Raw genomic sequence first — 114561 nt, forward strand, 5'->3', positions numbered from 1 at the left:
GAGAAAAAAAGAGCTCAGAATGAGGAAAGAAGTGAGGCCCTGCGCCTGTTCAGGCCGCAGGGCAGGATGTTCCTCCGACACATGTCGTAAGATCCTCGCATGTCATCTCGCCTGCAAAGCTGCCGACGTATTCGAAGTCCCAAGCAGGGGGGCTCCACAGCCCGCAGGCTGTGGATTCGCACTCGTCCGGCTCGCCGACCTCGATCACCGAGCTTGCCCGGATCGGCTGGACGACGGGGCCGTCGACGGACCGCGGATCGACCTCAACGGAGTTGACGAACCGGCCGGGGTGCTGCGCCGATACACGATAGGGTATGGTCACCGTTTCAAGCGGCGCGATCTCGATCAGGTTCCAAGTGATGGTGCGGCCATCGTAGGACGCGAAGGGGACCATCGTGTCCAGGAAAATCATCCCTTCGGGTAGGTGATCGGTCACCGTCGCCACCCTGGCGACGTTGTCGTGGTTTGTGATATCGATCCTGTACCAGACGACGCTCGCATTAGCCCCGTCCAGCTCCGCCGTCTTGATCAACGAGACCGTCCCGCTCGCGCAGCAGCTGAGCCAGTTCAACTCCAGAGCGCTGAAGTTCGAGGCGCAGACATACTGGGCGCCACTATTTATGCCGCCGCAGACCTGAACTCTGTTGGTCAGCTCCTGGGGATAGCGCTTGGTCACGTCAAGCTGTAGGGTTATCTCCACCACGTCGCCGATGCCCAGGTGGGTCAGAGTCCAGTTGGCGCTCGTCCCAGTCAGCTCCGTCGGCCGGAGCGACGAGGGCTCTTTGAAGATCGCCCCCGGCGGGAAGAGGTCCTTAACATAAATCGGCCCGAGGGCGGCGTTCCCGTCGTTCTCGATTGCTATGGTGTAGGTCGCGACCTTTCGGATCTTCTCCTCGCCAGGAAGGTGGGTCTCGTTGTAGCCCCAGGGCTCCATCTCCTCGACGATCCCGTCCAGGGTCTTGGTGACGTTCAGGTGGGGCCGGTCGTACTTGGCGACGCCGGTGAAGATCACCCTCCGCTCCACCGAGTAGTCGCCCTCATACTCTTCGTCGAAGTCGACCTCGTCCTCCAGGACCACCCGATATCTTGCCCGGCCCGAGAAGTCGGCGTCCGTCGCCATATCGTTCAGGCCCCGGGCCACCGTCTCTTTGTCGAGCTCAGTGATGGAAGTGTACTCCTCGCCGATGTAGCTCGTGTTCTCGACCTTGGAGTACATACCCTCCTTCCACTTCATGGAGGCGCCGACGAAAGAGAAGTCGTCGGTGAAGCTCTGGTTCATTGGGGCGTGGACGAGAGAGATGTCCTTGGCGATGTAGCTGGTGTAGGTCTCGATCAGCTCCTCGGAGTCGTAGCTGCCCGTACCGGACTCGTAGGACCTCTGGCTGTCGCCGAGGCGCTTGTCCACGACGACGAGCCCAGCGCCGGAGGCCGCCTTCTCCGACGAGACGCCGGAGCCGTACTCGTCGATCCGCTCTACGACCTTGAAGCTTCCCGTATAGTCCTCGGTCGCCTCAAAGATTGGGGCCGTCTGGTTGGACGACGTGCTCGGCATCTTCAGAAAGCCCATAGAGCCCATGCCGTCGAAGGTCGAATCGATATCCATCAACGACTGGTTCTCGTCGAGGAGGAGCCTCGACTCCCGATCGATGAACGTGGCGTATCGATACGACTCGCTCATGCTGGTGCCGGTGACCCGGTTCTTCGCCCGAGCCTCCTCGGTCCACTTCGACGCGAAGGCTACCGTCCGGTTGTTGTAGAGCCCCAGGGTCGTCGGAGCGTAGGTCGCCGAGACGTCCTTCATCATCTCGATGGACTTGTTCTCCGTCAGAAGCAACACCGTCTCCTCGCTGTCGTAGAGGCCTGAGCCGTGCTCATGGATATCAAGCTCTGTTCCGGAATCCTCCACAGTCACTGAGGCTGAAGCGCTCATGGGGACGGTCTCTGCAGAAGTGATGGTGACGGAGTTTTTCAGGTCGAGGGGGTCTCTGCTTGTGGAAACGCTTCCTCTGGTATTTACGAACCCCTCTCCAGATATCTCTCCATATCCGGAGAATTCTAGATCCTGCAGCTGAGAAACCCTTACGGTCACGATGATCTTACCTGTGCCATCCACGGGCAGATCACCGATGGTCCACTGGTTCCTAGTGCCGGGGTCGGGCGCTGGAGACGAGGAGATGAACTCGACCCCTGCTGGATACTTCTCGGTTATCACCACCTCGGTCAGGCGATTGTATCCTGTGTTCGTGTAGATTATGGTGTAATTCAACAGGTCTCCCGGGGCGACGGTCCTCGAAGACGCTCTCTTTTCTATCTCAAGCCCGGGAATTCTCTTGTCAGGCGGCAGGTTCCGAAACTCGGTGGGAAAGCCGAGCTTCTCCAGATCTTCTTTGCTCAGATCCCTCCTGTTTCCAGCCAGATCAGTAAAGTTGAAGTGGGCTATCTCCCAGATCCCCTCTTCACTACCTTGAGGATATTCCATTTCAAGCTCATATGTATAATAATTTTGTTCGGACCTGAGGCCCCCTCCTCCATAACAGCAGGTCAACCATTTTGAGGGCCGAGTAATGCAAGTGGTTGCCGAATCCAATCCACTCAGGTCGTCGGTCAAATGTGCGTTTATGGTGACAGTCTGAGAGGAGTTGGACGTGTCTATCAACTTGGGATGGATCTCAAAGCTCAGAATGCTGGGCGGCTTCGTGTCGCCTTCAGATACCACCTCAAACTCGGTCGGAAATCCCATCGCCACTAAATCTTCCATCTCCAAGCGCACTTCATTTCCCGCACGATCGACCAGGATCAGGAAGGACAGCTCCCAAGTGCCTTTTTCGCTGTATCGAGGAACTTTTATTTTAGTATCGGAAGTCTCAAATCGTCCAGAATCAAAGAGCATAAAGGGAGGATCGATGGGTGTAAAGGGTAGCTTGTTATCAATATATTGATCCCCCGATGGACTGCAAAATCTGATCTCTGATGACGCAAAGCCGCTAAGGTCATCGCTTACCTTTAAAGTAACTGTGATCTCCTGGGACGATGTCCAGGCGTCTATCACCTTTGGGCTGAAATCAAAGCTTAAGATCTCTGGCGGCTTGGTATCCAGCTCAATATTGGGGTCTCCAAAGTTGTTCCCCACAGAATCCCCTTCTTTTAGCTTGATCGAAGGAGAACCTTCCGGCGGATAGTCGATACCGAGAATATTCGGCGGCCTTATATCTTGTGCATAAACCGTCTGAAACACAAAAAGGCAAGCTAAAAGCGCCAGCAACCGAGATGGACCTGACAGGTGACTTCCCTCCACATATACAGAAGAGGCATCATACGATAAACATTTCGCTCCATCTATGACGCCATATTTCCTCCAAATTTTATTAAAAATGGTCGTAACAGAGACAAAAAACGAAAATTTTCGTTAGATCTGAGCTTGGCTGTCCTCAGCCTCCCAGTGCCAACGGCGCGGATCGAGGGCTGGCCAGCCACTGAGCGGCCGCCTCCCGGCCGAGACTGCGAGAAGGGAGGTGAAGCCTTCCCTTCGGCGGATAGTGAGGTGAGGAGCGCAGAGAAGAGAGATCAAAATTAAGGCGGACGGTATGTGTTTAGCTCCATCCTCAATTCATGCGAATTGACCTAGAATCCACCTCGACCAGAAAAATTATATAATTCTTTCGCTATACCTGCTAGTTGGGAGTATGCACGAAGAAGAGATAATCAAGCAACTTAAAGCTGAGAATGAACGATTAAAGCGTGAGAATGAGTTTCAAAGAGAACAGATAGCGAAGCTTGAAGCTCGACTAGCTAAATATGAGAATGCCCATACTCCGCCGAGCTTGAGACGAGGTCGCAAACGGAAAAAAGGGTATGACGAAGGGTTTAATGGGAAACCAGGCCAAAAAGAGGGTCATAAAGGGGTATCAAGACCTCGTGCCAATCCTGATAGACAAGTCGAAGTCGCCATAGATCTTTGCCCAGATTGCGGAGCCAAGCTTGGCGATCCTATCAGAAAAGAGTCAAAGATCATCGAGGAAATCCCTGAACCCCAGCCGATAATCGTCACCGAATACAAGATTGCTCATTACAGATGTCCATCTTGTCAAAAGGAAGTTGTAGCCAGCGATCATGATCTTCCTGCAGAAGGCAGATTCGGAAACAATGTAATTGCGCAGACAACGTTACTGAAATACGAGGATAGGCTACCCCACAGGAAGATCCAAAATGCACTGAAGCGATTGCATGGACTGACCATATGCGCAGCTACGGTCCTCGATCTGACTCGCAGAGCTGCTGATGCGGTTCAGTCTCAATATGATGCAATTTTAAACAGCGTTCGGAATGCACCAATCCTGTATGTGGATGAAACGTCGATAAAGGTCCAAGGAGAGCGTCACTGGATCTGGGTATTTACCACACCATCTGAGACGTTTGTTGTGATACGAAAGAGTCGTGGGATGAAGGTCCTGATGGAAGTTCTGACAAGAAGATTCGATGGCATCATAGTGTGCGATGGTTGGAAGCCTTATGCCAAATTCACAAAACGGTTACAGCGATGTTGGGCACATCTACTCCGAGAATCAAAGGACCTTGCTGATAAGATTGAGGAGGCGGTTCCTTTACATGGGGATCTCAAGGATCTATATGAAGAACTTACTGATGCTCTAGAAAACGATCCACCACCCGAAGTCAGGATGGGATTGTTGGAAATGGCACGATCAAAGCTCCACCAATGGATTATGAAAGAATACATGAGTGAGAAAGTCAAAAAGCTAATCGGCAAAATTAGTAACGGCTTCGAGTACTGGTTCACGTTTATCATCCAGCCCGCCGTAGAGCCGACCAATAATAGAGCAGAGAGGGCTCTCCGGGAGCATGTCGTTCTGAGAAAGATCATTGGTACACTGCGAAATGAAAAAGGGACTTCGATTCATGAACGAATTATGACCGTGCTGGCGACATGGGAGCAAAATGGACTCGATGGCCTAAAGATGCTAAGATCGAGCCTGGTCAGCTAAACACGTACGGCGGACGAATATCGCGCCGTGTCAAGACTGGGTTTGCCGAGCCGCCTCCTCCAGCTGGCGGCCGCGTCGTCCGATCGTCACCGGACCTCGGCGGAGACCGGGGGAGTCTGACCCCGGTCGATCCGGGAAGATCTAGTAGACCTCTTCCAGGTCCTCGATGTAGGCGAAGGCGTCGTCGAGCTGCTTTTTGGCTCTGGTCTTCCGGCTCTTCTCGTCCTGGATCGCCTGGGCGGCCTGGGCGTAGAGCATCTCCAGGTCGGGGACCTGGCCGAGGGTGAAGACGGAGAGGATCTTCGGCCTCCCCTTCTTTATGACGATACCCTTGAAGACCTGGCCGATCTTCGTCGAGAGCTTCTCCACGGACTTGGTGATCTCGTCGACGTCGAGGGAGTCCCTCGACCCCTGGATGATGATCATCGCCCTCGCGGCGTCCTCGTAGACGTCGGCGGGGTAGAGGAGCCCCGACGGCTTGAGGGAGCTCTCGATCGCCGAGGTGAGGGAGGCGGTCTTCTTGTCCGACTCGTAGAAGCCGAGGGTCCCCATCCCCAGGCCTCCCTTCATCACCGTCTTGAAGTCCCCGAGGTCGGTGACCGAGAGCATCTCGCTATCTAAGGACTCAATGAGGAAGAGGAGCCTCTCCGCCACCATCTCGTTAATCTTGTCGTAGGCGGTCTTTATGTCGCCGCTCAGCCGCTTCAGGTACTGGTTGTCCACTAGGATGATCCCGTCGGACTCCACCTCCATGATGTCCCTCATGCTGAAGGCGGCGTTCTGGAGGTATATCGACCCCTCCTCCCGGAAGGGGAGGACCATCACCGGGATGACGGTGATCTTCTTGTAACGCTCCCTCAGCTCGTGGACGACGAGGGGGGTGAAGGAGGAGCCGGTCCCTCCGGAGGCGGAGGTCATCACGAAGGCGATGTCGAAGTCCCCCCTCCGCTCGATCTCCTCCATGATCATCTCGCGGTTCTCCCAGAAGCCCTGCTTTCCGATCCCCCGGTTGGCTCCGACTCCGTGGAGGTTCGGGACGTGGAGCCGGTCTTTGGCGGCGGTGAACCGGAGCTCCTTGAGGTCATTTACGGCGGTGTTGATGGCGAGGGTCTCAACCCGGCTGGGAAACTTCTGCCGCGAATAGTACTTGGATAGCCTGGAGGAGCCTCCGAAGGCCTCCCGGTTGACGGCATCCAGGATCCTGTTGCCACATTGGCCGATCCCCAGCATCAGTACGTTCAACATATATCTCAGTCCGGAATTGTTGGATGGAGAGGCGCCATACCGGCGCCCCGCGGCGTTTTTTAAGGTCACGCCCTCCGCGCCCCTCCCCGGGGTCCCGAGGGCTCATCGGTTGTATCAACTGACTCCGACTTAATATTTATATTCTTTGTACCGTCGGAAGAGCCAAGCCGCCAGGATGACGGCGGGGACGATGGGGAGGAGGTAGAGGAACGGGAGCTCCCTCTGCAGCACCGTCACATCGAAGGAGGTCCCTCGCTGCATCATCTCCCCGTCGGCCTGGAAGCTGGCAACAAGGTCGATGGTGTAGTTTCCGCCCCGGGACCCCCGGAGGGTCGCAGAGTAGCTCTCAGACCCTCCCGCCGGGATCTCAAAGAAGCTCTGATCGAGGGCCCCCTCCACCACCTCCAGGTCGGATCCGACGGACCTGAGGTTCGACCTCACCTCCACCCTGGAAGCGCTGGCATCCCCCTGGTTTCTTATGGTGACGGTGAACGTCCCCTCCCCGCCATAGCTGATAGGACCTGCGGAGGCGACGGATAGGAGCAGATCCGGCTTCCTCTTGGGCTTGATGGTGACGCTGGTGGCCTTTGAGCTGGCGGAGGAGACCGCGGACTTCGAGTCGGCGTACCTGACCACCGTCGCCGGGATCTTCGCCTCCCCCTCCGTCGCCGCCACCATCGAGTAGACGGCGAGGTCGGACTCGCCGACCTGGAGGCTGTTCTTGATCTTGGGGGGATATCCAGCGACGTACCTGAACGCCGGCAGCGGCGGAGAGTCCTGGACCGCCACATCCCGGGCGGTATCGTTGCCGACGTTCGTCACGGTGATCGTCACCTTCACCTCGTCTCCGACGCTGAGGTCCGTTCTGTCCAGGGAGGTCGAAACCTCCAGCTTCGGGAAGGTCCTGGGGGCGAGCCCCCTCTCGGTGACATACTTCTGGGGGTATCCGTAGCTCGACCGGTACTTCGCCCTCATCCTGACGGTATCGTCGTCGAAGATGTCGATGACCGTCAGGGTGAGGCCGCCCCGGTCGGCCCCCTCATCGAAGTTGGCGTCCCTGTGATCCTCCATCACCCTCCAGTCCTCAAAGGTGCCGACCCTCTTCCAGACCTTCACCTCGATCAGGCCGTCTACCATCGATACGACGTTTATCAGCTCCACCCGATAGTCTCCTATCCTCACCCCCTCCCCCACCCTGAGGGAGAAATCCCGGGATGTGGTATCCTCCGCCTTGTCGCCCCCATCGTCGGAGGCGGCTTGTGCCGCCGGAATGGCGGCCATAAGGAAGAGAGCCATCGCCACGAGATAGATCGGTCGCATTCCACCCCACCGAATTTGGACCTCGTTAATAGGACGGTCAATATAACGTTTACCATCTATCCGGCCGGGATCAGACCTCGATCTCCAGGCTGAAGTCGATCCATGGGGAGGACCTGGTGAGGGCTCCCAGGGAGATGACGTCCACTCCCGTGGCGGCGTATTCGGGGACCGTCTCGGGGGTTATCCCCCCCGACGCCTCCAGGATCACCCGGTCTCGGAGCCCCTCCCGGACGAGAAGCTCAACCCCCGCCCGGATCTCATCCGGCCTCATGTTGTCGAACATAATTATGTCCGCCCCCAGCCGGGCCGCCTTCACCGCGTCGGTGACCCCCTCCACCTCCACCTCGATCTTCTTGGTGAAGCTGGCCATCCGCCTGGCGGCGGCCAGGGCCTCTTCGAGGCTCATCAGCTTGAGGTGGTTGTCCTTGATCATGACGGAGCTGGAGAGGTCGAACCGGTGGGGGTCACCGCCCCCCACCGCCACCGCCCTCTTCTCGAAGGACCGAAAACCCGGCGTCGTCTTCCGGGTGGAGGCGACCCGCACCCTCCCGGCTAGGGCCGCGCAGTCCCGGGTGAGGGTGGAGATCCCGCTCATCCTCCCCATGAAGTTCAGGACCAGCCTTTCGGCCCTGAGGATCGCCGCCGCTGGACCCCGGATCTCCATCACCCTCCTCCCTGCGGCCACCTCCTCCCCCTCCGGGACGAGCCCCGACCCTTCGAGGCCGAAGTAATTGAGGATGGCGAAGGCCTCCGCGACCCCAGAAACGACGCACCTCTCTTTGGCCACGATCGCAGCCTTCGCATCAACTTCGGGGACTGGGGGGATGTCATCCTCCATCGCCCCCAGATCTTCCCTGACGAACCGCTCCAGCTCAGATGGAAGCATACCGCAAAAGTTTTGTTGTCCCATTGATTTATAGGCTCCGATGGTTCTGAAGATAGGGCTGGTGGGATGCGGCGCGATCGGTCTGGAGATCGCAAGAGCGATAGACAGAGGCGAGGTCGAGGCGGAACTGGTGGCGGTCTTCGATCGGAACGGAGATAGGGCGCGGGAGCTGTTGAAGGGGCTGAGGGGAAAGCCGAGGCTCCTGGAGCTGGAGGAACTGGTGGAGGGCTCCGATATCGTGGTGGAGGCTGCCTCTCAGAGGGCGGTCCCCGAGGTGGCCAGGGCAGCCCTCGGGAGGGGGCGGGACCTGATGATCATGTCCGTAGGGGCCCTTCTGGACCCCGGCCTCCGCCGGACGGTGGAGGAGCTCGCAAGGGATAGGGGCTGCCGGGTTTACCTCCCCTCGGGGGCGATATCAGGGCTCGACGGCCTCAAGTCCGCGGGGGCCGGAAGGATAGACATCGTCACCCTCACCACCACCAAGAACCCCAGGGGGTTTGCGGGGGCGCCCTACATCGAGGATAGGGGGATCGACCTCTCGGCGATCTCCAAGCCGACGGTGATCTTCGAGGGGCCCGCCGAGGAGGCGGTATCGGCCTTTCCCGCCAACGTCAACGTCGCAGCTACCTTAAGCCTCACCGCCCGGGGGGCGAGGGTGAGGGTGAGGATAGTGGCAGACCCAGATATCGAGGTGAACATCCACGAGATATGCGCGGAGGGGGACTTCGGTCGGATCACCACCCGGGTCGAGAACGTCCCATCGCCGAGGAACCCCAAGACCAGCCGCCTCGCCGCCCTATCGGCGATCGCCACCCTCCGGTCGATCGTCGAGCCGGTGAAGATCGGAACCTAAGCCCACCACTTGGCCGGCTCCGTCTTCCCCGGCTCCTTCTTCCGGATCACTATGGTATCGTTCTCCATCCTGTAGGGGAGGTCGTCTTCGGGGTTGTAGGTGGCGTATCGGGCCAGGTCGAGGCGGGCCTCCTCGATATCGACGATGCCATCGGCGGGGGTCATCAGGGGGCGCCAGTCGACGACGCAGCTGCTCCCCTTAGGTATCCAGTAGGGATCGTCCCCTACCCCGTCGCCGTCCCGGTCCCGGCCCCGGTAGTCGTCGTAGTAGTTTCCAACGGAGCCGTTCCAGAAGTTGTGGCTCGCGTTGTCGTAGCCGGTGATGAGGTTGCGCCTGAAGTTGTTTTTGTATACGAGGTTGTTCTCGTTCTTGTCCAGCCGGATGCCGTTGCTGTTCTCGTAGATCTCGTTTGAGAAGATCAGGTTGAACCTGCAGCCCCTGGTCAGGTCGAGGCCGTTGAGGTTCTCGGAGAGGACGTTGCCGGCCACCAGGTTGTAGGTGCTGTTCTCCTGGATGCTGATGCCGAACCCCTGGAAGCCGTAACCTCCGCCGCCGGTCTTCCTCGCCTCATTGTTCAGGATCGAGTTGTTCGATCCCGAGGCGATGACCATCCCGTAGTATACGTTCCGGTCGGCCTCGTTCTCCATCAGGTCGCAGAATGAGGAGTTCCAGAGAAAGAGCCCCTGCCAGTTCTCGATAAAAGAGTTCCACCGGAGGGTGCATCCGGTGGAGTCTTTGAGCATAATCCCGGCGCCGGGGTTTCCGATGACCTGGTTCCTCTCCAGGGAGAAGCCGCTGGAGGCTTCTATGCTCGCCCCGTACTTCTTGCAATCCTGAAAAGTCGACCCCGCCACCCGTCCCCCGCTCCCCTCTTGGATCAATAGGCCGATATCACATCTCTGGATGGACGAGTTTAGGATGGTGAAGTTTCTGGCATATTTGACGAGGATCCCCGCCTCAGATCCGTTCACGATCATATCTTCGAGGAGGACGTCGTTTCCATCCACCAGGATCCCCGAGTTGGGCTGGTTCAGGGAGTACTGGGGCTTGCGGCTCGCCAGGTCCATGTAAAATCTGAACTTGTCCTCCTGGTTCTTCGGGACGCCGTCGACCTGGAAGCCCAGAATCTGCACGCCGTGGCCCCTGATGGTGATCGCCGGATTCTGGGTCTTGGCCCGGACCGACGGACGCCCCTCCCCCAGGATGGTGAGGGGCCTGTCCACGGTGAAGGGCTGGTAGACCCCGGCGGGGACGATCAGAGTGTCTCCGGGGCTCGCCCCCGCGATCGCCGCCTGGAGGTCCCCGGCGACGAGGATCTCAGATGCCCCGGCCGTACCCGCGAGGGCGAATAGGAGAACCCATACCGATATGAAGGTCGATGCCATAGCCGGGGCTGGGGCCGGTGGGGGATGGCTCCCCCATGCGACGGGGCCGGGCCCCGGATCAATGTCTGAAGTGGCGCATGCCGGTGAAGACCATCGCCATGCCGTGTTCGTTTGCAGCTTCTATCACCTCAGCGTCCCTGATGGAGCCTCCGGGATGGACGACGGCGGTGGCCCCCGCCTCGAAGGTCCGATCGAGGCCGTCCCTGAAGGGGAAGAAGGAGTCGGTGGCCGCCACCGTGCCCCTGGTATCCAGGCCGTGCTCCTCGGCCTTCTCGGCCCCGAACCGGGCCGAGTCGACCCTGGAGACCTGCCCCGAGCCGATCCCTATCGTCTGGTTCGCGGTGGTGTAGACGAGGGCGTTGGACTTGACGAACTTCGTCACCTTCCAGGCGAACCGGAGGGCCAGTGTCTCGGCAGGGGTCGGCCCCCGCTCCGTCACCACCTTCCAATCCTTTATGTCCCCGGTGTCGTAGTCCTGAACGAGGAGGCCGCCGAAGACGCTCCTCGACTGCCTCCCCGCGTAGAGCCGGCTCCGGCCGGAGAGGAGCTCGGATATCTCCAGGATCCTCCGGTTGGGCTTCTCCCGGAGGATCTCGAGGGCCTCGGGGTCGTAGCCGGGGGCCAGCAGGACCTCGATGAAGTGGTCGCGCATCTCCTCGGCGAGGTCCGCATCCACCGGCTCTGAGAAGCCTATGACCCCTCCGAAGGCGCTCTTGGGGTCGGTGGCGAGGGCCCTCCGATAGGCCTCGATCTCGTTTGAGCCGTAGGCGACGCCGCAGGGGTTCGCATGCTTGACGATCACCGCCAGGGCCCGCTCTTCCCTCACCCCGTCGTACTCCAGGAGGTCCATCAGCATCTCCAGGGTCGTCTCGGCGTCGACGACGTTGTTGTAGGACATCTCCTTCCCGCAGAGCTTGGGGGCCCGGTGGAGGCCGAAGCCGTCGGGCTTCGAGTACAGAGAGGCGGTCTGGTGCCAGTTCTCTCCGTACCTGAGGTCCTGGACCTTCTCGTACGTCTCCACTAGGTAGCGGGGGCCCTCACCCTGGAGGGCCGAAAGCTTCTCCGCATCCCTGGTTATTAAAAAGTAAAGGGCTTCGGTGGCGAGGAGCCGTCTCGTCTCCTCGGAGAGGCGCCCCTCGGCCATCAGATCCTCCATGACGATCCCCCACCAGCCCGAACGGATGAGGACCGCAGAGCCGCAATTTGCGGCCTCCCGGACGATCACCGATGAGGACGGCGACGAATCGAAGTTCAGATCGAAGAGGATGAGGCTCTCCGGCCCCCATACCCCCCCACCCTCCGGGGAGGCGAGATCCCTCAGGACCTCGGAGGCGGCGGTCCTCTTGATCTCAATCCCTCTATCCTCCAGGTCCCGGAGGAGATCCTTCACCTCGGGGGGCTCATCTGCCAGGACGACAACTTGCCTAATCTGCATGAAAACCTTGATCCTAATGGTCTCCAGGTTATTTTAACATTGCCCCTCATTTGCGATTTTGAGGCTAGAGGCGGCGAATTTCATCCAACGCGTCGGGCCCGAGGCGGTCTATTTGGCAACCGGACTTGACGAATTGGCGGAGGCCGGATCGACGGGGCAAATATTTAAGTCGTCCCGGCGGCGCTCTTCTGACCATGATCTCCCCCGAAGACGCCCGGGAGGCGATAGACCCCCACCCCCAAGGGGTCCTCATCCGGTTTGAGGTGGCTCCGGGGTCGTCGAGGCTCCTCGTCCCCTCGGGCTATAACCCCTGGCGGAAGGCCTTGGAGGCGAAGCTCACCGAGAGGGCCGAGAGGGGGAGGGCGAACCAACAGCTCGAATCTGCAGTAGCCGAGATCTTCGGGATCCCCAGCCACCGGGTCCAGGTCGCCTCCGGCACCAAGAGCTACCGGAAGGCCGTCATCGTCCTGGGGGTCGGCCCGGAGGAGGCGGCGAGGCGGCTGGCGGCCGGGGGGCTCCCGGCCCCATGACCCGAAGAAGGCGAGCCCTCCGGAGGAGCGGCGACGAGGGGAGGGGCAGGCGGGCCGGGATCGACCCCGACGCCCTGGAGGAGCTTCTGGCGGGGATCCTCGAGGCCTCGGGGGAGGGCGCAGCGATCGTCGTCGAGGGGGAGCGAGACGAGCGTTCCCTCCGGGAGCTGGGGGTGGAGGGGCCGATCGTCAGGGCCGCCCGGCGGCCGGCGCTGGAGGTGGCGGAGGACGGGGTCATGGGCTACGAAGAGGTGGTCATCCTCACCGACTGGGACCGGGCCGGGGACGAGCTGGCGAGGAGGATCGAGCTCCACCTCCGGGGGATGGGGGCAAGGGTCGATACCGAGACGAGGGAGCGGCTGAAGCGGATGGTCCGCCGGGAGATAAAGGACGTCGAGAGCCTCAGCGGGTTCGTCGAAAGGGTGAGGTCTGAGATATGTCCCGAAGAGCTGCGGTGACCGGCGCCCCCGGCGTCGGGAAGTCGACCCTGGTGGAGAGGGCGGCGGCACTGATCGGCGGGAGAACGGGGGGCGTCTCTGCCCGGGAGGTCCGGATCGGTGGTAGAAGGATCGGCTTTCAGCTCTCCGACCTCCTCACCGGAGAGGTGGGGACCCTCGCCTCCCTCGATGGGCCGGGGCCGAAGGTCGGCAGGTACCGGGTCCACCTCGCCGACCTGGAGGAGGTGGGGGCGAGGGCGATCGAGAGGGCGGTCCGGGAGGCGGAGCTGGTGGTCATCGACGAGGTGGGGCCGATGGAGCTCCTCTCCGAGGAGTTCGTCGAAGCGGTGGAGGCGGCCCTCGACTCCGATAAGCCGATCCTAGCCGTCGTTCATATGAGGTCGGAGCACCATCTCGCAAAGAAGATCCGGGAGGGGTTCCGGCTCTTCGTCGTAACCCCGGAGAGCCGGGACCGCCTCGCCGGGGAGGTGGCCGCCGAGACGAGGCCCTGAGGCTTCCGCCTCAGGAGCCGCCGTGGATCTCCTCGAGCTTTGTGATATTCCGGATCTCCTCCCTGAGGGCCGGCGGGAGGCCCTTGATCTCCACGTCGAGGAAGCCCCGGACGATGACGCTCGTCGCCTCGTCGGGGGATAGCCCCCGGGCCATCAGGTACTCCAATTCCTGCTGGGAGATCTTCCCGACGGCGGCCTCGTGGGACATGTCGAGGCCCCCGCACCAGCCGTCCAGCTCCGGTATGGAGTAGATCCTTCCCTTCTCGGTGAGGATGAGGCCGGTGCACTCGACGTGGGCCCGGATATCGGGGACCTTCCCGACCATCCGGCCCCGGTTGATGATCTCGCCGCCGGTGGATACGACCCTGGATATCGACTCTGCGCTGGTCTTGGGCGCCTCCAAGATCGTCTGGTTTCCGATGTCGATATTTCCCCGGCGGGCGTACATGATGGTGCTGAAGCTGGCGACGGCCCCCTCCCCGGCGAGGGTCGCCGTTGGGAAGGCCTGGAGGCTCTTGACGGGGGTGAGGGTGATGTAGTTCTCGGTGATGGAACCGCCGGCCTCCACCAGGCTCGCCCCCCTCGGCCTCACCTCCACCTCCTCCCCCCAGTTGTGGACCATGGTGAAGGTGACGTGGGCCCCTCTCTTGACGTAGACCTCGGAGACCCCCAGGTGGAGGCCCCTCCCGGCGTGGGAGGGGGTGGTGCAGCCGGTGATGATGTGAAGCTCGGACCCCTCCTCGGCGATGACGACGTTGTGGACCCGCTGCCGCTTGTTATGCCCCCCCATAAATAGGCAGGTCTTGAGGGGGAATACGGTCTTCGTCCCGGGCTTGGCGCGGATGAAGTAGCCGGCGGGCGGGTGCATCCCCACGTCGGCGGTGTACTTGTCGGCGTCGATGGGGACGAGCTTCCAGAAGTAGTCGGCGAGGTAGCTGTGCTCTTTGAGGGCGGAGGCGATGTCCATCACCTCGACCCCCTCCACCGCGGAGCCCCTGTGGACGGGGGACTGGTCGACCTGGAAGTAGTGGCCCGAGGCCTCGCCGGCGAGGCTCACTCCGGCGCTGAGGGCAGCGGTCTGGACCGCCTCCGGGAGCATCTCCAGCTCTGTGATCTCTCCGACCTCCTCGGCCTCCGCCTCGTAGGTATCGAGATCTATATCCGTCCCCAGGGCGGCCTTCTTGTCGGCGGCCTTCTTCGCCTTCTCCTCTAGACGGGACATAGACATGCGGCGCACCCCTCGTATCCGTTGGCCTTGATCTGTTCCAAAATCTCCTTCGGGCTTCCCGAGCAGACGATCGTCCCCTCGATCATGACGTGGGCCTTGTCCGTCGCCATGTAGTCGAGGATGTGGCCGAAGTGGGTTATGATCACCCCGGACTTCGTCCTCATGGAGGGCTTCGCGTCCTTCTGGGTGAGGATGTTGATCGCCCGGCCGATGACCTTGATGTTCTCCAGGTCGACCCCGGAGTCGGGCTCGTCGAGCATCACGAAGTCCGGCTCCTGGGCGAGGAGCTGGACCATCTCCGACCGCTTCACCTCGCCGCCGGAGAAGCCCCTGTTCACCTCCCGGTCGGCGAACTCGGTGAAGTCCAGGTCCTCGAGGATCTTCCCGGCGTCTGCCTGGGGGTTACAGAGCTTGATCATGTCCAAGACCTTCAGCCCCCGGATGGTGGGCGGGTGCTGGAAGGCGATCCCGATCCCAAGCCGCGCCCGCTCGTGCATCGACATGTGGGTTATGTCGACGCCCTTGAAGGTGATCGTCCCCCTCTCCACCACGTACCGGGGGATCCCCGCTATGGTGCTGAGGAGGGTCGTCTTGCCGCAGCCGTTGGGGCCGAAGAGGGCGTGGGTCTCCCCCTTCCCCACGCTCATGTCCACCCCTTTCAGGACCTGCTTCTCCCCTATCCTCACCCAGAGATCATCAATTTCTAACGTCGAACCGCCTCCTGGAGCCGCTTCGGATGACCGATGCGGAGTTCTCATACACCCATATCACCGCCTTCACTAATAATGGCTTCCCCTTAGAACAGTTCTTCCCTGGCCCGAAGAGTTCCGGCCGGAATGTCATCAAAGATCAGACCCCGAACCGCCGGTAGGTCATCGCTGAAAAGGAGCTGACGCCCAGCGCCTTCGAGACCAGGGCGACCTCCTCCCCCCTCACCGGCCGGTCCCGGGCGGGGGGGATCGGCTTTCCCTTTTGGGCGTAGACGGCGCCCCCGGTCATCTTGGCGCAGATGAAGCCTCCGGCGTCCCCGGCGACGAAGATCTCGCCCCCCCTCATCTCGGCGGCGGTGAAGTCGTCGGCCTTCCCGGCGATGACGATCCGGCCGCCTTTCATCAAAACGCCCGCGTTCCTCCCGGCGTCCCCCTTTATCTCGATGGAGCCCGACCTCATCAGGATCCCGGCGCTCATCCCGGCGTCCCCCTCCACCCTAAGCCTCCTGCCGGATCCGGACCTCGCCGCCAACGTCTCCCGGAGGAGGCCGTCCTCCAGGACGAGCTCGCCCCCGTCGATGCGGTTGGGATCCAGGACGAGGCCTCCCCGCTCCAGGACCTCGGTTATCGAGAGGTACCTACGGTAGCCGGTCAGATCCGACTCGACCTCGAGGACGTTTCCTGCGGGCATCCCTACGGAGCCGCTGACGTAGATCGAGCCCCGGAGCATGCTGATCCCCATCCGGGGTCCGACGTCCCCGTCGACGACGATGGTGCCGGTCGCCTCGATGGGCGCCCCCGTCCCGCCGAAGCTCGCCAGGTCTACCCCGAGGCTCGAGCCGAGGCGGCCGCCGACGTCCCCCCGGATCATCACGCCCTCGCCCCGCCTCAGGGCCTCCACCAGCCCCCTCCAGGTGGTGGCGCCGGAGACGACCCCCTCGGGGTCGAGGCGGGAGCCCTGGTGCTGCCAGTAGAAGTCGAAGGTGAAGTCGCAGAGGCAGCTCTCGCCCCCGGCGTCGATCTCGATCATGGGAGGGGCCCCGGAACGAGAGGCCTCATCTGCCCGCCACCACCCTCTTGGAGATCTTCACCCCTACGAGGGCGATGATGATGGCGAGGATGGCGGAGGCCGCCAGGTACTGGGTGCTCTGCCCCGAGATGAGGGGGAAGGCGACCCCGGCGCTGTTGACGAGGATGAAGGCGCTGGCGGACCAGAATATGAGGCCGGTGGCGAAGATGAAGAAGGGATAAGAGTGGTAGGTGTAGGACCGCTCGTCCCTGCCGCCCTCGAGGTAGAGGTCCAGGATCTTGCCGAGGTTGACGCAGATGGCGGCGGCGACGTACCACCAGACGCTGTAGTTGACGAAGACCATGACGAGGACTATGTACCCGTACCATATATCCCCGGTGTAGTAGTCCCAGAACCTGGCAGACCCCTGGATCGTGGCGATCAGGACCAGGACCGCCGCCAGGACGTAGGTGACGAAGGCGACCTTCCCGCGGTATAGGTTCCCCTTGAAGGTCTCCTTGGTGCTCTCGATGAAGTCGTCGAGCCCCAGACCCCGGAAGAGGAGGTAGACCCCCACAGCGGCGAGGATGGCGACGACGGCGAAGTCCGACCTCCCCAGGAAGCTGAAGGTCGAGTAGATGAGGAGGGCAAGGCCTATCGGTATGAAGAAGGTGTGGCTGATCTTCGGGTCCCGGAAGACCTGCTTTAAGAGGTAGTAGGTGCTCTCCAGGTTGTGGCTCTGCTTGACGAGGACCCTCTTCACCCCCTCGACCTTAACCCGGGACTGGATGATCGGGAGGATCGCCTCGTCCTCCGCCCCGTCGGAGACGACCACCACCCCCTCCGGCCTGAACCTCTCCAGGAGGTAGTCGATCTGATGGGCTATCTTACCGTCGGAGACGAGGCCGACGTTGGGGTCCCCAGCCACCGAGGCGATCTCGACGGTCCGCCCCTGGGAGGCGAAGTCGTCGTAGACCTGGATCCCGCCGAGGATGGTGTTGACGTCCGAGTCCTCGGGGTCGGCGAGGCCGAGGGAGAGGGTCGCCTCGACGTTGGCCGCCCTCCCGACGACGGGGCTCTCGATCCCCGCCTTCCGGCCCAGGTCGTCGTCTCTGTCGATGCAGAGCACCAGGATTTCCATACCGTCCTCAAATAGGGATAAGAACGTACTTAAAGATTCTCCGAGCTCGTCCTATGGCGGAGAAAGTTTCGATGCAAAAAGGCTAATAATCGGCGGAAAGAAACCCTGAGGCCATGAAGATGGCCTTCTTGCTCCTGGCGGCGACCCTGGCCTGGGCCGGATCGGCACCGGCCTCCGGAGTCGCCTTTGAGGATATTCAGCACGCCGTCGAGATATACAACATGGGCGTAGAGAGCGCACCAGAGGTGGTAAAGACCCTTCTTGGAGACGAAAGGGTCCAGATCGAGATATCCGGCGAGGATGGGCCCTCCCTTCTGGCGGGCCTCGAGACGAGGAGGGCCGTGGTCGTCAACGTCACCGAGGGGGAGATCCCAGACCCCACGATCCTGGTGGAGGCGACGGAGGATGCGATCCAACGGGTCTTCCTCTCCCCCGACCCCGCCGGGGCCTTCCAGGAGGCGAGAGACCAAGGCGATATAAAAATCACCGGCACCACCTGGTCGGCGAAGGCGAAGGTGGCGGCGGCCCTGGCCAGCTCCTCAGCCCTCCGGTTCTTCGCGGGGCTCATCGGAGGATGAAGATCAGATCCTGAGTTATACGTCTTGAGGTCTACCTCCTGAGGTCTATATTATCCGCCACGATCTTGTGGGCGCAGAAGTCGCCGCACATGGTGCAGACCTTCCCGTCAGCGGGCGCCCTCTCGGCCCGGATCTTCTCCGCCATATCCGGGTCGAGGGCGAGGCGGAACTGCTCTCCCCAGAGCATGTCCCGGCGGGCCCGGCCCATGGCCAGGTCCTGGTCGCGGGAACCGTTCTTGATCATGTCCCCGACGTGGGCAGCTATCCTCGCGGCCATCACCCCCTCCCTCACGTCCTCGACGTTGGGGAGGGCGAGGTGCTCCGCGGGGGTGACGTAGCAGATGAAGTCCGCCCCGGCGGCGCTGGAGAGGCTTGCGCCGATCGCCGCCACGATGTGGTCGCGGCCGGGGGCGACGTCGGTGACCAGGGGCCCCAGCATGTAGAAGGGCTTCTCCCCCGAGAGGCGCTTCATCACCTTGACATTAGCCTCGATCTCGTCGATGGGTATGTGCCCCGGCCCCTCGACGATCGTCTGGACCCCGAAGGCGTGAGCCTCGTCCGCCAGCTCGCTGTTTATGATCAGCTCCTGGATCTGGGCCCGGTCGGTGGCATCGTGGACGGCGCCGGCCCGAAAGCCGTTCCCCATGCTGAGGGTGACCTCGTGCTCCTTTAAGATCTCCAGGAGGTAGCCGAAGTCGCTGTATAGGGGGTTCTCCTGGTCGTTGTGGAGCATCCAGGCGACCATGAAGGCCCCGCCCCGGCTGCAGAGGCCGCCAAACCTGCCCCCCTGCCTCTTGATCCTCTCGATGCAGATCCGGTTGATCCCGGTGTGGATCGCCATGAAGTTCGTCCCGAGGCGGGCCTGCTCCTCGGTGATCTGGAAGAGGTCGTCCTCGGTCATATCGACGCCGGACCCGTATTTTCTTATCGCCTCGATGAAGGCCTGGTAGAGGGGGACCGACCCTACGGATAGGCTGGTGTTCTCGACGACCCGCTTTCTGATCTCGAAGAAGTCGCCCCCCGTAGAGAGCTCCATCAGGGTGTCGGCCCCCGCCTCCTCGGCGGCCCTCGCCTTGGCCACCTCCATCTCGACGTCGACGATGTCGCTGCTGGTGCCGACGGTGGCGTTCACCTTCGTTTTGAGGCCCTTTCCTATCCCGCAGAAGCGTACGTCCCGGTAGGGGCTGACGGGTATGACGATGGTGCCGCCGGCGATCCCTCGCCTTATGAACTCGGGGGTCACGCCTTCGTCTTTTGCCACCATCTCCATCTCAGCGGTAATCCGGCCAGCTCTGGCGTCTTCTATAATTCCCATGAACCATCACACCGAATTTGTCCCGAGAAGGTCGTATTTAAAGTTGGCCGGAAAATCGGAGAGACCAGCCTCATCCTCTCCGGACGATCCTTTTGATCAGGACGACCCCGACGACGTTCACCGCCACGATCAGGAGGGCTGCGACGTACCTCCTCGCCTCCGGATCGAAGATCGACGAGAGAAGCCCTCCGGCCCTCGGAGGTCGGCCGGAGGCGAGGTCGATCGAGCCGTCCCTCGTCAGGTGGACCTCCTCGGACCTCCCTCCCGACTCCACCGAGTAGGTCCCCCGGTCGAGGTTCCTAAAGATGTAGCGAGAATCCCCGGTCGCCTTTGCCACCAGGACCCCGCCCCGCCGGACCTCCACCTCGGCCACCTCTCCGGCGTCGACGACCAGGTCAGATCGCTTTGAGATCGGGATCACCCGCCCCTCGGAGAATGGGAGAATTGGGCTTTTGCCGAGCAGGTCGAGGAGGGTGGGGGCGAGGTCCACCTCCGACCAGTTCCCCGTCACCGCGACCTCGTCGACCCCCGGCCCCACGAAGACCGCCGGGACCATCACCGACTCGGCCAGGGACGAGTACTTGGCGGAAGAGTGTCCGCCTTTGCCCTCATCAGAGGAGAAGGACATGCCGTGGTCGGCGGTAATCAGGAGGAGGACGCCTCCGGCCTCACAGCCCTCAACGAGCCTCCCCAGGGGTCCGTCGAGGCCGGAGATCGTCTCGACGTACCCCGCGGGGCCGAGGTTGTGGCCGGCGCTGTCGACGGCCCCGACGTTGACGATCAGAAGGAAGGGGCGCTTTCCCATCGCCGCCACCAGATCCGAAGCCGCGTCCAGAGCCCAGGCGTTGTAAGCCACGTAGCCGGGGACGCCCCGCTCCCGGTTGTACGAGGGAAAACGATCCCTCCAGCTCTGGAGGAGGGCGGCCAGGTCCGGAGGGAGGGCGGGGCCGGAGCCGACCAGGGGCTCGGCCCCCCAGAGGGCGTTGTCGTCGAAGAAGAGGACGCCGTCCTGCTCCAGGAGCATGCTGATCGAGTCGCCCCGCTGGAGGATGGCGAGGCGGAGGAGCCCCTCCTCGCAGGCCCCATCGAAGATCGTCGCCCCCGGAGTCCCCAGGATGGTGGGGTCCATCCAGGAGCAGCCCGTCACCAGGACCGAGTGGCTCGGGCCGGTCTCCGGGACGGGGACCGTCACGTTCAGAATTCGAGCCCCCCTCCCCGTGAGGTTGAAGAGGCAGGCCCGCGGCAGGGGCGACCCGTCGATCCCCCGGGGCGAGAGCTCGGGGTAGACGTAAGCCGACCCCATCCCGTCTACTACCAGGACGACGGCGCCGCCGGGATCGGCGCCGCCCACCGCCCGGACCTCAGTGGTGGGGCGGGCGGGGCCTGCCAGGGCCAGGAGGAGAAGGAGGACGAAGAGGAGGCGCATCTCAGAAGTCTGTCATCACCCTGTACTGGTCGATCTCCGTCTGTTTCAGCTCTGCGAGGAACTGCTCGGCGGCGTCCCTGACGTCCTTGGAGCCGGTGATCGCCCGGCCGGTGACGACGATGTCGGCGCCGGAGCTGAGGGCCGAGGCGACGGTATCGACCCGGATCCCGCCGGCTACGGCCACCAGGACCTTCCGGTCGGAGGAGGCGGCCATCCTCTTGATCTCGGCTATCGCCTCCCAGTTGTGCCGCTCCGCCTCCTGATCGATAGCCCGGTGCATCTCGACCACGTCCGGCAGCACCGCCAGGGACCTGAGGACCTCCAGGGGGTCGGGGACGTTCAGCATGTCTATCACCGAGTAGATCCCGGTCTTCCTCGCCTCCCGGATCGCGAGCTCCAGGGTCTTCTGGGGGGCGAGCCCCGATATCACCACGGCGTCGGCGGTGGCGTCGGCGGCGAGCCTCACCTCAAGATTTCCTGTGTCGAGGGTCTTGAGATCGAGGACGACGAAGGAGCTGGGCCGGACGTTCCTGATCTCCTTCACCACCGAGGCGCCGAACTTCTTGACGAGGGGCGTCCCCACCTCTATCAGGAGATGGTCGCTATCCGGAAGCTGGGAGAGGACCCTCCGGACGACGGTGAGGTCCACCAGGTCCAGGGCCACCTGGAGGTAGGGCGGGTCCCAGAGCCGGATGACCCGGAATCCCATGATCGGGTGGGTGGACCTGTCCTTCTCGTAGAGGACGGTATCGATGTCAGGGAAGCCCTCCATCGCCCTTTTCACCGCGAGCTTCGTCGCCCCGTAGTTGTACCGATAAATGGCGTCGTAGTCCCGGGCCTGGGGGTGGATGAAGACGCTGGCGATCACCACCAGGTTCTCGACCTCGGCCTTCGGGATCACCCCCTCGGCGACGGAGTCGGCCACCGCCTTGGCGACGGCGTTCTGGGCCGGGCCGAATATGGCGGCGGCCTGCTCCATGTTCTTGACCGTCACCTTCGGGACGATCAGGGTTGCGGGCTTCGGAGGCAGGTTCGGCCTGATCACCGAAAGGAGCGGGGTGTGCCCCGCCGAGAGCTGGGCAAGGCCGCTCGCGAAGGCCGTCCCCACAGGACCGTCTTTGTCACCGATCAGCAGATCAACATGAGCGAGTTCGGGCTCGTCCCCTATCAGCGCCTCTCCTATCAAAAACAAGCGTTCACCTCAAAGGCGAGAGACTTCGTGCCTGTATTAATCTCTTTGCACCCGCCGGAAGAAGCCGCCCGGCTCTGGAAGGCCGGCGGGCCACCCCCCTCAGATCACCTGCCAGTATATGAGGGGGGCGAGGAGGAGGAGGGTCAAACCCGTCACAAGCCTGATTGCGGCCCGGTGGTCCTTCCGGAAGCTGTCGACCCTGGCGGGGCTCATCCCGAAGGCGATCACCCCCCCCAGGAGGAGGATGGGAAGGATAACCCCCAGGTTGTAGAGGAGGAGGTAGACCGCCCCCGAGGAGTACCCCTCCTCGGAGATCAGCCCCAGGATGGCGATGTAGACGGCGCCGACGCAAGGGGCCTTCACCAGGGAGAAGAGGGCCCCGAGGAGGAAGTACGAGCTGTACCTCCCCCGGGCGAGGGCCCCCTCGACGTACCTCTGCGACCAGCTCGCCTTGAAGAGGGATCGGCCGCCGGCCGATAGGCGCCTTGCGTCCTCGATATGGACGAGCCCCAGAGCGATGAGGAGGACCGTCAGGCCGGTCCGCAAATGGGCGGCTATCGCCCCGGCGTGGAGGGTCCGGAGGAGCCCCACCCCGAAGAGGTAGTACATCACGAAGATCCCAAAGGAGAAGAAAGCCACCATCATGACCAGATCCCGGCGGCGGCCGGAGCTGGAGATGATGGCGGTGGCAAGAAACGCCAGGATCCCCAAGAGGCAGGGGTTGAACCCGGCGAGGAGCCCCGCCACGAAGACCGTCGCCATGGAGAGAGAGGAGACGTCCACCTCCTCGGCGGAGCCGTCCCGGACCGGGGCCGTCGGCCCGGGAATCGACCCCGCGGAGGCCGGGATATCGGCGCCGGAAGCTCCGTCCAGCCCCTCCCACCCTGCCGGTGTCGCGGCGAGGGCGGCCCGGACCATCTCCTCCAGGAGCTTCTGGTCCCCGTCGTAATCCCTGTAGGCTATCGATAGGTTCCCGACGGCGATCGCCGGGACCCCGCCCCGGAGGCGGTGCTCCCTTACGGCCTTCCGCCCCTCCTCGGAGTAGACGTCGTAGACGGCGAGCTCGACCCCCGGATGGTCTGCGAGGATCATCTCCAACGTCCTCTCGGCGGCGGCGCACTTGGTGCATCCCGGCGAGGATACCAGGACCACCTCTGTACCCGAGGCCAGGGGAAGAAGGAGGAGCAGGGCCAGGGTGAGGAGAGCGAGAGAGAGCCTCGAGGCCTTTGAACTGATCGACATCTCGGATCCGGAGAGGGGGTATGGCATCAAGGGAGGGAAGACGGGGAGGGCGTATAAAAAGTTAATTTGGGGCGGGCCGGAAAACCCCCAGGCCGCTCCAACATCCCCGGAGGAGGGTTTAATGGTCGCTGGTGACGACCGTCAGCACCGGGACGTTCCCGTCGGAGTCCTCCTTGGAGGCAAAGCCGATGGAGGCGTCGTCGGCCGCCACCAGGACCATGGAGAAGGGACAGTCGGGGCACTCATCGATGGCCTTCTTCACGATGCTGGTGGCATCGAACTCGTACCACCCGGAGCCGTCGATCTCCTCGACCCCGTCGACCTCATCGTCATACTCGGGCTTGCCGTCCCAGACGACGGTATCTTCGAAGAAGCCCTCGTAGTAGAAGTGGAGCTCCACCTCCCCTGGGGCCTCCACCTCCTTGGCATAGATCTTCAGGGTCGCCGATGCGACCTCGTCGGAGGACTCGATCCCCAGGGCCTCTTTGATGCTGTTGGTGTCGAAGTAGAGCCAGGACTCTCTCACTGGCTCGCCCCCTTCGGAGGAGACCCAGAGGATCTCTTCGGTGCCGAAGTTGTCGTCCTCAGCATACTTGTCGATGTACGCGTCCCCCATCAGGACCTTCTCAGAGGACCAGCTCGCGGCTGCGGCCGCTCCCACCATCAGGAGGGCGCACCCCAGGGCAAGGCCCAGTTTTAGCGGATATCTCATACTGAACACCTCAATCCAAATATGATATGCGGCGATAAAAAGACTTTGTGTTCACCTCTAACCTACGTGAGCCCTACAGAGGCCTCGCCTAGGCCGGATCAGAAGATCTCCGTCTCGAAGGCGGGAGGAGGGCCACGTTAGCTTTATTAACTGAAGATCCTCCTTAAGGCCGGTGGGTTAGATTGAAGAGTTCTGCGCATCTCAGCCCCTTCCTGGGAGCGACGGCGATTTTGGCGTTTCTGCTGGTGACGGCCGCCTCGGCGGCGACGATACAGGCGGGCTCTGACCTCCAGGCGGCGATAAACCAGGCGGTTCCAGGCGACACCGTCCTGGCGGCCCCGGGGGTCTACGGAGGGGTGGAGATAACAAAGAGCATAAACCTCATCGGCGACGGAGCCAGGATCAGGGCGGACGACCGGCAGATCGGGATGAAGGTCGGAGCGGACGACGTCACCATCTCAGGCTTCACCGTCGAGGGGGGGTTTTACGGGATCCACCTGGTAGGCTCGAGAAACTGCACCATCTCCAATAACACCATCACCGGCTGCGTCCAGTGGGGGATCGGCCTCATCTCCTCCGACGATAACAGGATCGAGAATAACGTCGCGAACTACAACGGCCTCGGCGGCGAGGGATGGTACGGGATCTACCTCTCCGGCTCCCACCGCAACCTGATCCAAGATAACGTGGCGAGCTTCAACGGCGAGTACGGGATAGCCCTCTTCCCGAGCTGCTCCGAGAACGTCATCCGGGAGAATGTGGCGGAGAGAAACGACTACGGCATCTACATGTTCACCAACTGCGCCGACAACCTGATCCAGAAGAACCGGCTCGCCCAGAACTTCAACTCCGGGATCAAGATGATCAACGGCTGCTCAAAGAACCAGATCCTGGAGAACGATATCGTCGAGAACGGGGTCGTGGGCATATTCCTCCAGAGGGGGTCGGGATACAACCTGATCCGAGGTAACGAGATCGCGGATAACTCGAAATTCGGTATCCAGATCCAGGAGGGGCCCTCCGGAAACAACACCATCGTCGAGAACAACATCTCGGCAAGCCAGCGCGGCATCTTCGTCAACACCGACGGAAACCACATATACAAGAACAGGATCTTCGACTGCGTCATCCCCGCCGAGGATAGGGGGGTCAACCAGTGGTACGCAGACTACCCCGAAGGCGGAAACTTCTGGGGAGACTATATCGGAACCGACGAGTTCGGTGGCCCCGGCCAGAACATCTCGGGGAGCGACGGATTTGCTGACCTCCCCCGGATCATCAACGAGAGGGCTCGTGACATCTATCCCGTCATGGGCGAGGCGGTCCTCCCCCTCCAGCTCGTCGACGCCTCGATAAACCCCGCCCGGGCATCGATAGGGGCCGAGGTGACGGTGGAGGCGGTCCTCGACTCAAAGAACGGCGTCGCCCAGGTCTCAGCCCGGACGAGGAGTCTCCTCAGATCCTCCGAACGGACCCCCTACATCAGGATGGACCGGGCCGGGGACGGAGCCTACGTCGGCACCCTCCAGACCGCCCTGATGGGGCCGGGGAGGTACGAGATAATCCTCTCGGCGAAGGACTCCAAGGGGTACGAGGTGGAGGAGACGATCGGGGAGCTGGAGCTGATCCCGAGGGCGGGATGGAGCTTCGACGAAGCCCTCTCTAAGGGGCTTTAAGATCATCATGATTCAATTCTTTCAGGGGAAAAAAAATGTTTGGGGTTAGAAGAAAGATCAACTCAGCTGAAGGGCCCTGCCCGTCGGCTGGCCGCAGGTCCGGGAGTCTCCGGTCAGGAGCGGCCCTGTGGGTCCTGACCATCGCGGCAGTATTCGCCTTGGTCTCTTGCACGACGGCAGATTTGGATATTGACGAGAAGCACGCAGGAAAATGGGACTGCCCCGAATGCAAAGGCCAGTCGAACTCGAGCCTCGCGATCTTTGAGTTTTTGGGCTACAATCCGACGGTGATCGAGGCCGGGACGCCCAAATCCGCGAAACAGGCGCGGGCCGATATGGAGGCCGGAAAGGAGGAGACTGAGGATCTCAACTCAGCCCAGAGGGCGCGGGCAGAGATGGAGGCGGAAAAGGCCGAGAGAAAGGCTGATGGTTACATTCGCGGCGAGTTTCTCGCCTCCGTCGAAGACGCGAAGGCCGCGGACGTGATCCTGGACGTGGGATCCCACTACGGCACTATCCACATCAAGGGGGCCATCCCCCTATACTGGGAGGAGCTCCTCGACGAGAATAACAACCCGAAGTCCGCCGAAGAGATGGCCGAGATCTTCGGGAACGCCGGCATATCCCCCGAGGACTCGGTGGTGATATATGGCGACTGTGAGCCCTGTGATGACATATCCGTCGCTCCCTTCGTCTTCTGGGCGATGAGGTACCTCGGCCACGACTCCGTCCAGGTCCTGGACGGCGGTCTGGACGCCTGGACCTCTGCCGGCCAGCCCACCGAGAGGGTGGAGAACGCGAGGCCCGCCGTCACCTACACCCCCCGGGTCAGGTCCGGCCTCATGGCCGACTACGAGGGGGTCTCCAGCGGCGACCTCCAGCTCGTCGACGCGAGGGTCCTCCGGGACTTCTCCGCCGATAAGATCGCTGGGGCCATCCACATCGACTACTCCGAGGTTTTGACCGGCGGCAGGATGAAGGGGAGCGACGACCTCGACCGGGCCTTCTCAGGCCTTGATGAGGAGAGGCCGGTCGTCGTCTACTCCTACGCCGGCGCCAGGGCTGCCATGGTCTGGCTCGCCCTCCAGCTTATGGGCTACGAATCGAGCGTCTACTCCTTCAACGACTGGGAGGCGAGGAGGCCCCCCGTCAAGGCGATCCTGGTGAGCTCCAGGGCGGACCCCAACCCCGCCCCCCCTGGACCGGTCAAGATATTCGCCACCTTCGATGTCGTCCCCGACGAGGCGGACTCGATGCCGGAGTTCTCCGAGGCGGAGGGCTCCGATGAGGTGACGACGACCGAGACCGTCGAGGAGGCGGTCTTTGAGGACGGGGGCATCGACGATATCGGTCCGGCGGAGAACCTATCCATCGAGACAAATGGATCCATCGTCAGCGGTGCCGAGATCGAGGATATCATCTCCAACGCCACCTCCATGGAGAAGCCGACGGCCAAGACGATGGGATGCGTCGCCTGCTTCGATCCCATCCTCCTCTACGCCTCGGGGTCCAACCCCTCGGAGATCACCAGCGGGGTCAAGCTCGGCTCCATCGGCGGCTCCGCCCTGGCCCCCATCACCGCCGCCGGGGCCCTGATCCAGGACTCCGAAGGGAGGGTGATGGCCACCATCGAGCTCGTCCCCACCCTCACTGACGAGTACCTGGGGACCTGGGACGCCACCGGAGCCCCCGCCGGGGCCTACAACGTCACCCTGGCGGCGGCGACGGGAGGGAAGACCTCCTACTTCGAGGACGTCCTGACGATAGAGATCGACGGCTCGGCCCCCGCCCCGACGGCGCCTACGGCGCCAGCCGCGACGGATGGCATCAGAAAGCTGGGAAAGTATTAATCGGATAGGGACGTAGGATGAGGAGATGAGCTGGCGAAGCCTCTCTCTTCTCCTCGCCCTGGCGGCGATCGTCTCGACCGCCTCCAGCGGCGCCGCCATCTCCATATCCTTAAAGCCTCCCCAGGAGGTCCCGCCGCCGTGGTTCCTCCAGAGGATGAGCTCGGTCCTCAGCCCTGAAGACGACGCCGAGCCTCCGACGATCCAGTACGCCCACGTCTCTCCGATGATCATAAAACGGGGGGACCCCCAGGTGGAGGTGAGGGCCTGGGTGAGAGACGACGTAGGGGTGGAGACGGTCTACGCCGAGGCAGCCGGGCTTTTTATTCCCATGATCGACCTCACCCGGAGCGGCAGGTACGCCGGTCGATGCAGCTCGAACCTCCCCCCCGGAGACCACCCGATAGAGATCATCGCCGTGGATAAGGCCGGCAACGCCGCAAGGAACGCCGAGCTGGTCCTCAGGGTCCTCGACCCCCGGGACCTCAACTCCAACCGGATCGAGGACAGCCTCGAGGAGGCTGAGGACGAGGAGGTGAGGGTGATAGTCCTCGTCGATGAGAACGCCACCCTGGAGGGGGAGGGCGAAAAGTTCAGGATCCTTCCCGGCGCCTCGATGATCGTTCCCCGGGGAGAGCTGGAGAGCATCGCCGGTACGACGGGGGTGAAGGGGGTCTACGAGGACAAGAAGCTCAGGATCCTGGGGGAGCCTATCGAGGGATACAGGCCCAAGAACGACCCCAGGTTCGCCGTCGACGACTACTCCGGGTGGGGCGTTACCGTGGCGATCCTCGACACCGGGGCCGACCCCAACCACCGGTCCCTCGACGATATGGACGACGACCTCTTCACCCCCGGCGCAAAGATCGTCGCCTTCAAGGACTTCGTCAACGGGAGGGAGGATGTCTACGACGATCACGGCCACGGCACCCATTGCGCTAGCCTCATCGCGGGGACCGGGGACGGGAGGGGGATCGCCCCGGGGGCGGGGCTGGTGGTCATCAAGGTGATGGATAGAGACGGCGCCTGCTACCTCTCCGACGCCCTCACCGCCCTAGACTGGTGCCTCGAAAACCGGGATTCCCTGGGGATAGACGTCCTCTCCTTCAGCGTCGGTGGGGAGGTGCCCAGCGAGGGGGCCACCCTCCTGGACGAGGCCTGCGACAGGATGGTGGACGCGGGGATCGTCGTCTCCGTCGCCGCCGGGAACGCCGGGCCTGCCACCAGATCGATCGTCACCCCCGGCACCGCCGAGAAGGTGATCACCGTCGGCGCCACCGACCCTGGGGGGATGATATTCCAGAGGTCTTCCCGGGGGCCCACCCTCGACAACCGGGTGAAGCCCGACCTGGTGGCGGTGGGGGTGAACGTCACCTCCGCCAAGGCGGGGACCCTCCGGGGGGAGGAGGATATGAGCGGAACCTCCATGGCGGCGCCCCAGGTGGCCGGGGCCTGCGCCGTGATCCTGGAGAAGCAGCCCGGCCTCGACCCCGCCGGGGTGAAGAGGGTCCTTCTGAGGTCCGCCGACGACATCGGGCCCTCGGGCCCCGACAACACCTTCGGCTACGGAGCCCTCAACCTCTCCCGAGCCATCTCCCTCGTCGAGGAGAGGCCTGCAGACCCCGAGGTCTACAGCCTCCAGCTGAGCAGGACCGCCGCCACCCCGGGGGACCCCGTCACCATCGAGGCGGGGGTCTCAGGAGATCCGGCCACCGTGGAGGTCCACGTCATCGGCCGGGATAGGGAGATCAGGATCCCCATGGGGGACCTGGACAGAAACGGCGTCTACACCGGCCGCTGGGAGACGAGGTTCTGGGAGCCCGGAGATTATTCGATCGCAGTGGAGGCGAAGGACCCTTTCGGGGGGGTGGGGTCTAAGGCCGTCTCCTTCGCCCTGACGTGAGGTGGAGACCTTTGGACCCGAGGAAAGAGATATCGAAGTTTGGAAGCAAGATCGTCTCGTCCGGCCTGACCTACGCCCACTTTGGAAACATCAGCCTCCTATCCGAGGGGATGATCCTGATCACCTCCACCGGATCGATCCTCGACGAGCTGACGGAGGACGAGGTGATCGCCGTCACCCCGGAAGCCCCCTGCCCCGAGGACGCCCTCGCCAGCTGCGAGACGGTGGTCCACCGGGCCATCTACGAGAAGACGACGGCCCGGGCGGTGATCCACACCCACTCGCCTTACGCCGTCGCCACCTCCATCCTGGAGGAGGGGCCCTTCGAGCCGATGGACGGCGAGGGGGCGAAGTTCCTCGGGGCGGTGCCGATCGTCGAGGGGGAGATGGGGAGCCGAGAGCTCGCAAAGAACGCCTCGGCCGCCCTGAAGGGGAGCAGAGCCTGCATCGTCCGGGGGCACGGGGTCTTCGCCGTCGGCTCGACCCTCGAGGAGGCCTACGTCGTCGCCTGCATGGTGGAGCACAGCGCCATGATAAGAAGGCTCGTCAGCGTCGGATGATAATTCGAGGAAGCTGATCGGGATAGAGGGTTGCAAGGCCCAACCACCGGGCTTCATGGGAGTACCGGCGATCCAAAGTCCGACGGCTCGGGAGCCGAGGGAGCCGATCTGAACCCCTCAAAAAAGATATTAACGGGCAGGGCCTCTCCAATACCATGAGCGCCGCCTTCCAGATCGGGAGGATCGCGGGGATCCCCATCAGGCTCCACATCACCTTCCTTGCGATCATCCCTATAGTCGCCTACATCTTCTCGACCTTCACCGCCACCACCCCCCTCGAGGTGCTGGGCCGGGTCTACGACCTATCGTACGGCTTTGCCGCCGTCGAGCCCCCGGAAGTGCGAATGGCCTACTCCTTCGCCTTCGCCATCCTCCTATTCCTCTGCGTCGCCCTCCACGAGCTCGGCCACTCCTTCGTGGCGATGAGGTACGGGATAAAGATCAGGAGCATCACCCTCTACATCTTCGGGGGGGTCGCCTCGATGGAAGACATCCCCCGGGACCCAAGCATGGAGGCGAGGATGGCGGTGGCGGGGCCCGGCGTCAGCGGGATCCTCGGAGCCGGGACGATCCTCCTGAGCCTCCAGGCCGCCTCCCTCCTGGGAGGGGGCCACCCCCTCACCACCCTCCTCTGGACCCTGGGGGTGATCAACATCATCCTGATGATCTTCAACCTCCTTCCGGCCTTCCCCATGGACGGGGGCAGAGTCCTTCGAGCCTGGTTTGCTTCCAGGCTCCCTTATGTAGAGGCGACGAGACGAGCCGCAACCATCGGCAAGTTCTTTGCGGTCATCATGGGTTTTTTGGGGCTATTCGGAGGCGGCATTCTTCTGGTGGTCATAGCCATCTTCATCTACATCGCCGCCAACGATGAGGAGAAGGCCACAGCCATCGTCGTCCCCCTGGAGGGGGTGAAGGTCAGGGACATCATGTCCAGGGACCTCCGGACCGTCTCCCCCGATACGACGGTCCCGGAGATCATGAACCTCATGTTTCGGGAGAAGCACCGGGGATACCCGGTGATGGAGGGGGGAAGGCTCGCGGGGATCGTGACGATATCCGACGTCCAGAAGGTCCCCGAGGAGAGGAGGGGGACGACCGTCGTGGGGGACGTCATGGTGAGGGCGATATACGTCATCGAGCCGAACGCCGATGCCGCCGAGGCGATGAAGAAGATGATGGAGCAGCAGATCCGGAGGCTCCCCGTCATGGAGGACGGCGAGCTTGTGGGGATCGTCTCCAGGTCAGACCTCCTCCGGGCGATCGAGATCTGCACGGGGTGGTGACGGCCCCGGGCGCAGAAAGGGTTTTTAGGGGGGGCGCCCCTCTGGGGCCCCACGGCGAGGTAATCGACTTGGAAGAGATGGTCTCAGGCAGCTCAATCGAGGGGGGCGAGGGCCCCTCCGCCCCCGGAGGGGAGAAGGGCGAGATCGTGATCGTGGGGACGGCCCACGTATCCGAAAAGAGCGTCCAGGAGGTTCGGCAGGCGATCGAGGATCTCCGCCCCGACGTCGTCGCCGTGGAGCTCTGCCGGGGAAGGTACCGGGCCCTCCGGGGGGAAGAGGAGACGGGGGAGATCCAGATAAAGGAGATCCTCAGCGGCGGCAAGCTCTACCTCCTCCTGGTCCAGTGGTTCCTAGCCTACGTCCAGAAGAAGATCGGATCGGACCTGGGGGTGAAGCCCGGATCGGAGATGATAGCCGCCATCGAGGCCGCCGAGGCCGCCGGCGCGAGGGTGGCCCTGGTGGACAGGGATATTGCCGTCACCATCCAGAGGTTCTGGACTTCCATGAGCTTCCTGGAGAAGGCGAAGCTCGTATTCTCGATGATCCCCGCCGCCTTCGGGAAGGGGGAGGATATCGATATCGACAAGGTGACCGAGGAGGACGTCGTCTCCGCGATCATAGAGGAGTTTCGAGAGGTATCCCCCAGGGCAGCCGAGGTTCTGATCGACGAGAGGGACGCCTACATCGCCCGAAACCTCATCCGGCTCGCAAGGACGGGGAGGGTCCTGGCGGTGGTCGGCGCAGGCCACCGGGAGGGGATCGCGAGATACCTCGACCACCCCGAGAGGATACCTCCCATGGAGGAGATGGCCAGCCCGGCCAGGAGGAGGAGGATCTCCGCCCCGAAGGTCTTCGGAGCCCTCCTGATGCTCCTCGTCCTCGTGACGATCGGAGCCGTCCTGATAGCCGGAATCGACAGCGCCCGGATCCTGGCAGCCCTCAAGATCTGGTTTCTCGTCAACGGCGCCCTCAGCGCCCTCGGGGTGATCCTGGCCCGGGGCCACCCCCTCTCCGCCCTCACCGCCTTCATGATCGCCTGGCTGACGAGCCTCAACCCCCTGATGGCTGCGGGCTGGTTTGCGGGGATCGTCGAGGCGTGGAAGAGGAAGCCCACGATGGCAGATATGAAGAAGCTCGCCGAGGCGGAGACCTTCAAGGAGATGATGGCCATCCCCCTCTTCCGGGTGATCCTGGTCGCCGCCCTCGCCAACCTCGGGAGCGTGGCGGGGACGGTCCTGGGGGCCTATCTGATCCTCCGGATGGCCGGGGTGAGCCCCGAGGACCTCGTCGGCGGGGTCCTTTAGCTCAGCACGATACGACGTTTATTCCAGCGTTCTTGATCTTATTCAGCCGGCCTATGTTCAGGAGGAGGGGCGTCAGCCCCTCCACCTGGGCCGCCAGCTCCAGGGGCCCCCCATCCAGGGGCCTCAGATCCTTTACGACCCGGACCAGGTCGGCGACGACCTCCTTTGCCTCGGGATCGTCCCCAACGATCAGAACGTCCCCCCCAAGGGTCAGGTCAAGCTCCTGGAAGGCCGCGTAGGAGATGGTGTGAAAGGCCGCCACCACCCGGACCGAGGGGGGGAGGAGGTCTCTCGCCAGGAGGGCGGCGCTCCCCTGGGCCGGCGGTGTGTACTCGAAATGGCGCCCCACCCTGGCCATGGGTACGACGGGGGATATCACGATCTGGTCCCCGTAGCTCTCCCTCAGGTTCGAGGTCATCGACTCGACGAAGTTGTAGGGCACGCTGAGGACCACCAGGTCGCTAGCCTCGATGGCAGCAGCGTTGTCCATCCCCTTTATCCTGGAGTCTATCCCCCTCGACTTCAGAAAGCGCGTCAGCTCCGCCGCCGCAGCCTCGGCCTTATCGGCCTTCCTCGACCCTATGACGATCTCGTGCTCCCCCGCCCAGCGCTTGATGAAACCCTGGCCGCAATCTCCCGTTCCTCCGACAACTGCGATCTTCATGTAGAGCCAATCTCGGATCCATTTTATTTTATCATTTGCCACGCCCCCGATACTCCCACGGCTATGGTGGAGCAGATCGGTGGGCATTGGAGCCTAAGGGAATAAGGATGGAGATGGGGGGTCTCGAACAGTTCAATATCTAGGGATGTATAAAGAGGAGGATCGGGAGTTAGGAGATCAATTGGGGATTCGATGAGATGGCAGTCCTGGAAATGGTCTCATTCGAGATGGAGGAGAGGAACCTAAGGGTCAATGAAGGGTTGGCACGAGGTGACGTAAGGGAGTAGCAATGAAGGGGGTAATATTTCATCATCTCGTGCCACTAAGCCGAAGCGCATCTGGCTTTGGCCATCCCAGACTATGTTTCTTATCCCATATTAACTTTAGGGTCCATGGGAAGATGAGCCGCCTCGCGCCCCCGATCTGGGGGGAGGAGCGGTGAGGACCTCCCTCAGGACCTCGATGGGGGCATCGGTCTTGACCCCCACGCCGCTGAAGTGGGTCCTGGAGGCGCTCCAGCCCAGGGATCGGAGCTCCTCGACGAGGTCGGAGGCTGTACCGGGGGTCGCCTTGAATCTTCTGCAGAGCCTGTGGTGATCGTAGTACATGGGGAGGTCGATCTCGTCGGCGCACGCTTGGAGGAGCCGGACCCCGCGGTCGGACCGGGCCGCCGACCCCTCCATCGCCGCCAGGGCCCTTCCTATCACCCCGGGATCCTGGATCGGCCCCAGCCACAGGGGGCCCGCCACCTCAGCCCTCCCGCCGCAGAAGGAGCATTTTCCCGATGAGGGGCAGCCCACCCCCGAAACCGTCCGCCAGAGGCCACAGCTGCGACACTGCTCGAGGTACCCCATGGATTCGAGGGCCCTGTCGGCGCTCTTCGCCCCCTTCGCGATCCCGAGGTAGACCCGGACGTAATGGTCGGTGGCGTGGGTGAGGAGGGGGCGGACCCCCTTGTCGACCCGGGCGAGCTCCCTCGCCGCCGCCCCGAGGAGGATCCGCGCCCCCATCTCCCGGTGGTGCTCGGCCTTGACGGGGACGGCCATGTACTTTCGGATCCCGCTCTTGAGGTGAGCTCCGCAGAGGGGGGCGGTGTCCGTCGCGGTGATGAAGAGGTAATCCAGGGCGGATCGCGCCGCCGCCGCCAGAAAGGGGGCGGGGGAGCCGAAGGGGTCGAGGTCTACAGCCTCAAACCTCCTCTGATGGAGGAGGACGTTGGCGTTGGACGAGAGGACCTCGCATCCCACGAGGCCGTTAAGCCTCGCGTTCTCTCGGATGAGGGCGACGGCCCTGGGGCTGACGTCGTTGAGGGCGACGGCGGCAGCCCCCGCCTCCTTCGCCACCCGGAGGCCCCGGGCTCCGCTGGCGGCGAGGGCGTCCAGGTAGTCGGAGATCCCCAGTGCCCTTACCATCGCCACCCCCAGGTCCCGGTTTAGCCTCATCCTGGGGTTGTAGAAGGCCCCCTCGACGTTGAGGGTGACCGCCCCCTCCACCACCATCTCCGCCATCAGCTCACTGGTACCCCTTCTCCACCAGCCCCTCGCTCCAGTAGTTGTCGCATTTGGGGCAGTAGTAGATCGCCTCCACCACGATCTTCTTCCAGTTCTCCGAGTCCAGGGCCCGTCTCAGCTCCCGGGCCTCGCACTCGGTCCCGCACTTCGGGCAGAAGGGCACAAACTGCGCCTCCAAGACGACGTCGTTCTCCTCCACCTCTTTGACCTCCGGAGGTACAGATGCGCCGCCGCCAAAAAAAGTTGTCGTCGGACCCTCAGAAGGCGAGGGGGCCCGAGGCGAGAACCGCCAGGAGAAAACCGAGGATCGCACCGCCGTTGAGGAAGGGGAGCCCCGCCTGGGGCCTATCCCTGGGGGTGGTGGAGAGGAGGAGGAAGCCAAAGGCGGTGCCGGCCATCGCCCCCAGGGCGGGGAGGTTCGCCGCCATCCCCAAGACCTCGACGGCGGGGAGGTCGAGGGACCAGTTGGCGGAGATCACCAGGACGGTGGGGATGATGGCGTCCCCCAGGCCGAGGAAGTAAGCGCCCCGGGCCTCCCCGGACCCGAGCCCCTCGCGACGGAAGCTGTACCCCCTTCGCCGGGGGATGACGAAGAGGAGGGGAGCCCTCATCTCCATCACCCCCTCCGCCAGGGTGACCATGTGCCGGGTCTTGTAGACCGAGATGGCGTCGTAGGCGGCGAGGACGACGAGGAGGATGATGGCGGGGAAGGGGGTCATGCTGAGGCCGAAGAGGGTCCCCACCCCGGCAGAGACGAGGAGGCCGACGAAGTCGATGACGTACCACTCCGGATAAGTGTAGAGGAGGGCCAGGACGGCGGCAGAGACGAGGAGGGCGGAGAGGGGCGGAGCAAAGGCGGAGATGACGTAATATACCCCCATCGCCACCGCCAGCAGGACCACCCAGGTGACGATCCAGCCCTTCTTCAGCCTCATGGCCATCAGGATGAAGACCGTGAACCCCAGGACGAGGAAGATGTAGCTGAAGGGGTTTGCGGCGGATTCGGGGTCCTCGAAGACCCTCACCTCCGTCTCGGATAGGGGGGGCATCAGGGCGAGGGAGAGGAGCTGGACCGCCACCAACAGGGCCAGCATCCCCACCATGGGGACGGCCCGCTCGGCGAAGGGCTCCGGAGGCATATCACCGCTCCGCCAGGAGCTCGAGGTAGGACTTTCTTATCGATTCCGAGATCCCCAGCCTCGCCAGAACCTCGAGGGCCGCCCTCTTCTCCTCCTCCCAGACCTCGCCGCCGGAGAGCTCGACTTCAAGGAAGCTCCCCAGCCCCTCCACCTCGTCCAAGCAGAGGGTGGCCCTCCCCAGGGAGTACTTCGTCCTCCTCTTCTTGACGACGGCGGCCCTGAAGAACCCCAGGGACTCCAGGATCGACTCGAGGTTGTGAGGGTCGTCGACCTGGACGGTCACCTCCCGCCGGGACTTCGTCTCGGGGTCGAGCTTCGGCCCCTTGTAGGTGAGGAAGGCCCCCGCCTCCTTGATCCGGATCCTGAGGGCCTCGTCGGTTTCTGCGAAGTTTCTGGACCTTGAGCCGAAGTAGAGGTCGAGGTGGACCTCCGCCCCCGTCCTCGCGCCCCCCAGGCCCGCGATCTTCTCCTCGATCCCCGGGGGGGCCCGGGCCTTCACCTCCACCTCGATCATGTTCCCGTCCGGATGAGGACGGTGGCCTCCGGGAGGCCGATCATATCGACGGCCCTCCCCGCGGAGAGGGTCTCGGATGCGATCTCCACCGCCCCGGGGGCGAGCTCTGCGACCTCGCCTCCGAGATCGACGAGGACCTTCCCCGCCTCCGCCATCCGGGCCACCTCCTCGGGGTCCATCTCCCTCAGCCTCCTGATGATCTCGCCGCTCTTCTCCTTGAAGACGGGGCCTATCGCCTTCATCTGCGGCTTCACCTCCACGGCCCTCGTCTCGATCTCGGGGCGGCCGCGCTTCACCGCCACCGTCGAGCTGGTGGAGCCCGCGAGGTCCGCCGTCTCCAGATCCAGCTCCGAGTAGACCTCGATGCCGGCGAGGGGGGCGTTCAGGGCCATCCCCCGGTCGGACTTGTACCTCCGAACGGCCGCCGCCACGTCCTTGATGAGGCTTCCCTCGGGCTGGGGCAAAACCTTCGGGGGCTCCGGCCAGGAGGCGGTGTGGACCGACTCCCCTGCGAGGCTCATCCTGATCTCCTCAGCGATGAAGGGGGTGAAGGGGGCGAGGAGGCTCGTCAGGGCCTCCAACGCCTCATAAATAGTCGCCTGGGCCGCCCTCTTCTCGGGGCCGTCGGGGCCGTAGAGCCGGGCCTTGACGAGCTCGATGTAGTTGTCGGCGAACTCCTCCCAGGCGAAGGATCTGATGGCCCTGAAGGCCTCGTCGAAGGCGAACCGATCCATGGAGCCGGTGACCGCCTCGATCATCTGCGAGAGCTCGAAGAGGAGCCACCGGTCGACCTGGTTTGGGGCCGTCCCCTCGGACCTTTTGGCGTGGGGGGCAGCGAACCGGTACATGGACCAGAGCTTCTGGAGGAACCTGCCGCCGGAGACGACGTCCTTCCACCGGAACATCACGTCGCTCCCGGGGCTTCCGCCGACGGCCGCCCACTGGCGGAAGGCGTCGGCGCCGTACTTCGCCACCACCTCCTCGGGGGCTATGAAGTTGTTCAGGGACTTGGACATCTTGTGGCCGTCCTCCCCCAGGACCATCCCGTTGACCAGGATCGAGTCCCAGGGCCTCGTCCCCACCAGAGCCCTCGCCCGAAGGATGGTGTAGAAGGCCCAGGTCCTGATGATGTCGTGGCCCTGGGGGCGGAGCTGGGCGGGGTAGCGGGGTTTGTGGTCGCTCAGCCATCCGGTGACGTTCAAAACGGATATGGAGCTGTCCATCCAGGTGTCGAGGACGTCGGTCTCGGGGTCGAACTCTTCAGAGCCGCATTTAGGACACGGGACCGGCGGACCCGTCAGGTTGGGGTCGAGGGGGAGCCACTCCTCCTCCGCGACGAGGGGCTCGCCGCAACCCCGGCAGTACCAGACGGGGATGGGCGTCGCGAAGATCCTCTGGCGGGATATGCACCAGTCCCAGTCCATCGTCCCGGTCCAGTTCAATAGCCGGATCTCCATGTGGTCGGGGACCCACTTTATCTCGCCGGAGGTCTCGATGATCTCTTCGGGGTTTATCCTCACAAACCACTGCCTCTCGGAGAGGATCTCGATTGGGGTCTTGCACCTCCAGCAGAGGCCGACGTTCTGGTCGAGGGGCTCCTCCTTGTAGATCGTCCCCTCCGACCTCATCTCCTCGATGATGGCGTCCTTGCACTCGGAGATCTTCATCCCTGAGAACCTGCCCGCGATCTCCGTCATCCTCCCCGTCCGGTCGATGGCCTGGCGGAGGGGGAGGGCGTGCTCGACCCACCATCGGACGTCCTGCTTGTCGCCGAAGGTGCAGATCATGACGACGCCGGTGCCGAAGGCGGGGTCGACGACCTCGTCGGCTATGACGGGGACGTTGTAGTCGAAGACGGGAACCGAAACCTCGGTTCCTATGTACTTTCTCTTCTTCTCGTCCTCGGGGTGGACGGCGACGGCGACGCAGGCGGCGAGGAGCTCAGGGCGGCTGGTGGCGATCTCCAGGTCTCCGAGGGGGGACCCGAAGCGGAGGTAGTTTAAGGTCGTCGTCCTTGAGTCGTACTCCACCTCGGCGAAGGCGATGGCGGTCCCGCAGCGGGGGCACCAGTTCACGGGGTGGTCTTCCCGATAGATCATCCCCTTCTCGAACATCTGGACGAAGGAGCGCTGGGTCTTGGAGTAGTACTCCGGGGTCATCGTCACGTACTCGTTCGACCAGTCGTTGGAGAAGCCGAGCCTTTTCATCGTCACCCTCATCTTGGCGATGTTCTTTGCGGTCAGCTCCTCGCAGAGGCGGCGGAACTCCTCTCTTGGGACCTCGTTTTTGGTGATGCCGTGGATCTCCTCCACCTTCACCTCCGTAGGAAGGCCGTGGCAGTCCCACCCCTGGGGGAACATGACGTTGTAGCCCCTCATCCTCTTGTACCGGGCGACGAAGTCGATGTAGCACCAGTTGAGGGCGTTTCCAATGTGGAAGTTTCCGGTGGGATAGGGCGGAGGCGTATCGATTATGTACTGGGGCGCGCCGGAGTTCCAGTCGAAATAGTAGATCGACTCGTCCCAGGCGCCGACCCACCTCTCTTCGATCTGCTTAAAGTCGTACTCCTTGGAGATCTCGCTCATCGGGATGGCCTCTGAGTTCATTTTTTCGGCATAGGTATGATGCTGGGAAGTTGCAAACAACGTTAATAGGATTATCGGTAGAAGATAGGACCATGGATCTCCTCATCTACACCGCCGACCAGTGCGACCCCAAGAGGTGCACCGGAAGGAAGATGGTCCGGTTCGGCCTCGCCCGGACCACCAAGCGGTATAACCGGCTCCGGGGCCGCCTCGTCTTAAGCCCCTTCTCCGAGAGGGCCCTCTCCCCCGCCGACAGATCGGAGGTGGGGCGGGGGCTCGCGGCCCTCGACTGCTCCTGGGCCCACGCCGAGGAGGTCTTCGGCACCGTCCGCCTCAAGGCGAGGGCGCTTCCCTTCCTAGTCGCCGCAAACCCCGTCAACTTCGGAAAGCCCTTCAAATTATCGACGGTGGAGGCCTTCGCCGCCGCCCTGGTGATCCTGGGCGAGCGGCCCCAGGCAGAGGAGATCCTGGCGAAGTTCTCCTGGGGGCACGTATTTCTGGAGCTGAACCAAGAGCCTCTGGCCGAGTACGCCGCGGCGAGGGACAGCCGCGAGGTCGTAGCCATCCAGGCGGAGTATCTATCGCAAGATATTTGAGTTTTGAAGTACGATCTACTGGAGGTGATAGATCATGACAGGATTGGTTCCAAGAGACGACTTCAAGCGCCTCCAGAACAGGATGAACCGGCTCCTGGAGGAGTTCGGGATCTCCGACCCCGAAGCGAGGTACATGCCTGAGATAAGGAAGATCCAGGAGAGGATGAACCAGCTGATCGACGACTTCGCAGTCGAGGCCCCGATGGCCGCGGGAGATGTGATGAAGCCCCTCGCCGATGTCAAGGAGACCGACGACGAGGTCGTCGTAGCCGTCGACCTACCGGGGATGGATAAGGGAGATGTGGAGATCTCCGTCGCCGAGGACCTCCTGGAGATCAAGGCGGAGCGGAAGGTGGAGAAGGAGGAGAAGGGCGAGGAGTTCTACCGGAAGGAGAGGAGCTTTTCGCGGTATGAGAGGAGCCTCACGCTCCCGGCGGGGGTGAAAGCGGAGGAGGCGAGGGCCTCCCTCCAGGACGGGGTCCTGACCGTCCACCTCCCCAAGGTGGAGGTGACGACCCGAAAGAAGGTGAAGATAGAGTAGTTCGACAGGTCGGGGACCGGAAGGTTCAGCCGTTCCCCGACCCCTCCTGGAGGAGGAGGTGATGAAGCTTGTCCCTCTTCGTCTCCAGGTACTTCCTGTTTTTATCGTTGGGCGGTATCTCGATGGGGGCCCGATCGACGATCTCCAGGCCGTACCCCTCCAGGCCGACGATCTTCCGGGGGTTGTTGGTGAGGAGCCGCATCCTCTTGATCCCCAGGTCGACGAGGATCTGGGCCCCGACGCCGTAGTCCCGCAGGTCGGCCGGATACCCCAGCCGGTGGTTCGCCTCGACGGTGTCGTAGCCCCGCTCCTGGAGGGCGTAGGCCCGGAGCTTGTTCGCAAGGCCTATCCCCCGCCCCTCCTGCCGCATGTAGAGGAGGACCCCGTTTCCGCTATCGGCGATCATCCTCATGGCGAGGTGGAGCTGGTCGCCGCAGTCGCACCGCCTCGACCCGAAGACGTCCCCGGTGAGGCACTCGGAGTGGACCCGGACGAGGGCGTCGTCGGAGGAGGGGTCTCCGGCGACGAGGGCGAGGTGGCACTGGCCGTCGACGAGGCTCTCGTAGCCGATGGCCCGGAAGTCGCCGTAATCCGTCGGGAGGGAGACCTCGGCGATCCTTCTCACCAATTTCTCGCTCCGCATCCTCCTCTTGATCAGCCGATCTATGGTGAGCATCTTGAGGCCGTGCTCGGCGGCGAACCGCTCCAGCTCCGGGAGCCTCGCCATCGTCCCGTCCTCCGCCATCACCTCGCAGATGACGGCTGCCGGATACAAACCAGCCATCCTCGCCAAATCGACGGAGGCCTCGGTGTGGCCCGCCCGGCGGAGGACGCCCCCATCCTGGGCCCGCAGCGGGAAGGTGTGGCCCGGCATCACCAGGTCGTTTAAGGTCGCCGCAGGGTCGATGAGGGTCCTGACCGTCTCGGCCCGGTCGAAGGCGGAGATCCCGGTCGTCACCCCCCGCCCCTTGGCATCGACGGAGACGGTGAAGGCGGTCCCCATCTTCTCGGTGTTGTTCTGGGTCATGAGGGGGAGGGAGAGCTCCCCGACCCGCTCGCCGGATAGCGGGACGCATATGAGGCCGCGGGCATGCTTCGCCATGAAGTTGATCGCCTCCGGAGTCACCTTCTCCGCCGCCATCACCAGGTCCCCCTCGTTCTCCCGCCCCTCGTCGTCCAGGACGAGGATGAACCGGCCGGCCCTCACCTCCTCGATCGCTTCTTCTACGCTGCAGAACGGCATACAGTTTGGGACTTTCACTCCGAGAACTTATAAGCGTTGGGGGAAGAGTATTAGCTTCTCGGAGCGGAGATCAATTTTACGATCTGCCTATGCCGATATTTATTAATTGATTCCAACCCGAATTATTCGATAAATTTAGGGCATCGGCCCGAAGATCCTGTGGCTTGACGGAGAAAAGGTTTTAGAAGCGTTCATTTCACCTTCGGACCTGAGTCCAAGGGTATAATATCGGATTTCTTCCCATATGGATCGATAATTTCCGGATTAAGAACCGCGAATTATTAGATATAATTATTTGTATATTATTTTTGTTTTCCCTTTAAATCGAAAGGTATTTACCGTTGCAATTCATAATAATACGCATCTGATGCAGGAGAGGGATCATGATTGTCGACAGAAAATTTGCATGGACCGCCTTGCTCGTTATTTTGAGCGCAGCCTCGTCGGCGGTTCTTGCATCGGCGCTGGCTGCGCCGCCTGAGGACTGCGATGACGGGACTTCTTCCCCCGAGGAGGGATGGACGAGCTGCGATGGAGAGATCATCGGCGCCGGAGAGGGGAGCTTTACGGCATACAATGAATCCTGCGAGGGCCCGCTAATCCTCAAATTCAGGCTCAAAGACCTCTCTGGCGGGATGCACGTCAACGTAAACGTCAGCGGCCAAAATCGGTACGCAATCGGGCTCAAGAGCGAGGATGACGGGCTACTATCAACTTACATCTTCAGGGAGGCAGGGACGGTTCCCTCCCCCGAAGAATGGGTGGCCGGAGAGCCCGTAGCCTACAACCATACCCAGGAGTATGAGGTGGAGATCCTATCCTATAATGGAGAGATCCGGGTCATGTTCAATGAGCCGGACCATGAAACTGGGGGGCCGTTTCCAGCGATCGATTACCTCGATCCCGATCCCCTCCCCCCCGGCAGAATCGACTTTGAAGCCCTGAACGGGACCTTCGTCCGGTTTTCCAACGTCACCGTCGTATGTCCATCCCCAACAACGGAAGAGGATGCGGCCTCGGAGGAGCCTGAGGGGAATCTGGACCTGGGGGTCGGCTACTTCGAGAGGCCGGAGCAAGATTCTCTGGTATAATCCCGCTGAGGATAGAAGAATACCGAAAGAGCAATGGCCAAGGATGGAACCTGACCGGCGATGCGGCGTTGACGCCGCGGTTACGACCTGAGCCCACCGACGGTGGCATCTTCCGGAGGGGACCACAGAAAGTTTCAGGAGACGAAGTTGCAAGGAGACTGCTATGAAGACGGAGGGGTTGCTCATCAGGTCTATCCTGATAATAATTTTGGGCTTATCCCTGGGGGCCAGTCTGGAGGTCGGCCTTGCTCGGGAGTTCGGCGGCCCTCTCACCGCTGTGAGGATGGCTGGCTGGACCATCGACGACGGTAACCTCACCGGCTACGGCGCCAGCTGGGCGGGATATAACGAGTCCTGCGAAGAGGGGGACCTCAATCTCAGCTTCAAGCTCAAAAATCTCACTGGCGAGATGCGCGTCAACATCAACATCGACGGCTCAAATCGCTACTCGATAGGCTTTACCAATACCCCATCTCTGGCGATAGATGCTCCGGCTGCTTTCGTTGGCTTAATACCCTCGGCCGATTATACCCTTTCTACATTTATCTTCAAATACGTTGGAGAGACAGAAGCCCCAGAAAAATTTGCTGGCAATTCAATACCATACGACCCGACCAAAGAGCATCAGGTATCCATCATCTCCAGGGAAGGACATATCCAGGTCTATATCGAGAGGATAGAAGAAGCGGAGAAGACGGTGATCAGAGAGATCGATGGGGAGATGATGGAGGGGAAGATCTCCGCCCTTCAGCAGGTGATCGATTATGCAGATCCGGATCCACTGCCCCCGGGGATCATCGACTTCGAGACTCTGGAGGGGGCGTACGTCGAGCTTTACGACCTCGTATTAACTTGCCGGCCGAACCAGCCTCCGACGGTGACCTCTCTGGGACCAGACCCCACCGCCCTGAGGGTGGATCGGGATGCGATCTGGACGGCTTCTGCTTCCGACCCCGAAGGCGATCCCGTCTTCTACTGCTTCTGGCTCCGGGGCCCATCGACCGGGGACGACTGGGTGCTCCAGCAGAACTGGTCCGCTGAGGCAAAATGGGAGTGGCGTCCATCCCAACGAGGAGTCTACCGGATCGGTGCATACGCCACCGACGGCAGACACTCTGCCGATGAGATTTTTTATAGCAAAGGGAGCTGGAAGGACGACCTGGTCTACGTGGAGGAGAGACCGCTTGTCCTCGGCGAAGAGGACAGCTTTCAGCGACCCGATCCCGAAGAGCTGGTGGATGGAACCGCTGATGGGATTGATTGGGGTGGGAAGGTCCCGATAAATCATGTATTGGTCGTAGTGGACGAACGGTTCTCGTTCGAAGAGGCGACCGGCATAGCTGAAGATCTGGCTAAAGGTCTAAATGGGTCGGTGGTGGGTCAGTTCGAAACCATACTAATGTTCCAGATCAAAACCAACCGGACAACGGCCCGGGGGGACAGCATTGAAGGACTAATTAGAGACATCGCCACTGCAAGAGAGGATCCCTCCATCGAGCTGGCCTTTCCAAACCAACAGATCTATCGAGAATCTTCGCTGAGCGACTCCGTTTATGCGGAGGAGAACTGCAAGGGCTACGAGATGGTCCGGGTCCAGGAGTCCTGGGACAGGGTCAACGAATCTGGCGTCAGGCTATTTCCCGTAAAGGTGGCCGTCATCGATGACGGGATCTACAGATGGGAGAACTGTTGTGAGTTTGATAATGCCACTATCAACACCACCGTCGGGGGGGACGCATTCGCGCCCGCGGTGCTGGAGGAACCCCTGCCGGGGTTTGAGATCGCCGGGAGCCACGGCACTGGCATCATGAACATTCTGGCCGCAGATCCCGATGATGGCGGGCTTGTGGGCATAGCGTCTCAGCCCCTCGGGAATAAATTGATGATTAATTTATATAACATATATCCCCCTGATGATAATATGAGTTTTTCTACCGACGCATTTCTCTCTCTCAAGTACGCATTGGAGAACGGAAGCACCATCATCAGCTGCTCCTGGGGGAACGATAGGGCGAATAACGCGTTGAACGTGGCATACAAAAAGTTCTTCAAAAACATTAGCAATATAGCCCCGGAGAGGTTGTTTGTATGCAGCGCTGGAAACGGCGGGGTGACGACCCGACACAGTGATTACAAGCACGCCCCAGGCGGCATCGAAATCTCCAATATGATCACCGTCGGCAACGTCATGAACGATCGAACACCAGCGCCGGACAGCAACCAAAATATAAAAGACTTTTTTGAAGTGACCCTCGCCGCTCCCGGCGCTCAGGCCGTCTGGGGAAGGAATGATTCGGGAGATATAAAGAATAATTCTGGTGGCACCAGCATGGCGGCGCCCCACGTCACCGCCGCTGCGGCGATGATGAGGTCGATATATCCCAGTCTTGAAGCCAAGGATATGAAGGATATCCTCAGAGATACGGGAGATATCACCCCAGACGATCCAGACGAGCTGGTCGGCAGAGTCCTGAACATCGACGGATCTATTGATAACGTTCTGGAGAATCTGCCGGAGACATTAAAAGACGAGACGAGGGCGCCCCTCCATGTAGAGATCCCCCGCATAGACGGCGTGGTGACGAGACATACCACACCCAAAGGAACAAACTGGTCCTTGGATCTGACCTTGTCAGATGGATCCGGCGAAGCAAAGGCAGAGTTGAAGCTGACCCAGCATGAGACCGTCATCTCTGGCAATGGAAATTTATATTTTTTACCAGAAGAAGATATCGACGGATCGGCCTCTCCGAGGTCCAAGTGCCCTAGAGACGACATCTTTGGAGATGTGGCAGAAGCTTTCCTCGGCAACGCCCTCCCAACCCCGTCCCAGCAACCGGTGGAGGCCAGGGGATCGTTTGAGGAGACGAATTTGCAATTGAGCATCGTCTCTCTGAACGACATGGTCCGCTACGAGATGACGCTATCGGTCATTGGAAGCCAGATAACGGGGACTTTTAAGTCGTACGATGGCAGAGGGATGGCTCGATCCAGGGGGGTCTGTTATGGGAGCCTCAAAAAAGAGGATATATAAGGAGGAAGAAAAATATAATATGAGGTTGATCTATATTGAATGACCACATTAACTTGATATTGGCTGTTTCAGTTATTTTGTTGGGATTGGCGCAAGGAGAGACCTGGGTCGTGAGCCAGAACGAATCCATCCAGGAGAAGATAGACATGGCAAGCCCCGGGGATACGATCCTGGTGGAGGATGGAAGAGATCCTTACCGCGAAAACGTGGACGTCAATAAGCCCCTCACCCTGAGGGGGGTCGGGCTGCCGGTGGTGGACGGAGGCAGAAACGGGAGCTCGATAACTCTTTCTGCCGACGGAATCGTGGTTGAGGGTTTCGTCTCGACGAACTACAGCCGCGGCAGATCTCCAGAAGAGGCGGCAGGAGTGAAAATATATTCTAATAATAATAAAATAAGAAATATTACTATATATAATGATGGTGCGGGGACCGGGATAGTCCTCAACGGCTCGATGAATAACTCCGTTGAGGCGAACAATGTCAGCCATAACAGATTTGGCATCTTGATCTTGAGGGGCCAGGGAAACTACATCCAGGGGAACAATGCCACCAATAACGGCCTGGGAATTAAGCTCCAGGACTCCGGGAATAACACGATCGAAGGGAACAATGCGAGCTTCAACGCCGATTACGGCATCTCTCTGGAGAGGTCCCAATACAACACCTTGAGGAAGAACGTTATGAATGAGAACGGTCGGAGCTTCGAGGCCGCCGGCCTAAATTACATAGATACCAGCAACCGGATTGATGGTGGCGCCATTTATTATCTGGTTTTAGCGGCCAACATGACCATCGATTCGACCTCGGAGGATGCTGCCGTCGTCTACTGCCTCAGCTGCAGCAACATCACAATAAAGGAACAGGTCTTCGATGAGACCGGATACGGAATTCGATTATATAATACGGCCAACTCCATGATAGCAGATAACGTATTAAATAATAAAAATTCAATTGAACTTCATGAGTCCGAGAAGAACACCGTCGGGGGCAACCACATCATCGGCCATTCTGACGCCGACGGCATCCACCTCAACAGATCCCGGAATAATTCGATCGAAGGGAACAACATAAGCGACGGAAGCGGGGGGATCAGCCTCGTCCGATCCGAAGGGAACACCATCGAAGACAACATTATCGTCAAGAACGAGAAAGGTGGCGTGATATTACAGGAATCCTCCTACAACACAATCAAGAGAAATGTCGTCTCCCTCGATAACGGGGAAGGCGGCGTATACCTCGAGGGCTCGCATAACAACACGGTGACGGAGAACAACGCCAGCTACAATGACATCGGGATTCACCTATCAAGCAGCCTCGAAAACAACATCTCTGAGAACGATGGCAGCTACAATCATGTTTCTGGGATCTTCATAGAAGAATCGAACAAGAACATCATAAAGGATAACAACGCCAGCCACAATGATTGGTGCGGAATAAAGATCGAGGGAAGCGGGGAAAACAGGATAGAGGCCAACAACGCCAGCTATAACGGGAACGGTCTTTTATTTGAGTCATCCAACGGAAATACCATCTCCCGGAACATCGCCAGCCATAACGTTGAGTATGGAATCCGTCTGTATGCAAGCTACGGCAACAACATCGCGGGAAACGATGCCAGCTACAACAACCTCGCCGGCATCAAGCTCGTCGATTCCCAGGAGAACGGGATCGCCGATAACTTCCTCCACGGGAACGGAGTGAACGGCCTGGCACTTATGAATTGTGTCAGAAGTTCCGTTGCAGGAAACGTCGCCAACAACAACCCAGCCTGCGGCATCACCCTCATAAACTCGATGAACAACAACCTCACCGATAACGGAGCCTCCAATAATTCTGATGGGATCGCCCTCTGCGACTCGTCATCGAACCTCATCAAAAACAACACCGCCAGCTACAACCGAATCGGAGTATACCTCTACCAGTCAAATCTCAACGAGTTAAAAGATAATTACATTAATAAAAATGAAGTTGGCGTTTCGTTCAATTCCTCGGAGAATAATACAGTGGATGATAATTTTACAGGGGATAACAAGTACGACGTGCTGATCGATAACGATACGTATTTTGGCCACTGCATCCGGGAAGAATCGGGGTATACAAAGGGTGAGACTTCCGTCGAGATACCGATCACGCACACAGCCCCGGTCGACACAACGGTATACACGGGCGGTGTCCCTGGTGACGGCAGAACAAAGATCGGAAAGGGGGTACCATATCAGCCGCCCTCGGAGAGGACGACAGAAGCAACGTCTCCCGCTCAGCCCTCCTCAGAAGATTATCAGAAGATGGCTGAGAAGGCCCTCGGGATGGTCGGCTGGGATCCGCCCAGAGAGATGATTGTACGCCACAAGTATAAAATAAATGTAACTCTGGGAGAGGATCGGGAGCGCCTGGCGGGGTACCTCGAGGAAGAATATGCCATCTACCAGAAGGTCAATCTTTCGCCCAAGTGCGTTTATGAGGTCAACCTGACGGGGGACAATTTCGACATCTCGCTCAAGGAAGGGTTGGCTCAGCAGATGTACATCCCCGATGAAGAAGAGCTGCCCAAGTGGGTATGGGAAGTAACGCCGACGAAAGGAGGCAACCAAACCCTGAAACTCGTGGTTAATTACCAGGAAAAATCAAATATTGGGGAACCAGCCTGGGCGACTAAGAAGAGGCTCGACGAGTGGCCGGTCACGGTGACCGTCGAAGAGAAGACCGCCTCCGACTACCTCAACGACGGCAAAAATTTTATTAAAAAATATTGGCAGTGGCTGGCCACCGTCTTGATAATTCCAATCGTCAAATGGTGGATGGGCAAAAGAAGATCTTTGAAGAAAGAGAAACCTGGACCCACCCAGGATATGGCCGGGACGTCGAAAGGACCCTCCACCGAGAGGCCCCCGGGTCCCGGCGGCGGTGAGACTTGAATGAGGCGCGGCCCGCCCCCGGCCAGGCGAAACCTTAGGCCGGGTTGCCCAATCATCGAAACATTTTTCGCCTATCCCGGCATGATTATAGCAGGAAGCCCGCCGGATCAAAAAGGCCATCGAGGACCTTCAGTTCCTGGAAGGATCTGGCAGCTCTGGCGGATCATAGATCAACGATGGTTGATGCTCGATAAGAAGGTGATGTGAATGCTGGGATACAAAATAGCTATTATGGCGTTGGCGCTGGCGCTGCTGGCTCCGGCCGCATCGGCGATGTTCGAGGGGGTTCACGGCCCCGGGCTGTATTACGGCGGGGTCGTCGGCGGAGAGAGGTTCGAAGGCGTAAAGGGCCCGGTCCTGAGGTACGACGGCTATCATGGAGGTCATGCTTACTCCTTCGGCCTCGACCGATGGGTCTCCATCGGGGGGGAGGCGGGGGCCGAGCCGAGCTTCGTCGAGATGGTGAGGGCGCGTCAGAATGACTTCAACCTGCTGAGGGCGGTCTTGAGCCTCGGACCTTAGAGGCCGGGGGAAGGGCGACCCACCGCGGGCGCGGCCGCCCCAAACCTGCACCTCCAGTCTTCATTTTCATAGCTTCTGACGCCCCTTCCCTATCTGCCTCCTCCCGATTCATCCCACCCTAAGATCCGAGAAGCCCCACCGATCACCGGCGTAGCTTGCGAGCATCTTATATAACTCATCGAAAGAGATCGGAAGCCACGACCACTCGTCGACGGCGGAGCCGCCCCCCTCCTCGCCCTCCTCGGCGAGCCCCTCTTCCACCTCCAGGGGCTGGAGATAGCTGTGGAGCCGGTAGACCCTCTCGCCGACAGGGACCCGGTAGCAGTATAGGGTCCTGGTCGAGCCGTCGACCCCGCGGTACCAGGGAGGCGGCGGCTCGTCTCTGACTTTCCGGCCGCTGGTGGCGTACCTGAGGATGAACTCGTCCTTTATGGCGTAAAACCGGTCCCTAGACTGGGGGGATTCCGTCTTCACCATCTTGTTCGCGGCCCAGATCGCCTCGGCCAAAGCCTCCAGCTCATCGTCGAACTGGTCGCACCAGAGCCGCCACAGCTCCTGGCCGCCGAGTCCGGTCCGGAGTCGGAGTCTCGTCCTCAAAGTAGGGGATGCAAAGATCCGTCCCGCTGAAAAACCCTTCCCCTTTGTCTTCCCTTTTTTCGCGCCCTTCCCCTCGATCGCCCTGTTTTTGCGGGCGCTGGTTCTGCTTGCCGCTTACGTGTTCTGCCCCGCAGGGCCCTTCGACCGGGAGTCGGCGAAGTAGGCGTCGATATCCATGTCCATGTCCGCCTTCATCACCACCCAGCCGGTGATGTGCCCGGCGAGGAACGCCATCCTCTCCCCCTCGGTCTTTGCGAACCGATCGAGGGCCCGCTGGAGGAGGTCGTGGGTGTCTTTCGAGCTTGCGAGGATCTCCTCGATGACGACCCGGTTCACCAGGTCGCACTCCTCTTGGGATAGGCGGAAGATCTCGGCAATTCTTCGTTTCATTATAGCTTCATCTTTCATCGACGGTGGGCCTCCGGGGTCACGTTTCGTTTCCCTCCGACATTTTTTCAACCGCGATCTTCTTCTCCAGTCGTTCCCGGACATAGCGGGCGTTTTCCGCCGTGGGACTTTCAAGCTTCATGAAGAGCGCCTCTGCCTCGCGGATCAGGTCTAGGGCCTGCTCCAGGTTGCCTTCCTCTTCCTCCAAAAGAGCACTTTGGGCTAAAGCGAAGGCGATGCCTGTCTTGTCGTCAAGATCCTGGGCGATCTTCAGACTATCACCATAAAGGCTAAGAGCCTTTTTCAGTTCCCCAGAATTCTGGGCCAAAACTCCCAAATTGAATAGCGACTTTAGGAAGGTGCTCTTGTCCCCGAGTTCTTTGGAGATTTTCAGACTTTCACCATAGAGACGCTTCGCCTCACCGATATCGCCAGAAAGCTGAGCAAGAAGCCCCAACTGGTGCAAAGACCGTGAGATTCCACTCATGTCGCCCAGATCCTGTAAAATCTTCAAGCTATCGCCGTAAAGATGGTAGGCCTCAGCGATATCGCCCCTTGCCTGCGCAAGCACACCCAGTTGATGAAGCGACCTTGCTATGCCGCTCATATCCCCTAGATCTTCGGAGATTTTCAGGCTCTCGTTAAAGAGGCGGTTGGCTTCCGTCAGATCACCACTACGCTGTGCCAATATCCCACACTCATGTAGTGAAATAGCTATGCCGCTCTTGTCACCAAGCTCTCGTTTGATCTTAAGGCTCTCTCCATAGAGGCGGCGCGCCTCCGAAATGTCACCGGTGTCATATGCTAGCATCCCAAGTTGGTGTAGTGACGATGCTATACCGCTCTTATCGCCTAATTCTGATGCGATCTTAAGCCCCTCATTATAAAAGCGGCCCGCCTCGACTATATCGCCGGTAGCCTGCGCTATAGCGCCTAGATTGTGTAGCGATTTTGAGATAGTGCTCTTGTCCCCAAGCTCCTCAGATATCTTAAGGCTCTCTTCGTAGAAACGACGCGCTTCGACGATGTCACCGGTGGCCTGTGCAAGCATTCCAAGTTGATGCAATGACCTCGCAACGCCGCTCTTATCGCCCAGATCCTGTAATATCTTCAGGCTCTCGCCGTAGAGGCGGCGGGCCTCGGTGATGTCGCCAGTCGCCTGTGCCAGCATTCCAAGTTGGTGCAGCGATCTTGAGACAGCGCTCTTATCACCCAGCTCCCGTGCAATCCGAAGGCTCTTGCAATGGAGGCGGCAGGATTCAGCGATATCACCTCTATCCTTTGCCAGAATCCCAAGCTGGTGTAGTGACCTTAAAACGCCCCTATTATAGTCAATCTCCTCGCTAAGTTTCAATTCATGTTTCAGATAATCTGAGGCGTTATCATAGTCGCCTAAATTATAAGAGATCTCACCAAGTTCATCCAAAATCTTGACTGTTTCCTTCTCATCCTTCACCTTTTCAAGGAGGTACTCGTTAATCCTCCTCCGCCTCAGAAGATCCTCCTTGCTCTGATAACGAAGAGATGTGGCCAGAACATCGATCGCCTCGAAGACAGGGCCCCGGTCGCGCCCCTTAAGCTCGTAATAGTTCCCCCTGTACCTCCAGAAGTCTGGGGCTCTTCTTATCACGTCGTCTAGAAAGCTCTGGCTCATAAATACGAGGCTGGGAACCCCCGAATCGTAAAATAGTTCCCGGAAGTTGTTCAGCGCATCCGCCAGCTCCTCGGTGAGCTTTTCAGGCATCGTCCAGATACGCACACCGGCGTCGCCGAAATCTCCGCTCTTCAGGCTCTGTATTACGTCTTCGCCATCTTCGACAGCGATTACTTTCGTCCTGAATCTGCGGCTCAAGGTCCGGATGATCCCGTCCCGGTAAGCTGGGGCGTTGACGACGCAGATTATGAGGTTGCCCCTACCCTTCGAGACCTCCAGCTCCGCGATGATGGTATCGATCTCTTCCAGGTCTTCAGTCCTCGCTTCCTCTAATCCTGAATCTTCAATTCTCGCGTCTTCGATCCTCGCGGCTTCAGCCTTCGCGTCTTCTATTCTTGCATCTTCCATTTTTCCACCAGGGGAAGAAGCAGCGGATCTACGTCGCACCATCTTCCGTTCTCGTCCTCGTACTCGACGGCCGTCAGGCTGAAGAGAAGCTCTCTGCTTATGCCATCGTCCTTGTCCAGGTCGCGGGCCTCCTTCGATTCGTGGATCGCCAGAGCCCTGCGCTTGTGGGCCTCGGTGAGGGTTCTGTCGTAAGTCCTCCTCAGCTTCTCAAGGGCGCTCTCCACGTCCTCGTTCACTATCTTTTCTCTCTTATTTCGGTAAGCCTTGATCGTGGCGTCTCTCATGATCGAGACGAACTCCGAGAGCTTTCCGGTGGAGAGGATAGCCTCGTCCAGAACGGCGTCGTCGATCAGGTGATCCTCCATCCGGTTTCTTACAACGGATCTGTAAAAGCCGAGGTTCGTCTCGTTTCTGCTGCCGTCTCTGTTGATCACCGGAAGCTGCGGCAGGATTATAGCGTCGTCGAAGGCGGGCCTGACGTTCTCGAAGTAGGGGTTGAAGGTGAGGGGGATAGGGAAGGTGTAAATCACAAAACAGCTCGGCTGGGTGAGAAGCTCGTAGTTCTTGTAGAAGAACTCCTCCGCCTGCTCGACGCGGGTGAGCTTGTCCAGGTCGTCGACGATGACGACGAGCTTCTTATCGGTCTTATCCTCTACGTCGACGATCAGCCAGTTGAGCCTCTGGATGAGGTCGCTGATCTGCATCTCCAGCTCTTTTCGGACGTATTCCCGGGTCTTCGCCTCTCGACCCAGCTTCAGGAGGAGAACTTTGGCGAGGGTCAAAGAGATCCCCGCGGCTCTGGACCCGGAAACCTCATCCTCTTCGACCTTTGTGATGCGCTTTACGAAATCCTTGAAGTCCTCCTCGATGTCCCGGTTGAGCTTGACGCCGTCGACCTCTGCCCTGTCGTAGATCATCAGGGCCATCGAGACGAAGAAGTCTCGAAAGTCGAAGTCGCTGACGTTCAGCTGGTCACGGATCGAGTAGCTGACCACAAGAAACCGGTGGGGATCGATCATATCAAGAAGCCGGTTCAGCTCCGTGCTCTTCCCCGAACCCCTGAACCCGAGAAAGAGGTACTTCTCCTTCCGATCCGAGATCTCGATCCGGTCCCTCAGCTCCTCGATGGGGGATGGCGCCTTCGCCGGCCTCTCGACGTAAAAATCCCTGAACTCCTCCGCGGTCTCTAGCGGCTCCACCACCAGGTTGTTGTAGGCCTCTTTCAAGTTCTTCGCCTTCGGCATATCGATGATCCCCTCTGCTCCAAGATCGGATCCCGTTCACCATCAAGAAATGATCCCATGCTCAATAAATCTACCTCTGCCGCCACCCAGAAGAGTATCTGCTCAGCGTCTCAGACCAAAACCGCAGATCAAAAAAGATATTCAAGGCAGATCCATCTCTGCCCGCCAATCCTCGAATCAGACTACCTTCTTTCCCGCCGTCGGCCCCCACATGGCGTTGAAGACCTCCTCCACCTTCACCACCACGGCCGCCTTCGCCGGAAGCTTGTTGTTGACGGCAAGAACCCACTTGGTCATCTCGTCGAAGTGCTTCCCCTCCTTATGGACCGTCGCAGTCCCCTTGATCTGGAAGGACTTCTTCGTCTCGGTGTCGTAGCAGAGGATCGATACCTTGGGGTTCTCGGCGAGGTTTGCCGCCGTCTTGTAGAAGAAGTTGTCTCCGATCATGATCGTCTCGTCGTCGAGGACCTTCAAGAACCCGACGTAGACGACGTTCGGCGTTCCCGAGGCGTCGGCGGTGGCGACGGGGGCGGGCTTCTGCTTCTCCAGGGTTGCTCTTACATCTGGTGGCATCTTCACCATTTAGATCACCTTTCTTCAAATAGAATAGCAATATATTTACTCTTTCCGCCGGGGGGGATGGGGCCGAAGAGAGGGCCTGAAGGGCGGAGGAGCCAACCGTAAAAATTCCTGATAAAATATGGGGGATAGAAGGCCCGCCCCGGGCCGAACCCCGGCCGCCGGAATCAAACGATCCTATCCCCGGCGGTGGGGCCGGAGTTCGCCTCGTAGATCTCCTCGACCTTGAAGATCACGGCCCGCCTCATCTGGAGGTCGGGCTTGCGGGCCCGGACCGACTCTGCCATCTCCTCGAAGATCGGCCCCTCCTCCGCGAAGGCCACCCTCCCCTTGATCTGGTAGGAGCTCCTGGGGTCCTTCGACCAGCAGACGACCGAAGCCCAAGGGTTCTCCGCCAGGTTCGCTGCGGTCTTGTTGAAGAAGTTGTCGGCAAAGACCAGGGTCTCGTCGTCTTTTACCTTCAGGATTCCCATGAAGACGACGTTCGGCTTTCCTTCGGTGGAGGCGGTGGCGAAGGGGATAGGCCACTGCTTCTCCAGGGTCTCTCTCACCTCGGTGGGCATCTTCACCATTCTATCATCACCACACCCAAAAAGAGGGCAGTTTATTTATCCCTTGCCTCCCGGGCGGACTTTATGAAATGGCTCGGGAAGAGCCGATAGGATGCTCCGTGGAAGTGGTTGTAGGAGGCGACGAGGTTCCCATCGACGATCCCGTCTCTCACCCCATCGATCCCCGTCCCCCGCCGGAGGCGGATGGCGTACTCCACCTCTGCTCCCGGGTCCAGGACCAGCTCCGAGTGGTGGAACTCGTGGCCGAGGAAGGATGCGCCCCGGGGGCCCATGGAGCAGTCGCGAAGGAAGGTGCCCTCGGTGTAGCTGACGATCCTTTGCCCCCCCTTCCTGGTCTTTGCCGGAACCAGGCCGACGGCCGGGCGGGACTCTCCGCCCCAGTCGATCTCCTCACAGAGGTACATCAGCCCTCCGCACTCGGCGAAGATGGGGACCCCCTCCTCGTGGGCCCCCCTGATGGACCCGATCATCGACCGGTTCTCCGATAGCTCCTTTGCGTAAAGCTCGGGATACCCCCCGCCGATGTAGAGGCCGTCCACCTCCGGCAGGCTCTGGTCGTGGACCGGGCTGACGGGAACGACCTCCGCCCCCGATAGCTCGATCAGCTCCAGGTTGTCCCGGTAGTAGAAGTTGAAGGCCTCATCCAGGGCGACGCCGATCCTGACGCCGTCGCCCTCCCGGCTGGGCCGGTAAAGGTCCAGCTCCGGCGTCGGCAGGGGCTCCGCCTCGGCGGCGATCTCCAGGATCCGGTCGATATCGAGCCCCTCCTCCACCACCCGGCGGATCTTATCCAGCCGCTCGGCGAACCCCGCGTGCCTCTTCTCCCCCTCCAGCATAGGGACGAGCCCCAGGTGGCGCATGGCTAGGTGCATCGAGTCGTCCCGGGGGATGACGCCGACGACCTCCACCCCGGCGTGATCCCGGATCGCGGAGATCGCCTTATCGGCGTGGCGACCGCCCCCGACCTTATTGAGGATGACGCCCCTGATATCGACAGCGGGGTCGAAGTCGATGTACCCCTTCACCAGGGCCGCAGCGCTCCGGGTGATGGACCGCGCGTCCACCACCAGGATCACCGGCGCCTTCAGCATCTTGGCGATCTGGGCGGTGCTGCCGCGATCGCCGTCGTACCCCTCGTAGAGCCCCCGCACCCCCTCGATGACGGCGACCTCCGCCCCCTCGGCGGCGTGGGCGTAGACCTCCCGGACCGTCTCCTCCGGCATCAGGTGGCCGTCGAGGTTCCGACACCACCGGCCGGTGATCCCGGTGTGGTAGCTCGGGTCGATGTAGTCGAGGGCGACCTTGTAGGACTGGACCGTTAGATCCCTGTTCCGAAGGGCTGAGAGGAGCCCCGCCACGATCGTCGTCTTGCCGCTGGAGCTTCGGTCCCCCGCCAGGAGGACCCGCGGGATCTCAGAGCTCATATCAGGGACAGCTCCCGGAGCTTATCATCATCGATGGGCGAGGGATGCCTCGGCTTTGAGTCCCCGGCGACGTGCTCCGCCAGCCTCCGGTAGACTTGGGCGATCTCCGAGTCGGGCGCCCCCTCGATCACCGAGACACCCCGCCTCTCGCACCTCTGGACGATGGGATCTTTGGGGATGAAGGCGACCATTTCGCTTCCGAGCTCCCGAGCGAACTTCTCCACGATCTCCCGTTCGCCGGCGGCCTCCCGGGAGTTGCATATCACCCCCGCCAGGGGGGTGTTCAGCCTCCTCAGCCCGCGACAGATGTTGTTGGCGGCGTAGATCGGCATGTACTCCCCCGAGGTTATGATGTAGGCCTCGGTGACCAGCCCCTTCCTGATGGGGGCGGAGAACCCGCCGCAGACGATGTCCCCCGGCACGTCGTAGAGGGTGAGGTCGATCTCGTCCAGGACCTTCGAGACCTTCCTGAGAAACTCGATGGCGACAATGATCCCCCGGCCGGCGCAGCCGACGCCGGGCTCCGGCCCCCCCACCTCGATGCACCTGACGCCGCCGTACCCCTCGAAGACGACGTCCTCCTCGGCGATCTCGCCCCCGGCCCGGATCAGATCCATCATCGTCGGGATCCTCCGTCCGACCAGGGTTATCGTCGAGTCGCTCTTGGGGTCGCAGCCGACCATCAGCACCCGAAGACCTTTCTCGGCACAGGCGGCCGCTACGTTGGAGGCGGTGCAGGACTTTCCGATCCCCCCTTTGCCGTATATCGCAACATGCTTAACCTGGGACATGTTCTATCTCCAGAACGCCCAGAGCTTCGCCATCGGATATACACGTTATCCAGAGGGGGCGTAAGAGAAGAGTCGGCAGGCAGGGGAGATCAGATCTAGTTCGGGGGTATGAGATTAGCATCTATCGCCGGTAGAAGAGAGAGGGGAACCTTCGGCTCCAGGGCCCTCCTATCCGTCGGGGCGGTCTTCTATCTATTGACCATGACCATGGGGGCCTTGGGGCAGGTGCCGATGGCCGAGGTCCGGGGCACCTTCTCCGGTGGGAACGGGAGCTGGGACGCCGAGAGCTTCGGCTGGTTCTACTACGACCTGGACGAGGGGGTCGGAGGCGAGAGGCTCGCCGCGGAGGCTGAAGAGAGACGGATCCCGGAGGGTCACCTCTACTATTCGAGCAGGGTCTGGACCGAGGAGTTCGACTACCCCGGATGGGGCCGCTATCAGGCCGTCGCCTTCCTGGGAAAGAAGTACCTGGCCGGCTACCTGAAGAGCAACTTCACCGACGCCGTCTCCGCCCTGGAGGAGGGGGAGCTCCGGGAGGTCCTCCTCGACTATGAGGGGATCCAGACCGCCACCTCCAAGGCCCCCCTCTTCCTCGAGGGCGGCTACTGGATCGAGGTGGCGGGGGCCTCCTCCGATGGGAAGATGGCCTACCTGATATTGAAGAAGAACGGCGTCGAGGTGGATCGGGCGGTGGTGAGGGTGGGGGATACCTACACATACAAGGTGGGAGACCACCGCCTTCCCATCATCATCGCCTCCGTCAGCGCGGCGATGCAGGGGACCCAGATGGCGATCGTCGACATCGACGGCCTCTTCCAGGTCCGGGACGTGCCCACCTTCAAGATAGAGGTTGGAGACCAGATCGGCGCGATGGAGGTGACAGCCCTCGCCGAGGGGAGGATAGAGCTGGAGAACGCCCGGGACATCATCCTCCGGCGGGGGAGCACCATCCCCCTCGCCGGAGGCCTGATGCTGAGGGTGAGAGACACCCCTGAGCTGATCTACTACCCCCTGGGGGAGATCACGGAGTACGGCCTCCACAAGATCAGGGGGCCGGTTTATAGCGAGAGCTCCCAGGTTCCGATCAGCACGGCCGTCGGAGATTTTGTCGGATACGCCGCGGCCCGATGGAACGACGAGAACTTTACAGGTTTTTATTTTGATGATGATAAAAAAATGGGTTCGGAGAGCTTGATAATTCACAGAACCGATGAGAGATACATAAGAACCCCCGCCAGAGAGGGGCCTAGGCTGGTGGATGGAGCTGAGTATATATGCTTCGTCCATGAGGTGGAGTTCGAGTTCGATCCTTGGGGCAGCTATCAGGTGGTCTGCTTTCTGGGAGACGTCTGGTTTGTGGGTTATGGAACCACCGCCCGCCTGGATGTGAAGCCGATCAGCATGCTGGCCCAAGAGCAGATCGGCCGCATCATCATCGACACCGACCAGAGAGATACGGCCGTGGCGGGAGATCTCTACTACCTGGGGGAGGGGTATACCCTCTCCATCCGCGATGTCACCAAGGATGAGGTCAAAGACGACAAGATCTTCATCGAACTGAGAAAGAACAACCAGCTGGTGGACACCGCAGTGATGAGACCGAACTCAACGTATATCTACAAGAGAGACGTGGGCAACGTCAAAGACCTGCCCATAATCGCCCTTCACGTGGAGAACATCTTCAGCGACGGTGAGGATCAGTTCGCCATAATTGACGGCCTATTTCAGGTATCCGACAGCCAATTTCTCCCCATAAAGGCCGGTGACGAGCTCGGCGAAATGACCGTCGTTTTAATCGGGCCCGATCTCGGGATCTACATGGTCAACATGGACTACATCAACCTGAAGCGCGATTCCGTCGTCGGCATCCTCCCGGGGATGAACATCGCCGTCGCCGACAACGATACCCTCCGATATTACATCTACAAGAATGAATACGTACTGCCACCTCCCGAGGTTGTAGAGATTTACCTTCCACAAGAGCCGGTCCCCTCGGGGGGGGTGGCCAACTTCTCGGCGTTCATCAGGGCTGGGGATATCGTCAGCGTCACCGCCGAGACCGTCGACGCCGGGGGTCGGCGGGTGATCCAGGGAGACCTCACCCGGTCGGGGGTCGGGGCGAGGGACCAGTGGCTCTACTCCTGGCAGTGGAACGCCACCGTTCCCGCCCTCAGCGACGACGGGACCCTCCTTCCCGAGTCGGACCTTCAGGGAGGGGTCCTGAAGCTGAACGATACCGCCGAGCCGGTGCCGGTCTCGGTGAACTTCGACACCTCCGGGAGGATCGGCCTGATCCGGGACACGGCGGGAGAGATCTACTACATATCCCCCGCCGAGTACGAGAGGCTGGGGCTAAACGCCACATACGCGGAGATGGCCTCCGACGAGGCCCTCCGGAATAGGTACGTCAAGATCGAGGCCGGGGCGAGCGAGATCAGGTTCTTCCAGGTCGTCGACGGCAATGCAGTCCTCGGCAATAGGAGTCACAAGCTCTGGTTCTCGCCCCAGGGGATCGAGCCCCACCTAGTCCGGGTCGGAGCCCCGGCGGGGCGGTATGAGGTGAGGCTGAGGGTGGAGAACGCCATGAACGCCCTCCAGGCGACGGGGCTCTACTTCGAGGTCTCAGGATCGAAACTCTGGTCCGCCGCCGTCGGGTCGGCGACGGTCCGGGCCGGCGAGAGGTTCGCCCTCCCCCTGGAGATCCCGCCGTCGGAGAACGGGACGATGGTGGCCCTCACCTATGACCCCCGCCGCCTCACCTTCGAGGGGATCGAGGACGGGGCCGAAGAGGGGTGCGGCCTCTCTCCGGACTTATCGGAGGAGGGAACGATCGGCCTCGAGGTCCCAGGAGGCTGCTCCGCCTTCAACCTCACCTTCCGGGCCGGGATGGCGGAGGGGGAGAGCGAGGTGGGGATCAGGGAGATGGGGGGGGGAGAGTTCAGAAGGGTAATCAACGGGACTGTGAACGTCACCGCCCCTGCAGAGCCGAGGGGGAGGATCCCGGCGCCGGGGGCGGCCTTCGCCCTGCTGGCGGTGGGGCTAGCCTTCGCCCTGGCGGGACGGCGGAGGAGGTAGACCTGCCGTTTCGCCATCGACAGCCCCCTCCGGCAGGGCAGGAGCTGATCTAGGGGGCTGGCTCCCGCCCCAGGCGGGCGAGCTCCCTCAGATACTGGAGCCTCCTCGCCTGGTACGCCCGCCGCCGCGAGCCGAAGGGGACGTACTCGGAGACCGCCCACCCCTGGCCCGCAAGCTTCTCCTTGGTCAGATCGGATAGCCCCATCAGAAAGCCGAACTCCACGAGGGTCTTCTCTTCTGATAGCCGCCCCAGGGCCCACTCTATGACCTCCGGATCGTGGGTCGCAAGAGAGAAGGGCCTCTCAAAAGCGAGGGCCGCCTCCACCAGACCCTTCAAGCGCTCCTGGACCTCCCGGAAATCGGCGACGTCGCCGGGGTATGCCCCCTTCACCAGCCGGGGCCGGATCCCGCTCCCGAGAAAGGCCTCCAGGTCATCGGTCGTCCGGTCGAAGTTCGCGGCGACGGCCAGGGTGAGGGGCCCCTCGGCCGCGCATTCCAGGGCCGCCTCGAGGGTGAACTCCACCAGGGGCTTTCCCTCCATGTCGATCTCAAAGCCGACCCCGGCTTGTGCGGCCTCTCTGGAGAGGGTTCGCAGGTTCTCCAGGCAGAGCCTCCGGTCGAAGAGCGCCCCGAGGTCGGTCAGCTTCACCGATATGGAGGCGGAAAGCCCCTCCTCTTCCTCAAGAGCTGTCAGGCAGGAGCGGTAGGCATCCACCGACCCTGCAGCCGCCTCCTCATTCCTGGCGTTCTCCCCCAGAACGTCCAGGGTGCAGCGGATGCCCCGAGCGTTCCTCCCTCTGCACCACCTCAACGCCCCCGCCAGGTCCGGGAGGGCCCAGCGGTCCTCTGATCCCGTCATCTCCATCTTAGAGGCGGTTCTTCGAAGATCGATAATAAATTTTCCGAGATGGCTTGCGGCGGTGAGGGACGAGATCCTCTCCCGGCCGGAGCTCGCCAACGTCAAAGCCGTCAGGGACGGGAGGGTTCACGTCCTAAACAGCAAGGCCAACAGCGGTTTGCGGTCCATAATCGGGGAGCTTTATCTCGCCAAGTGGTTCCATCCCCAGCTCTTCGAGGATGTCGACCCCGGAGAGGTTCACCAGGATATGATCCGAAGGTTCTTCGACCTGGAGCTCGATGGAGCCTACGCTTATCCCTGAGCTGGAGAGATAGATCGATCAGGAGCCTGGCCGAAGGTTCGGTCAGGCTGTTTCCAGGTCGCGATCCCGGCAAGCACATCTCGCAGCGGTGGATACGGATGGTGATCGACAAGGCGGCGAGGCAAGCGGGGGTCAGAGAGCTTATGCCACATCCAAAGATGGCAGGTCGATGAACATCGTCAGCCCACACACCTTGCGCCATCTGCATGCTGTGGCTGCTTTGGATAGCGGTGTTCCATTGAATGACTTACAGCAGCAGCTAGGCCACACCAATCTGAAGACGACCTCAATCTATCTGAAGGCGGACATCAACCACCGGCGGAAGAGGTACGAGGGATTCAATATCTAAGACCTTAGTCCCGAGAAACATAGCACGGGCATGGGAAGACTACTGGGACACGACTGCGAAAAATACTATGCTCTGGAGCGTTGATACGGAAAGCCAGTATAATCCTAAACTTAGACTATTTATAGTTTTAAAGCCGTGGCCTCATTGAGACTTCTAGGAGGGAGGACATGTTGAGCAAGAAAGGAAAAACAGTAGCGGCGGTCATGCTCTTCATAATATATTCGCTCTCAATGATGGGGAGCTTGGGCTATTTCTCTCTGGATTACGGCTATGTCAATATCACAGTGATAACGCCTCAGCCTACGGTTTGGTATACGAATACTACAATCTACCCGTCAGGAAAGGTCGTGGATGGCTTCTTGATAAATATGTCTGCATCAGGAGCTATTGGCAACGAGGTTGTGTTTTGGGCAGATGCCACTCCTTCGCAGGGTGGACAATTTACTCCCCCCGATCCCAACGGGTTACTGAATCAAATAAATACTTCTACTTCTTCCGTGGAGAAATATTTAAGGACTAATTTAGGCTATTGGTATGCGTTCATACTACTGCCGGATGGGTCGGTGACCCTGAAGGCTGAGGATAATGCGACATTGCAAGCAATGTTTCCACTCCTTACGTTTGATTGGAGGAATGAAACATTGGCTGAGGCGTATAATACGACAAAGTTTGTCGTGTCGCCAACCTATGAGAACGATTTCCCGTTCCAAGTTGATTTTCCAGGAGGTATCAAGGCTGTTCTTGATATCGACTCTTACAAATCGGTTTGGTTTGATCGAACAGATGATTTTCCCTCGGGAAAGAGTACTTACAAGGCAGCGGTAGATATGAACGCTTCGGGATCAATAGGGAGAGAGGTTGCCTTTTTTGTTGACGAGAACCCGGAGCAAGGACCGATTGCTATACCATGGACTGATGAAGACATGGCTCTCTACAATAACTCTGCGATAAATACCACCTTGATCCCAGAGTTGGATGGAGAAATGCACACGTTCAACGCCTCCGGGTACTATTATGCTTTTGTCCTGTTTGAGCATGGGGCGGTTGCTGTAACCGCCGAAGATAATCAAACGCTTGAAAGGATGATGGATCTTCTCTATTTTGAACAAAGAGACGACCCCCCATTCCATATTTTATTATATAACGTATAATATGTATGGCTAGTTATGTGGCTTTCAGATCGAAGCTTCCGTTTCTTGCAGATATCGGAACAACATGTTTTCCAGCGAGATTTACTGGTAAAAAGAAAAAACGTCCCTACCGCCGGATTGCCTCGGCGACGAGCCCCGCGACCGTCACGGTGCTCACCGCCTTCTCCAGGGTGTCGGTCGCGATGATCGACTCGACCCCCGCCCGGCACAATTTCAGGACGGCACTCCCCGTCAGGACGGGATGGACCGAGCCGAGGTAGACCCTCTTCGCCCCCTTCGACTTGAGGATCGATATCGCCTGGGCCATCGTCCCGCCGGTGGCGATCATGTCGTCGAGGATGACGACGTCCCTTCCGGCGGCGTCGATCTCCTTTGGAGCCATCGAGACCTCGGTCCCGCTGTGCCTCGTCTTCTCCAGGTAGTCGTAGGGGACGCCGAGCCTCTCGGCGGCGGCCCTCGCCATCCGGACCGCCCCCTTGTCGGGGGATATGATCACCGGGTCGTCCAGCCCCATCTTTTTGATCTCGTCGGAAAGAAGAGGCGTTGCGTCGAGGTCCGTGGCCTCGTGTCGGAAGTTGTTGAGGACCGACCGGTCGTGGATGTTGATGGTGAAGATCCGGGAGCCCTCCGCGAGGAAGGAGTCGATGGCTCCGGCCATCGCCCTCGCGGATAGGGGCTCGCCGGGCTTGAACTGCTTGTCCTGGCGGGCGTAGCCGAAGTAGGGGATGACGAGGTCGATCTTCCTTCCCCGGCAGACGTCCAGAAGCTGGAGGAGCTGGATGATGTCCCGGTCCGAGGGGGTGCTCTGGACGACGACGATCCGATCGTCGAGGTCGGAGCAGACCTGAGTATAAGCCTCGCCATCGGGAAAGCTGCTGTACTCGCACAAAGCCAGATCTTCTTTTAAAATTGCCGCTATCCTACCCCCCAGAAGCTGGGAGGATGGTCCACCGATGATCATCAATAATCGCCCCAATATTTTAATTTAAACAATATAGCTTGAGACCCCGTCTGCCCGATCCATTCTCAGCTCCCGACGACCTTCATCTCCGCCCTGACGGTGGGGACCACAAACGACCCCACCATCCGAGGGTCGGTCCCGACCTTGACCGAGGAGAGGAGGTCGAAGACGTTCCCCGCCAGCATCAGGGACCGGATCGGTTTTTGGGCGGCGCCGTCTTCGACCACGAAGACGTTCCTCGCCTCCACCGAGAAGTCGCCGGAGACGGGGTTAGCGGTGTGCGCCCCGATGACGCCGGTGACGAGGTAGCCCCGCTCCGTCTCCGCCAGGACGTTCGAGGGATCGGCGGAGGAGATGATGACGTTCGTCGTCCCGATCCGCGGGATCCCCGCGTACCCCGGCCGGTCGGCGTTCCCCGTGCTCAGAGTCGCCATCGGCGCCTTCCCCGCGGTGTAGGTGTCGTAGAGGTAGGCCCGGAGGATCCCCCCCTCCACCAGGGCCGTCCTCTGGGAGGGGACGCCCTCGCCGTCGAAGCTGGAGGTGGCCATCCCGCCGGGGAAGAGGCCGTCGTCGATTATCATCAAGCTCTCCTCGGCCACTTTCTCCCCGATCCTCCCCGCCAGGGACGACCTCCCCTTCTGGACGAGGTCTGCGAAGGTGGAGGGGAGGAAGGCGTTGTCGAGGATCTCGGCGAAGGCTATGGGCCCCAGGAGGACCTGGGCAACCCCGTCCTCCCCCCGGACCCCGCCCAGGGACCTCGCCGCGAGGTCGGAAGCGGACCTCCCCACCTCCGAGATATCTTGAGGGGCGGACCTGGAGTTGGCAAAATCGTAGCCTGTAGAGGCGGAGCCGTCGGCGTCCCTCGCCACCGTCTCGATGAAGGCGGTGAAGGTCGTACCCCTCTCCCAGAGTTCCAGGCCGTTGGTGTTGATAAGAAGCTCCGTCCCCGAGACGGCCGAGACTCCCCCGGAGACGGGCTCCGCCCCGGCGACCGTGGCCGCGCCCTGGATGAGGGTTGCTGCCAGCTCCAGGCACTCCTCAGGACCCAGATCGGCCGTCGCCGGATCGTAGACCCCCTCGGGATGGGCCGCCGCCCTCGGGACCGGCAATGACCGCCACTTTTCGTCGGAGCCCCGGGCCCGGGCCGCCCGAACTGCCCCCTCGGCCACCATATCGAGCTTCGATAGGTCGCTGGTGGACGAGAATCCTACCGCCCCCCTCAGGACGGCCCTGAGGCCGAGGCCCCGGGAGAGGCTCTCGCTCGCCATCTCCACCCGATCCCTCCGGAGGTCGACGTCTACGGATCTGACCATAAGGCCGAAGACCTCCGCCTCCTCCGCCCCCGCCTTCTCGGCCAAAAGTAGGAGTTGACGGGCTCCCTCGAAGAGATCCTCGATCATGATGAGATCAACCGATGTAGCGGAGGTCTTCCTCGCCGCTCGTCTCGAAGGGCATCTGGGCCTTCTCCATCTCCCGGAGCTTGCCTACTATCCGCTCCATCTCCCGCGCCCGCTCCTCCAGGGCCTGCATGTCCACCTCGATCTCCAGGGCCTTCGACAGAACCCGGAGGACCTCCTGGGCGCTCTTGGGATCGACCAGGTAGCCGCTGGTGGTGCCCATCAGGCAGACGGCGTCGATGTCCCTGAGCCTTGATAGGCCCACCAGAAGGCCGCTGACCCCGACGATCCCCCCGCCCGGCTCGTTCTCCTGGAAGACGACGCCGTAGCTCTTCATCTCCTCGACGAGATCGTGGCTGTTAGCAGCCCCCAGGACCTGGGGCTTGTCGACGAACTGGCCGGTGCCGTACCCGCCCAGGGTGTAGATCCTCTTGACCCCGAACTCCTCACAGAGGTCTAGGAAGGCGCCCGCGAGCTCGTAGTGGCCTTCGTTGGTGGCGCTCTGGTAGTCGCCCACCAGCAGGAGCAGATCTCGATTCTCGCCGCGGTGGACGTAGATCTCGTTTCTGACCTGCTTCACCGTCCCGTCGTCCAGGACGATGACCTGGGGGGGGAGGTGGGGGGAGTAGACCTCGATCATCAGCTCCGCCTCCAGCTCCTCGATGAGGTGCTCTGCGACGAGCTTTCCGACGTGGCCGACGCCCGGAAGCCCCTCTATCAGGATGGGGTCCTTCAGCTCCAGGTCCATTAATCTGCGAACGGTGGTTTCTCTCATTCGGCCTCCTGGCGCAGGGCCCGCCGGTACCGGCCGTACCGGTCCTCGGGGGAGAAACGGGCGGGCTTCGTCTGGCTGGTGGATGCGCCACAGATGGGGCAGATATCCTTCAGGGTGTACAGGCCACAGGTCCTGCACCTCTTGATCTTCGACCTCATGCCTGCCTGTGGAAGGCGCCTTCGCCGCCCTGCTTCTCTATGAACTTTATCGCCGCCTGAGCCGCCTTCCGCAGCTCCGCCTCGGCGAGCTTATAGTCGGGGGCGGTGACGTGGATCCTGTACCGGGGGGCTCCGACGTACCTCACCTCCAGGGTGACGTCCTCCTCCTTCGTCTTCGCCGCCTTCTTGAGGGCCTTCCTGATCTGCTCCACCCCGTCGGGGGCGGGGCTGGTGATGTCGACGTAGCCGGTGATCTCGACGTAGGGGATCTTGACGTTCTCCTGAGATATGGTGAGGACCTTTTCCGCGTCCTCGGGGCGGAGCCCCGCCTCAGCGAGGGCGTCGATGCCCCGGACGGCAGCGTCCTCCAGGGCGACGTAGAGGCTCTCGTACCCTTTGACGAGGGCTCCGGTCACCTCGCCGAGGTGCTCCTCGTCTCCCTCGTAGGCCATCTCCAGCCACTTCCAGGCCTTCTGATCCGCCTTCCACGCCTGGATCTTGTCCCGCCTCTGGTGCTCGTTGACGTCTTTGAGGGAGAGGTCGATGTGGTGCCGGGAGGGGTCGACGTTCAGGACCTTGCAGACGATCTTCTGGCCTTCGCGGACGTGGTCGCGGATGTACTTTATCCAGCCGCTGGCCACCTCCGATATGTGGATCAGACCTCTCTTGTTCGCGTACTCGTCCAGGATGACGAAGGCGCCGAAGTCCACCACCTGGTCGACGGTGCAGACCACAAGCTCCCCAGGTTCAGGCCAACCCTCACGCTGCATATCGATCACTCTAGCACTTCGAGGATCTGGGTCTTGATCTGGGCCTTGCCGCCCATCGGCTCCGCCAGGGTCCTGCCGCAGACGAGGCACTTGACGACGGTGGCGGCGTTGCCGAAGATGACCTGCTCGTTCTCGCAGTCGTTGCACTTGACCTTCAAAAATTTCGACAGAGTTAACCCTCCACCAGATCGAACTTTGAGACTTTGAAGCCCTTGCGGTTGTGGGCCTTCTTGCACAGGCTGCACCGATATCTGAGGTTCACCCTCTTCGTCGGCTTGTCCCCGCCGGGGACCTTGGAGAACTTCCCAGAGTTTCCTATACCCTGGGCCCGCTGCTTCTGTCGGTCGATGTGGGCCATCGAGGTGGCCCGTCCCTTTCGCACCCTCTCCACCACGTGGGAGGTGTGCTTCTTGCAGAAAGGACAATGAGCTTTAAACTCCTTTGGCATCTTCATGGGTTCACACCTGCTTGCATTCGCGAGCTAAATTTTTATTGCACAGGTTCTTGGCGTGCAGTGCCGGGAGCATCACCAGATCTCCCCGTTCTAGGGAGTAGCGCCTCCCATCGACGCCAACGAACGTCGGAACGCTCTCCATCATCATCACAAGGGCGTATTCCTGGTTCATACCCCTCTTGGGCGTTAAAGCCCTTTCGGTGGTCGGGCCCTCGGCCCGGTTCACCCGGGAGAGGATCGACTCCCGCCCCTCGGTTAGGGCGGCCAGGGTATCCCTGTAAATCCGCTCCTCCTCGGGGGTCATCCCCTTGACGGCGACGTCCTTGGAGGCGGAGCCCGCCCGCTGGACCTTCTTTGAGATCTTCTTGATCCGGAGGTCGATGAGCCTTCCGATGGAGCCCCGGGCCGCCTTCAATTCGTCCTCCAGGATCTGGGCCTCGACGGAGTAGGGGTCCTTCACCTGGGAGCGATCTCGCTCCAGCTCGGCGAGGTACTCGCCCACCTTCTCGTAGAAGCCGGTCTCCAGGGGCAGAAGCTCTGCCGCCTTCCGTTCCTTTCGCAGGAGGTTCACCAGGTCCAGGTCGCTCATCTTCGGCCGTCCTCAACGCCCACGTCGGAGAGGGATATTAGCCCCTCTCATCGGTCTAAAGCTTTCCCCAGCTCCGCCACCTTCCGGGCCGCGAGGAAGACGGCCGCGTACTGGGGGAGGACCGTCGGCCCCTCCTCCAGGTCGAAGCTCTCGCCCTTCATCTCGATGGCGTAGGGCCCCCGGAGGCAGACCTCCACGGGCCGGTCGCCGAAGACGACGGCGTCGCGGAGGGGGTCGAAGGACGCCAGGCCCGAGATGGTGAGGGGGGTCACCCGGAGCCCCGTCCCCCCGTGGAGGCTGAGGGGGAACCTTATCAACCTTTTGACGTCGGTGGTCACCGGCTCGTCGGTCTCGCCCTTCTCCTCTTGGCCCAGACTAAATCCGATCTGGACGCCCTCGCCAGAAAGATAGTCTTCTATCAGGGGATTCCAGAAGAATCCTTCGCTTCCCCTGAAAAAATCAATGCTTTCGCCCCCGCGAATCTTATCCAGTATATCATCCCTCAGCGCAGTTCTGTAGATATGCATAGCTATTGTCTTTCCGATCCCCTTTCGGGATGTGAGAAGATTAATGGCTTCGTCCTCGTCCATCTCCCGTAGGCGCTCAAAGGAGGACAAAATTGACTTGTTGAATCTTTTTCCCCAGCCTGGAGCATTTTCGGGGGGGCACTTTAATATAACGGCTTTGTCGACTCCAAAATCACCGTCTACCGACACTTTAGATATGAACTTCTTAATATCCAGTCCTCTTCCGGTCAGGTAGTCGACGATCTCGCGCCGCTCGCCGCTGCCTAGATCGGTGACCCGAGGGTCCCGGACGTGGATGTGGTAGCCCCTCCCGCCGGAGAAGACGACCTGGATCTCCTCGGCCCCAAAGCCGAAGTCGCCGGTGAGGAACTCCAGGAGCTTCGTGGTCTCGGCCTTGACGAAGTCGAGCATCTCGTGGTAGGACGAGGGAGCGTTCCGGAGGTGGTCGGCGTCGAGGTCGAAGATCAGGTCGGCGCCGAGCCACCCCTTCTCCCGCATGGTGGGGGCCCCCGGCCGCTCGTAGATCGCCGCGGAGTGGTAGACGTGGGCCGGGACCTGGGTTCGGATGTAGTCGACGAGCTCGGAGCGGGTCGAGAAGGCCTTGTGGCGGCGCATCACGAACTTCGGCATGTCGTCGAAGAGGATGAAGCCCCACTCCCGCCGCTCCATCGAGGGAGGCATCTCCAGGGACGCCTCCAGGTAGTACTCCCGGAACCTGGAGCGGAGGAACTTCACCGTCTCCGGCTTCAAAGATGCCCCTCCATCGATCTCATATCTCCTGCCAGTCGGCCGATCATCCTCCAACCCTCCCAGGCCATCCCGTCATCCCTCAAAGGATCTGTAGATTTCGGGCCGCCGGTCCGCCAGGGCCGGGATCTCCCTCCGGGCACTGTCCCTCTCGGCGAGGTCGATCTCGGCGAGGATCACCTCCTCGTCGGGACCCGCCTCCGCCAAGGCCCGGCCCCGGGGGTCGAGGATGACGGAGCCGCCGGAAAACTCGGGGCCCGCGCCGTTGCAGCCTATGTGGTGGATCTGGTTCTCGATTGCCCGAGCCCGGCAGAGGGTCTCCCAGACGCGCCCCCGGGAAGGCGGAAACTGGGCGATGGTGACGAGGAGGTCGGCGCCCGCGAGGGCGAGGCTCCTTGCCACCTCCGGGAACCGGAGGTCGTAGCAGATCGAGAGGCCGATCCTCCCCCTGGAGGTCTTCACCGGCGATATCGATTCGCCGCCGTCGAAGTGCTCCTTCTCGGTCCCGAAGGGGTGGATCTTCTCCTGAAATCCGATCCCAGCCCCGTCGAGGCAGAAGCCCCGGTTCAGCCTTCCATCCACCAGAGACCCCACCACGAGGCAGCCGTGCTCCTCGGCGAAGGACCGGAGGGGGTCGAGGGAGGGGTAGGGCGGCCGGTCGGATAAATCCCGTCGGTAGCAGAAGCCGGTGAGGAAGAGCTCCGGAAAGACGAGGATCTCCGCGCCCCCGCCGACGGCCTTGTTCGCCAAAGACAGGGCGCGGCGGAGGTTCTCTTCTCTCTCGCAGAGCTGGATCTGAAGCTGGATGCAGGCCGCGATCATGATCTTAAAAAAGAGGGCGGAGTATATTAAGATGATTCGTCCTCTCGCCCGGCCCGGCCCCTCCTCCGCCCCGCCGAAAGAAGAGAGAAATACTTTGAGGCTCAACTTCACCGTGGTGGGATCTTGAGCGAGAAGGTAGAAGAGGAGATAAGGCGGGCCGAGGCGGGGGAGGAGTTTCGGGTCTGCGCCGCCTGCGGGTACGAGAGGGGGTTTCACGTCTCCTTCCTCCGCGACGGTGCCGACTACAAGATAGTCCTGATCTGCCCGAACTGCGGGGCGAGGTATGACGTAGGGTGGAGGGCGGAGGTTTAGTCATTCAGAAGTGTGATGATATTATCTGATATCTTGGACAAAGTTAAGATCTAATCATACTTTTAACCGTAAAATTCATATCCGATCAGCTCCACCATTATATCCAGAGGTGATAACTCGTGCCAGAGAACGCAACTCCGAGAAGGAAGAAGATGGTGATATCCGACGCCGCCGTGCCCTTCGTCGCCCGGGGCGGCCGGGTCTTCGGCCGCCAGATCGTCTCCGCCGACCTGGACATATCCGACGGCGAGGAGGTCCTGGTGGTGGACAGAAACGACCGGATCATAACCACCGCCCGGGCCGTCCTCTGAGGGCCTGCCGGGTCACCAACCTTTTTTTCTCTTTTTTTCGGCGTGGGGTCGGAAAAGGATTTCTTCTGCCCCGCCAACGGCCCTCCTGAATCGGGCCGACCCCTCCCTTCGGCCCGAGATCGAGATTCCGGGGGCCTTCGATTGAGATCAGATGAGAACCTCATCCTCCTCCGCCACGGCCAGTCCGTCTACAACCGCGAGAAAAGGTTCACCGGCTGGGCCGACGTCCCCCTCTCGCCCACGGGCGAGGCGGAGGCGCGGCGGGCCGGCCGGCTTCTCCGCTCGCAGGGGCTGGAGTACGAGATCGCCTTCACGTCGCTCCTCAAGAGGGCGATCAAGACCCTCTGGCTCGTCTCCGAGGAGATGGAGCTGGAGTGGGTTTCGGCCGTCAAGGCGGTGGAGCTGAACGAGCGCCACTACGGGGCGCTCCAGGGCCGGACCAGAGACGAGGTGGCGGCCCTGGCAGGAGAGGAGCAGGTCCGGCTCTGGCGGCGCGGCTTTTCGGAGAGGCCGCCGCCCCTGGATTACGACGATCCCCGCCACCCCCGCTTCGACCGGCGCTACCGCTTCTTGGCGGCTGATCGGCTTCCTTCCGCTGAGGCCCTGGCCGACGTCAGCGACCGGATCGTCCCCTTCTGGACCGATAGGATCGCGCCCGAGGTGAGGTCCGGCCGGAGGGTCCTCGTCGTCTCCCACGGAAACGCCCTCCGCGCCCTGGTCAAATACCTGGAGGGGATCAGCGACGACGGGATCGCCGCCGTGGAGATCCCGACGGGAGTACCCCTCGTCTACCACCTCGGCCCGGATCTCCGCCCCCGGTCCCGCCGCCTCCTCTTCGAAGAGGAGGGAATCGCAGATGATCGCAGATACTGAGCATCTTACTAGATCAGATCATATCAGGGCGGATCAGATCAGAGGGGATCAGAGGTTCTCGTTCTGGTAGGCCCCCTCGTACCCCTTCTCCGCGGTGGCGCTGAGCCGGTAGAAGGCGAGCTGGATCAGCCGGGCGTTCCTCTTCAGCCGGAGGCCTCCGGGGTTGAAGACGACGAGGAGGGACTGGCTCCGGCCCCGATAGCCGGGGTCCCAGAGGGCGGTCTCGACCGTCGCCCCGCTCCGCAGGAGGCTCGACCGGGGCCTTGCCAGGGCGGCGATATCCTTCGGTATGGAGACCGCCTCGTTGAAGGTGACGAGATAAGCTCCAGGGTCGAGGTGGACCCACCCGGATTCGTCGAAGGGGATCTCCTCGGTCTTGGAGACCTTTCTCTCCCGATTGTCGTAGTCGACCGCCCCCGGCGTCGCGAAGAGCTCGACGGACCGCAAGGTCAGGTCGACGCCGCAGACCTGGACCTGCACCTCGGGGTCGACCATATCGGTGACTGCGCCCCGGTCCAGGAGATCCCTCAGCTCTATTCCCGCAATTATGGACAAATCAATAACCTCCGTCCTTCAGCCCTCACCAAGAGAGATCCTCTTTTCGGTCCCGGCCGGCCCCTGTCATCGGGAAGGTTATATTAACCGCCCCAACAGATCGGAGGGACGATAAGGCGGAGCAGATCTGCGGAACGGATCTGCTAGAGCGGATCTGCGGAACAAATAGTCTGGCTGGTGCAGAAGTTGTTCGAATGGCTCCTCATCCCCATCTCCCTTGCGATCCTGCTGCTCATCCTCGCCGCCCCCCTCATAGTCGTATACCTCTTCTTCCGCCTCTCGGCCGAGGCCTTCTACCAGGTGGGTTTCCGCTACTGGCACGCCCTCCTGATGGTCTTTGGAAGCTTCCTCGGAAGCTCCGTCAATTTCCCCCTCCACTCGGGGACGATCACCGAGTACCCCCCCATATTCCTCGGGGCGGCGTCGATCCTATCGCCGGCCCTGGACCTCTCCTTCCCCGCCACCTTCCACCCGGTCGTCCTGGCGGTGAACCTGGGCGGGTGCCTCATCCCCATCCTCGTATCCCTGACTATCCTCGTCCGGTGCCAGGTCTCAGCGAGGAGGGCGATCCTGGGGACGCTGATCGTGGCGGCTATAACGTACAGGATGGCGATGCCTGTCGCCGGCGAAGGGATCCTCCTCCCCGTCTACGTAGCCCCCACCCTCGCCGCCATCTCCGGCCTCGTTCTGGCGAGGAGGCTCCAGGCCGCCCCCGCCCTCGCCTACATCAGCGGGACGATGGGAACCCTCCTCGGAGCGGACATCTTCAACCTCCTCACCCCCGGGGTCCTGGCAGCCCTCGCCCCGCCGATGGTCGGCCCCGGCTCGATGGGCATCGCCCCAAGGCCCCTCGTCTTATCCATAGGCGGGGCGGGGGTCTTCGACGGCATCTTCCTCACCGGGATCATCGCCGTCCTCCTTGCGGCCTTCGTCGTCCACTTCTTCCATCGATCCGGAACGATCATATCGAAGAGCTGCACCGGCCAGGATCGATAGACCCGGAGGAGAGGAAGGGCCCCAAAAGGTGGAGGCCCGGGAAGGCCGGGCCCGCCTGAGAAGTGCAGGAGGAAGAGGAGGTGGAAGGGGGGCATGGAGACGGCCGGCGGGGCTCTCGGCCACCTCAGCTCCATCATTTTTCTCGAGGCTGGCTAGGATTCAAAGGCCGAGGCCGAAGAAGTCCAGGATGATGACGGCGATCGCCCCCGGTGCCCCCAGGAGGGCGCAGACGAGAAGGACCGGCAGGCTGTAGGGGATGGCGAGGCCTCCGACGGCGTTGGCAAGGAAGAGGATGAGGAGGCCGACGAGGGTGTGGACGGCCAGAAACTTTACGGACCTCATGATCAGGCTGAAAGAGGCGTATATCGCGAATATGAGGAGCAATCCCAGGATCAGGATCTCGACTTGGACCATGAACGACCCCATGCCATAACCTTATTCATCCCTTTTCCTCTCCGACCAGGAGGACCTCCATCTCGCTGACGAGCCTGTGCCTCTCCTTGAGGTCCAGGGCCAGGGGGTCGATGTGGATCATCAATATCCCCCTCTTCAGGGCGACCTCGTCCCTCTGGGACTGGACGAACCTCAGGACCGACTCGTAGTTGCTCTGGGTTATCAGGTAGCCGAGCCCTTCCAGCAGGATCAGGGGCTCATCGGCCCTGGAGAGGAAGTCGGAGATCATCCCGCTGAGCCTCGGGAAGTTGGTGGGGTCTACCTGCCGCACCTCCGGCCCAATCCCCGCCGACTGGGTCAGCCATATCACCCTCTCGGGGGGGAGGCCGTACCTCTCCATCAGCCTCTCGGGGTGGTACCTGCTGATGCAGAGCCCCTCCACCCCCCGGGCGACGAGGTCGGCGTAGATCCTCAGGCTCTGGACCGGCTTCTCCTCCTCGAGGACGTAGGTCGTCCCGGGGGCGAGGCGGAGCTCTATGGGGTGGAGGCCGTACTTGGCCATCAGGGGCCTTGCGGCCTGGAGGAGGTCGAAGGTCGGGTCCGCCGCCTCGATCGCCCTCCCAAGGCGCCTCAGGGCCGCAAAGAACTCCCAGCGGCTGAACCTCGACCTGGAATATACCTTCAGAGAAGACCCCCGGGAGGAGAGATCGATCTCGCCCATCTCGGGGTCGCAGCCGACGTCCTCCCCCTCCCCCCGGATCCCGGCGAAGACCTTCTCCGTCTCCACCATCTCCCCGATGCTCCTCTGGACCGTACCCCTGGCCGGCTCGTCGAGCCTCTTGAGGAAGGAGTCGGCGAAGGCCTTGAAGAGGTAGGCGGAGAGGGGGCCCAAGAGGAAGATCAGCTGATGGGCCTCGTTGATCTCCGCAGATAGCCTTCTGTTGACGAACTCCTGCCTCGCCTGGATGATGAGCCTCGTCCTGCCCCTACTGGAGAGCTCCTCCAGGGCGTGGACGAAGTCGAGGACCTCCGCCTCGGGGACGGTGGAGGCGTTCTCCTCGATCAGCTCTTCGAGGCTGTCCAGGAGGATGATGTTGTTCTTGCTCTTCTCGACGAAGGACTTTATCGTTATGAAGATGAGGGGGAGGTTGTTGGGGGCTATGTACCTATCCCCCCGCCCCCGCTGGTGGCTGAGCCTGATGATGGGGGTCTCGGTGAAGTGCCACCTCGAGCGGATCTCCTCGGGGTCCGAGGAGGTTATGCAGAGCCCCTCGACCCCGTGGGTGATCTGGTCGGTGAAGACCTCGTAGGCCTTCTCCGGGATTATGTAGACCTTCCCCGGATCGAGGGTGTATACGGGGCTCGTCTCCTGGATCACCTCCACCACCGGCTTCACCCCCACCTCGTCCTCGACGATCATCCTCGTGGCCGTCGGCCCCAGGGAGCCGGTGAGGGTCTTCTCCAGCCTGTCCTTCAGCTCGAAGAGCTGCCTCGCATCGATCCCCTCCCGGGTCGTCTTGAGGTCGGCGAGGTTCAGCTCGACGACGTTCTTCGCCCTCTCGGCCCCGATGTACCGGGCCACCGTCCCCTCCAGCTCGTCGACCGTCCCGACCCTTATCACCACGCTCTCGCCGAAGGGGAGGAGGGGAGAGGGCTCGACCCGGGGAGGGGCCCTGTAGACGTCGACGAAGCTCTCGGCGAGGGCCTTCTCCTCCCCGCTCGGCTCGTGGATGAGGGAGAAGAGGACGTAAAGGGTGAAGTTCGCCAGGATCGACCAGAAGAAGGCGTGGGACCAGATCTCCAGCTCCAGCCCCAGGAGGGCCGTCGGCCGGAGGAGGGCGATACCGAAGGGACCCGCGGCGATGAATTCCCTGGAGATCCAGCCGGCTTCGGCGAGAGTGGGAAGAAGGGCGGAGTAAGCCCATACGAAGAAACCGGCTACAAGACCCGCTATCGCCCCCTGCCTGCAGCCGCGCTTCCAGTAGAGGCCGCCGAGGGCTGCGGGCGCGAGCTGGCAGGCGGCGAGGAAGGAGAGGGTTCCGATGTCGACGAGGGCAGGAAATCCCACCAGGAGGGAGTATAGGTACCCGAGCCCCACCACCAGGAGGATGTTCAGCCGCTTCAAGGAGAGGATGAGGGAAGGGAGGTTCCGCCCCTTCCCGATCTTTCTGACGATGTAGGGCATCTCGAGGTCGTTTAAGATCATCGTCCCCACCGCCACCGCCTCGACGAGGACCATGGCGGTGGCGGCGGAGGTGCCGCCGATGAAGACCAGGAGGGCAAGGAGATCCTGCCCCTGGCTGATGGGGATGGAGACCATGAACATGTCCGCCTTCCCCGGCGCCCCCAGGAGGAGGCCGCCCCAGGCGACCGCCGGGACGAAGAGGTTTATCAGCAGGAGGTAGAGGGGAAAGAGCCACATCGCCTTCTTCAGGTGCCCTTTGTCGGAGTTCTCCACCACCATGACGTGAAACTGCCTGGGGAGGAAGAGGATGGCAAAGGACGACATCGCCAAAAGGGTGATCCAGGAGACGTAATCCACCTCCAGGAGATGAGAATAATCGACGCTCTCGGCGATACCGCCGACGATCTCGCCGTAGCCGCCGAGGAGGCCGTAGGTTATGTAGATCCCCGCGGCGAGGAAGGCAACGAGCTTGACCACCGACTCGAAGGCGACGGCGGCGATGAGACCCTCGTGCCGCTCCAGGGGGTCGAGGTGCCTCGTTCCGAAGATGATGGCGAAGACCGCAAGAAGGACCGCCACCATCAGCCTCCTCATCCCCAGGGTCTCGTGATAGTCGCCGCTGATGATCGTCAGGGACTCGGATATGGCTATCAGCTGGAGGGCGACGTAGGGGGTTATGACGATCAGGATCGCTACGGCGACGAGGGCTCCTATGACGTAGCTCTTGCCGTACCTGAAGCTTATGAAGTCGCTGATGGTGGCGAGGCGGTGCTCCTTCGAGACGACGATCATCTTCCTTATCACCGTCCAGCCGAGGAGCATCACCAGGGAGGGTCCCAGATATATCGGGAGGAAACCGAGCCCCTCGGTGGCGCACCTTCCTACGGAGCCGTAGAAGGTCCAGGCGGTGACGTAGACGGAGAAGGAGAGGGCGTAGACGTAGGGGTTGGAGACGATGCTCCGGCCCATTTCGCGCTTTCTGTCGGCGTAATGGGCTATCCCGAAGAGGAGGAGGAGGTATAGGACCATCGCCGCCAGGGCAAGAAGGGGGTTGATCAACTCGAGGTCCACCTGTCGAAGAGATAAGCCGAGGAGATGATCAGAAGCCAGACCGAGATTATGTAGACTAGTATCGAAGGTCGGCCGGAGGCCTCCCCCCCGCCCGACAGGAGGGAGAGGATGGGCCAGTTGAGGAGGACGCCTCCGAGGAAGAAGAGCAGGATCCAGAACTCGTCCTGCTCCATCAGATCTTTCAACGATATCTTCATGGTGACAGCAGGCCTGGAGCCGCCTGGGCTCCCCTCTTAGATATATCTGCCGGATGCAAGATCGATTGGTAGGGCCCCACCATCCAACCCAGAGCCTCCTTTAAGGCCCCTGCTGATCCCCCTTCCCGGCCCGAACGGCGGCGCAGGCGGAGAGGAGATGGGCCCGAGGGGTCGGATTGCCATAATATTATGTTAATGAACGGCTTATCCTATTTGGCTCTGTTGGACGGAGGCGGCCGATCCCCGCCCCTCTCGATCTGCGGACTGCTTTTATATCAGAACCCTATTCTCCCATCGGTGACGTTTTTGGTCCTCAGAACTCATTATTCAGGGGATATACTCCCGGAGATGGACGGCTCCGAGGTGACCCTGGCGGGGTGGGCCCACGAGGTCCGGGACCTAGGCGGAATCTGCTTCCTCGTCCTCCGGGACCGGGAGGGGTTCGCTCAGGTGACCCTGGTCGCAAAGAAGGTGGATAAAGACCTCCTGGAGAGGGTGAGACGGCTCAGCCGGGAGAGCGTCCTCCTCGTCCGGGGGAGGGTGAAGGGGGAGCCGAAGGCGCCCCGGGGCTATGAGATCATCCCCTCGGAGATCGACCTCCTCAACGAGGCGGAGTCTCCCCTGCCGATGGACCCCACGGGCAAGGTGGGAGCAGACCTCGACACCAGGCTCGACTCGAGGTTCATCGACCTCCGGAGGCCTCCGGTGCTGGCGGTCTTCCGGATCGAGAGCGAGGTTCTCCGCTCCTTCCGGGAGTTCTTCTCCGAAAACGGCTTTATCGAGGTCTGCACCCCCAAGGTGGTGGCGACGGCTACGGAGGGGGGGACCGCCCTCTTTCCCATCACCTACTTCGAGCGGGAGGCGTTCCTCAACCAGAGCCCCCAGCTCTACAAGCAGATGCTGATGTCGGCGGGCCTCGACCGGGTCTTCGAGATCGGCCCGATCTTCCGGGCCGAGGAGCACGATACGAGGCGCCACCTCAACGAGGCGATATCCATCGACGTTGAGGTCAGCTTCGCCGACGAGGAGGACGTGATGGCCCTCCTGGAGCGGGCGATGGCCAAGGCCTACACCGACGTCGCCGATAGGTGTCAGAAGGACCTCTCGGCCCTAGGGGTCGACCTCGCCGCCCCCAAGACCCCCTTCAAGAGGGTGACCTACACCGAGGCCCTAAAGATAGCAAATGAAGGCCGGGAGAACGAGATCGAGTGGGGCGACGACCTGGACACCGAGGCGGAGAGGGCGATAGGCTCCGCCATCGGCGAGCACTACTTCATGACCGAGTGGCCGACGACGATAAAGCCCTACTACACCCAGCCCTATGAGGATAGGCCCGAGATCAGCCGGGGCTTCGACCTGATGCACCCCACGATGGAGCTTGCGAGCGGCGCCCAAAGGGTCCACGACCCCGCCCTCCTCGTCGAGAAGATCAGGCGGCAGGGGCTCGACCCCGAGGGGTTCGAGTTCTACCTGAGGGCCTTCCGGTTTGGGATGCCCCCCCACGCCGGCTGGGGCCTCGGCCTCGGGAGGGTTGTCCTCACGATGCTGGGCCTCGAGAACATCAGGGACGCGGTCCTCTTCCCCCGGGACCGGAGAAGGCTCGTCCCCTGAGCCTCGGGCAGATCTGGCGGATGAAGATCCGCCAGCCCATTTTTTTGCCAACGTTGGGCCAATTCCGGAGGATCTGATCCGATGGGAGATGGCCTCGGATCGGCGTCTTCGACCGAGGGGGATGAGTCCAAAAACTATATCTATCAACTTATCCAATTGTCATTCCATGTTCTTCAGCCCCCACTCTGACGGAGGGATGGAATGAATTTGTTTGAGAAGATGCTGCTCCTATCGACCCTTCTCTGCCTCGCAACCGCAGGATCTGGCGAGGAGGATGATCCCATCGGCTGGATCGGAGGGCCCGGAACCGAAGATGGGGTCGAGATGGCGAACCCCGCCGCCACCTACTGTACCAATCAGGGATACCGGTACTCCGACGGAAGGTGCGTCTTCCCCGACGGCTCCTCCTGCGACGCCTGGGACTTATTATCGGGGAGACTGCAGCTACAACCCCGAGCCGTTGAAGCCGATAGGGATGCCAAACCCCGCCTCCGCCTACTGCAAGGCCCTGGGGTACACCTCCGTCATCAGGACTGACCCGAGGACGGGGGGAGAGGTCGGGTACTGCGTCTTCCCGGACGGCTCCTCCTGCGAGGAGTGGGCCTTCTACCGGGGCTCTTGCCAGTACAGCCCAACGCCAAAACCAAAACCCCAACCGACGCCGGTCCCCCCCGTCCCCAAGCCCCAGGCCCCGACGGCGATCTACACCTGCACCCCGCCGCCGGCGGGAGGGGAGGAGACGATCCTGGACTTTGAGCCGAAGTCGTCGCCTCCGGCGGCGGTCTACAGCCAGGGGAGCTTCGTCCCCTGGAGGAGCTTCGAGGGGAGCTTCCCCGCCACAGACCCCACCCTCTGGGTCGTCACCTCTTCAGGATGGTCCTGGAACGGGATATCGCCCCTGGACGCCTGGATCACCGAGGTCCTATACCTTCCCAGGAACGGGGCGGTGAACCTCTACCTGATGGACTTCAGCGGAGACGTCAGGAGGCTGGACCTGGGGTACTCCACCACGGGGTACCATCAGATCGTCCTCAAGGCCAGCACTCCGGGGCTGATGATGGCGATCTTCACCCTGGACGGGGTCCCGAGCAACGTCATCTTCGTCAGCGTCAAGGCCGACTGGACCCCCTGCGGCCTCCGCCCAGCGGGCGCCTCGACGACGGGGGTGGACCTGATCCCCTGAAGGCCGATCCATATCGGGATCGGCCTTCGCCGGATCTGATCGATGAGAAGGTGATGAATTGAAGACGACGAGCATCTTGCTGCTGATGGCGGCCCTGGCGGCGGCCAGCCCCGCTGCGGCCAGCCTCGTGACGATCGAGGCCGGCGACTACTCGATAGCGATAGACTCCGACCTGGTGAGAAACGACACCCAGGAGGCTGAGGCGGGAAGGATCACCTACCCCCTGGTGGTGAGGGGGTCGGCGTGGCCGGAGGCGGTGGCCTCGGCGATGAACTTCACCCGTCAGACCTTCACCATCGGGACGGCCTCGGAGGACCTGGCGGACGTGCCCCACGACCTTCTGACCCTGGAGTCGAACGTCGGGATCCAGATCGAGACCTACAACGCGCCCCCGGAGGGGGGGCTTCCCACCACCCCCTTCGGCCTCGGCGGGGAGGTGGCGAACCTGACGATCTCCGCCGTCAAGGACGTCACCGTGGGGAGGATCAACCCGAAGGAGACGTCTCTATATAAAGCAGTCTGGGAGTACGGCGATGGCCTAGCCCTTCCGGCCGTCTACCTCGTCCTCTTCGCCGTCGACGACCGGACCGTCTGCAGGATCGAGTCGGTCTACGGCGTCTCCGGCGAGATGGCGCCAGAGGAGTTCGAGGAGTTCCTGGCGAGGGTGGACGTCATCCCTCAGGCCCCCCCCTCCTCGGACGAAAGGTAGAGGGCGGCCTTCTGAGGTGGCGGAGGGCCCTGCGGGCGGAGACAGCGCCCCACCTCGAAGGGCGGGCCCTTCCGCCTCATTTTTCGTCGAAGATGCTCCATCCATCTTTGCGGGCGGCAAGAATTCCAGCGGTCGACGGCGGGCCAAAAGATATATAGCCTGGATGGGTTTAAAATACCGCATAAGTTTGGGCCGCCATCGAGGCCTGCCTCCGACGGCTTGCGAGCGCTTCAGCCAGCCAGAGACGAAAGGGGGAGTGGGGAACGTCCGAAAAGATGGAGAAGAAGAGGGAGAGGATGGTGGAGGTCTGCCCGGTCTGCGGGAGCTCCGAGATGTACCTTGAGACCGGCGGCTACGTCGGGAAGGTCTACCACTGCAAAGACTGCAACTACATGGGGGCCCTGGTGGTGGAGGCGGACGACGAGATGGTGGAGGCGATAAAGGAGGGGTACGGCCGGGAGAAGAAGGGGTCAGAGGATTGATGGCTTGAGAGATTATTTAAATAGCGCAATATAGAATATATTATACCGAATATTGGCATCAATGCCCGCGTTCTGGTTCGTGACGGCTTTACATGTCGTTATTGTAGCGCCCGATTTTATCTTGCTCAGACGGGCAAAGTGGTTGCCATCCACCGGCTGGGTAGCGTTTATAGGGATCCTCACGAGCGAAATGAGCTCCTGAAGAGGAGCGGGGCGACCGTCGACCACATCATCCCAGAAGATTGGGGAGGATACGATACCTTTGAGAACCTGGTCGTATGCTGCGTTGTCTGCATTCGAGCAAAGGTAGGGGAGAGGGAAGCCTATTGCCCCAGTCTTCAGATGGATCTTGGGATGGAGGAAGTAGCATATTTCTCGCCCTTGCTCCGAGTTACAGAGATCAACTGAGCAGAGAGGACGAAAAATGGAAGAGGGCGTTGGAACAAGAGGGGATGAGGCCGGATTTTGAGGCGATACAGGAGGGAATAAATATTATATTAATTTTTATTTCCTCCGACGATGACGCCAGCGTCTAGCCAGTTGCCGGGTGGTCTCTTACGTTCTATCCCAAAGTCGCCAGTTTTATGATGAGGAAAAAAGATAGCCTTTGGCCATGAGGCTCACCTCCATTCTGTTAGTCTTAACGGTGATGGCAACCGGCCATCTTTCTCCGGCCAGCGGGATCTGCGACCAAGAAAACCTGACTATCGGTGCACTGCTACCCATGAGCGGCGATTGGGCCAGCACAGGAATATCGGCTCAGATCGCCCTGGAGCATGCCGAGGCCGATATCAACAATTTCCTTACAGATATGAATAAATCGACCAGAATACAAATCATCGTAAAGGATACCAGGACCGACCCAGAGGCCACATTCGAGGCCTTGAAGGAGCTGGAGGCCCAAGGGTTGAGGATCATCATTGGCCCCGAGGATAGCGCGTCCCTCTCAAGGGTGAGGGAGTACGCCAACGAAAGTGGCATAATTCTCATAAGCGGTGGCAGCACCGCCCCGAGCTTGGCCATCTCTGGCGATACGACCTTCCGGCTGGCCTCCGATGATACCAACCTGGCAAATGCGATGGCCGATCTGATGACGAGGAACGGAGCAAAAGCCGTGGTGGCACTTGCCAGAAATGACGTCTGGGGCAACGACCTCATAAACGCTACGGCTGAAAGCCTGAGCCAGATGGGTGGGGTGAAGATGACCCCCCTGAGATACAACCCCAATTCAGATGACTTCTCTCAGATCCTTGGAGATCTGAGGGCTCTTCTGGAAGACGCCCGCGATGAATACGGCGATGGCGCCGTTGCAGTCTATCTTATTGCCTTCGACGAGTCGATGGAGATTCTGGTCCAGGCATCGAGGGATCCGGCGTTGGCATCGGCCAGATGGTATGGCACCGATCCGTCAGGGGTCTTGATCAGGGAGGATGAGAGGGCGGCCCAGTTCGCCATAAAAGTTGGCTTCATATATCCGACATTCAGCCAGGGAAATTCGTCCGTTGTCAGGAGGATCGCCGAGGATATCAGAGAGAGGCAGAAGATCGATATGGTCTCCTATGCCATGAACGACTACGATGCCGCCTGGCTGATCACTTATACATATCTTTTGACCGGATCCAGCGACCCTGCCGACTTCATGAGGGCTCTCCCCGTCTTTGCCAGGACCTATAGAGGATATTCAGGCGATGCCGTCCTGAACGATGCTGGAGATAGGGCTTTCGCTTTCTACACCTTCTGGTCCTTGAGAGACTCGGATGGCATACCCCAGAATGTACCTCTGAGCAGATACATATTCAATCCCTACGAGGGGGTATTTTGGATCCCTGGGGATGAGCCCTCCTGATCCGGAGAGCTCCCCCAGGTCAAAGGAAGAGATCCAACGGGCTGCAAAGGGATGTATTTGGAGGTGGAGAGAGAGGGGCGAGCCATGCCGGAGCGCTCACTCCCCCCGCCTCACCTTCCCCCTCGCCAGGGACGCGAAGATCCCGAGGACGCAGAGGACGAAGAAGACCGATAGGACGGCGGTCACCGCCTCCAGAAACTGCGGATAGACCTCCGGGGTCACCTGGACCCGCCCCATGAATATCGAGAGAAAGGTCATGGCGATGGCCATGGAGGCCATCATCCCGATCGACCTCATCGTCCCCACCATCCCCGAGGCGACGCCGTAGTCCCTCTTCTCTACAGAGCTCATGATGGCGTTGGTGTTCGGCGACGAGAAGAAGGCGAAGCCGAGGCCGAGGAGGGCGAGGACGGCGACGATGAAGCCCAATCCCGTCTCGCCGTCGAGGCCGAGGGCGAGGAGGAGGAGCCCCGCGGCGACGAACCCCATCCCGGCGGAGGCGACGACCTGGGCCTCGATCCGGTCGGAGAGCCTCCCCGCCCAGGGCGATAGGACCGCCTGGACGGCGGGCTGGGAGGCGAGGACGAACCCGGCCGCGAGGGGCGATAGCCCCTTCACCGTCTGGAGGTAGAGGGTGAGGACGAAGGCGACGGCGAAGGTCGCCCCGTAGTTTATCAGGGCGGCGAGGTTCGATAGGGCGAAGACCCGGTTATCCCGGAAGAGCCGGACGTTGAGGACGGGGCTTCTGCTCCTCAGCTCCACCAGGCCGAAGGCGAGGAGGCCGAGGAGGCCGAGGGCGAGGAAGCCTGCCCCTGCGGCTGAGGGGAGGCTGGTGAGGCCGTAGACCGTCGAGATGAGGGCGAGGGCGTATATCGAGGAGCCGAGCCAGTCGAACCTCTCCCCGGCCGCCTCCACCCACTCCCCCTCTAGCCTCCGGAGAGTGAGGAGGACGACCCACGCGCCCAGAGGGACGTTCACCAGGAATATGCTCCGCCACCCCAGGTAAGATGTGAGGATCCCCCCCAGGAAGGGGCCGAGGGAGAGGCCGAGGTAGACGGCGGTGACGTTGATCCCCAGGGCCCTCCCCCTCTCCCCCGGCGGGAATACGCTGGTGAGGAGGGCGACGGCCGTCCCGAAGATCATGGCGCTCGCCATCCCCTGGAAGAGCCGGAAGAATATGAGGGCGGAGCCGGAGCTGGGAAAAGCGCAGAAGAGGGAGGATGCGGCGAAGATCCCCATCCCCAGGGTGAAGAACCTCTTCCTCCCCCAGATGTCGGCGGCCCTCCCCAGGGGGACCATGAAGACCGCCATCGCCAGGAGGTGGGAGGTGACCACCCACCCCAGGAGGACGGCGTCCATCCCGAACTCGACGCCTATCGGAGGAAGGGCGACGTTGATCGCCGAGTTCGCGAAGGCCGGGAGGAAGGCGGCGACGGTGGCGATGAAGAGGACGCTACTTTTGCTCTCGGCTTCGCACATCCCTTGGGGATTTGGAGAGGAGATATATACCTCCTCCCCTCGGTCGGAGCTGGGCCGGGCGGGGGGGGATGGACAAATATAAATCGCATACGAAATTAATATATCGACCATGAAGATCGTGGGAATATGCGGCAGCCCCCGGGAGAAGGCGACGGACCACATCCTCAAAGAGGCCCTCAGGATGCTGGAGGAGAGGGGCTTTGCCACCACCTCCTTCACCGTCCGGGGAAAGAGGATCAGCCCCTGCCTCCACTGCGACTTCTGCCTCACCAACAAGGAGTGCAGGATAAGAGACGACATGTACCAGCTCTACCCCCTCCTCCAGGAGGCCGACGGGATCGTCTTTGCGACCCCGGTCTACAACGGCGGGGTCAGCGCCCAGACGAAGGCGGTGATGGACCGGTGCCGGGCCCTCGTGGCCGCCGACTTCGACTTCTTCAGGGGGAAGGCCGGGATGGCCGTCGCCGTCGGCGGCGATCGGATGGGGGGCCAGGAGCTGGCCATCACTCAGATCATCGCCTTCTACGTCTTGAACGGCGTCATACCCGTTGGCGGCGGCTCCTTCGGGGCGAACCTCGGCGCCACCTTCTGGTCGAAGGACACCCTGGAGGGGGCGATGGAGGACGCCGAGGGGTGGCGGTCCCTCCGGAAGACAATCCGGAGGTTCTCCGACCTCTTGGGCAAGGAAAAATAAATCAAGGGGTGGATGGATAAGGATAGAAGATGACTGAGAAGAGGCCCAAGAAGAAGAGGGTCGTCTGGGGGATCACGGGGTCGGGCGACCGGATCCGGGAGACAGCCGCCGTGATGAAGGAGATGAGGCGAAAGTACGACGATGAGGTCGAGATCCGGGTCTACATCTCTAAGGCCGGAGACCAGGTGGTGAAGTACTACAAGCTCTTCCCGGAGCTGGAGGAGGAGTTCGACAAGATCTGGGTGGAGGCGAACGCCAACGCCCCCTTCCTGGCGGGGCAGGTCCAGATGGGGAGGTTCGAGTTAATCCTCATAGCCCCCGCCACCTCCAACACCGTCGCCAAGATCTCCTTGAGGATCGCGGACACCATGCTCACCAACGCCGCCATCATGAGCCAGAAGGTGATGCTCCCGCTGTACATCATGCCCTCCGACTTCCAGGAGGGGGAGGTGGTGACGACCCTCCCCGACGGGAGGGACCTGACCCTCGTCATCCGAAAGGAGGACGTGGAGCACGTGAAGAGGCTGGCGGCGATGGAGGGGGTGACGATGCTGGAGAGGCCCGAGGATATCCCGAAGATCTTCGAGAGGCACTTCGGTTGACCGGCCGCTCCGAAGGAGGGTTGGGCGGAGGAAAAATGGATCGCCGAGGGACGGACGGATGAGGATAGATGGATGGCAGAGGGACGGATCGAGGCTCCTCTCTGAAGGTGGCGAACCCCCCATCTCCGCCACCGACCACCAGAATCTCAGAATAGAATAGGCATTCCGCCGATCAGGAGGACTTCAGCTCCTTCAGCCTGCTGATCTTGGTCATCACCTGGTCGGTCTCGGTCTTCTTGTTCGTCTCCAGGTAATCGATGATGTCGTAGAGCCCCTTCTTCAGCTTGTATATCCGATAGGGCCTCCCCTTCCCCGGGTTCTTCTCGTCCCTCTCGGAGATCCAGTCGAGCTTCCGGAGCTCCCTCATGGCTATGCTGACCTCGGGCTGCCGGAGGTCCGACCCCATCTCTATCTCCCGGCTGGTGGCTTCGTCGACGCAGGCGAGGTAGGTCAAGACCTTAGCCACATTCCTTTTGAGGCCTATCTTCATCAGGATCGATGCGAACTCTTCGCGTTCAACGGTCTGAGTGGGTAGCGAAACATTCCTCAATCCGGTCACCATTGTACTGGTAGTTATAGATCCATATATAAGTTTCGTTCAAAATAATTATCATCTAATCCGGACCGGGCGCGCCGTTCCTCTGAACGGGACCCCCGGGATCGAAAGGGATTTTACCCGCCCCGGCCGAGATACAATCCGAGATATTATCTGGATTGAGAGGCGATCTCGTGATCAGGCTATATTCCACTGACAGCTATCTTAAGAGCTTCGAGGGGAGGGTGGTGGAGGTCTTGGATGATGAGGTCATCCTGGATAAGACCGCCTTCTACCCCGACTCCGGAGGCCAGCCCCACGACACCGGAACCCTGGCGATGGGCGGCGAGTCGTTTCCGGTCGTCTACGTCCGACCCGCCGACGGCAAGATCGCCCACCGGGTGGGGCGGCCGGGCCTGGTGGCCGGAGAGCTGGTGAGGGGGGAGATCGACTGGGAGAGGAGGCACCTCATCATGCGGAGCCACACCGCCTGCCACCTCCTCTCCGCCGTCATCTTCCAGAGGACGGGGGCTATGATCACAGGAAACCAGATCGGCATCGACAGATCCAGGGTCGACTTCAGCCTCCAGGATTTCGATCGGTCGGACCTCGCCGATTACGTCGAGACGGTCAACGAGATCATCCGGCAGGACCGGGCCGTCTCGATCCGCCTCATCCCGAGGGAGGAGGCGATGGAGATCCCGTCCCTGGTGAGGCTCGCCAAAGAGGTCCCCGACCGGGAGGTGGTGAGGGGCGTGGAGGTGGAGGGGATCGACCTTCAGGCCTGCGGCGGAACCCACGTCCAGAGGACCGGCGAGATCGGCAGGATAAAGATGCTGAAGGCGGAGAACAAGGGGAAGGCGAACCGCCGGGTCTACTTCGAAGTCCAGAGGGGTGATTGAGCTTGGACGAGATGGAGCTTTTGGGAAGGACGCGGGTCGTGGTCAAGGACGGCCGGGTCGTCGAGACCGGCGAGCCCCTCCTCCGGTGGTGCCCCCTCTTCGACAAGGTCCGGGGTATAAAGGAGATCACCTCCGAGGCGGCGGCCGCCAACATGGAGTTCCGGATGAGAGAGCACGGGATGTTCACCCCGGCTCGGAAGCTGGAGATGGACGTCTTCGTCGGCTTCGGCGCCTCAGAGGTGATGATGACGGCGACGCGGCGGGGGCTCATCGAGGCGGCCGTCACCGTCTGCGACGGCGCGGGGACGGTGGTCACCGCAAACCCCAGCCTCATCCAGGGGATGGGGGGGTGGATATCGGGGCTCGTCACCACCGATCCGATCCCCGAGGTCCTCGCCGGGATCGAGGCCCGGGGCGGGGTCGTCCTGGACCCCGCGACCGCCAGGATAGACCAGGTGGCGGGGGCAAAGATCGCGGCCGAGCGATACAAAAGCTTTGCGGTTACCGTCGCCGATGCCGAGACCGCCGAGAGGCTCCGGGCCCTGGAGAAGGAGAGGGACGTCCGGATCCTGGTCGTGGGGGTCCACCTGACGGGGATCGGGGAGGAGGGGGCGGAGAGGCTCCTCGCCGCCGCCGACATCGTCACGAGCTGCGCCTCCAAGCCCCTCCGGGAGAAGGTCCGGCCCCTCGTCCAGGTGGGGACGGCGGTGCCCCTCTTCGGCCTGACGGCTTGGGGTAAGGAGGTCCTGGTGGAGCGGGCGAAGGAGGTGGATCGGCCTATCCTGATAAATACGATGCCTTTGCCGGTCCTCCCGGAGAATAAGCAGCCCCGCCCCCTGGTCTAGGGGAGGGGCCGGAAAAGGGAGTTGGTCTGGCCCCGGCTCAGGGGCAGGGTAGGTAGAGCTCGCTCCCCGATCCGATCTCCTGCCGGATGTTGAACTCTCCGATGTAGGTCCCGCCGTAGGTCATGATGGCGGTGCCCCGGCAGGGGCCATCCTGCACCCGGGCCCCGAGGCGGGCGGTCCCCCTCCCATGGGAGGCGACCTGGTAGATGGAGGCGTTGTCGCTCTGGAAGATGGTGGTGTCCTTTATCAGGTAGTCCAGGTTGGTGTAGCTCTCGGATATGACCGTTCCGAGCCTGTAGTTCTTGGCACAGAGGGCGTTTCGAAGGTCGCTCTCGCCGGTCCCGTCCTGGACGGACCGGTGGTCGAAGGTCCCCCACTCGTTGAAGTACATCTCGTCGTCGTAGACGTAGGCGGTCTGCCTCCTGTCGATCATGCCGGATCCCCTCGTCCCGACGACGAGCTTCTGCCCGTGGAAACCCCTATCGGTCTGGTAGACCTTCATCTCGTCGATGTAGCCGCTCAGGTGGACGTAAGAATGCTCTGTGACGTCCTTGGAGATGCGCCAGTCAGAGCTCCATGCAGCAAAGGTGGCAGGCATCGAGAGGATCATGGCGAGGACGACCAGCGGCAGCAAAACTCTGACCTTCATCATATACCCCTTTCCTATTCCCATATTCTGGCACATCCATTATAAATCTGATGGGTCCCGAACCCCCCGAGATCCCGATAGGCTCCAGCGATCGAAGATGCCACGATGCCGCCTCCATCACCAGGAACCCAGGCGGAGGACCTCCAGGGCCGGCCTTTGCTGGGGGGCGGCCTCTTCCGCCAGGAGGTAATCGACCCCGGGGCTCCTCTCGGCGATCTCCGTTCCGACGACCCGGTTCTTGGCCCGGAGGGCAGATCTGAGGTGGCCCTCAGCCTCGCGGCCGTAGGTGGTGGTCTCTGGGACGAAGGTGTAAGGATGGTAGTTGTACTCGGCCTGGATGTTGAGGTATATCCCGCTCCCGCCCCCATCGCCGCCGCAGCTGCCACCACAGCTCCCGCCCTCGTCGACGTAGACCGTCATCGTCTTCGAGGCGGTTCCGCTACCGCTGACGCTGTAGGCGAGCTTGCTTCCAGCCGCACCCCTCTCCGTCTGGTATACTCCCATCTCGTTCATGTAGCCGATCAGGAATATCGACGACTGGTGGGTGACGTTTTTGGCGATCTTCCAGTCCGCATCCTTGCATTTCTGATCATCGCAGCCTCCAAGAGCCGTCGGAGGGGCGAGCAGAAATAGCACCACGCCGAGGAGCACCGCCAGTCCTGCCTTCATCATCGACCTCTCTTCCCTCTGGGGAGATATGAATGCCCGTCCGTTATAAATCTGATGGGCTCTCGCCCCTACCCCTCCTCCCCCTGGAGGGCATCCCTGGCCTCCCCTTTCCCGCAGGGCTCGCCCTGATCTCATCGATCCGGCGGTCGAGGGCAGGCTTCAGCCGATCGTTCACCTCGCCGGAGAACCGGTCGATCCTGGCAGCGATGGCGAGCTTCGCCGCGAGAGCCCGAGCCGCCCTCCCCCGTAGCCTCCGGGGGGTCCCCATGACCGCCGGATGCCGGTAGATCATGCCATGCTTCGGCGAAGGCGCCTTCCCCCGGAGGTGCTTGAAGAGGGACTTCTCGGCGCCCATAACCTGGATCGCCGAGGCGGGCATCTCCGAGAGGCGGGCGAGCCCCCCGGCCCGGGAGATGATCCTCGCGGCCAAAAGCGGCCCCGCGAGGCTGGATAGGTTCGGGGAGGCCTGGACCGTCGCCGTCTCCAGGCTCCTCTGGACCGACCGGCGGGCGTCGGCGAGGTCGAGGACGGACCGGGCGACGACCCCTATCGCCTCCTCCTCCTCGGCGAGGGCCTCCGCCAGGGCTCTTCCCCGGAGGCGGCGGTCGTCGTGGAGGCGGGACCACTCGTAGAGCCGCTCCTCAAGGCGGTTTATCACCTCGTTCAGGTCGTCGAGGGCCTCGATCGTCTGGAGGAGCTCCGCCTCGGCCCCAGTCGAGGCCCGGAGCCTCCTCCTCACCAGCTCCATCGCCACCTCTCGGAGGGCGGCGTTGTACTCGGCGTCGTCGGGGAAGAGCCCCGCCTCCAGGGCGGCCTTCCGGATGTCGGGCTGAACCGCCGGCCTCCCGGCGGAGCCCTCCCACCCCGAGGAGGCCTCCTCCTCCAAAACCCCCATCAGCCCTTCGACGATCTCCGCCGCCCCTCCGGGGAGGCGGGAAGCCCCGAATTCGTCGTCGATATGCCCAAACCAGGTCCTCATCTTCATCTCAAGATCCCTTCTCCCGGCAGGGCCAATATTACTTTCGCCCCGCCAGAAGCAACTTTATCTACCTTGAGAGCCTCTGGGATATTGCCTCTCTATTAAAAACTGGAGGTCAAAAGAATATGAATGCAGCTGTAGAGCAGATTCTGGCTCGGCTGCGGAACCAGAAGGTGGAGGTTCCTGCATCCGAGGTGGAGAGCCGTCTGGCCCTCCTGGTGGAGAAGTTCGGGGTCCCTGAGGGGGAGGCGGTCCGATCCGTCGTCAACTATTTTCTCAAAGAGCACGGCATCTCGCCGACGACCTTCGCCCCGAAGAAGGCCGAGATCCTCAAGGTCGGCGAGATCGACGGTCCAGGCCGGTGGATAGACCTGGAGGCGAAGGTGGTGGAGCTCTGGGAGCCGACGAGCAGCGCCATATCCCAGACCGGCCTCCTCGGGGACGAGACGGGGACGATCAAGTTCGTCAAGTGGACCAAGGCCGACCTTCCGGAGCTGGAGGCGGGGAAGAGCTACCTCTTCAAGAACGCCGTCACCGATGAGTTTCAGGGGAAGTTCAGCGTCAAGCTGAACAGGACGAGCGGGGTCGAGGAGCTGACGAAGGTGGTGGCCGCCGCCGAGCCTTCGGCGTCGAGCCAGGTCCAGGAGATGAAGGTATCCGAGATCAAAGAGGAGGGGCGGTGGATAGACCTCCGGGCGAAGGTGGTCCAGCTCTGGGAGCCGACGAGCGAGACGATATCCCAGACCGGCCTCATCGGCGACGAGACCGGCACCATCAAGTTCGTCAAGTGGGCGAAGTCGGGGATCCCGGACCTCGCCGAGGGGAAGAGCTACCTCTTCAAGAACCTCGTCACCGACGAGTTTCAGGGGAGGTTCAGCGTCAAGCTGAACAGGACGAGCGGGGTCGAGCCCCTGGAGGCGGAGGTGGAGGCCTCCGATGCCCCGGGCGGCCAGGTCCAGGAGATGAAGATCTCTCAGATCGGAGAGGAGGGGCGGTGGATAGACCTCCGGGCGAAGGTGGTCCAGCTCTGGGACCCGACGAGCGAGACGATATCCCAGACCGGCCTCATCGGCGACGAGACGGGGGTGATCAAGTTCGTCAAGTGGGCGAAGTCGGAGATCCCGGACCTCGCCGAGGGGAAGAGCTACCTCTTCAAGAACGTCGTCACCGACGAGTTCGAGGGGAGGTTCAGCGTCAAGCTGAACAGGACCAGCGAGATTCTGCCCCTCGAAGAGGAGGTCGAGGTGAGCCCCCAGGAGGCGAATTTCACCGGGGCGATCGTCGACGTCCAGAAGGGGTCGGGGCTGATCAAGCGCTGCCCCATCTGCAGGCGGATGCTGAACAAGGGGGTCTGCGGCGAGCACGGAAAGCAGGAGGGGACCTACGACCTCCGGATCAAGGCGGTCCTGGACGACGGGGTGAAGGTCCAGGAGGTGCTGATCAACCGGGAGCGGACGGAGAGCCTCATGGGGATCAGCATGGAGGAGGCGAAGACGATGGCGATGGAGGCCCTCGACCACGAGGTGGTGAAGGGGATGATCGAGGAGAGGCTCCTGGGGAGGTACTATACCGTCTCGGGGCCGACCGTCGACCGCTACATCCTCGTCGAGATGATCTCCCCGGCCCGCCCGGCGACGGCCGAGGAGGCCGAAGACCTGGCGGCCCGGGCAGGGGAGGTGATCTGAGATGGCAGGCTTCGCCCGAGAGGTGGCGAGGAGGGTCTACGCCGCGGAGCTGCGGGACTCCGACCTCACCTTCAGGGAGAACGAGGACCAGTATGCTCCCCTCTACCTGATCACCCCGACGGGGGCCCGATGCAACCGGGTCCTCCTGGTGGGGACCCTCACCGAGAGGGACAACCTGGGTGAAGAGGTCGAGTACTGGCGGGGGAGGGTCGTCGACCCCACCGGGAGCATCTTCGTCTACGCCGGCCAGTACCAGCTCGACGCGGCCCAGGTCCTGGCGGCGACGGAGCCTCCGGCCTTCGTCGCCGTCGTCGGCAAGCCGAGCGTCTACGAGACCGAGGACGGCAAAAGGCTGATATCCGTCAGGGCCGAGGCGGTCCAGCGGGTCGACGCCGAGACGAGGGACCGGTGGGTCCTGGAGACGGCGGCGAGGACCCTCGATCGGATCGAGGCCTTCAGGGAGTTCCTGGGGTCGCCGGGGGCCGGAGGCTTCTCCAGCGGCGATCAGCTGATGAAGAGGCCCCAGCCGTCCGCGGAGGCCGTCGACATCGGAAAGGCCCACCACCACTACGGGACCGACCTGGAGAAGTACCGGCGGATGGTCGCGAGGGCCCTCGCCTCCCAGAAGGCGGAGGCGACGGCCGCAGTTCGGGAGACGAAAGCCGCGCCCGGCAGGAGCGCCCCTCCGACCCCGGCCCCATCCTGGGATGAGGAGGGGGACGGCGGCGGACGAGGGGAGGTGGTGGATTTCCGGATGCCCAAAGATCTGGAGGAAGATCTGGTGGACGCCGAAAGGATAGAGGAGGAGGAGGTCTTCTTCGGCGGACCGGGGAAGGCCCCCGCCAGGAAGAGGAAGGAGAGATGATTCGGGGGATGGCGTTGAAAAGTTTATATAATGCTGCCGGGTTTATATTAGGTGGTGATATGAGATGGTGATAGGAGTTACGATGGTCAAGGTGGTTCCAGGGCAGGAGAGGAGCGTCTACAACGCCCTGAGGGAGATCGATGGGATAAAGGACGTCTATCACGTCTTCGGCGAGTACGACTTCGTCGTCGTCCTGGAGGTGGAGGGGCTCTCCGTCCTCAACCGCCTGGTGGATACCATCCGGGAGATCCACAACGTGACCGCGACCCAGACGGTGGTGGGGGCCGAGCTCTAGGCTCCCGCCTCTCTTCTGACATGGAGATAGCAGAGGAGCTGGCCAAGCACCAGAAGGCCATCTCCGTTGCCGAATTTTTCGAGAAGAACCGCCAGATCCTGGGGTTCGACTCGGCGCCGAGGGCTCTTATAACCACCGTCAAGGAGGCGGTGGACAACTCCCTGGACGCCTGCGAGGAGGCGGATATCCTCCCCGACATCTTCGTCCAGATCCTGAGGAGGGGGGAGGGGTTCCGGGTCGTCGTCGAGGACAACGGCCCCGGTATCGTCGGTGGCGAGGTCCCCCGGGTCTTCGCCAAGCTCCTCTACGGCTCGAGGTTTCACGCCCTGAAGCAGAGCCGGGGGCAGCAGGGCATAGGGATATCGGCGGGCGTCCTCTACTCCCAGCTGACGACGGGAAGGCCCACGGCGGTCACCACCAAGATCGGCCCGACCCACCGGGCGGGGAGGTGGGAGCTGATGATCAACACCGCCACCAACGAGCCGGAGGTCCTGAAGACGGAGGAGACGGAGTGGGACCGCCCCCACGGCACCCGGGTGGAGCTGGAGATGGAGGGCTCCTACGTCCGGAGCCGGAGGCAGTCGATCTACGGCTATCTGAAGAACGTGGCGATAGTCAACCCCCACGCCCGGATCACCCTGGTGGAGCCCGACGGGAACGTGGAGGTCTTCGAGAGGGCGACGGATAAGATGCCGAGCCCCTCCTACGAGATCAAGCCCCACCCTCTCGGGATGGAGCTCGGCGGCCTCATCAAGATGCTCCGGTACACCGATAAGAAGAAGCTGAAGAGCTTCCTTGCGGGCTCCTTCTCCAGCGTCGGGGCGATCATATCCCAGGAGATCTGCGACCGGGCGGAGCTCGACCCCGAGATGGCGCCCCAGGACCTGACCCACTCCGAGGCGACCCGGCTTTTAGCCGCCTTCAAGGAGATGCGGCTCAAGTCTCCCCCCACCGACTGTTTATCCCCCATCGGCGAGGAGCTGATCCGGGCGGGGCTCGAGAAGGAGTACCGGGTAGACTTCATAGCCACCACCAAGAGGCCGGTCTCGGTCTACGCCGGAAACCCCTTCCAGGTGGAGGTGGGCCTCGCCTACGGCGGCGAGCTGAAGGGGGACGGGAAAGTCGAGGTCCTGAGGTTTGCAAACCGGGTGCCGCTCCTGTACCAGCAGGGGGGGTGCGCCATAACCCACGCCATCGAGAACGTATCCTGGAAGATCTACTCCCTCAGCCAGCCCGGGGGCGGGGTCCCCGTCGGCCCCGCCGCCCTCCTCGTCCACATCGCCTCGACGAACATCCCCTTCACCTCCGAGTCGAAGGACGCCGTCGCCGACGTCCCCGAGATAGTGGCGGAGGTGGAGCTGGGGCTCAAAGAGGTGGGTCGGAAGCTCCGGAGGTACATATCGAAGAAGTCCGCCCTCTCGGAGCGGAAGGAGAAGGAGGAGATCATAAGAAAGATCCTCCCGCGGATATCAAAGAAGCTTTCGGAGCTCCTCGCCCGGGAGGAGCCGGACATCAACCCCGTCGTCGCCAAGATCATGGGCAACCTCCTGGTCAAGAGGTCCGTCGCCTCCGAGAACGGCCTTGCCCTGGTGACCCTGGAGGTCGCGAACTACGGCGACGCCTCCAAGGCCTTCAAGCTCCACGAGACGGTCTCGGTGGAGGCGGAGGCCGTCGAGCCGCCGGCGAGGGTGATCGCCCTGGGGGACGGCTACGACCACCTCTGGAAGATCTCCCTCCGGCCGGGGGAGAGGCAACAGATCAGGTACACCGTCCCCTCGGAGGGGGTCCGGTTCTCCGAGCCGGTGGTGGAGGGGGTCGCTTCGGAGCTGGTCAGCGGCGCGAGGGTGGTGGGCTAGTTGAAGGACGCCGAAGCGACGAAGGGGAGGCTTTTGGGCCTCGCGGAGACGCTCTACGACCAGTTCCAGAGGGGGACGGTCCCCCACCTCGCTCTTCCGAGCAGGACGAAGAATAACCTCGAGTACGACCAGGAGGGGGAGATCTGGGTCTACGGCGACCAGGAGAGCGTCCGGTCCGTCAAGACCGTCCGGGGGGCGAAGAGCCTCCTCAAGACCACCTACCTCATCGAGCTTCTGATCAACGAGCACCTCCGGCAGAACCGGGGCTCGACCCTGAGAGAGATATACTACATCTCCGAGAACTGGGACGTCGCCAAGTTCGGGGAGCAGGCTGAGAGCGACAGGCTCGTCGAGGACCTGGAGATCCTCACCGCCCTCCTGCGAGAGGACTTTCACGTCCGGCCCGAGGAGGATGGGGCGACGGTCTTCGGCCCCCTCACCATCAGCGAGAAGACCCGGCGGGGGGAGAGGACGATCCACTGCCAGGAGGACGTCGGGGAGGCGGGCTACCAGATCCCCTTCAACGTCGACAACGTGGAGTTCAAGGAGCACGACGCGAAGTTCGTCATCGCCATCGAGACCGGCGGGATGCACGCCCGATTGATCGAGAACGGCTTCGACCAGGAGCACGACGCGATCCTCGTCCACCTGAAGGGGCAGCCCGCCCGGTCGACCCGCCGGCTGATAAAGCGGCTGAACGAGGAGCTCAGCCTACCGGTCGTCATCTTCACCGACGGTGACCCCTGGTCCTACCGGATCTACGCCAGCGTCGCCTACGGCGCCATCAAGAGCGCCTACCTCTCCGACTATCTGGTGACGCCGGCCGCCCAGTTCGTGGGGGTCCAGCCGACGGACATCGTCAACTACGACCTCTCGACGGATAAGCTGACGGATCAGGACCTCCAGGCCCTCCGGTCCGAGCTCGCCGACCCCAGGTTCGCCACAGACTACTGGAAGGAGCAGATCCAGCTCCAGATCAAGCTCTCGAAGAAGGCTGAGCAGCAGGCCTTCGCCGGCAAGGGGCTCGACTTCGTGACGAAGACCTACCTCCCCGAGAGGCTCTCGGAGATGGGGCTGATCTAGGGGCCCGGCAGGGCCAAATTTTATATATTTCAGAGGGGTCCATCGTTCGTGGTCATCGACTTTCACGCTCACATCTACACCGACGATATGGCGCCAAAAGCCATCGCCTCCGTCAAGAGGAGGATGGGGGTGAGGGTCCCGGGCCTGGGCACCGTCGCCGACCTCCGGGGCTCCATGGCGAAGGCAGGGGTAGAAAGATCGATCATCCTCCCCCTTGCGCCCCTCCCCAAACACGTCCGGCCGACGAACGACTTCTTCCTCGCGGCCGCCGACGGCGACGGCCTCGTCCCCTTCGGGGCGATCCACCCCTTCCAAGAGGACCTCGAGGAGGAGCTCGACCGGCTCCAGGCGGCCGGCGTCCGGGGGGTGAAGGCCGTACCCTTCCTCCAGAGTTTCTACCCTGACGATCCGCGGTGCGACCGGCTCTACCAGGCGGTGGCGGATCGGGGGATGGTCCTCCTCCTCCACGCCGGCAAAGTCCCCGAGGACCTGCCGGAGTTCTTCGGGACCCCCGACCGCTTCGCCCGGATGGCAGAGCGGCATCCAGACCTCGTCGTCGTTCTGGCCCATCTGGGCGGCTGGGAGATGTGGTCCGGCGTCCGCGAGTACCTCATCCCGGCGGCGGAGAACGTCTACTTCGACACCGCCTACATCTCGCCGAGTTTGACCTCAGCAGAGGCCTGTGACCTGATCGTTGAGATCGGCGCTGATCGGGTCTTATTCGGCACAGACTACCCCTGGACCGACCAGGCGGAGGAGATCTGTTTCGTCGAGGGGATGGACCTCTCGGGCCGGGAGAAGAGGATGATCCTCTCGGAGAACGCTGAAAGGCTCCTATTCCCCAGATAGATCGACCGTGGGCAGGGATATGGGAGCCTCGGTCGAGACCAACTTTTTTAACGGATCGTCGCTGTATTGAGGGCATGAAGCGCGATCTGATGGAGATTCTGGCCTGCCCCCTCTGCAAGGGGGATCTGGAACTCGAAGCATTCGAGGAGAAGGACGGCGAGATCCTGGACGGGAGGCTCCGCTGTAAGGGCTGCGGCGAGGTCTACCCCATCGAGGACGGGATACCGAACATGCTCCCGCCGGATCTGCGGGAGGAGATGGGCCGCTAGCCTCGCGCCGCTGGCGCCCCCGCCAGCCCCGTCACCATCGGCCCCGAGCCCTTCAGGGCCAGCCTCAAGATCCCGCCTCAGGGCCTCCTTTTAAATTCTCTTTTATTCTGATCGTCACTCTTATCTAGGGACGAAAGCCCTTCCCGGATACGTGATAAGCGCAAGATACATCGTCGTAACGGGCGGGGTGATGAGCGGCCTGGGCAAGGGGATCACCGCCGCCTCCATCGGTCGGATGTTGATGGAGCGGGGCTACAAGGTCACCGCCATCAAGATCGACCCCTACATAAACATCGATGCGGGGCTGATGAGCCCCTTCCAGCACGGCGAGGTCTTCATCCTCAAGGACGGGGGGGAGGTGGACCTGGACCTCGGTAACTACGAGCGGTTCTTGGACGTGGAGCTGACCCGCGACCACAACATCACCACCGGGAAGGTCTACAAGACCGTCATCGAGAAGGAGCGCCGGGGCGAGTATCTGGGAAAAACGGTCCAGATCATCCCCCACATAACCAACGAGATCAAGGAGCGGATCCGGACGGTGGCGAAAGAGAGCGGCTGCGACGTCTGCGTCATCGAGGTGGGGGGGACCGTCGGCGACATCGAGGGGATGCCCTTCCTCGAGGCGATGAGGCAGCTGAGAAACGAAGAGATGGGAAACATCGCCTTCGTCCACGTAACCCTCGCCCCCACCACCACCGACGGCGAGCAGAAGACGAAGCCGACCCAGCACAGCGTCAAGGAGATGAGGGCTCTGGGCCTCCAGCCCGACATCGTCTCTGTCAGGTGCACAAAGCCCCTGCGGGAGGAGACGAAGTCGAAGATCTCCCTATTCTGCGACGTCCCGGTGGAGGGGGTGGTTTCCAACCACGACGTCGACGACGTATACCAGGTCCCCCTCCTCCTGGAGGAGCAGAGGACCCCCCTCTACCTGATGAAGATGCTCCGGCTATACCCTCTGGAGCACCGGACCGACTGGGTGGAGCTGATCGAGAAGATGGTCGCAATCCGGGATTCGGTGAAGATGGCCATCGTCGGCAAGTACACCACCGGGTCGCAAGGGACGACCCACATGGAGGATACCTACCTCTCGATCCGCGAAGCCCTCAAACACGCCGGGATCGAGGCGGGGGCCTGGCCGAAGATCTCCTGGATCGACGCCGAGGAGCTGGAGCGCTCCCCCGCCGCCGACCTCCTCGCCGACTTCGACGGGATCCTCGTCCCCGGGGGCTTCGGCGCCCGGGGGACCTGTGGCAAGATGGCGGCGATCAGGTACGCCCGCGAGAACGGCATCCCCTATTTGGGGATATGCTTCGGGATGCAGCTCGCCGTCGTCGAGTTCTGCTGCCACGTCCTCGGCCTGGACGGCGCGAGCTCCGGGGAGTTCGGGGAGACGCCGCACCCCGTCATCACCATCCTCCCCGAGCAGGAGGGGGTGGAGGATATGGGGGCGACGATGCGCCTCGGGGACTACGAGGCGATCCTCCGGGAGGGGTCCCTCGCCGAGGAGATCTACGGCTCCCTTCGAATCGTCGAGCGGCACCGCCACCGCTACGAGGTGAACCCCGAGTACATCCCCAGGATCGAGGAGAAGGGGATGATCTTTTCGGGGAAGAACCGGAACCGGATGGAGATCGCCGAGATCCCCGGCCACCCGTTCTTCTTCTCGACCCAGTTCCACCCCGAGATGAAGTCGAGGCCCGGCCGCCCCTCACCCCCGTTCCTGGCATTCGTAAGGGCGATGAGGGAGCGGGCGGGGAAGCGGGGGTAAGGGGGCGAAAAGTGCGCATGGAGATTTAGTAATGCGCATATTATTTTTTATTTATAAAAATATACAATATGGAAGATACATTAGTAGACAGAAGCTGGAGGTTAGATTGAAGTGTCGTCAACAAATAACGCAATAGATGAAAGTGTGAGTGCTAATTCAATTTTATCCTCAATCGAGTCATATTTATTTAACACAAACTTAATTGAAATATTGTCGTCGTTTTTATCGATCATTTTGGGAGTAATATATTGGAAGACAGGAGATAATAATTCAACTACCAAAGAGATTATTATAGTAGTAAGTATAGTTGGAATGTTACTTTTATTGTGCTACCTGCAATATAGGAAAGGAGGGCTATTGAAGAAGTTGATTAGAAGGTATGTGTTTAGCTCCATCCTCAATTCATGCGAATTGACCTAGAATCCACCTCGACCAGAAAAATTATATAATTCTTTCGCTATACCTGCTAGTTGGGAGTATGCACGAAGAAGAGATAATCAAGCAACTTAAAGCTGAGAATGAACGATTAAAGCGTGAGAATGAGTTTCAAAGAGAACAGATAGCGAAGCTTGAAGCTCGACTAGCTAAATATGAGAATGCCCATACTCCGCCGAGCTTGAGACGAGGTCGCAAACGGAAAAAAGGGTATGACGAAGGGTTTAATGGGAAACCAGGCCAAAAAGAGGGTCATAAAGGGGTATCAAGACCTCGTGCCAATCCTGATAGACAAGTCGAAGTCGCCATAGATCTTTGCCCAGATTGCGGAGCCAAGCTTGGCGATCCTATCAGAAAAGAGTCAAAGATCATCGAGGAAATCCCTGAACCCCAGCCGATAATCGTCACCGAATACAAGATTGCTCATTACAGATGTCCATCTTGTCAAAAGGAAGTTGTAGCCAGCGATCATGATCTTCCTGCAGAAGGCAGATTCGGAAACAATGTAATTGCGCAGACAACGTTACTGAAATACGAGGATAGGCTACCCCACAGGAAGATCCAAAATGCACTGAAGCGATTGCATGGACTGACCATATGCGCAGCTACGGTCCTCGATCTGACTCGCAGAGCTGCTGATGCGGTTCAGTCTCAATATGATGCAATTTTAAACAGCGTTCGGAATGCACCAATCCTGTATGTGGATGAAACGTCGATAAAGGTCCAAGGAGAGCGTCACTGGATCTGGGTATTTACCACACCATCTGAGACGTTTGTTGTGATACGAAAGAGTCGTGGGATGAAGGTCCTGATGGAAGTTCTGACAAGAAGATTCGATGGCATCATAGTGTGCGATGGTTGGAAGCCTTATGCCAAATTCACAAAACGGTTACAGCGATGTTGGGCACATCTACTCCGAGAATCAAAGGACCTTGCTGATAAGATTGAGGAGGCGGTTCCTTTACATGGGGATCTCAAGGATCTATATGAAGAACTTACTGATGCTCTAGAAAACGATCCACCACCCGAAGTCAGGATGGGATTGTTGGAAATGGCACGATCAAAGCTCCACCAATGGATTATGAAAGAATACATGAGTGAGAAAGTCAAAAAGCTAATCGGCAAAATTAGTAACGGCTTCGAGTACTGGTTCACGTTTATCATCCAGCCCGCCGTAGAGCCGACCAATAATAGAGCAGAGAGGGCTCTCCGGGAGCATGTCGTTCTGAGAAAGATCATTGGTACACTGCGAAATGAAAAAGGGACTTCGATTCATGAACGAATTATGACCGTGCTGGCGACATGGGAGCAAAATGGACTCGATGGCCTAAAGATGCTAAGATCGAGCCTGGTCAGCTAAACACGTACATTAGAAGTAATTCAACTATCATAGAAGAAAACACCCAACTTAAAGTTGAGAATGAACAACTTAAGGAAGACACATCTCAACTTTCAGAAGATGTCAATTCTCTATGTGAAAGTTATTTATATAAACTCGCAAAAGGTCCGATGAAATTTGGCTCAGTTGATGGCTGCTATGAAAGAATGACCCTTTATGCACATAGTTCGAATGGTTCATTTATTCCTCTCGGGAGGGTGTCCTATAATCCTGAATATGATAAGAAAGGCCGTATAAATTACCCAGACGACCAAGGATGTATTGCTAAAGCTTGGCGTAACAATTGGCATTTTTCAAATGATTATCCCGATCCAGAAACTGCAACAAAGAGATACTACCAACGTTGCGAAAAAGATGGCGTTCCCGAAGATATAATGAAAAATGTTAAAATGAAATCAAGATTATATTGTGGTTTTAGGATATGGGATAATTCTGGAACAGAACCATTAGCCGTATTAATTGCAGAAGCCACTGATCCTCATCGCTATCAGGAGGAGGAATTAAGATCAATATTCCAAGAAGAGCAAAAATGGTTTATGGGGGAACTGATAAAGCGTGTGAAGCAAAGGATACCCGACTTTAAAGAGGCGAAACTGAAGGGGTTCTAGATATGGCTGAGCTAAGAGATATAATTGCCCATATATTGAAGACGTACCCCACTAGGTATGATATGTCCAATGCCCGTTTAACTAAATTAGTATATTTATCAGATTGGAGACATTGCTTAAGAACAAATTCTCAAATTTCAAATATTAAATGGTTTTTTAATAATTTCGGACCTTTTGTTTGGGATATCAAAGATACTGCAAAAGAGAATCCACATATTTTTGAGTTGGAAACGACAACTAACATGTATGGGGATCAAAAAACGATTTTTATATTAAACTCAAAAGACTATAGTCCAAGGTTATCGGAAGAAGAAATGAAATCTATCGATCATGTTATAAATGAAACAAAGAACCTTAATTGGGACCAATTCATACGCCTTGTTTACTCGACATTTCCTATTGCTAGCGCTGAAAGATACACATATATTGATCTAATAGAAAAGGCAAAAGAATATATGAGTTGATAAGGTAATATATTCTTTCAATAAATATTGTTTTATTAAAAATACTAATGATGGATTCGTACGTAATTTTGTCTCCAAGTTACCTAACCATAAGATGAAATTATCCCGAAACTTATTTGTCCCAATATCCCACAAAATCATCTCTCGGAGTCCCTCCCATGACCGACCTGAAAAGCCCTCGCCATTCCGTCCCCCGGATCGAATCGATCAGAATCAAGAACTACCGGGCGCTCCGCGACCTGGAGCTGAAGCCCCTCGCCCCCCTCACCGCCCTCCTGGGCCCCAACGGCAGCGGCAAGTCCACGGTCTTCGACGTCTTCGCCTTTCTCTCTGAGTGCTTCTCGGTTGGTTTGAGGCGGGCCTGGGACAAGAGGGGGAGGTTCAAGGAGCTTCACACCCGGGGGACCACCGGCCCCATCGAGATCGAGCTGAAGTACCGCGAAAGGGGAAATCTACCGCTCATCACCTACCATTTATCCATCGCCGAGGGGCTCGCGGGGCCGGTCGTCGCCGAGGAGTGGCTCCAGTGGAGGCGAAAGTCCCAGGGCAAGCCCTTCCGATTCCTCGACTTCAAGAACGGCGAGGGTCGCGTCGTCAGCGGGGAGATGCCCGACGAAACGGAAGGGCGGGTTGAGGAGAAGCTCGACTCCCCCGAGATGCTGGCGGTGAACACCCTCGGCCAGTTCGCAAAGCATCCGCGGGTCAGCGCCCTCCGGAGATTCATCACCGGCTGGCACGTCTCCTACCTCACCGCCGACAGCGTCCGGGGCGTCGCCGAGGCGGGACCCCAGGAGAGGCTCTCCACCACCGGAGACAACCTCCCCAACGTCATCCAGTACCTGAAAGAGCAGCACCCCGAAAGGCTGGCGGAGATCCTGGGAGCGCTATCTCGCCGGGTGCCCCGCCTTGAGAGGGTCGACTCCGAGTTCATGCCCGACGGCCGCCTCCTTCTGGAGATCAAGGACGCCCCCTTCGAGAAGCCGATCCTGGCCAAGTTCGCCTCCGACGGGACCCTCAAGATGCTCTCCTACCTCACCGTCCTATACGACCCCGACCCGCCCCAGCTCCTGGGGATCGAGGAGCCGGAGAACCACTTGCATCCCCGGATACTCCCGGAGCTGGCCGAGGAGTGCCGGAACGCCTCCGGCAGGACCCAGCTATTGGTCACCACTCACTCCCCCTTCTTCGTCAACGGCCTCCTCCCCGAAGAGGTCTGGGTCCTCAGCCGGGATGTGAGGGGCTACACCCAGGCGAAGCGGGCCGCCGACATGAGGGGGATCAAGGAGTTCATGGACGAGGGAGCGAAGCTCGGCCACCTCTGGGTGGAGGGGTTCTTCGAGATCGGCGATCCTATCCTTGAGTCCTCACCATCATCCCGAAGTTCCGCCAGTTCCGACAGCACCGAGACGGAAGAGAAAGCCGCCGAGTGATCCGCCATGCACATCGAGTTTCTGGTCGAAGAGCCCTCGGCAGAGGCGGCTTTGAGAAATCTGGTGCCCAAGATTCTGGGGTCGGGTGTCGAGTTTCGCGTCATCCGTTTCCAGGGCAAGCAGGACCTCCTCTCCCGGCTTCCAGGACTTTTGAAGGGCTACAGGAGATGGATCACCGCCGACTGGAGGATTGTGGTGCTGGTAGACGAAGACCGGCAGGACTGCCGTGAGCTGAAAGCCGAGCTGGAGAAGGCAGCAGGCGATGCGGAGCTGTCCACCAGATCAGTGACCAGAGGCGGCTCAGCTTTTCAAGTTCTCAACCGCATCTCCATCGAGGAGCTGGAGGCCTGGTTCTTCGGCGATGTGGAGGCTCTTCACCTCGCTTATCCCAGGATCCCACCAAGCCTGGCAACGAGTTCGAAGTATCGGGACCCAGACGCCATCCAGGGAGGAACCTGGGAGGCGCTGGAGAGGGAGCTTCAGGGAAAAGGATATTTCAGGGGCGGCCTGGCGAAGATCGAGGCGGCAAAGGCCATATCCGCCCACATGGACCCGGATCAGAACAGGTCGAAGAGCTTTCAGGTCTTCAGGGACGGCCTGCGAGATATGGTAAATTATCCCCGAAGCTGATCTGCTCCCGTTTATGAGCCCATAATCCCTCAGACGAACTTATCCGCCTCCCTCGGCGAGAGCGGCAGCTGCTAGCCCCTCGCCTTCCGGCGCCGCCCGAGCCCTTCCCTCACCCCCGCCCCCGCCACCTACCGGAGGCTGATATGAAGACGAGGTTTGCGACGACGCATATCCCGCCGGCGAGAAGGGCGGTCAGCACCGGCGACAGCTCCATCATCTCGCCGATGGCGCTTGCGAGGATGACGGCGATGGCGATGGTCAAGGCGAACCTGATGATGCGAAGGGACCCGGTCTCTTCCATGGGCAGGGCCATCTCTTCTCATCTGTAAAAAAGGCTTCTGCGATCTATCCGGCCGGGCCGACGGACCGGGGAAAGGTATAAGGGCGACGATATAAAAATAATAAGTCCATGGCCATCAAGATCCTCCAGGTGGACGCCTTCACCTCCGAGCCCTTCTCCGGAAACCCCGCCGCCGTCTGCCTCCTCGAAGAGCCTCGGGATGACGGGTGGATGCAGAAGGTCGCAGCCGAGATGAACCTCTCGGAGACTGCCTTTATGACCCCCGAGGGGGACGGCTTCCGCCTCCGATGGTTTGCGCCGAAGGCCGAGGTCGAACTCTGCGGCCACGCCACCCTGGCCAGCGCCCACCTCCTCTGGGAGGAGGGGGTCCTAGCCGAGGACGAGATCGCCCGGTTTGCGACGAAGAGCGGCCCCCTCTTCGCTGAGAGGAGGGGCGGCTTCATCGAGATGGACTTTCCCGCAGAGCCGGAGAGACCAATCAAATGCTCGCCTCCGATGCTGGAGGCAGCCCTGGGGGCGCCGTTCTCTTACGTCGGCGACAACAGGTTCGACCTCCTGGTGGAGCTCGACGGTGAAGAGACCCTCCGGGAGCTGCGGCCGAACTTCGACCTCCTCAAGAAGATCCCGGTCCGGGGGGTGATGGTGACGGCGGAGAGCGACTCCCCCGAGTACGACTTCGTCTCCCGGTTCTTCGCCCCGACCCTAGGGGTCGACGAGGACCCGGTCACCGGCTCTGCCCACTGCTGCCTTGGGCCGTACTGGGCGAGGAGGCTCGGCAAATTCGAACTCGTCGGATACCAGGCCTCGGAGCGGGGCGGCGTCGTCCGGGTCCGGGGCGGCGAGGACGGCGATAGGGTCAAGATCGGGGGGGAGGCGGTCACCGTCCTCAAAGGTGAGCTGATAGAGGGATAGGTCGAAGCAAAGCTCAAGGGTCTCTGCCGCCTTCCTCCATCAGGCACTTCTCCATCCTCGTCTCGGGGGCCCCCGTCTCCTCGTTGACCCCTTCGCCCGCCGCCGTCCAACCCCTCGCCTGATAGAACCTCATCGCCCGGAGGTTCTCGCTGAAGCAGGAGAGCCTCCCCGTCCGGTTTCCTGCCGCCCTCATCTCCTCCTCGAGGCGGCCGAGGAGGGCGGTGCCGATCCCCCTCCCGTGGTGGCGAGGATGGATCCATAGGAGGTCGACGGCGTCTCCGGAGGCGGCCGCCACCCCCACCACCCCTCCGACGCCCTCCCTTCCGACGATGCCGGCCGCGCTATCGGCGACGGCCACCATCATCCTCGGCCACTGGACCTCGACGAGCCCCTCGACGGCGTCGCCCTCCACCCAGGGGCGCAAGGTCTCGGCAGGTATGATGGAGCCGTAGACCTCCGGGATCGTCTCGATGCAGAGGCGGACGATGGCGGGGACGTCCTCTTTCGCCGCCCTCCTGAGGACAAATTCAGACATATCGATTCCTGATCTGCAGTCCGACCGTTAATATATTCTGGCTTCGCCTGGAATATGATAGAGAGAACTAGGGAGTTTGCGAGATTGAGGTTGAAGATATGATATACAGAGCTCGATGGGCCAACGAGCTACGGCGAGGCGATGGGCATACCCCTTCTGGACTGCTTTGCCGCCTTCGTCCCCGGAGACGTCGCCAACGCCGCGACCTACGACTTTCCCGTCCGGTTCAAGAAGGTCCCGGACCTGACGACGAAGAGGGTCCTGGGAAAAGACCCCACAGCCTTTGAGCCGCTCCGGGAGGCGGCGGAGGAGCTGGCGGGGCAGGGGGTGAGGGCCGTCACTGGGGATTGTGGATTTCTCGCCCTCCACCAGAGGCGCCTTGCCGCTCGATTGGAGATCCCCGTATTCCTATCCAGCCTCCTCCAGATCCCCTTCATATCGTCCATCATCGGCCCCAGCTAGAGGGTGGGGATCATCGCTGCCGACTCGAGGGGGATCGACGAGACTTTGCTTTTAGCCGCAGGGGTGGAGATGACGGAGAAGCTGGTGATTGGAGGGATGGAGGACCAGAGAGCCTTCTCCGAGGCGGTGATCGAGGAGAGGGGGGTCCTCGACTCCGAAGAGATCGAAGAGGCGACGGTATCCGTCGCCCGAGAGATGGTCGAAGAGGACCCGGCGGTCGGCGCCCTCCTGCGGGAGTGCAAGCTGCCTTCCCCCCTACGGGAGGTCGGTCCAGGAGGCCGTCGGCCTCCCGGTCTTCGACTACGTCACCATGATAAACTGCGTCCACTCGGCCCACGTCCAGAGGAGGTTTGAGGGGGTGATGTGAATCGGGTTTCAGTCCATCTTCAAAAGCTTCGCATTCACGGCGACGATGACGGTGCTCATGCTCATCAAAACCGCCCCCAACGCTGGGCTCAAGAGGATCCCGTAGCTGTAGAGGACGCCTGCCGCCAGAGGTATGGCGAAGGCGTTGTACCCCGTGGCCCAGAGGAGGTTTCCGAACATCTTGGAGTAGGTCTTCTTGGAGAGCCTGATGATGGTGACGACGTCCCGGGGGTCGTTTCGAACCAGGATTATGTCTGCGGTCTCGACGGCGACGTCGGTCCCCGCGCCGATGGCTATCCCCACGTCGGCTTGGGCGAGGGCAGGAGCATCGTTGACGCCGTCGCCCACCATGGCTACAGTGTACCTCTCCTGGACCTCTCGGATCTTCTCCGCCTTCTGGTGGGGGAGGACCTCGGCGAAGAACTCGTCTAGGCCCAGATCTCTGCTCACCTCCTCTGCCACGTACCTGTTGTCGCCGGTGAGCATCATGCACTTCAACCCCATCGACTTCAGCCTCTCCACCGCCTCCTTCGACTCGGGCCTCACCGAGTCGCCTAGGGCGAGGGCGCCCAAGGGCGTCTCATCCTCCAGGAGGAAGACGACGGTCTTCCCCCCTTCTTCTGCGGCCCTGACCCTCTCATCATCGAGCTCGATCCCCGCCCCCTCCAGGTAGCCGGGGCTCACGACCTTCAGCCTTCTCCCGTCGACGACGCCCAAAACGCCCTTTCCCGGCATCGACTGAAACTCGTCTGCCGGGGCGGTGGAGATTCCTCGATCCTCGGCGCCCTTCACCACGCCCCGGGCGATGGAATGCTCGGAGCTCGCCTCCAGGGAGGCGGCGAGCCTCAAAACCTCCATCTCCGCTTCCCCCTCCTTCCCCACCTCGCCGACCCCGACGAGGGGGATGACTTCGGTGACCCCAAACTCTCCCCGGGTGAGGGTGCCGGTCTTGTCGAAGACGACCGCCTCGATCTCTCTTGCCCTCTCGAAGGACTGCCTCTCCCTGATGAGGAGGCCGGATTTGGCGGCGAGGGAGGTGGAGACCGCCACCACCAGGGGGATGGCGAGGCCCAGGGCGTGGGGGCAGGTTATCACCATCACTGTTACGCCCCTCTCGATGGCGAAGACGACGTCCCTTCCGTAATATATCCACGCGGCGAAGGTGATCGCCCCCACCGAGAGGGCGATCACCGTCAGGAAGAAGGCGGCCCTGTTGGCCAGATCCTGGGTCTTCGACCTGCTCTCCTGGGCAGAGGTGACCAGGGCGATCACTGTGCTCAGGTAGGTCTCCTTTCCGGTCTTTCCAACCTCCACCACGAGGGACCCTTCCCCGTTCATCGATCCGCCGATCACCCTCGAGCCCTCCATCTTTCCGACGGGCTTCGACTCGCCGGTGAGGAGGGACTCATTGACGCTGCTTTTACCCTCCAGGACGGTCCCGTCCACGGGGACCTTCTCTCCGGGCCTGACCATCACCCTGTCTCCCTTCTTCAGGGAGGCGATCTCCACCTCCTCCACCTGGCCGTCCCTGATCAGGTGGGCCTCGGAGGGCATCACCTTCGCCAGCTCCTCCAGGGCCCGGGAGGCTCCCATCACCGAGCGCATCTCAACCCAGTGGCCGAGGAGCATGATGTCGACCAGGGTCACCAGCTCCCAGAAGAAGAACTTGCCCGCCAGGCCGAAGACGACCGCTGAGCTGTAGAAGTAGGCGACGGATATGGCCACCCCGATGAGGGTCATCATCCCCGGCTCCCTCTCGGAGAGCTCCCTCTTCAGGCCCGTCAGGAAGGGCCAGCCGCCGTAGAAGTAGACCAGGGAGGAGAGGGCGAAGAGGAGGTAAAAGGAGCCCGGAAAGACCAGGTCGAAGCCGAAGAAGGTCTGGATCATGGGGGATAGGGCCAGGACCGGGACTGTGATCAGAAGGGAGACGAAGAGCCTCCTCTTGAAGTCCTGGAGCATGGCAGCGTGGTGGTCCCCCTTTCCGTGGCCGCCTCTGCCTCCCTTCTCGGGAGTTCCGTGGCCTCCGCCACCGTGATCACTGTGGCCTTCCTCTTTGTGAGGTTTATGATCTCCGCCTCCATGGGCCAGGTGGCCTTCCTTTGGGCCCCCATGGCCCGATGGCATCTCCTCTCCGAAGGTGCCGCCCATCTCTTGAGATTCATCTTCGCTCGCCATTACCGATCCCCATATCTAATTGATTATTATGACTGATATATTGATCGCTTAATCCCTGGTTTGGGGACGTAAAGCCGGAAAAAAATGTATAATGCAATTCAGATCGAGAAAAGTATTTGTCGGCGAAGAAACGAGCGACCGATGCCACGTCTTGTGCCACCTCTGTTATGCTCCGGGAATCGGATCTCGTTTCAGATTCGAGGCCCAGGTCGTCGCCTCCACCACGACCAAGATCGCGATCTCCTCCGCCGAGAGGCTGCGTTGCTCGTGGAGCGAGGCCGCCTATCCGCCGGTCTGCCATCGATCCGGCCGCTGGGCCTTCTTGCGCCGCCCGGTTGCCTCGGCCATCCAACCGGTCAGAGCGAGCATATCCTCTGCGGGGCTATCGTCGAAGGAGGCGGGAGATTCTCGCCGTGGACAGAATAGATATATTGGATTATTTAAATAGATTACTAAATATAATCTCGGCGGCGGAAGACCGCCTGCCCGGCCGCGCCCCACCCCGGGCGCCCCACCCCGCCGATCCGTGCCCTTCCGCCGGTCAGCCAGGGATCGGCCCTCCCATCCTCCTCCTTCAATTAACGATCCCGGAGAACGACCGCCCGGCGCGGAAGCGCCGGGCGGCGCCTTCACCTCGCAGCCTCCTCGACGATCTCGATCTCCACCTCCGAGGGGCATTAACGCTCGGAGATAGGGTGGCATCGATCCGCTGATCCGACATCACCTTTTTACGCAATTCTACCTGCTAGGGATCGGCTCATTTAGAGCCGCCATAGCTCACTTAATATCTCTATTAAATGTTCTTGCCTTTTTTCAATAACTTCGGGAGTCCACTCTTGTTCTTGCATAACCTGTGTGGTTAAAACAAAAGGTGAGATCCCTTTATCTGTGGCGAAGTATTGTCGTTTTTTCTTATCGAAATCATAGTTTCGTGCTTGGCTGTTTTTCTTGCGAGATAATAATACCAAATTGCCCAGTTTATGAACGAACATTTCTCGATCTTCTTTATCGGGAAAATGTTTAGTCCAATAGCTTCCCTCGCTGGGGTTTTGCGGCATTACATGCTCAATAGTTATAAATGGATATTCGTAAGATGCTTTACCGTCAGATAGCGCGGCATCTAGTCTAAGAAGGACGTACCGAGGTACATTCTTGGATAAATAAATATTTCCATTCAATGCATTTAATATCTCACTTCTCTCCTGAGGTGTAAGTTGCAGAGGAGAGCTTGATTTATTAAGATCATCTTCAGCATCGATAAAAGTCAACAGCTTACCATACCGATCAAGCCGTTGGTTGATATTTGCACGTAGAATCATTAAACTTGCTGCAAGACGTTCTAATTCTGTAAAGAAATCAAATAACATATTTGGTTTATCTTTATTCTTTGAGAAATATAGAACCGCCGGAGGTATCCAATCAACGTTGTCTATTCGATTCAACCAAGATAATAGAGCGTTTACTTCCTCTGCATGTTTATAGCTCTGGTATGATGAGTTTTTGATAACGTCGAAAGCATTGGCATACGGAATCAATACATTATCTATAAAACTCTTAGAATCTTTGGTCGGTTTAACAACATACTGGCGAAACTCTTCAAGTATCGTATCTTTTTGTTTAGTTTTTCGATGAATCATTCTGATATGGGCAAATAGATCACGAAAAGTGTCTCTTCCCAAAGCTACTTCTAAATCTTCCCATTTATCAGTATATGAATCCTGTTCGCTTAAAGGTATTATAGTACCTATGACATCCGCTTTAATAATATCTGTAATAGAGAGATCTAAACCACGATCATTGAGTATTGAGAAAATACGCCAGGCAGAGTTGAAATCGGGAGTGGACACTCCAACAATTATGCAATGATTTATTATGAATTGAGTGAGGCTCAACAACTCTTTCTCAGAATAGTCTTTAAGTTTATCTAGGAAGTAAAGTGCATTTTCCGCTATGTTACGCTGACTATCAGAAAGTCTACCTGCACCCAAATTTCTTAATTTCTCTAAACCATTTTCATCTTGAATATACTCCTTGAAGAACTCCGCATCTTTCTCCTTAAGTGTTAAACGATAACGGTTGGGCGTACCCTTTATCTCGCTTCCTTTTTCATATATAAAAGGAGTTATATCACTTGCATACGTTGGCGTTAAATGCCGAAGGGTCGATAGCAGAATTGTAAGGGTAGCCAATCGCTGCTGGCCGTCAACCACTTGAGCATCGGGAGCGTAATCTTTAATCAGAACTATGCTTCCTAGGAAGTAAGGACTGACGCTACCTCCGTCTTCATTATTATCCTCTCTGAAAGTGATTATATCATCTAATAACTCACCTGCATGTTCAGTCGTCCAAGCATAAGGACGTTGATAAAGAGGTATGGTGAATACAAATTCGTCACTGAATATCTTGCTGATAGGATATGATTCACCATGAATAGTTATTTTACTCATTATTATGCTCTCCTTAGTTGGCGATTAGTTCATCTATATCTTTAAGCTTTCGATCCTCGTACAAATCTGTCATTTCAAGAAGTATAGAGAGCATCCGAGATTCGGGGTTCACGCCGTCGTCTCCTTGACGATCTCGATCTCCTCCGCCGTCAGCCCGTAAAGCTCGCGGACGAGGCCATCGATCTGCTCATCGGTTGCCTCGATCTGGCGCGAGAGGAGGGTCTTCTCATGGCCGGACCTCGTCTCCGCCAGCCGCCTGCCGGAAGGCAGCATATAATCGGTGAGGATCACCATCGAAGGGTGGCGGGAGAGACCGTTGAAGGTGTATAGAGCTAATAAAAATATATTTAAAAATATACTCCTCGCGGCGGAAGACCGGACCGCCCAAAGGTCTATCGACGAGAGAGGGCTAAATTGATGCGGGGAACGGGATTCGAACCCGCGAACTCCTGCGAGACGGGATCTTAAGTCCCGCGCCTTTGGCCACTTGGCAACCCCCGCCCGAACATCGGTGCAAAACCGCTGAAGAGAGCTCCCTTTCGAGGCGGACCCCACCGATGGGGCGGAGTTTAAGCGCGGAAGATAAATAGTTTCCCGCAAGTGAAATACCCTCGATAAAGGCCGAGGTGAGGCGATGCCCCGACGCGATGCCCCAGATCTCCCGTCGTCCGCCCGCAAGTCCGGGAAGAAGGGGGAGGGAAAGGACGGAGACGAGGACGGTGATCGAGGATATCAGGGCGAGAATGGCGAAGATGAAAATTTTGAAGCCGAAGAGTACGACTTTTTGACCTTCATCAAGGCGGCCGGCTTCGAGGAGGAGGAGGTCCTCGCGGTGATCGGAGAGCTTGAAGCCTACAGGTCCATCCCCGGCACCACCCTACGAAGGTACGTCCACCGGGTCCAGGCCTCCGTCGAGACCGACGGCAGGACCGCCTTCCTCAAGGGCGTGATCGTCGGGACGGCGATCAGCGAGCACCTGGTGGTCGATCGCGGCTCCGCCGAGGGGAGGATCGAGGCGGAGGTGAGGAGGAGGGTCTCAGAGATCCTCGCGGAGCTGGAGAGGGGCTGAGGTCGGCCGTCCCCGCGAGCTTCACCCCCGACGGCCAAACCTGTTATAGGCCAAGGTACGATCCTCCCCCCCATGGAGAAGGGGATCTACACCCTCGTCCTCCGCCTCCCGGCCGAAAGGCTGGTGGAGGTCGGAGCCCTCGGGACCGTCCGCTTCGAAGCCGGCTACTACGCCTACACCGGCTCCGCCCGGGGCCCCGGCGGCCTCGCCCGGGTTCGAAGACACCTCTCGGTCCTGGCGGGGGATAACCCCGCCCGCCGGTGGCACATCGACCACCTCCTCCCCCATACGGCGATGGTGGCGGTGGTGGCGACGAGGACCGAGGAAGACCTGGAGTGCGCCATCGCCCGGGCCGTCGGCGAGGCCCTTACCCCCGTCGAAAGGTTCGGATGCACCGACTGCCGCTGCTCCAGCCACCTCCACTACTCCCCGGATCGGGAGGAGATCCTGGCAGCGGTAACGTCGGCCCACCGTGGAGCTCGATCCTGGTCAGAGGAGGAATCGCCACCTTATGACCGTCGCCGCGAAGACCAGGAGGCCGAAGCCGGTGAGGGGCAGGGTGTAGCCGAGGAGGGTCTCTTTGAGATCCGAACCCGTCGTATCCTTCAAGAGCCAGAAGTAGGGGTCGCTGAGGCTGGAGAGGACGAAGGCCCCCGCCGAGATCGAGAATAGGATGGTCAAAGGATCGAGGGGGAGATCCCTCATCATCTCGGAGGCGATCACCACCGTCACCACCCTCGAGCCCTGGGCGAGCTGGATCAGGGATGCCGTCAGGAAGGGGAGGAGGAGGAGGGGGAATGCCTCCCCCAGGGCGGCGTAGAGCTCGGGGCCGAGCCCCCCCTGGGCGATGACGGCGGCGAAGGCCCCCGCCCCGCAGAGGTCGAAGATTATCACCCCCGCCCTCCTGGTGGCAGCCTTGATCATCTCGCCTGCCCCCTCCCTCGCCAGGCCGGCCGAGAAGAGGGCGCCGGCGAGGAGGGCGACCTCCGGCGACCCCACCAGCCAGGCCCGGGGGGTGAGGAGCCCCGCCCCGATGAGGGCCAGGGGGAGGGCGAGGGGCGCCCACGATCTGAGCCGGGGTGGGAGGGGCCCCCCTTCGGGGATGGCGCCCTCATCGCCGGCGGGAAGCCTCCTCATGTAGAGGAGCCCCGGGACGAAGAGGAGGAGGGAGAGGGGGAGGCCGAACCTCAGCGCCTCGGCGGGAGCCACCCCCAGGGACCCCGTCAGGGCCACCATCACCGGGGACGGGTAGACGAGGTTGAAGCTGAGAACCGAGAACGCCCCCGCGGTGAAGAGGAGACGCCTCTCCGACCCCCCCGCCTCCCGCCCCATCCCCCTCACCACCGGCTCCAGGACGAGGTAAGAGGTGATGGAGCACATCGTCGGGAGGGCCAGAAGGTACCCCGAGAGCCCCGAGGCTAAAAGCCCCCTCCCCCGGCCGAGGAGGCCCAGGAGGTCGGCGACGACCCTCTCCACCCCCCGGGACCGGCGGAGCTGCTCCGCGATCACCGCCCCCGAGAATACTATGATTGCGAGGGCGGAGAAGATCCGGGCCAGCCCCCCGGAGACGGAGCCGATCAGCTCGGGGCCCATCCCCGTCAGGACCCCGTAGGCGAGGGCCGAGACGACGAGGCTGAGGAAGGGGGAGAGGCCGAACTTCGCCGTCAGGAGGGCCACCAGAATTATCGCCACCAGGAAGGCCATAAGCGGGTCCATAGCCCCCATATACCCCGGCGAGACTATAAAAAGATCCCCGCGGAGCTTTTCGCCTAGTTAAATAATATGAAAAAAGACTTATACTCAGGTAGTGATTCTTAAGTATGGCCGTACCGCCTAATTGTTCCGAAATTCCTTTATAGAAGGAAAACAATAAAACGTTTGCATAGGGGGAGCTTATGAAGGGTGGCTCTTGGACGGATTCCCCCAAAAGGGATGGAGCAGCGCATTTGTTCTGGGTAGCTGGTCTCTTATTCCTTGTATTATCCATGCCCTCCGCCTCTGCCTGGTCCTTCCCCTTCTCCCTACCCTTTATATCCGCCCCCGATGGGGGCTGTCAGATCTCCCTGGACCTGGAAGAGACCGAGGTGGAGTACCTAAGCCCCCTCAACTACACCATCAGGATAAAAAATTCTGGCCGGGAGCCCCTCTACGGGATATCGATATCCGACAACTTCGGCCAGGTGGGGTTCATCGCCCGCCTCCCGGAGGGGGCGGCCCTCGACCTCGCCAGAACCACCCCGGCTTTGACCACCAGCGCCGAGATCCGGGTCGTCGCCTCCTCTGACGGCGAGGAGCTGGGGAGGGCCGCGGCCCCCGTTGAGGTCGCCCCGCCCCCGGGGGAGGCCGCCGCCGGAGAGGCGCGGTCTCGACGGACGGCGAAGGACGACGGGGTGACCCTCAGGACGATGTCCTCCTCGCCGGCGATGGAGCTGGTCGTCGGCGCCTACCCCCCCTCCGTCCGGCCGGGGGAGAGGGCGACGGTGAGGATGACCGTCACCAACCGCGGCCCACACCCCCTGAGGGGCGTCGAGATCTCGGGGCCGGGCTGGACCGTCGAGGTGGGAGACCTCAACCCCGGTGAGTCGAAGGCCTTCACCCGGGAGGTGGCCGTCGCCGAGGAGGCGTCGATGGAGATCGTCGCCACCGGGACGAACGACGGAGGTGAGGCCGCCTCCGCCCGCCAGAGCCTCAAAGTATCCACCGTCAGCCCCGCGCTCACCGTCACCGTCGTCCCCATCCCGGACTCCTCCGGCGGGGCGGGGAGGACCGAGTACCGATTGAAGAACGGGGGCGAAGAGCTCCTGACCCGGATCACCCTGAAGGACGCCAGGGGCGCCACCCTGGGAATCCTCCCCAGGCTGGCCCCGGGGGAGACGAAGAACCTGACCCAGCCGGG

Annotated in this window: 111 protein-coding genes, 1 tRNA gene and 2 pseudogenes (1 of these 114 only partly in view); 57 read left to right on the forward strand and 57 right to left on the reverse strand. The window is 61.0% G+C overall.

All coding sequences use genetic code 11. The features are described from left to right. Positions 1–49: 49 nt before the first annotated feature. Positions 50–2479, reverse strand: coding sequence for a DUF11 domain-containing protein (locus MHAR_RS00005; protein ID WP_048144168.1), 2430 nt, complete (start codon positions 2477–2479; stop codon positions 50–52). A gap of 1204 nt (positions 2480–3683) precedes the next feature. On the opposite strand from MHAR_RS00005, the gene tnpC (MHAR_RS00010) reads away from it, so the two are divergent. Continuing rightward, complete coding sequence (gene tnpC / locus MHAR_RS00010; protein ID WP_014585584.1) at positions 3684–5000, forward strand: IS66 family transposase; 1317 nt, start codon at positions 3684–3686, stop codon at positions 4998–5000. Positions 5001–5141: 141 nt separating this feature from the next. On the opposite strand, the gene MHAR_RS00015 is transcribed toward tnpC (MHAR_RS00010), so the two are convergent. The 3 genes from MHAR_RS00015 to nadC all read right to left on the reverse strand — a co-directional run bounded on the left by MHAR_RS00015 (position 5142) and on the right by nadC (position 8451). Next, positions 5142–6245, reverse strand: coding sequence for a cell division protein FtsZ (locus MHAR_RS00015; protein WP_048144169.1), 1104 nt, complete (start codon positions 6243–6245; stop codon positions 5142–5144). A 129-nt stretch (positions 6246–6374) separates the two neighbouring features. Then, positions 6375–7565 (reverse strand): BatD family protein, encoded by a 1191-nt coding sequence (locus MHAR_RS00020; RefSeq protein ID WP_014585586.1) that lies wholly within the window; start codon positions 7563–7565, stop codon positions 6375–6377. A gap of 70 nt (positions 7566–7635) precedes the next feature. Then, on the reverse strand, positions 7636–8451 hold the full coding sequence (gene nadC / locus MHAR_RS00025; protein WP_048144170.1) for a carboxylating nicotinate-nucleotide diphosphorylase: 816 nt from the start codon (positions 8449–8451) through the stop codon (positions 7636–7638). Between the two features lie 40 nt (positions 8452–8491). Between nadC and MHAR_RS00030 the strand changes: the two genes are divergently transcribed. Continuing rightward, complete coding sequence (locus MHAR_RS00030; protein ID WP_014585588.1) at positions 8492–9304, forward strand: aspartate dehydrogenase; 813 nt, start codon at positions 8492–8494, stop codon at positions 9302–9304. Here the strand turns inward: MHAR_RS00030 and MHAR_RS00035 are convergent. Together MHAR_RS00035 and MHAR_RS00040 are read right to left on the reverse strand one after the other, a co-directional pair. Continuing rightward, positions 9301–10689 (reverse strand): right-handed parallel beta-helix repeat-containing protein, encoded by a 1389-nt coding sequence (locus MHAR_RS00035; protein ID WP_014585589.1) that lies wholly within the window; start codon positions 10687–10689, stop codon positions 9301–9303. The genes MHAR_RS00030 and MHAR_RS00035 overlap by 4 nt on opposite strands. 58 nt (positions 10690–10747) lie before the next feature. Beyond that, positions 10748–12124, reverse strand: coding sequence for a phosphoribosylaminoimidazolecarboxamide formyltransferase (locus MHAR_RS00040; RefSeq protein WP_014585590.1), 1377 nt, complete (start codon positions 12122–12124; stop codon positions 10748–10750). A gap of 194 nt (positions 12125–12318) precedes the next feature. On the opposite strand from MHAR_RS00040, the gene MHAR_RS00045 reads away from it, so the two are divergent. The 3 genes from MHAR_RS00045 to MHAR_RS00055 are packed head-to-tail and all read left to right on the forward strand — an operon-like array spanning position 12319 to position 13603. Next, positions 12319–12654 carry a DUF167 domain-containing protein gene (locus tag MHAR_RS00045; RefSeq protein WP_014585591.1) on the forward strand — a complete coding sequence of 112 codons (336 nt, stop codon included), beginning with the start codon at positions 12319–12321 and terminating at the stop codon, positions 12652–12654. Further along, positions 12651–13112, forward strand: coding sequence for a toprim domain-containing protein (locus MHAR_RS00050; RefSeq protein WP_014585592.1), 462 nt, complete (start codon positions 12651–12653; stop codon positions 13110–13112). Before MHAR_RS00045 ends, MHAR_RS00050 begins: the two co-directional genes overlap by 4 nt. Beyond that, complete coding sequence (locus MHAR_RS00055) at positions 13091–13603, forward strand: NTPase (RefSeq protein ID WP_014585593.1); 513 nt, start codon at positions 13091–13093, stop codon at positions 13601–13603. The genes MHAR_RS00050 and MHAR_RS00055 overlap by 22 nt, the downstream gene beginning before the upstream one ends. 10 nt (positions 13604–13613) lie before the next feature. On the opposite strand, the gene MHAR_RS00060 is transcribed toward MHAR_RS00055, so the two are convergent. The 4 genes from MHAR_RS00060 to MHAR_RS00075 form a co-directional block, all read right to left on the reverse strand. Then, positions 13614–14825, reverse strand: a complete 1212-nt coding sequence (locus MHAR_RS00060; protein WP_014585594.1) for a SufB/SufD family protein — start codon at positions 14823–14825, stop codon at positions 13614–13616. Next, on the reverse strand, positions 14813–15589 hold the full coding sequence (locus MHAR_RS00065) for an ABC transporter ATP-binding protein (protein ID WP_014585595.1): 777 nt from the start codon (positions 15587–15589) through the stop codon (positions 14813–14815). The genes MHAR_RS00060 and MHAR_RS00065 overlap by 13 nt, the downstream gene beginning before the upstream one ends. A gap of 91 nt (positions 15590–15680) precedes the next feature. Beyond that, positions 15681–16571 carry a tributyrin esterase gene (locus MHAR_RS00070; RefSeq protein WP_014585596.1) on the reverse strand — a complete coding sequence of 297 codons (891 nt, stop codon included), beginning with the start codon at positions 16569–16571 and terminating at the stop codon, positions 15681–15683. 25 nt (positions 16572–16596) lie between these two features. Next, positions 16597–17691: a DUF373 family protein gene (locus MHAR_RS00075; protein WP_014585597.1), complete on the reverse strand. Its 1095-nt coding sequence runs from the start codon at positions 17689–17691 to the stop codon at positions 16597–16599. 113 nt (positions 17692–17804) lie between these two features. Here MHAR_RS00075 and MHAR_RS00080 point away from each other — a divergent pair, with 113 nt between their 5' ends. Continuing rightward, positions 17805–18269 (forward strand): hypothetical protein, encoded by a 465-nt coding sequence (locus MHAR_RS00080; RefSeq protein WP_048144172.1) that lies wholly within the window; start codon positions 17805–17807, stop codon positions 18267–18269. 31 nt (positions 18270–18300) lie between these two features. Here the strand turns inward: MHAR_RS00080 and thiC are convergent, their stop codons facing one another. The 5 genes from thiC to MHAR_RS00105 all read right to left on the reverse strand — a co-directional run bounded on the left by thiC (position 18301) and on the right by MHAR_RS00105 (position 24156). Further along, complete coding sequence (gene thiC / locus MHAR_RS00085; RefSeq protein ID WP_014585599.1) at positions 18301–19584, reverse strand: phosphomethylpyrimidine synthase ThiC; 1284 nt, start codon at positions 19582–19584, stop codon at positions 18301–18303. Between the two features lie 70 nt (positions 19585–19654). After that, complete coding sequence (locus tag MHAR_RS00090) at positions 19655–21010, reverse strand: alkaline phosphatase family protein (RefSeq protein ID WP_014585600.1); 1356 nt, start codon at positions 21008–21010, stop codon at positions 19655–19657. Between the two features lies 1 nt (position 21011). Beyond that, on the reverse strand, positions 21012–22202 hold the full coding sequence (locus tag MHAR_RS00095; RefSeq protein WP_014585601.1) for a bifunctional 5,6,7,8-tetrahydromethanopterin hydro-lyase/3-hexulose-6-phosphate synthase: 1191 nt from the start codon (positions 22200–22202) through the stop codon (positions 21012–21014). Positions 22203–22301: 99 nt separating this feature from the next. Then, positions 22302–23471: a cytochrome c biogenesis protein gene (locus MHAR_RS00100; protein WP_228369570.1), complete on the reverse strand. Its 1170-nt coding sequence runs from the start codon at positions 23469–23471 to the stop codon at positions 22302–22304. Between the two features lie 91 nt (positions 23472–23562). Continuing rightward, positions 23563–24156, reverse strand: a complete 594-nt coding sequence (locus MHAR_RS00105) for a DNRLRE domain-containing protein (RefSeq protein WP_014585603.1) — start codon at positions 24154–24156, stop codon at positions 23563–23565. A gap of 182 nt (positions 24157–24338) precedes the next feature. Between MHAR_RS00105 and MHAR_RS00110 the strand changes: the two genes are divergently transcribed. The 6 genes from MHAR_RS00110 to MHAR_RS00135 all read left to right on the forward strand — a co-directional run bounded on the left by MHAR_RS00110 (position 24339) and on the right by MHAR_RS00135 (position 32732). Continuing rightward, positions 24339–25832, forward strand: coding sequence for a right-handed parallel beta-helix repeat-containing protein (locus tag MHAR_RS00110; protein ID WP_014585604.1), 1494 nt, complete (start codon positions 24339–24341; stop codon positions 25830–25832). Positions 25833–26014: 182 nt separating this feature from the next. Then, positions 26015–27682, forward strand: a complete 1668-nt coding sequence (locus MHAR_RS00115; RefSeq protein WP_048144173.1) for a sulfurtransferase — start codon at positions 26015–26017, stop codon at positions 27680–27682. Between the two features lie 25 nt (positions 27683–27707). Then, a complete protein-coding gene (locus MHAR_RS00120; protein ID WP_014585606.1) occupies positions 27708–29582 on the forward strand; it encodes a S8 family serine peptidase in 1875 nt (624 codons plus the stop codon). A gap of 11 nt (positions 29583–29593) precedes the next feature. Then, the gene (locus MHAR_RS00125; RefSeq protein ID WP_014585607.1) at positions 29594–30142 is read left to right on the forward strand and encodes an aldolase; all 549 of its coding nucleotides are present in this window, start codon (positions 29594–29596) and stop codon (positions 30140–30142) included. A 155-nt stretch (positions 30143–30297) separates the two neighbouring features. Further along, entirely contained in the window at positions 30298–31428 is a 1131-nt protein-coding gene (locus tag MHAR_RS00130) for a CBS domain-containing protein (protein WP_014585608.1), read from the forward strand. Positions 31429–31505: 77 nt separating this feature from the next. Further along, positions 31506–32732: a TraB/GumN family protein gene (locus MHAR_RS00135; RefSeq protein WP_143763422.1), complete on the forward strand. Its 1227-nt coding sequence runs from the start codon at positions 31506–31508 to the stop codon at positions 32730–32732. A 1-nt stretch (position 32733) separates the two neighbouring features. Here MHAR_RS00135 and npdG read toward each other — a convergent pair whose 3' ends face one another. From npdG to MHAR_RS00165, 6 genes are all read right to left on the reverse strand, one after another. Beyond that, entirely contained in the window at positions 32734–33396 is a 663-nt protein-coding gene (npdG, locus tag MHAR_RS00140) for an NADPH-dependent F420 reductase (protein WP_048144174.1), read from the reverse strand. A gap of 383 nt (positions 33397–33779) precedes the next feature. After that, positions 33780–34904, reverse strand: a complete 1125-nt coding sequence (locus tag MHAR_RS00145; RefSeq protein ID WP_014585611.1) for a tRNA (guanine(10)-N(2))-dimethyltransferase — start codon at positions 34902–34904, stop codon at positions 33780–33782. A 4-nt stretch (positions 34905–34908) separates the two neighbouring features. Then, positions 34909–35106, reverse strand: coding sequence for a hypothetical protein (locus MHAR_RS00150; RefSeq protein ID WP_014585612.1), 198 nt, complete (start codon positions 35104–35106; stop codon positions 34909–34911). A 58-nt stretch (positions 35107–35164) separates the two neighbouring features. Beyond that, on the reverse strand, positions 35165–36046 hold the full coding sequence (locus MHAR_RS00155; RefSeq protein WP_014585613.1) for a presenilin family intramembrane aspartyl protease PSH: 882 nt from the start codon (positions 36044–36046) through the stop codon (positions 35165–35167). 1 nt (position 36047) lies between these two features. Then, the gene (gene cyaB, locus MHAR_RS00160; RefSeq protein WP_014585614.1) at positions 36048–36560 is read right to left on the reverse strand and encodes a class IV adenylate cyclase; all 513 of its coding nucleotides are present in this window, start codon (positions 36558–36560) and stop codon (positions 36048–36050) included. Then, on the reverse strand, positions 36557–39151 hold the full coding sequence (locus MHAR_RS00165; protein WP_143763425.1) for a valine--tRNA ligase: 2595 nt from the start codon (positions 39149–39151) through the stop codon (positions 36557–36559). Before MHAR_RS00165 ends, cyaB begins: the two co-directional genes overlap by 4 nt. 86 nt (positions 39152–39237) lie before the next feature. On the opposite strand from MHAR_RS00165, the gene MHAR_RS00170 reads away from it, so the two are divergent. Together MHAR_RS00170 and MHAR_RS00175 are read left to right on the forward strand one after the other, a co-directional pair. After that, entirely contained in the window at positions 39238–39741 is a 504-nt protein-coding gene (locus MHAR_RS00170; protein WP_014585616.1) for a DUF367 family protein, read from the forward strand. A gap of 34 nt (positions 39742–39775) precedes the next feature. Beyond that, the gene (locus MHAR_RS00175) at positions 39776–40282 is read left to right on the forward strand and encodes an Hsp20/alpha crystallin family protein (protein ID WP_014585617.1); all 507 of its coding nucleotides are present in this window, start codon (positions 39776–39778) and stop codon (positions 40280–40282) included. A gap of 25 nt (positions 40283–40307) precedes the next feature. Here MHAR_RS00175 and MHAR_RS00180 read toward each other — a convergent pair whose 3' ends face one another. Next, a complete protein-coding gene (locus MHAR_RS00180) occupies positions 40308–41525 on the reverse strand; it encodes a bifunctional 3,4-dihydroxy-2-butanone-4-phosphate synthase/GTP cyclohydrolase II (protein ID WP_014585618.1) in 1218 nt (405 codons plus the stop codon). A gap of 428 nt (positions 41526–41953) precedes the next feature. Here MHAR_RS00180 and MHAR_RS00185 point away from each other — a divergent pair, with 428 nt between their 5' ends. The 4 genes from MHAR_RS00185 to MHAR_RS00200 all read left to right on the forward strand — a co-directional run bounded on the left by MHAR_RS00185 (position 41954) and on the right by MHAR_RS00200 (position 49090). Then, entirely contained in the window at positions 41954–42616 is a 663-nt protein-coding gene (locus tag MHAR_RS00185) for a hypothetical protein (RefSeq protein ID WP_143763202.1), read from the forward strand. Between the two features lie 163 nt (positions 42617–42779). After that, positions 42780–45650, forward strand: coding sequence for a S8 family serine peptidase (locus MHAR_RS00190; protein WP_014585619.1), 2871 nt, complete (start codon positions 42780–42782; stop codon positions 45648–45650). Positions 45651–45685: 35 nt separating this feature from the next. After that, on the forward strand, positions 45686–48568 hold the full coding sequence (locus MHAR_RS00195) for a right-handed parallel beta-helix repeat-containing protein (RefSeq protein ID WP_014585620.1): 2883 nt from the start codon (positions 45686–45688) through the stop codon (positions 48566–48568). Positions 48569–48775: 207 nt separating this feature from the next. Further along, positions 48776–49090, forward strand: a complete 315-nt coding sequence (locus MHAR_RS00200; protein WP_014585621.1) for a hypothetical protein — start codon at positions 48776–48778, stop codon at positions 49088–49090. Positions 49091–49198: 108 nt separating this feature from the next. Here the strand turns inward: MHAR_RS00200 and MHAR_RS00205 are convergent, their stop codons facing one another. The 8 genes from MHAR_RS00205 to cfbC all read right to left on the reverse strand — a co-directional run bounded on the left by MHAR_RS00205 (position 49199) and on the right by cfbC (position 56746). Continuing rightward, the gene (locus MHAR_RS00205) at positions 49199–49687 is read right to left on the reverse strand and encodes a hypothetical protein (protein WP_014585622.1); all 489 of its coding nucleotides are present in this window, start codon (positions 49685–49687) and stop codon (positions 49199–49201) included. 114 nt (positions 49688–49801) lie between these two features. After that, positions 49802–50077: a hypothetical protein gene (locus MHAR_RS00210; protein WP_048144177.1), complete on the reverse strand. Its 276-nt coding sequence runs from the start codon at positions 50075–50077 to the stop codon at positions 49802–49804. A 37-nt stretch (positions 50078–50114) separates the two neighbouring features. Continuing rightward, complete coding sequence (locus MHAR_RS00215) at positions 50115–52136, reverse strand: tetratricopeptide repeat protein (RefSeq protein WP_014585624.1); 2022 nt, start codon at positions 52134–52136, stop codon at positions 50115–50117. Continuing rightward, positions 52118–53380, reverse strand: coding sequence for a signal-recognition-particle GTPase (locus tag MHAR_RS00220; RefSeq protein ID WP_014585625.1), 1263 nt, complete (start codon positions 53378–53380; stop codon positions 52118–52120). The genes MHAR_RS00215 and MHAR_RS00220 overlap by 19 nt, the downstream gene beginning before the upstream one ends. Positions 53381–53557: 177 nt before the next feature. Further along, positions 53558–53953: a pyridoxamine 5'-phosphate oxidase family protein gene (locus MHAR_RS00225; protein WP_266335523.1), complete on the reverse strand. Its 396-nt coding sequence runs from the start codon at positions 53951–53953 to the stop codon at positions 53558–53560. Between the two features lie 173 nt (positions 53954–54126). Continuing rightward, positions 54127–54531, reverse strand: a complete 405-nt coding sequence (locus MHAR_RS00230) for a pyridoxamine 5'-phosphate oxidase family protein (RefSeq protein ID WP_014585627.1) — start codon at positions 54529–54531, stop codon at positions 54127–54129. Positions 54532–54563: 32 nt separating this feature from the next. Further along, on the reverse strand, positions 54564–55955 hold the full coding sequence (cfbB, locus tag MHAR_RS00235) for a Ni-sirohydrochlorin a,c-diamide synthase (RefSeq protein ID WP_014585628.1): 1392 nt from the start codon (positions 55953–55955) through the stop codon (positions 54564–54566). Continuing rightward, positions 55952–56746, reverse strand: coding sequence for a Ni-sirohydrochlorin a,c-diamide reductive cyclase ATP-dependent reductase subunit (gene cfbC / locus MHAR_RS00240; RefSeq protein ID WP_014585629.1), 795 nt, complete (start codon positions 56744–56746; stop codon positions 55952–55954). The genes cfbB and cfbC overlap by 4 nt, the downstream gene beginning before the upstream one ends. Positions 56747–56854: 108 nt before the next feature. On the opposite strand from cfbC, the gene MHAR_RS00245 reads away from it, so the two are divergent. Next, the gene (locus MHAR_RS00245) at positions 56855–59821 is read left to right on the forward strand and encodes an S-layer protein domain-containing protein (protein ID WP_014585630.1); all 2967 of its coding nucleotides are present in this window, start codon (positions 56855–56857) and stop codon (positions 59819–59821) included. A 49-nt stretch (positions 59822–59870) separates the two neighbouring features. Here MHAR_RS00245 and MHAR_RS00250 read toward each other — a convergent pair whose 3' ends face one another. Continuing rightward, a complete protein-coding gene (locus MHAR_RS00250) occupies positions 59871–60686 on the reverse strand; it encodes a proline dehydrogenase family protein (RefSeq protein ID WP_048144178.1) in 816 nt (271 codons plus the stop codon). A gap of 55 nt (positions 60687–60741) precedes the next feature. Between MHAR_RS00250 and MHAR_RS00255 the strand changes: the two genes are divergently transcribed. From MHAR_RS00255 to MHAR_RS00265, 3 genes are all read left to right on the forward strand, one after another. Beyond that, on the forward strand, positions 60742–60981 hold the full coding sequence (locus tag MHAR_RS00255) for a binding protein (protein ID WP_014585632.1): 240 nt from the start codon (positions 60742–60744) through the stop codon (positions 60979–60981). Positions 60982–61150: 169 nt separating this feature from the next. Continuing rightward, the gene (locus MHAR_RS14150) at positions 61151–61330 is read left to right on the forward strand and encodes a tyrosine-type recombinase/integrase (protein WP_048144179.1); all 180 of its coding nucleotides are present in this window, start codon (positions 61151–61153) and stop codon (positions 61328–61330) included. A gap of 167 nt (positions 61331–61497) precedes the next feature. After that, positions 61498–62481, forward strand: a complete 984-nt coding sequence (locus MHAR_RS00265; RefSeq protein ID WP_014585633.1) for a hypothetical protein — start codon at positions 61498–61500, stop codon at positions 62479–62481. A 106-nt stretch (positions 62482–62587) separates the two neighbouring features. Here the strand turns inward: MHAR_RS00265 and MHAR_RS00270 are convergent, their stop codons facing one another. The 10 genes from MHAR_RS00270 to MHAR_RS00315 form a co-directional block, all read right to left on the reverse strand. Further along, a complete protein-coding gene (locus MHAR_RS00270) occupies positions 62588–63442 on the reverse strand; it encodes a ribose-phosphate diphosphokinase (protein ID WP_014585634.1) in 855 nt (284 codons plus the stop codon). A gap of 65 nt (positions 63443–63507) precedes the next feature. Continuing rightward, positions 63508–64842, reverse strand: coding sequence for a TldD/PmbA family protein (locus MHAR_RS00275; protein WP_014585635.1), 1335 nt, complete (start codon positions 64840–64842; stop codon positions 63508–63510). Between the two features lie 7 nt (positions 64843–64849). Beyond that, positions 64850–65614, reverse strand: a complete 765-nt coding sequence (locus tag MHAR_RS00280; protein ID WP_048144180.1) for a proteasome assembly chaperone family protein — start codon at positions 65612–65614, stop codon at positions 64850–64852. Further along, on the reverse strand, positions 65611–65772 hold the full coding sequence (locus MHAR_RS00285) for an RNA-protein complex protein Nop10 (RefSeq protein WP_014585637.1): 162 nt from the start codon (positions 65770–65772) through the stop codon (positions 65611–65613). The genes MHAR_RS00280 and MHAR_RS00285 overlap by 4 nt, the downstream gene beginning before the upstream one ends. Next, positions 65769–66542 (reverse strand): translation initiation factor IF-2 subunit alpha, encoded by a 774-nt coding sequence (locus tag MHAR_RS00290; RefSeq protein ID WP_048144706.1) that lies wholly within the window; start codon positions 66540–66542, stop codon positions 65769–65771. Before MHAR_RS00290 ends, MHAR_RS00285 begins: the two co-directional genes overlap by 4 nt. Before the next feature lie 5 nt (positions 66543–66547). Next, positions 66548–66700 (reverse strand): 30S ribosomal protein S27e, encoded by a 153-nt coding sequence (locus MHAR_RS00295; RefSeq protein ID WP_014585639.1) that lies wholly within the window; start codon positions 66698–66700, stop codon positions 66548–66550. 14 nt (positions 66701–66714) lie between these two features. Continuing rightward, positions 66715–66996 carry a 50S ribosomal protein L44e gene (locus MHAR_RS00300; RefSeq protein ID WP_014585640.1) on the reverse strand — a complete coding sequence of 94 codons (282 nt, stop codon included), beginning with the start codon at positions 66994–66996 and terminating at the stop codon, positions 66715–66717. Between the two features lie 4 nt (positions 66997–67000). After that, positions 67001–67585, reverse strand: a complete 585-nt coding sequence (locus tag MHAR_RS00305; RefSeq protein ID WP_014585641.1) for a hypothetical protein — start codon at positions 67583–67585, stop codon at positions 67001–67003. Between the two features lie 47 nt (positions 67586–67632). Then, the gene (locus tag MHAR_RS00310) at positions 67633–68862 is read right to left on the reverse strand and encodes a DNA primase small subunit domain-containing protein (protein WP_014585642.1); all 1230 of its coding nucleotides are present in this window, start codon (positions 68860–68862) and stop codon (positions 67633–67635) included. A gap of 72 nt (positions 68863–68934) precedes the next feature. Beyond that, positions 68935–69681 (reverse strand): carbon-nitrogen hydrolase family protein, encoded by a 747-nt coding sequence (locus tag MHAR_RS00315; protein ID WP_014585643.1) that lies wholly within the window; start codon positions 69679–69681, stop codon positions 68935–68937. A gap of 123 nt (positions 69682–69804) precedes the next feature. Between MHAR_RS00315 and MHAR_RS00320 the strand changes: the two genes are divergently transcribed. The 3 genes from MHAR_RS00320 (at position 69805) to gpmA (ending at position 71177) form a co-directional block, all read left to right on the forward strand. Beyond that, the gene (locus tag MHAR_RS00320) at positions 69805–69993 is read left to right on the forward strand and encodes a hypothetical protein (RefSeq protein WP_014585644.1); all 189 of its coding nucleotides are present in this window, start codon (positions 69805–69807) and stop codon (positions 69991–69993) included. Between the two features lie 119 nt (positions 69994–70112). Beyond that, complete coding sequence (locus MHAR_RS00325) at positions 70113–70304, forward strand: PUA domain-containing protein (RefSeq protein ID WP_014585645.1); 192 nt, start codon at positions 70113–70115, stop codon at positions 70302–70304. Between the two features lie 141 nt (positions 70305–70445). Then, on the forward strand, positions 70446–71177 hold the full coding sequence (gene gpmA / locus MHAR_RS00330) for a 2,3-diphosphoglycerate-dependent phosphoglycerate mutase (protein ID WP_048144181.1): 732 nt from the start codon (positions 70446–70448) through the stop codon (positions 71175–71177). Between the two features lie 48 nt (positions 71178–71225). On the opposite strand, the gene MHAR_RS00335 is transcribed toward gpmA, so the two are convergent. After that, the gene (locus MHAR_RS00335; RefSeq protein WP_014585647.1) at positions 71226–71732 is read right to left on the reverse strand and encodes a deoxyuridine 5'-triphosphate nucleotidohydrolase; all 507 of its coding nucleotides are present in this window, start codon (positions 71730–71732) and stop codon (positions 71226–71228) included. A gap of 177 nt (positions 71733–71909) precedes the next feature. Here MHAR_RS00335 and MHAR_RS00340 point away from each other — a divergent pair, with 177 nt between their 5' ends. Next, entirely contained in the window at positions 71910–72728 is an 819-nt protein-coding gene (locus MHAR_RS00340) for a DUF1614 domain-containing protein (RefSeq protein WP_228369571.1), read from the forward strand. 159 nt (positions 72729–72887) lie between these two features. Here the strand turns inward: MHAR_RS00340 and MHAR_RS00345 are convergent, their stop codons facing one another. Genes MHAR_RS00345 through MHAR_RS00355 form a run of 3 tightly spaced genes read right to left on the reverse strand, consistent with a single transcriptional unit; the run spans position 72888 to position 76562 of the window. Continuing rightward, a complete protein-coding gene (locus MHAR_RS00345) occupies positions 72888–73142 on the reverse strand; it encodes a pro-sigmaK processing inhibitor BofA family protein (RefSeq protein ID WP_048144707.1) in 255 nt (84 codons plus the stop codon). A 25-nt stretch (positions 73143–73167) separates the two neighbouring features. Continuing rightward, positions 73168–76377 (reverse strand): DUF835 domain-containing protein, encoded by a 3210-nt coding sequence (locus MHAR_RS00350; protein ID WP_228369572.1) that lies wholly within the window; start codon positions 76375–76377, stop codon positions 73168–73170. Further along, the gene (locus tag MHAR_RS00355; RefSeq protein ID WP_143763203.1) at positions 76362–76562 is read right to left on the reverse strand and encodes a hypothetical protein; all 201 of its coding nucleotides are present in this window, start codon (positions 76560–76562) and stop codon (positions 76362–76364) included. The genes MHAR_RS00350 and MHAR_RS00355 overlap by 16 nt, the downstream gene beginning before the upstream one ends. Before the next feature lie 309 nt (positions 76563–76871). Between MHAR_RS00355 and aspS the strand changes: the two genes are divergently transcribed. From aspS to MHAR_RS00390, 8 genes are all read left to right on the forward strand, one after another. Continuing rightward, on the forward strand, positions 76872–78185 hold the full coding sequence (gene aspS, locus MHAR_RS00360) for an aspartate--tRNA(Asn) ligase (RefSeq protein WP_048144709.1): 1314 nt from the start codon (positions 76872–76874) through the stop codon (positions 78183–78185). A gap of 201 nt (positions 78186–78386) precedes the next feature. Beyond that, entirely contained in the window at positions 78387–78722 is a 336-nt protein-coding gene (locus MHAR_RS12695; protein WP_081472226.1) for a DUF333 domain-containing protein, read from the forward strand. Next, a complete protein-coding gene (locus MHAR_RS00365; RefSeq protein ID WP_048144183.1) occupies positions 78646–79368 on the forward strand; it encodes a putative hemolysin in 723 nt (240 codons plus the stop codon). Before MHAR_RS12695 ends, MHAR_RS00365 begins: the two co-directional genes overlap by 77 nt. Positions 79369–79426: 58 nt before the next feature. Next, positions 79427–80077, forward strand: a complete 651-nt coding sequence (locus MHAR_RS00370) for a hypothetical protein (RefSeq protein ID WP_014585653.1) — start codon at positions 79427–79429, stop codon at positions 80075–80077. 275 nt (positions 80078–80352) lie between these two features. Next, positions 80353–80559, forward strand: coding sequence for a hypothetical protein (locus tag MHAR_RS00375; protein ID WP_014585654.1), 207 nt, complete (start codon positions 80353–80355; stop codon positions 80557–80559). A gap of 138 nt (positions 80560–80697) precedes the next feature. Further along, positions 80698–80967 carry an HNH endonuclease gene (locus MHAR_RS14155; RefSeq protein WP_187287830.1) on the forward strand — a complete coding sequence of 90 codons (270 nt, stop codon included), beginning with the start codon at positions 80698–80700 and terminating at the stop codon, positions 80965–80967. Then, on the forward strand, positions 80886–81095 hold the full coding sequence (locus tag MHAR_RS13120) for a hypothetical protein (protein WP_048144185.1): 210 nt from the start codon (positions 80886–80888) through the stop codon (positions 81093–81095). Before MHAR_RS14155 ends, MHAR_RS13120 begins: the two co-directional genes overlap by 82 nt. Before the next feature lie 77 nt (positions 81096–81172). Next, entirely contained in the window at positions 81173–82405 is a 1233-nt protein-coding gene (locus MHAR_RS00390) for an ABC transporter substrate-binding protein (RefSeq protein ID WP_014585655.1), read from the forward strand. 96 nt (positions 82406–82501) lie between these two features. Here MHAR_RS00390 and MHAR_RS00395 read toward each other — a convergent pair whose 3' ends face one another. After that, positions 82502–83884, reverse strand: a complete 1383-nt coding sequence (locus tag MHAR_RS00395) for an MFS transporter (protein ID WP_143763204.1) — start codon at positions 83882–83884, stop codon at positions 82502–82504. Between the two features lie 109 nt (positions 83885–83993). Between MHAR_RS00395 and MHAR_RS00400 the strand changes: the two genes are divergently transcribed. Both MHAR_RS00400 and afpA read left to right on the forward strand, forming a co-directional pair. Beyond that, positions 83994–84578 carry a flavodoxin family protein gene (locus MHAR_RS00400; protein ID WP_014585657.1) on the forward strand — a complete coding sequence of 195 codons (585 nt, stop codon included), beginning with the start codon at positions 83994–83996 and terminating at the stop codon, positions 84576–84578. A gap of 29 nt (positions 84579–84607) precedes the next feature. Beyond that, entirely contained in the window at positions 84608–85180 is a 573-nt protein-coding gene (gene afpA / locus MHAR_RS00405) for an archaeoflavoprotein AfpA (RefSeq protein ID WP_014585658.1), read from the forward strand. Positions 85181–85352: 172 nt separating this feature from the next. Here the strand turns inward: afpA and MHAR_RS00410 are convergent, their stop codons facing one another. Beyond that, positions 85353–85742, reverse strand: a complete 390-nt coding sequence (locus MHAR_RS00410; RefSeq protein ID WP_052300962.1) for a helix-turn-helix domain-containing protein — start codon at positions 85740–85742, stop codon at positions 85353–85355. 167 nt (positions 85743–85909) lie between these two features. Here MHAR_RS00410 and alaXM point away from each other — a divergent pair, with 167 nt between their 5' ends. Both alaXM and MHAR_RS00420 read left to right on the forward strand, forming a co-directional pair. Beyond that, complete coding sequence (alaXM, locus tag MHAR_RS00415; protein ID WP_014585660.1) at positions 85910–86617, forward strand: alanyl-tRNA editing protein AlaXM; 708 nt, start codon at positions 85910–85912, stop codon at positions 86615–86617. 2 nt (positions 86618–86619) lie between these two features. After that, a complete protein-coding gene (locus MHAR_RS00420; protein WP_014585661.1) occupies positions 86620–87462 on the forward strand; it encodes a methanogenesis marker 8 protein in 843 nt (280 codons plus the stop codon). 37 nt (positions 87463–87499) lie between these two features. Here the strand turns inward: MHAR_RS00420 and MHAR_RS00425 are convergent, their stop codons facing one another. The 3 genes from MHAR_RS00425 to MHAR_RS00435 all read right to left on the reverse strand — a co-directional run bounded on the left by MHAR_RS00425 (position 87500) and on the right by MHAR_RS00435 (position 89765). Continuing rightward, the gene (locus tag MHAR_RS00425; protein ID WP_228369573.1) at positions 87500–88096 is read right to left on the reverse strand and encodes a hypothetical protein; all 597 of its coding nucleotides are present in this window, start codon (positions 88094–88096) and stop codon (positions 87500–87502) included. Positions 88097–88228: 132 nt separating this feature from the next. Next, a complete protein-coding gene (locus MHAR_RS00430; RefSeq protein ID WP_048144187.1) occupies positions 88229–88783 on the reverse strand; it encodes a hypothetical protein in 555 nt (184 codons plus the stop codon). A 40-nt stretch (positions 88784–88823) separates the two neighbouring features. Next, positions 88824–89765, reverse strand: coding sequence for an NOP5/NOP56 family protein (locus MHAR_RS00435; protein WP_014585664.1), 942 nt, complete (start codon positions 89763–89765; stop codon positions 88824–88826). 119 nt (positions 89766–89884) lie between these two features. Between MHAR_RS00435 and MHAR_RS00440 the strand changes: the two genes are divergently transcribed. The 13 genes and pseudogenes from MHAR_RS00440 to MHAR_RS00490 all read left to right on the forward strand — a co-directional run bounded on the left by MHAR_RS00440 (position 89885) and on the right by MHAR_RS00490 (position 103398). Further along, entirely contained in the window at positions 89885–91444 is a 1560-nt protein-coding gene (locus MHAR_RS00440) for a Single-stranded DNA-binding replication protein A (protein ID WP_014585665.1), read from the forward strand. 1 nt (position 91445) lies between these two features. Then, a pseudogene (locus tag MHAR_RS00445) lies at positions 91446–92087 on the forward strand (RPA family protein); the annotation flags it as partial. Positions 92088–92373: 286 nt separating this feature from the next. Then, on the forward strand, positions 92374–92604 hold the full coding sequence (locus tag MHAR_RS00450) for an Lrp/AsnC ligand binding domain-containing protein (protein ID WP_014585667.1): 231 nt from the start codon (positions 92374–92376) through the stop codon (positions 92602–92604). A 20-nt stretch (positions 92605–92624) separates the two neighbouring features. After that, the gene (locus tag MHAR_RS00455) at positions 92625–94460 is read left to right on the forward strand and encodes a DNA topoisomerase VI subunit B (protein WP_014585668.1); all 1836 of its coding nucleotides are present in this window, start codon (positions 92625–92627) and stop codon (positions 94458–94460) included. Beyond that, positions 94461–95543 (forward strand): DNA topoisomerase IV subunit A, encoded by a 1083-nt coding sequence (locus tag MHAR_RS00460; RefSeq protein WP_014585669.1) that lies wholly within the window; start codon positions 94461–94463, stop codon positions 95541–95543. It abuts the gene before it with no gap. A gap of 48 nt (positions 95544–95591) precedes the next feature. Then, positions 95592–96392: an amidohydrolase family protein gene (locus MHAR_RS00465; protein ID WP_014585670.1), complete on the forward strand. Its 801-nt coding sequence runs from the start codon at positions 95592–95594 to the stop codon at positions 96390–96392. A 74-nt stretch (positions 96393–96466) separates the two neighbouring features. Continuing rightward, positions 96467–96661, forward strand: a complete 195-nt coding sequence (locus MHAR_RS00470) for a methytransferase partner Trm112 (RefSeq protein WP_014585671.1) — start codon at positions 96467–96469, stop codon at positions 96659–96661. A 151-nt stretch (positions 96662–96812) separates the two neighbouring features. Further along, entirely contained in the window at positions 96813–98432 is a 1620-nt protein-coding gene (gene pyrG, locus MHAR_RS00475) for a glutamine hydrolyzing CTP synthase (protein ID WP_228369574.1), read from the forward strand. Between the two features lie 478 nt (positions 98433–98910). After that, positions 98911–100227: an IS66 family transposase gene (gene tnpC / locus MHAR_RS00480; protein ID WP_014585584.1), complete on the forward strand. Its 1317-nt coding sequence runs from the start codon at positions 98911–98913 to the stop codon at positions 100225–100227. Further along, positions 100170–100874, forward strand: coding sequence for a hypothetical protein (locus MHAR_RS13125; RefSeq protein WP_143763205.1), 705 nt, complete (start codon positions 100170–100172; stop codon positions 100872–100874). The genes tnpC (MHAR_RS00480) and MHAR_RS13125 overlap by 58 nt, the downstream gene beginning before the upstream one ends. A gap of 2 nt (positions 100875–100876) precedes the next feature. Next, positions 100877–101338, forward strand: coding sequence for a Panacea domain-containing protein (locus MHAR_RS12710; protein WP_014585674.1), 462 nt, complete (start codon positions 100877–100879; stop codon positions 101336–101338). 158 nt (positions 101339–101496) lie between these two features. Further along, complete coding sequence (locus MHAR_RS00485) at positions 101497–102768, forward strand: AAA family ATPase (RefSeq protein WP_048144188.1); 1272 nt, start codon at positions 101497–101499, stop codon at positions 102766–102768. A 6-nt stretch (positions 102769–102774) separates the two neighbouring features. Beyond that, a complete protein-coding gene (locus MHAR_RS00490; protein WP_014585676.1) occupies positions 102775–103398 on the forward strand; it encodes a DUF4276 family protein in 624 nt (207 codons plus the stop codon). A gap of 109 nt (positions 103399–103507) precedes the next feature. Here MHAR_RS00490 and MHAR_RS00495 read toward each other — a convergent pair whose 3' ends face one another. Then, complete coding sequence (locus MHAR_RS00495; protein WP_014585677.1) at positions 103508–103699, reverse strand: hypothetical protein; 192 nt, start codon at positions 103697–103699, stop codon at positions 103508–103510. A 108-nt stretch (positions 103700–103807) separates the two neighbouring features. Here MHAR_RS00495 and MHAR_RS00500 point away from each other — a divergent pair, with 108 nt between their 5' ends. Further along, positions 103808–104611, forward strand: a complete 804-nt coding sequence (locus MHAR_RS00500) for a PhzF family phenazine biosynthesis protein (protein WP_014585678.1) — start codon at positions 103808–103810, stop codon at positions 104609–104611. Positions 104612–104624: 13 nt separating this feature from the next. Here the strand turns inward: MHAR_RS00500 and MHAR_RS12260 are convergent, their stop codons facing one another. Next, positions 104625–105146, reverse strand: coding sequence for a GNAT family N-acetyltransferase (locus MHAR_RS12260; protein ID WP_014585679.1), 522 nt, complete (start codon positions 105144–105146; stop codon positions 104625–104627). A 141-nt stretch (positions 105147–105287) separates the two neighbouring features. Between MHAR_RS12260 and MHAR_RS13840 the strand changes: the two genes are divergently transcribed. Together MHAR_RS13840 and MHAR_RS13845 are read left to right on the forward strand one after the other, a co-directional pair. Further along, positions 105288–105608 (forward strand): hypothetical protein, encoded by a 321-nt coding sequence (locus MHAR_RS13840; RefSeq protein ID WP_014585680.1) that lies wholly within the window; start codon positions 105288–105290, stop codon positions 105606–105608. A 3-nt stretch (positions 105609–105611) separates the two neighbouring features. Next, on the forward strand, positions 105612–105962 hold the full coding sequence (locus tag MHAR_RS13845; protein WP_014585681.1) for a hypothetical protein: 351 nt from the start codon (positions 105612–105614) through the stop codon (positions 105960–105962). Between the two features lie 21 nt (positions 105963–105983). On the opposite strand, the gene MHAR_RS00515 is transcribed toward MHAR_RS13845, so the two are convergent. The 4 genes from MHAR_RS00515 to MHAR_RS00520 form a co-directional block, all read right to left on the reverse strand. After that, a complete protein-coding gene (locus tag MHAR_RS00515) occupies positions 105984–108149 on the reverse strand; it encodes a copper-translocating P-type ATPase (RefSeq protein WP_014585682.1) in 2166 nt (721 codons plus the stop codon). Positions 108150–108910: 761 nt separating this feature from the next. After that, positions 108911–110596: a DUF262 domain-containing protein gene (locus MHAR_RS12715; protein WP_014585683.1), complete on the reverse strand. Its 1686-nt coding sequence runs from the start codon at positions 110594–110596 to the stop codon at positions 108911–108913. A gap of 108 nt (positions 110597–110704) precedes the next feature. Further along, entirely contained in the window at positions 110705–110890 is a 186-nt protein-coding gene (locus tag MHAR_RS13130; RefSeq protein WP_143763206.1) for a hypothetical protein, read from the reverse strand. 124 nt (positions 110891–111014) lie between these two features. Then, positions 111015–111097 (reverse strand) — tRNA-Leu (locus MHAR_RS00520). A gap of 133 nt (positions 111098–111230) precedes the next feature. On the opposite strand from MHAR_RS00520, the gene MHAR_RS00525 reads away from it, so the two are divergent. Both MHAR_RS00525 and MHAR_RS12720 read left to right on the forward strand, forming a co-directional pair. Next, positions 111231–111665, forward strand: a complete 435-nt coding sequence (locus MHAR_RS00525) for a hypothetical protein (RefSeq protein ID WP_014585685.1) — start codon at positions 111231–111233, stop codon at positions 111663–111665. 72 nt (positions 111666–111737) lie between these two features. Further along, positions 111738–112079, forward strand: a pseudogene (locus tag MHAR_RS12720) (GIY-YIG nuclease family protein); the annotation flags it as partial. Between the two features lie 75 nt (positions 112080–112154). On the opposite strand, the gene MHAR_RS00535 reads toward MHAR_RS12720, so the two are convergent. Next, on the reverse strand, positions 112155–113381 hold the full coding sequence (locus MHAR_RS00535) for a GntP family permease (protein ID WP_048144191.1): 1227 nt from the start codon (positions 113379–113381) through the stop codon (positions 112155–112157). Between the two features lie 230 nt (positions 113382–113611). On the opposite strand from MHAR_RS00535, the gene MHAR_RS00540 reads away from it, so the two are divergent. After that, on the forward strand, positions 113612–114561 hold the beginning of the coding sequence (locus MHAR_RS00540) for a hypothetical protein (protein ID WP_228369575.1). Its footprint extends 2236 nt past the window's final position; only the first 950 of its 3186 coding nucleotides appear in the window; the start codon lies at positions 113612–113614; its stop codon lies beyond the right edge, outside the window.

It is taken from the genome of Methanothrix harundinacea 6Ac (assembly GCF_000235565.1).
In the GTDB taxonomy this organism is placed as follows: Archaea; Halobacteriota; Methanosarcinia; order Methanotrichales; family Methanotrichaceae; genus Methanocrinis; species Methanocrinis harundinaceus.

Coding starts and splice junctions, on each gene's coding strand:
- MHAR_RS00175 (WP_014585617.1), top strand. CDS start 39,776: ATGACAGGATTGGTTCCAAGAGACGACTTCAAGCGCCTCCAGAACAGG.
- MHAR_RS00155 (WP_014585613.1), bottom strand. CDS start 36,046: ATGCCTCCGGAGCCCTTCGCCGAGCGGGCCGTCCCCATGGTGGGGATG.
- MHAR_RS00045 (WP_014585591.1), top strand. CDS start 12,319: ATGATCTCCCCCGAAGACGCCCGGGAGGCGATAGACCCCCACCCCCAA.
- MHAR_RS00470 (WP_014585671.1), top strand. CDS start 96,467: ATGAAGCGCGATCTGATGGAGATTCTGGCCTGCCCCCTCTGCAAGGGG.
- MHAR_RS00500 (WP_014585678.1), top strand. CDS start 103,808: ATGGCCATCAAGATCCTCCAGGTGGACGCCTTCACCTCCGAGCCCTTC.
- MHAR_RS00450 (WP_014585667.1), top strand. CDS start 92,374: ATGGTGATAGGAGTTACGATGGTCAAGGTGGTTCCAGGGCAGGAGAGG.
- MHAR_RS00430 (WP_048144187.1), bottom strand. CDS start 88,783: ATGATGAAGGCAGGACTGGCGGTGCTCCTCGGCGTGGTGCTATTTCTG.
- MHAR_RS00055 (WP_014585593.1), top strand. CDS start 13,091: ATGTCCCGAAGAGCTGCGGTGACCGGCGCCCCCGGCGTCGGGAAGTCG.
- MHAR_RS00525 (WP_014585685.1), top strand. CDS start 111,231: ATGCCCCGACGCGATGCCCCAGATCTCCCGTCGTCCGCCCGCAAGTCC.
- MHAR_RS00435 (WP_014585664.1), bottom strand. CDS start 89,765: ATGAAGATGAGGACCTGGTTTGGGCATATCGACGACGAATTCGGGGCT.
- MHAR_RS00030 (WP_014585588.1), top strand. CDS start 8,492: ATGGTTCTGAAGATAGGGCTGGTGGGATGCGGCGCGATCGGTCTGGAG.
- MHAR_RS00275 (WP_014585635.1), bottom strand. CDS start 64,842: ATGATCGAGGATCTCTTCGAGGGAGCCCGTCAACTCCTACTTTTGGCC.
- MHAR_RS00015 (WP_048144169.1), bottom strand. CDS start 6,245: ATGTTGAACGTACTGATGCTGGGGATCGGCCAATGTGGCAACAGGATC.
- thiC (WP_014585599.1), bottom strand. CDS start 19,584: ATGGGAATTATAGAAGACGCCAGAGCTGGCCGGATTACCGCTGAGATG.
- MHAR_RS00200 (WP_014585621.1), top strand. CDS start 48,776: ATGCTGGGATACAAAATAGCTATTATGGCGTTGGCGCTGGCGCTGCTG.
- MHAR_RS00005 (WP_048144168.1), bottom strand. CDS start 2,479: ATGGAATATCCTCAAGGTAGTGAAGAGGGGATCTGGGAGATAGCCCAC.
- MHAR_RS00290 (WP_048144706.1), bottom strand. CDS start 66,542: ATGCAGCGTGAGGGTTGGCCTGAACCTGGGGAGCTTGTGGTCTGCACC.
- MHAR_RS00305 (WP_014585641.1), bottom strand. CDS start 67,585: ATGAGCGACCTGGACCTGGTGAACCTCCTGCGAAAGGAACGGAAGGCG.
- MHAR_RS00270 (WP_014585634.1), bottom strand. CDS start 63,442: ATGATCATCGGTGGACCATCCTCCCAGCTTCTGGGGGGTAGGATAGCG.
- MHAR_RS00220 (WP_014585625.1), bottom strand. CDS start 53,380: ATGCCGAAGGCGAAGAACTTGAAAGAGGCCTACAACAACCTGGTGGTG.
- MHAR_RS00390 (WP_014585655.1), top strand. CDS start 81,173: ATGAGGCTCACCTCCATTCTGTTAGTCTTAACGGTGATGGCAACCGGC.
- MHAR_RS00245 (WP_014585630.1), top strand. CDS start 56,855: ATGAGATTAGCATCTATCGCCGGTAGAAGAGAGAGGGGAACCTTCGGC.
- MHAR_RS00315 (WP_014585643.1), bottom strand. CDS start 69,681: ATGATCGCGGCCTGCATCCAGCTTCAGATCCAGCTCTGCGAGAGAGAA.
- MHAR_RS00280 (WP_048144180.1), bottom strand. CDS start 65,614: ATGAGAGAAACCACCGTTCGCAGATTAATGGACCTGGAGCTGAAGGAC.
- MHAR_RS00230 (WP_014585627.1), bottom strand. CDS start 54,531: ATGGTGAAGATGCCCACCGAGGTGAGAGAGACCCTGGAGAAGCAGTGG.
- MHAR_RS00375 (WP_014585654.1), top strand. CDS start 80,353: ATGGAGAAGAAGAGGGAGAGGATGGTGGAGGTCTGCCCGGTCTGCGGG.
- MHAR_RS00035 (WP_014585589.1), bottom strand. CDS start 10,689: ATGGCATCGACCTTCATATCGGTATGGGTTCTCCTATTCGCCCTCGCG.
- MHAR_RS13840 (WP_014585680.1), top strand. CDS start 105,288: ATGGGCATACCCCTTCTGGACTGCTTTGCCGCCTTCGTCCCCGGAGAC.
- MHAR_RS00120 (WP_014585606.1), top strand. CDS start 27,708: ATGAGCTGGCGAAGCCTCTCTCTTCTCCTCGCCCTGGCGGCGATCGTC.
- MHAR_RS13125 (WP_143763205.1), top strand. CDS start 100,170: ATGGGAGCAAAATGGACTCGATGGCCTAAAGATGCTAAGATCGAGCCT.
- MHAR_RS00075 (WP_014585597.1), bottom strand. CDS start 17,691: ATGGAAATCCTGGTGCTCTGCATCGACAGAGACGACGACCTGGGCCGG.
- MHAR_RS00070 (WP_014585596.1), bottom strand. CDS start 16,571: ATGATCGAGATCGACGCCGGGGGCGAGAGCTGCCTCTGCGACTTCACC.
- MHAR_RS00495 (WP_014585677.1), bottom strand. CDS start 103,699: ATGGAAGAGACCGGGTCCCTTCGCATCATCAGGTTCGCCTTGACCATC.
- MHAR_RS00190 (WP_014585619.1), top strand. CDS start 42,780: ATGAAGACGGAGGGGTTGCTCATCAGGTCTATCCTGATAATAATTTTG.
- MHAR_RS12260 (WP_014585679.1), bottom strand. CDS start 105,146: ATGTCTGAATTTGTCCTCAGGAGGGCGGCGAAAGAGGACGTCCCCGCC.
- MHAR_RS00040 (WP_014585590.1), bottom strand. CDS start 12,124: ATGCAGATTAGGCAAGTTGTCGTCCTGGCAGATGAGCCCCCCGAGGTG.
- MHAR_RS00060 (WP_014585594.1), bottom strand. CDS start 14,825: ATGTCCCGTCTAGAGGAGAAGGCGAAGAAGGCCGCCGACAAGAAGGCC.
- MHAR_RS12695 (WP_081472226.1), top strand. CDS start 78,387: ATGAATTTGTTTGAGAAGATGCTGCTCCTATCGACCCTTCTCTGCCTC.
- MHAR_RS00090 (WP_014585600.1), bottom strand. CDS start 21,010: ATGCGCCTCCTCTTCGTCCTCCTTCTCCTCCTGGCCCTGGCAGGCCCC.
- MHAR_RS00065 (WP_014585595.1), bottom strand. CDS start 15,589: ATGAGAACTCCGCATCGGTCATCCGAAGCGGCTCCAGGAGGCGGTTCG.
- MHAR_RS00440 (WP_014585665.1), top strand. CDS start 89,885: ATGAATGCAGCTGTAGAGCAGATTCTGGCTCGGCTGCGGAACCAGAAG.
- MHAR_RS00490 (WP_014585676.1), top strand. CDS start 102,775: ATGCACATCGAGTTTCTGGTCGAAGAGCCCTCGGCAGAGGCGGCTTTG.
- tnpC (WP_014585584.1), top strand. CDS start 3,684: ATGCACGAAGAAGAGATAATCAAGCAACTTAAAGCTGAGAATGAACGA.
- MHAR_RS00345 (WP_048144707.1), bottom strand. CDS start 73,142: ATGGTCCAAGTCGAGATCCTGATCCTGGGATTGCTCCTCATATTCGCG.
- MHAR_RS12715 (WP_014585683.1), bottom strand. CDS start 110,596: ATGAGTAAAATAACTATTCATGGTGAATCATATCCTATCAGCAAGATA.
- MHAR_RS00100 (WP_228369570.1), bottom strand. CDS start 23,471: ATGCCATACCCCCTCTCCGGATCCGAGATGTCGATCAGTTCAAAGGCC.
- cfbB (WP_014585628.1), bottom strand. CDS start 55,955: ATGAGCTCTGAGATCCCGCGGGTCCTCCTGGCGGGGGACCGAAGCTCC.
- MHAR_RS00135 (WP_143763422.1), top strand. CDS start 31,506: ATGGTCTCAGGCAGCTCAATCGAGGGGGGCGAGGGCCCCTCCGCCCCC.
- MHAR_RS00485 (WP_048144188.1), top strand. CDS start 101,497: ATGACCGACCTGAAAAGCCCTCGCCATTCCGTCCCCCGGATCGAATCG.
- cyaB (WP_014585614.1), bottom strand. CDS start 36,560: ATGATCGAGGTGGAGGTGAAGGCCCGGGCCCCCCCGGGGATCGAGGAG.
- MHAR_RS00285 (WP_014585637.1), bottom strand. CDS start 65,772: ATGAGGTCGAAGATCAAGAGGTGCAGGACCTGTGGCCTGTACACCCTG.
- MHAR_RS00250 (WP_048144178.1), bottom strand. CDS start 60,686: ATGGAGATGACGGGATCAGAGGACCGCTGGGCCCTCCCGGACCTGGCG.
- MHAR_RS00395 (WP_143763204.1), bottom strand. CDS start 83,884: ATGTGCGAAGCCGAGAGCAAAAGTAGCGTCCTCTTCATCGCCACCGTC.
- MHAR_RS00020 (WP_014585586.1), bottom strand. CDS start 7,565: ATGCGACCGATCTATCTCGTGGCGATGGCTCTCTTCCTTATGGCCGCC.
- MHAR_RS00265 (WP_014585633.1), top strand. CDS start 61,498: ATGTTGAGCAAGAAAGGAAAAACAGTAGCGGCGGTCATGCTCTTCATA.
- MHAR_RS00410 (WP_052300962.1), bottom strand. CDS start 85,742: ATGGTGACCGGATTGAGGAATGTTTCGCTACCCACTCAGACCGTTGAA.
- MHAR_RS14150 (WP_048144179.1), top strand. CDS start 61,151: ATGAACATCGTCAGCCCACACACCTTGCGCCATCTGCATGCTGTGGCT.
- MHAR_RS00080 (WP_048144172.1), top strand. CDS start 17,805: ATGAAGATGGCCTTCTTGCTCCTGGCGGCGACCCTGGCCTGGGCCGGA.
- MHAR_RS00105 (WP_014585603.1), bottom strand. CDS start 24,156: ATGAGATATCCGCTAAAACTGGGCCTTGCCCTGGGGTGCGCCCTCCTG.
- MHAR_RS00515 (WP_014585682.1), bottom strand. CDS start 108,149: ATGGCGAGCGAAGATGAATCTCAAGAGATGGGCGGCACCTTCGGAGAG.
- MHAR_RS00145 (WP_014585611.1), bottom strand. CDS start 34,904: ATGGCGGAGATGGTGGTGGAGGGGGCGGTCACCCTCAACGTCGAGGGG.
- MHAR_RS00180 (WP_014585618.1), bottom strand. CDS start 41,525: ATGCCGTTCTGCAGCGTAGAAGAAGCGATCGAGGAGGTGAGGGCCGGC.
- nadC (WP_048144170.1), bottom strand. CDS start 8,451: ATGCTTCCATCTGAGCTGGAGCGGTTCGTCAGGGAAGATCTGGGGGCG.
- MHAR_RS00300 (WP_014585640.1), bottom strand. CDS start 66,996: ATGAAGATGCCAAAGGAGTTTAAAGCTCATTGTCCTTTCTGCAAGAAG.
- MHAR_RS00225 (WP_266335523.1), bottom strand. CDS start 53,953: ATGCCACCAGATGTAAGAGCAACCCTGGAGAAGCAGAAGCCCGCCCCC.
- MHAR_RS00400 (WP_014585657.1), top strand. CDS start 83,994: ATGAAGATCGTGGGAATATGCGGCAGCCCCCGGGAGAAGGCGACGGAC.
- cfbC (WP_014585629.1), bottom strand. CDS start 56,746: ATGTCCCAGGTTAAGCATGTTGCGATATACGGCAAAGGGGGGATCGGA.
- MHAR_RS13130 (WP_143763206.1), bottom strand. CDS start 110,890: ATGGTGATCCTCACCGATTATATGCTGCCTTCCGGCAGGCGGCTGGCG.
- MHAR_RS00455 (WP_014585668.1), top strand. CDS start 92,625: ATGGAGATAGCAGAGGAGCTGGCCAAGCACCAGAAGGCCATCTCCGTT.
- afpA (WP_014585658.1), top strand. CDS start 84,608: ATGACTGAGAAGAGGCCCAAGAAGAAGAGGGTCGTCTGGGGGATCACG.
- MHAR_RS00535 (WP_048144191.1), bottom strand. CDS start 113,381: ATGGACCCGCTTATGGCCTTCCTGGTGGCGATAATTCTGGTGGCCCTC.
- MHAR_RS00170 (WP_014585616.1), top strand. CDS start 39,238: ATGGATCTCCTCATCTACACCGCCGACCAGTGCGACCCCAAGAGGTGC.
- npdG (WP_048144174.1), bottom strand. CDS start 33,396: ATGAAGATCGCAGTTGTCGGAGGAACGGGAGATTGCGGCCAGGGTTTC.
- MHAR_RS12710 (WP_014585674.1), top strand. CDS start 100,877: ATGGCTGAGCTAAGAGATATAATTGCCCATATATTGAAGACGTACCCC.
- tnpC (WP_014585584.1), top strand. CDS start 98,911: ATGCACGAAGAAGAGATAATCAAGCAACTTAAAGCTGAGAATGAACGA.
- MHAR_RS00215 (WP_014585624.1), bottom strand. CDS start 52,136: ATGGAAGATGCAAGAATAGAAGACGCGAAGGCTGAAGCCGCGAGGATC.
- MHAR_RS00050 (WP_014585592.1), top strand. CDS start 12,651: ATGACCCGAAGAAGGCGAGCCCTCCGGAGGAGCGGCGACGAGGGGAGG.
- MHAR_RS00130 (WP_014585608.1), top strand. CDS start 30,298: ATGAGCGCCGCCTTCCAGATCGGGAGGATCGCGGGGATCCCCATCAGG.
- MHAR_RS00210 (WP_048144177.1), bottom strand. CDS start 50,077: ATGAAACGAAGAATTGCCGAGATCTTCCGCCTATCCCAAGAGGAGTGC.